Source organism: Brucella sp. 22210 (assembly GCF_052045675.1).
Lineage (GTDB): Bacteria > Pseudomonadota > Alphaproteobacteria > Rhizobiales > Rhizobiaceae > Brucella.
On the sequence record NZ_JBQEPD010000015.1, the window covers coordinates 1 to 97,673 of the forward strand.

Here is a 97,673-nt window from a genome sequence, read left to right on the forward strand (position 1 = left end):
AGGCATAGAACTCTCCGACGATACCTTTACGGAAGAGGATGACGCATGCCATGAAGATGAGGCCGGTGACGATTGTGACTGGGAAGTCGGATGTTGCGAGATAGTTCTGGAGGGCGACGACGAAGGCGGCGCCGACGATGGGTCCGATCAGCGTGCCGATGCCGCCAAGCAGCGTCATCAGGATGACCTCGCCCGACATCTGCCAGCCGACATCGGTCAGCGTTGCAAACTGGAAGACGAGTGCCTTCATGCCGCCTGCAAGGCCCGCAAGGCCTGCCGACATGACGAATGCGGCCAGCTTGTACTGATTGACGGAATAGCCGAGCGATATGGCGCGGTTTTCGTTCTCGCGCACCGATTTCAGGATCATGCCGAAGGGCGAGTTGGTGATGCGCCAGATGGCGAAGACCCCAAGCACGAACACGGCCAGCACAAAGTAATACATGTTCATCTGGTTGTTGAGATCAATGAAGCCGAACAGATATCCGCGCGGCACGCCCTGCAAGCCGTCCTCGCCATGGGTGAAGGCCGCCTGCAGGCAGAAGAAGAAGAACATCTGCGACAGCGCAAGCGTGATCATGGTCGAATAGATGCCCTGACGGCGAATGGCCAGATAGCCGATGACGAGGCCAAGCGCTGCAGCGGCAAGAACGCCGAGGATCAGCCCCACTTCCGGCGTCACGCCCCATTCCTTCACCGTATGCGCGGTGATATAGGCCGCGCCCCCGAAGAAGGCCGCATGGCCGAACGAGAGAATGCCGGTATAGCCAAGCAGCAGATTGAAGGCAGAGGCAAACAGCGCAAAGCACAGCATCTTCATCAGGAAGATCGGATAGACCACGAAGGGTGCGGCGGCCAGTGCGACGATGGCGATGACGAGGATTATGGCCGACAGGCTGTTGATCGCAGGCTTGCGGGATGAAGCAGCACCATGGCTTGCAGCCGTTGCTTTAAGAGCGGTATCAGCCATATCAGGCCTCCTTCCCGAACAGTCCGGCGGGTCGCACCAGAAGAACGATAGCCATGATAACGAAGATGACGATGCTGGAGGCTTCCGGATAGAAGACCTTGGTGAGCCCTTCGGCCAGCCCCAGCACATAGCCGGTGATGATGGCGCCGAGGATCGATCCCATGCCGCCGACAACCACCACGGCAAAAACCACGATGATGATGTTGGAGCCCATCAGCGGGCTGACCTGATAGATCGGGGCCGCCATGATGCCGGCAACGCCTGCAAGACCCGCACCCAGCGCATAGGTGAAGGTGAGAAGCAGCGGCACATTGATGCCGAAGGCTTTGACCAGTGTTGGGTTTTCGGTGGCGGCGCGCAAATAAGCGCCAAGCTTGGTCTTTTCGATCAGAAGCCAGGTGCCAAGGCAGATGATCAGCGAGGCCACGACCACCCAGGCGCGATAGTTCGGCAGGAACATGAAGCCGAGATTATGCCCGCCAGCAAGCGATGGCGGCACCGCATAGGGCTGTCCGGCAGCGCCATAATAATAGCGGAACGTGCCTTCGATCACGAGCGCCAGGCCGAAGGTGAAGAGCAGGCCATAGAGCGGATCGAGATTATAAAGCCGTGACAGCGCCACGCGCTCGACGATCGCCCCGCCGAGACCGACGATGATCGGAGCCAGAACAAGCGCTGGCCAATAGCCGATGCCAAGCCAGCTCAACAGCAGATAGCCGACAAAAGCGCCCAGCATATATTGTGCGCCATGGGCAAAATTGATGATGCGCAACAGCCCGAAGATGATGGCAAGGCCAAGGCTCAGCATGGCGTAGAACGAGCCATTGATGAGGCCAACCAGTAACTGCCCGAGAAGCGCCTGCAGGGGAATACCGAAGATCATTGTCATGTCAGACTCCCAAGGCTTCGTTCAGGGCTGCCATGCGGTCGGGCAGCTCGGCGGTCGGGAAGTTCTCCGTCACCACGCCATGATCCATGAGATAGAAGCGGTCTGCGACCTTGGCGGCAAAGCGGAAGTTCTGCTCGACCAGCAGGATGGTCATGCCGCGCTTCTTCAGTTCCACCAGCACATCGCCGATGCGCTGCACGATGACAGGCGCCAGACCTTCGGTCGGCTCGTCCAGCAGCAGCACCTTCACGCCGGTGCGCAGGATGCGCGCAATGGCCAGCATCTGCTGTTCGCCGCCCGACAGTTTGGTGCCCGGGCTGTTGCGCCGTTCATGCAGGTTCGGGAAAAGCGCGTAAATCTCGTCCAATGACATCAGGCTCTGCTCGCCTTTTGCGACGACCGGCGGCAGCAACAGGTTCTCATGCACGCTGAGCGTGGCGAAGATGCCGCGTTCTTCCGGTACGAAGCCCAGACCCGCATGGGCAATGCGGTGCAAGGGCACGCGCATGATATCCCGACCGTCCAGCGTGATCGTGCCGGTGCGCTTGCGGATGATGCCCATGATGGCGCGCAAGGTTGTCGTCTTGCCGACGCCGTTGCGGCCCAGAAGCGTGATGGTTTCGCCCGGCCAGATGTCGAGATCGACGCCATGCAGGGCATGGCTTTCGCCATACCAGGCATTCAGTCCGCGCACGGACAGGAGCGGTTGGCCTTTATTCATGTTCGGTTCCCATATAGGCGGTGCGCACGCGCTCGTCCTTCGAGACGTCGGCATAGCTGCCGGAGGCGAGGATCTCGCCGCGTTGCAGCACCGTGACATGGTGGGCGATATCGGCCACCACCTTGAGATTGTGTTCCACCATCAAAACGGCGCGATCCTTCGCGACATCGGCAATGAGGGCTGCAATGGTGTGGACGTCTTCATGGCCCATGCCGGCCATCGGCTCATCGAGCAGCAGCACTTTCGGATCGAGCGCCAGTGTGGTGGCGATTTCCAGCGCGCGCTTGCGGCCATAGGAGAGATCGGCAGCCAGTGCATGACGGGCATCGGCAAGGCCGACGCGTTCCAGAAGCTCGATTGCCTGCGCGTCCAGCCGATCCAGCGCCGAGAGCGCGCGCCAGAACTGCGTGGCAAGGCCATTCGGGCGCTGCAACGCCACCTTGACGTTTTCCAGCACAGTCAGATGCGGGAAGGTGGCCGAAATCTGGAACGAGCGCACCAGCCCCATCCGCGCCACTTTGGCCGGATCGGTTTTGGTGATCGTTTCGCCCAGAAGCGTGATCTCGCCGCTTGTCGGCTGCAAAAACTTGGTCAGGAGATTGAACACCGTCGTCTTGCCAGCCCCGTTCGGGCCGATCAGCGCATGAACACGGGCATGTTCCACATCAAGATCGACATTCTTCACCGCGTAAAAGCCGCCAAACGACTTACCTAGTCCCCGCGCCGACAAAACATGACGCCCAGAACCCTGCCGCGAATTGTCCGAACCAGACGGCCCTGCCTCACGCAGAGCCGTATCTCTCACAGTCGAAGCTTCCATCCAATCAGCCTCTTACTGCTTTACCAATGGACAGCCGCCCTTATCGAGCGGACGGAACGCTTCGTCGCCCGGAATGGTGCGCAGAACTTTGTAATAGTCCCATGGTCCTTTGGATTCTTCAGGTGATTTGACCTGAACAAGATACATGTCGTGTACCATACGACCGTCTGCACGCAGCTTCGCATTGCGGGCGAAGAAGTCGTTGATATCCATCGTACGCATCTTGTCGAGCACTACCTTACCACTGGTAGACTTTGCCGCCTCGGAGGCTTTGAGATAATTCATGACAGCGGAATAAACGCCAGCATGAACCATCGTCGGCATTTTGCCGTTCATCCGTTCGCCGAACCGCTTCGACCAGGCGCGGGTCTGGTCATCATAATCCCAGTAAAACCCGGTGGTGAGCGTCAGGCCCTTTGCCGTTTCAAGGCCGACACTATGGACGTCGGAGAGAAACAGCAGCATGCCCGCGATCTTCTGGCCGCCCTGAGTAATGCCATATTCATTGGCTTGCTTGAGCGCCGTCATCGTATCACCCGACGAGTTGGCAAGAGCAATCACGTCGGCGCCCGATGCTTGCGCCTGAAGCAGGAAAGATGAGAAGTCAGTGGTTTCGCGTGGATGACGGACAGAACCCACAACTTCACCGCCGCTTGCCTTGACAGCTTCTGTCGTATCCCGTTCGAGGGCATGACCAAAGGTATAGTCAACGGTAATGAAGTACCACTTCTTGCCGCCTTCCTGCGTCATGGCGCGACCGGTGCCATTGGCAAGAGAATAAGTATCCCAGGTCCACTGCGCCGTCGTTGGCGAGCAGGCTTTGCCCGTCAGGTCCGAGGAACCTGCGGTGGATGCCAGGAAAGCCACGTCCTTGTCGCGCGTGATTTCTTGAACTGCCATGGCGACCGACGATGTCGGCACGTCGATAATCGCTTTAACATTCTTCTCGTCAATCCAGCTGCGCGCCAGCGTGGAACCTATATCCGGCTTGTTCTGATGATCGCCGACGATGACTTCGATGGGCTCCCCATTCAACTTGCCCCCGAAATCCTCCACAGCCATCTTGGCCGCAACGACCGAGCCTTCGCCAGCAAGATCGAAATTCATGCCGGACATGTCCGTCAGCACACCCAGCCGAACCGGCTCCGCCAAAGCCGGGCTCGCAAGCATCATTGCGGCAAATGCACCCGAAAGCATCATTGATTTCATTGTCATGGTTTTCCTCCTCCCAAATAATAACGGTGTCAGCCCGACTGGCTTTTGCTTTCTGCAATCAGCCTCGCCAGATAAAACTGGTCTGCTTCATAGGGTGCAGCCCAATTGGCGCGGTGTTCTTGATCAATGGCCCTCTTGGTCATCCGCAGGGCTAAAGGCGGGCATTCCGCAATTGTCTGCGCGAAAAGTTTTGCAGCTTCGACCGCGCCACCCGCAGGCGCAATCTTGTCGCAAAGCCCCATATTGAGCGCGTCCTGCTCGCCGATCCGCTCATTGGCGAAAAGCGCGCGCTTCGCACGCGTCGGACCGATAAGCGACGACAGGAGGGGCAAACCGCCCCAACCCAGCGTCATGCCCAGACGGACTTCGGGAAACTGAAAGAATGCGCCGTCAGCCATAACGCGAAAATCAGCCGCCAACGCGAGAATGCCGCCGCCACCAACGGCTGGGCCTTCGACCGCTGCGATGGTGATCTGCGGCAACAATCGCCACCGATCACACATGACGCCGCCGAGCGACATCGCCGTGTGACGAGAAACGGCGTCCGCATTGTTGCGCCACAGATTATCGTCCTTCAGATCGACGCCACCCGAAAAGCGACTTTCGGTACCAGTGATGATAACGACCTGAACCGTGTCATCCGCCGATAACTCATCTGCCGCTTCTATGAGTGCCTTGATCGCTTCTTCATTGAGAGCATTGGCCTTGCCGCCACGGTCATAGCGCGTCACCGCAATCGGTCCTTCGCGCTGGATATCGACTATGGCCATTTCCATCCTCCCAGATGTTTTCGCTTTGACATACTACCGAGTATGTTGCATATTCCAAATAGGTTTGCAACTGCCCTCTTTTGAGGTTTAGTTGCGGCCCGGGTAGGAGGAATTCAGAATATGACGCCAGACCAGCGTGCGCTCGACCGCAACCATTCCGTGTTGCGATATCTTCTCGATCAATATGCAGCGGAGCGCCCCACAGCACCATTCGTGCATTTTTGGCCATCGACCGAATGGGATTACAAAACGACCCGGGACCGCGTTCGCCAGCGTGCAGCGACGCTGCAATTCCACGGCGTGAAACGCGGCGATCACGTCCTTTGTTTTATGGGCAACGGGCCGGACCTACTCACCACCTGGTTCGCCATCAATTACATCGGCGCGGTCTATGTGCCGATCAACACCGCAGCCCTCGGGCGCCCGCTGGAACATATTCTGGATGACGCCGATGCGCCACTTATGGTCGCGCACGCCGATCTGGTAGAACGATTGCAGGATGTCGCTCCGGGCAAACTGCGTAAAGTCTTGGTGGTTGAAGGTGCCGTAAACCACGCCATCTCTGGCGTGGAAATCCTGCCTTTGACTGACGTGGGAACCGTTAGTGAGACCGAACTCGTTCTCGACACGCCGATTGAGCCATGGGACACGCTTGCCATCATGTACACGTCGGGTACGACGGGCAATGCCAAGGGTGTCGTGACCTCTTATGTGCAGCTTTATACGATGGGTCCAGACGCCTTTGATTGCGTCGATGAAACGGACCGTTGCATGATCTGCGGTCCGATCTTCCATTGCGGTTCAACACTCTATGTCTATGCGATGCTGGCGCGCGGACTATCGATTGGTATGATGCGCGAGTTCAAAACGCAGCATTTCTGGCAAGCAGTGCGGGAAACAAACTCGACCTACTGTCTGTTGCTCGGTGTGATGGCCAGTTTCCTCCTGAAACAGCCGGTTTCATCGGATGATCGCAACCACCCGCTGCGTCGTGCCTTCATCACGCCATTTGGCGAAGATGGTCCATTATTCGCCGAGAGATTCGGCGTGGAGGCATGGACCATCTACAACATGACCGAAATCGCCAGTCCGCTTGTTGCCGGTCCTGGCATTACGCAAAAGGGCATCGCGGGGAAGCCGCGCCCCTGGTATCAGTTGCGTGTCGTCGACGAAAACGACATCGAAGTGCCGGATGGCACGGCTGGTGAACTTGTCATTCGCTCCAACCGCCCATGGGTTTTGATGAAAGGCTATTACAACAATCCGAAAGCCACCGTCGAAGCCATGCGTAATGGCTGGTTTCACACCGGGGACAGCTTTCGCAAGGACGAAAACGGCGTTTATTTCTTTGTTGACCGTCTGAAAGATGTGATCCGCCGACGCGGCGAAAATATCTCGTCTTTCGCTTTGGAGGCCGAAGTTCTTTTTCACGACGCTGTCAAGGAATGCGCGGCTATCGCAGTCCCAAGCGAGTTGAGCGAAGATGAAGTCCTGATCGCCGTAACGCCGGTGGAAGGACAGGAAATTGTCGCCGATGAATTGCTGGATTTTCTTGCAGGCCGCCTGCCCCGCTTTATGGTGCCGCGTTATGTACGGATTTTGGAATCTCTTCCAAAGACGTCCAGCGGTAAAATCCAGAAGCATATTTTGCGCAGCGAAGGGGTTACCGGAAACACGATCGATCGCGAGTTGAAGGTGAAGCGCGCAAGTTGATTTGCAGAAGCTCGACACCGATAAATCGAAAGAACTGAACACATGGAAAATTTCGTTTTCAACACAACGCCGTCCATCGTGCTGCAGACCGGTGGTCTGGCGAAGATCGCCGATATTGCCGGACACCTGTTGGGCAAGCGCGTTGTGATCGTGACTGACAAGGGATTGCGCAAGCTCGGACTTCTGGACCCTGCAATAAATGCGCTGGAACAGGCAGACATTGCCGTTTCGATCTTTGACGACGTGCAGGCTGATCCGCCAGAAAGCAATGTTCTCGCGCTGAAAGATCACATCCTGGCACATGAAGCGACAGGTGTCCTCGCCATTGGCGGTGGCTCCTCAATGGATGTTGCAAAGATTGCAGCCCTGATCGCAAAGAGCGGTGAAACGCTCAACGACATTTACGGCGTCAACATAGCGCGCGGTCCGCGTCTCCCGCTTGTTCTGGTGCCTACAACAGCGGGCACCGGGTCGGAAGTCACACCGATTTCGATCATCACCACGGGTGCATCGGAAAAGAAGGGCGTCGTTTCTCCGCTCCTGCTGCCGGACATGGCAATCCTCGACGCAGATTTGACCGTGGGTCTGCCAGCAGCGGTAACTGCCGCCACCGGCATCGATGCGATGGTGCACGCCATTGAGGCCTATGCGTCAGCGTCTGCCAACAACAATCCCCTGTCGCGCTCATTGGCGCGCAACGCTCTGCAATTGCTTGGCTCCAATATCCGCACAGCGGTCTTTGATGGCCAGAACCGTGATGCACGGGCTGCCATGCTGCTTGGCTCGTTGCTTGCCGGTCAGGCCTTTGCCAATTCTCCGGTGGCTGCAGTCCACGCGCTCGCCTATCCGATTGGTGGGCATTTCCATGTTCCGCACGGCCTGTCCAATGCGCTCGTGCTTGCACATGTATTGCGTTTCAACCTGCCGGAAGCGGGCCATATCTACGCGGAAATTGCAGCCGATGTTTTCCCGGAACTTGGCGCCGTGTCTACAGAGAAACGCGCTGAAACCTTTGTTGAAAAGCTGGCAAGTCTCAGCCGTGAGCTTGGCGTACCGCAGACATTGCGCGAAGTGAATATCACGGAAGACGATCTGCCCCTACTTGCGCGCGACGCCATGAAACAGACCCGCCTTCTGGTCAACAATCCGCGTAAGGTAACCGAGGCAGACGCTCTGGCGATCTATAAAGCCGCATATTAATAGAGCCTCAGTTGGGATCATAAAAAAGGCCGGTCAAACCGGCCTTTTTCGTTTCCATTAACAAATCTCGAACAGGCCTGCTGCGCCCATGCCGCCGCCGACGCACATGGTCACCACCACGTAACGTCCATTGCGCCGCTTGCCTTCAATGAGGGCGTGCCCGGTCATACGCGCACCCGACATTCCATAAGGATGGCCAATCGAAATAGCGCCGCCATTCACGTTGAGCTTCTCATTGTCGATGCCAAGCTTGTCGCGGCAATAAAGCACCTGCGCTGCGAAAGCCTCGTTCAACTCCCATAGATCGATATCATCAACCGTCAGGCCATGCTGCTTCAGCAGTTTCGGCACGGCATAAACCGGACCAATGCCCATCTCGTCAGGCTCACATCCAGCAACGGCCATCCCGCGATAGATACCGAGCGGCGAAAGGCCACGCTTTTCCGCTTCCTTCGCTTCCATCAGCACGGATGCGGAAGCACCATCCGATAGCTGCGAGGCGTTGCCTGCGGTAATATAGCCGCCCTGCGCGATGACCTGACCACCGGCAAAGACAGGCTGCAATCCACGCAAGCCTTCCAGTGTGGTTTCAGGGCGATTGCCTTCGTCCATGGCCAGCTCGATGATTTTCGTGGAAATTTCCCCCGTGACCTTATCCTTGATCAGCATGGTGGACTGAAGCGGTACAACCTCGGCGTTCAACCGGCCTGCTGCCTGTGCTGCTGCCGTGCGTTGCTGCGATTGCAGCGCATACTCGTCCTGCGCCTCACGTGAGACGCCATAGCGCGCCGAAACGATCTCGGCCGTCTCGATCATGCTCATATAGGTGGCGGGCAGATGCTCCGTTAGCCAAGGATCGCGCCAGCGATAGACGTTCATATGGTCGTTCTGCACCAGCGAGATCTGCTCCACGCCGCCGCCAATGGCAATCGTCATGCCATCACCCGTAATCTGCTTGGCGGCTGTCGCGATAGCCATGAGCCCAGAAGCGCATTGACGATCCATCGACTGGCCAGGCACCGAAACCGGAAGGCCAGCCCGCAACAAGGAAGTGCGGGCGATATTCATATGGGTCGTGCCTTGCTGAAGCGCCGCGCCGATAACGACATCCTCCACCTCGGCACCGTCAATGCCTGCACGTTCGACAGCAGCGGCAATTGCATGCCCTGCCAGCGCTGGGGCTGTCGTGTCGTTGAAAGCCCCGCGGTAGGCTTTGCCAATCGGCGTACGCGCAGTTGATACGATTACAGCTTCTCTCATCAGAGCTCCTCCACTGATGCCGGAACGTAAAGCCTTTCGGCTAATTCTTTAAGTTCCGGGGTTAGCGGAACAGGTCGTCGTGTGTCTCGGTTGACATAGACATGCACATATTCACTTACAGCAGCCGTCAGCTCTTCGCCATCCTTGAAGATGCCAAATCCCCACAGCAAACTTGTGTTACCGATATGCTCGACGCGCACCCCGACAACGACATTGTCAGGATAGGAAATCTCGGAGAAATAATTCGTTGAATTGCGCGCCACGATGCCGATGGGCGTGGAACCACTCAGCTCCAGAGCGCCTCCCGCGATCAACGACCGGTTCAGTGCTGCATCGCAATATTGCATATAGACGACGTTATTGACGTGGCCGTAAATGTCCATGTCACTCCAGCGCGTCTGCATCTCGTAGAACTCCCGATAGGCTGACCGGGGTTCAGCCTTCGGGCGCGGCTTTTGCACCGTCATTTGACGACCTCGTTCGCCCTCGACGTTGCAATGATGCGGTCAACATGCGCCAAACCGGCGTCGGTTTCGATAAAGTTGGTCATATCATCGATCTTTGTGAAAGCAGCGGCGACGGCTTCCGGCGTACGTTCGCCTTTCGGCAGATAAACGCCTTCGCTTTCAACAATCGCCATACGGGCCACGGTCCCTGCACCTGCCAGAAGAACGGTGCGGCTCGGGGCCTGTTCGCTGACGAGGAAGAGAGCAGCCGGAACGACGTTTTCCGGTGCAAGGCGCACCAGCATTTCTTCGTCCAGCACATCTCCGGTCATGCGTGTGGCAGCCGTTGGCGCAATTGCATTGACGTGGATGTCGTACTTGTCGCCCTCAAAATGCAACACATTCATCAGGCCAACCAGCCCGGCCTTGGCTGCACCGTAGTTGGACTGACCGAAATTGCCATAGACCCCCGATGTAGACGTTGTCATAAGGATGCGGCCATAATTCTGGCCTTTCATGACATCCCACACAGCGCGGCTCGCATTCGCAGAGCCAATGAGATGCACGTCAACCACAGCGCGAAAATCGGCCATTTCCATCTTTGCGAAGCTCTTATCGCGCAAGATGCCGGCATTGTTGATGAGAGTATCGATGCGGCCAAATTCTTCGACAGCGCGCTTTGCCAGCGCCTGCATATCTTCGAACTTCGTGACGTTGCCAGCATCGGCAATAGCCACGCCGCCCTTGGCGCGAATTTCCGCGACAACCTTTTCCGCCGCTTCAGACGCGCCGCCTGTTCCATCCCGGCTGCCGCCGAAATCGTTCACAACGACTTTTGCGCCCCGCGCTGCCAGTTCAAGGGCATAAGCGCGCCCAAGCCCACCACCAGCACCTGTTACGATTGCAACGCGATTTTCGAAAGAAATGGCCATATGATCCTCAACCTACTGTCAGAATAAGCCAGTCAGCAGCAAGTGCCGGCTTTGCTTCGTCTTTGATTTCAACCGTCGCCCCAAGAGTCTGGAGCTGACCATTCCCCTTCGGCTGAACCGATTTGGAATTGAACACGCCGCGAATAGAAGACCCCACTTTTACCGGAGCCAGAAAGCGAACCTTGTCGAAGCCATAATTGATTTCGACCGCACCGGCTGCAACTTCCGGCAATACCTCGCGACTGAGTTTGGTCAGCAAGCCTAGAAGCAGAAAGCCATGTGCGATAGTACCGCCAAAGATGCTTTCCTTTGCAGCGCGCTCCGGGTCCGTGTGAATGAACTGATGATCATCGATCACATCAGCAAACCGATCCACAAGCTGCTGATCGATCTTGATCCAGCCCGAGTACAGAACCTGGCTTTCCGCGCCTGCTTGGCGCGCAGACGCAGCTGAATTAGGGTTTATTTCCAAAATTATATCCTCCAAGCGCCGAAAAATGGACGCTAGTCGCATTAATCAACAACATACTCAGTAGTATGCACTTGAACATGGCTTTGTCTAGTGGCATTTTGTCATCGAAATTTGCTAGGGTTGGTTGCCGCTTACCTATGCATAAATCGGAGTAGCAGATGGCTGACAGCCGCCGAAATAACCGAACGGACAGTACCGGGAATGTCGTAATCCTGGAAACAGCCGCTCAGTGCTTCATGGAGCAGGGCTTCTCCACAACTAGCATTGATGATGTGGCGCGCAGGATGGGCTCGACCAAAGGGCGCATTTATCACTACTACTCATCGAAGACGGATTTGTTCTTCGACGTCCATCGCGAAGGTATGGATCGACTGTTCAAGGCCGTCGAACCGGTGATGACGCTGAACGGCTCAGGCCTGCACCGGCTTGAGGAGATGCTCATGGCGCATGCGCTCGCCATGATGACCAACGTCGCTTTCGAAGCAGTGGTGGTGCAGGGCGTTCATATGCACAAGCTTGCGGCGACGACACCCGACCAGCGCCGCACACTTAATGAGCTGATCTCAATCAGACGCCGGTTTGAAGATCTGTTCAAGCAGGTCATTCGTGAAGGCATGGAGGATGGCAGCATCCGTCATGTCGACGTATCAGTAGCGGCAAAGGCTGTGCTTGGTGCCATCAACTGGCTTTCAATTTGGTATCAGCCGCGAAGTGTAGAAACCGACGCAGACAGGATCGCGCTCGCCAAGGAAATCGTGAGCATACAGATCAAAGGCCTGCATTCGTGAGAGGCGCCTTACAGCCTCTCATGGATATTGCCTAAGCCCTTTGACGGGCTTCACTTCGCTGCAACGAACCGATCAAGTTTACCCAGCGTTTCCAGACCAAGCTCAATTGCCCCGAAGCCTTTGGCATTCTGGAACTCAGCGGCTGTGCTGAACACCATTCCCAGGGTCACTTTCGTGAAGCCGTCATGATCCTCAAACGACGCCCATGCATCCGCATGTTTTGGACCGTTCTCGCCCCATAGCAAGGTATAGCCAAGCCGTTCTTCTGTCTTGACCTCACCGTAGTGATGGTGGTTCGGGTATACTGTGCCATCGGGCCCGACCATATCGAAAACCCATTCGCCGCCCTGCCGCAGGTCGATCCTTTTTGTGCGGCACGAAAACCCCTCCGGTCCCCACCAAAGCGGCAAGGTTTCCGGGTTCAACCAGGCCTTCCAGACTACAGCGCGCGGCGCTCGAATGACTTTCTGCAATACCATGGTGCGCTCTGCAACTTGGGCCAGATTGTCCAGTCCCGCTCCGAAACCCGCTCGATAGCCAGCTTCCATATCGCTCGCCAGCGAAGACAATTGCACCGTTACGACAAGGCTGCTCCTTTCGCCGAGGTCAGAGAAAGCCGCCGTGACCAATGACGCTGATTGCTTCACGCCCTCGCTGGAGATCACCTCGTAGTTCACGCTAAGCTTTGCGGGCTGCAACTCCAGCCAGCCGCATTCGCAGAGAATGTCGGACTGACCTTTCGCCTTACATAGCGAAACTTCGCGACCGCCAATCCGGGTATCAGCTTCCAGAAACACCACCTCGACGGCAGTCGTTGGCGCTGCCCAGACTGCCCGTGCGGCGGGAGCAGTCCACGCCTGCCAGAGAACCGACACCGGCGCGGCCACATCTCGCTCGAAGGTCAGCGTCGTGAAACGGCCTTCACCGTTGGGTGCTGCTTCGATGCTACTTGGCTTTTGAGTTTGTGTCATTTTCGCACTCCTCCATCACACTCATTACAAATGCATCAAGACGATCCAGACGGGATTCCCAGATGGCGCGCTGCTCGTCCATCCAGCTACGCGCTGGCTCCAAAGCCTCTGGACGGATAGCGCACGTCCGTATCCGCCCATCCTTGGATGACACAATCAAACCGGCTTCCTCCAGCACGGAAAGGTGTCGCATCACCGTTGGAAGGCGAAGGCCTGTCGGCCCGGCCAGATCCGTCACCGCCGTCGGCCCTCCAGCCAAACGGGTCAGGATCGACCGGCGTGTGGGGTCTGCCAGCGCGTGGAACAGAAGCGAAAGGTCTGGATCATGCTTAGCCATATTGCTAACTATTCAGATAATAGAAAAATGCGCAAGAGAAAACTTAGCGATTTGGCGAAGTTTCCCTTGCGCTGGCATCTCTATCAGCAGAACAGCACCATACCTAGCCGCAATAGGCGCGGATGATTTTGCCGGTGTCGGGGTCGGTTTCAATGGTTATACGTTCCTGCCGGAAATCCATTGTAACCGGATCGCCTGGCTTCACCTGGCGGACGATGGTTGCGCCGGTGAGCTGCATGGCAGCCTCGTCCGTCATTTTGTCCTTGCCAGCAAGAGTTTCTGCGACATCCTTCTTGCAAATTCCGGCCTGAGCTTCAGCAGCTGCCGGGGCCTGCTCTTTTTGACATGCGGCAACGGCAAGCAGCAGCACAACTCCAGACAACCAAGACGCGCGACGTATGAAATCCATGACCAAGATATCCTTTCAGCAACAAAATCGGCTACTGGCATCGCATTGTCACGAAACACCAGTGGTCTTGCGAAGGTGCATAATCGCTCTCAGATGACCAGAACATGAATGCAATACGATTTTCGGTTGGCGCAACAAATCTGTGTCGGTATGTTTTGCCCGAACAAAGATCGGCATCGGGATGGAACTATGAACCTGCACAATGGAAGCACATGGGCGAGATTCCGCTCTGCCTTGCTCCCATTTATCATATGGCTTCTGCTCAATCTTCTGGTGATCGGCGGCCTCGCCATTTACCAGCGATCCGAATTGTTGTCCGAACTCCAGGCGGCCAGTTTCACGTTACATCGTGAAGCTTCCCAGCGAGCCGTTCAGCATGATGCCCATTTGACGGCGCTTTCAACGATTGCGCAATCCAAGGTGCGGACCGCCGAACTTTCGCAGGACGATGTGTTTCTGGAGGTCGCTACGACCATCACGCGCTTCTATCCGCGTATTGATGAAATTCAACTTGTGCCCATCGATCCGGCAGCGCCTGTCACCGGCACGAGGGAGCTGGAACCGGAGCTCACCGCAGCCATAAGAGCGGCGGCACTTTCATCGAGCGGCGTCCCGAAACTGATCACACCAGCAGCGCGTCCCGGACATTACATGATTGTAAAACGGAGCCCGAACAACGATGATCCGCACGATGGATTGGCGCTATCGATCAACGCCGACGCGCTGATCAGCTCGGACGACGCATTCTGGCGCCGCAATGGTGTCGCACGCCGTATTCTCATGCCTGATGGAATGGTTCTTTTCAGCAGCCCCGCTTCATTTGGCGCGGCGCTCTTTTCCAAGCAATTGGGAAGCGCCTCCCAGCCGCTTCTTTTCGAAACCGCAATGAATGTGGGATGGGCTGCCCTGCTGCCAATGGACCAGTTGATCCCGATCCTCATTCTCACAAACTTGCTGTTTTTCGGCGGATTGGTGATCCTTCGCCAGATAAAGCGCACGCGCCAGGCGGAACGCCGCGCTGAGCTGAGCAGCCTAGAAGCCCGGCTGGCGCATGCTTCGCGCGTCAATACGATGGGCGAAATGGCAAGCGGCATGGCCCATGAACTGACGCAGCCACTGACCGCACTTCTGGCGGGCGCACAGGCCGGACGCCGGCTATTGAGCCGCAACAACACAACAGCGCTCGCTGGCGCGCTTGACGATATGGTGGATCAGGCGCGCCGCGCTTCCGCTATTCTGGATCGTCTGCGCAACTGGTCACGACCGCAACGTAGGGAAAACGCCCAAGCCGATCTCCGTCTTTCGATGCAAAATGTTCAGACCTTGCTGGCTCCGGAAGCAAAACGGCAAAATGTCGATATAGAACTTCTGATGCCCGACAACCCTTTGATGGCTGCAGTAGACCCTGTGGAGATGGAACAGGTTATGTTCAATCTCCTGCGTAATTCCATCGAGTCTTTTCATGATACGGACACCAGCAATCATCGGCAGGTCAAAGCTTCTCTGCAGGCTGATGGAAGCTCGGCCATTCTGGAAGTTCAGGACAATGGCCCCGGTGTGGCACCGGAACTGCTGCCTCGTCTGTTCACACCCTTCACGACAAATCGGCCCGAAGGAACCGGCCTCGGCCTTGCCTTGAGCCAGCGCCTTGTCGAACGCTTCGGTGGCGAGATTTCCTATATCCCGCAAGCGCAAGGCGCGCTATTTCGCGTGGTACTCCCAATCGTTGCCGACAGAGAAAGTAGAAGTTGATGGCCCAGCCTGTCTATCTCGTGGATGACGATACAGCGGTCAGAAAAGCGTTGAGCCTTCTGCTCTCTACCATCGACATTGAGGTCAGGAGTTTTGCCGATCCATCCGCGTTTCTTGCACAACTGCCGCAACTGACGCCGGGATGCCTGATTTTCGACATTCGTATGCCCGTGATGACGGGCCTCAAGCTGCAGGAACTCCTGGAAGCGCAGGCAATCGACTGGCCCGTGATCATTATTTCCGGCCATGGCGATATCGAAGCCTGTCGCCGTGCTTTTCGCAACGGTGCCGTGGATTATCTCTCGAAACCGGTCGATGAGCAGGACTTGATCGATGCAATCCAAAAAGCCCAGCAATTGCTGGAAAAGAGGCTGGGCAGCAAGGCATTAAAGGCTGAAACTCTAGCCTTGCTCGATGCGTTGACCGCACGCGAGCGTGAGGTTCTGGAGCACATAGCGCAAGGCTTCACCACCCGGCAAATTGCGGACGGTCTTGGCCTGTCGCCAAGAACCATCGACAGCCATCGCGCCGCCATCGGTGTAAAACTGGGCACCACATCTCAGGCAGAAATGACCCGCTTGTGGCTGGAAGGGAACGCTAATCCGTAGAACTACGGATAAGATCGCAAACGCTACGGATTCAGTTTTGGGACAGGCGAAGTTAGGTAACGTTCATCGAAAACGAGGAACGACCATGATCCGCAAACTTGCAATTATCGCTTTGTCGCTGGCTCCGGCTACCGCTTTCGCCCAAACTCTTCCAACGACGCCCTATCTGCCGCTTGATCTGGCAACCAAGGCCGCTCAGGCAGCACTGGATGCTTGCGTTGCCAAGGGCAACAATGTGAGCGTTGCGGTTGTAGCACGCGATGGATCGACAAAAATCCTGCTCAAAGCTGATCTTTCCGGCCCACACACCGGCAACAGCGCTGTAGGAAAAGCGTTTACCGCAGCAGCGCTTGGCCGCGACTCCGGCGAGCTTGCCGAGTTTATCGCTTCAAAGCCAGCCAATAGCGGCATGCGCGATATGGATTCGCGCTTTGTCATTCAGGCTGGCGGACTGCCGATCAAGATTGGCGATGCGCTGGTTGGCGGAATTGGCGTCGGCGGCGCACCATCGGGCGCAATTGATGCAGAATGCGCACTGGCCGGTATTCAGGCAATCGTAGCGAAGTAAGAGACGTCGGGGTCGGGTAATTAACCCGGCCCCTATTTTTCAATGATGACATATCACGATCTTGAAACAGCTTCCCTTTTCATGGATGAAGGCGGAATAATTCACTCCATCGGCATGTGAAACAGGGAAGTGTTGATGACCGTTACAATATACCACAATCCGAAATGTGGGACGTCTCGCAACACACTGGCGATGATCCGCGCCAGCGGAGAAGAACCTGTCATCATCGAATATGTACAAAATCCGCCGTCGCGCGAACGACTGGTCGAATTGCTGAAAGCAATGCAGCGGACACCGCGCGAACTCCTTCGTGAAAAGGGTACGCCTTACGCAGAGCTGGAGCTGCAAGATTCAAAGTGGACCGATGACGAGTTGATCGACTTCATGATGGCACATCCGATCTTGATCAATCGACCGATCGTGGAAACGCGGCTGGGCACCAAACTATGCCGCCCATCGGAACTGGTCCTCGACCTTCTCGAAAATCCAGTTACAACATTCACCAAGGAAGACGGTGAAACAATCACTTACGAAAAAGTGGCGCCTTGATAGGTGTCAAGCCTCGCCCTTGGCGAGGAAAGCTCGGACACGTTCGGCAACCTGAATTGTCGCGGGTGTATAGACCATCATGTTAAGATCCGGGCGACCGTCGATTGTGAATGTCGAAAACTCGAGTTCTATCGGCCCAAGCTCGGGATGATGGAGACGTTTGACACCCTCCCCGGAGCCGACGACCTCATTGTCGCGCCACAATGCAGCAAACTCCGGACTCATCTGCGTCAGTTCTTCAACGAGTTGCGCAATTTCGGCGCCAGCACCAGCACGCGCCGCGTCTGCCCTGAAGGCACCCACAACAAACCTCGCGACACGCAACCAGTCTTCCTGCGCGGCCTTCACCCGCGAGTCCGTGAACATCATGCGCAGAATGTTTCGCTCACGCCGGGAACGCTTTGCATAATCCGTCAGAATCATGCTTGCAGCCTTGTTCCAGGCAATCACGTCCCAGGTCGCTGTCCTGATGAGCGCAGGGCTGTCGGGAATAGCGTCCAGCACGCCTTGCAATCTTGGCGTGATGCCATCCTGCTCTTGAAACCGCACTTCCGGAGGATGTCCGAACGCGAGAACATGGAGATGTATGCGCTCCGGCTCAGTCAGCATCAGTCCCTTGGCGATACGCTCAAGCACATCTGCCGACGGCGCACCACCACGACCCTGCTCCAGCCAGGTGTACCAGGTCGGGCTGATATTGGCGCGCTGCGCGACTTCCTCTCGCCGTAATCCCGGCGTCCGCCGACGCGCGGTTGAAAAACCGAACGTCACCGGATCGAGACGCATACGGCGATCACGCAGAAACTGGCCGAGAGGATTATCGTTGACGAATGGCATGCCTAGCCTGTTGGTTATTATACCATGATAATATCACTACTTTAACATGATTATTCGCCGGTGATAATCCATTCCTGACAGGAACGGAGAACAAGAAATGCGTATATTTCTCACAGGCGCAACCGGCTTCATCGGTTCGCGTATCGTGCCCGAATTGCTTGGCCGAGGCCATCAGGTGCTCGGCCTGACGCGGTCAGATGCTGGAGCAAACATGCTCGCTGCGGCAGGAGCAGAGGTGCAACGCGGCACGCTTGAGGACCTTGCTAGCATCCGCGCCGGTGCGGCTCAAGCCGATGCTGTGATCCATACGGCATTCGATCACGACTTTTCCAATTTCATCGCGAATTGCGAGAAAGATCGCCGCGTAATCGAGGCGCTGGGCTCTGTACTGAAGGGCTCGAACCGGTCGCTGTTGATAACCTCAGGCACCGGCATCGGCGACCCCGGCAACTGTCAGCCTGCGACGGAAGATGTGTTCAACCCTCACCATCCCAATCCGCGTATCGCCTCTGAACTCGCCGCGCAGCGCTTGCTGGAAGATGGTGTCAACGTGTCAGTCGTGCGGCTTCCACAGGTACATGACACGATGAAGCAGGGTCTCATCACACCATACATTGAAATATCGCGGGAGAAAGGAGCTGTTGCCTTTGTAGGAAAGGGCCAGAACCGCTGGCCCGCCGCACATGTTCTCGATGTCGCCAAACTCTATGCTCTGGCTTCCAACAGAGCAGAGCCTGGTGCGCGCTATCACGCCGTCGCAGAAGAGGGCATCGCTGTGCGGGACATTGCCGAAATGGTCGGAACGGGGCTTGGCCTGCCGGTCATCTCCCTTTCACCTGACGAGGCAACAAACCATTTCGGATGGCTCTCCATGTTCGTCAGCTTCGACATGCCAGCGGCAAGCACGCAAACGAGAGCAAAGCTTGGCTGGGAGCCCAAGGGACCAAGCTTGCTCTCTGACCTGAAAGAAATGGATTACAGAGCCATTCGACCGTAGAAATTTATCTAAATAACAGGGATTGCGCCTTTAATAAAAAAGTCAAAACAGAAGAATATTTGCAAGAAACAGGCCTCACCGTCACAAAAAAACTCTGATAATTCTGCTTGATTAAGCAAGGCGATTTGATAGTAAGGGCGCTCAACAAACAGTCAGGATCACGCCAGAATTCCGGATATGATGAATATTTTTCAAAGCTCCCTGAATATATCGGCCGTTTTGAAGAATGTGTCATCATTTCCCCTGATGATGGATGCCAGATCAGACGATGCCATTGGGTTGCTGCACACATAAAACTGCAGCGACCCCGACACTCCCATCACGACGAAACATGAAGTTCGATCTGGCACGGCCGGTCGTTCTTAAAAACGTTTGGGTTTTCAAATGGCTATCTGGACTGAATTGGCAAGCGCTGGCAACGACGCTGGCGACCAAATATTGTTGCGACAAAGAGGCGACATCTACGAAATTCGCTACAACGGGCTGGAATTGATGTCGAACATCAATTTCCAATCGGAGATTGTGCTCGCCGAACGTTCTCTGCGTTTCTTGCGTCAAACACCAAAGAGAATTCTGATCGGTGGACTGGGTATGGGGTTCACGCTCAGAGCGGCACTCGATTATGTTCCACCGGAAACACAGATCACGGTGTGCGAACTCATCCCCGACATCGTAGAATGGAACCGCTTATTCATCGGCCATCTCGCTGATCATCCGCTGCATGATCGTCGTGTCGAGTTGCAGATCGGCGATGTCATGGAAACGTTGAAACAACGCCCTTCAACGTTCGATCTGGTCTTGATGGACACAGACAACGGCCCCGATTTTCTGGTGCGGGAACAGAACGACGCTATTTATTCTGGAAACGGTCTGGCTGCGTTGGGTCGGGCCTTAACACCGACAGGGACGGCAAGTTTCTGGTCAGCGACAGCATCATCCAGGTTTGAAGCAATGCTCGACGCGGAGCAATGGGAATGGGACCGTCACGATGTGTGCCTGATCAGCGGCAGAGCCGATGCATTCCACCATGTCTATTCTGTCAATCGAGGCTTGCAGGGGCCTCTGCAATCGCGAAATGCGGGCAATTCTTATCAATTGATTGGCGCCTAGCAGACCAAGATTGAGGAAAGCGGCTCTCAAGCCGCTTTTCAGCATCGCATCAACGTAGCGTCGACACATCGCATCAACGTAGCGTCGACACGCGGCCCTGGAGAAAATTCTACTCGGACTGTATAATATGCTAGGCGTGCGGCACGCTGGCTGATAAGTCCACGGTACCAAATCGTGAAAACTACATAGTCACAGAAGCAGGCATGATGAGTCACGAATCCCATGATCCAGGCGGCAAGGTTCGCCTGAAAATCAAACCGGAAATCAGAGGAGACGCAGTCTTCTCTGAATGCGGTCGATATCGTCGGCTTCTGACACGTGAATGGGACGGAGCGGATAAGGACGGTTATGTGCTCTGGATTGGTATGAATCCAAGCACAGCCGCCTATGATGTCGATGATCCCACCGTTTTCAAAGAGCAGAAATTTACGCGCCGCTGGGGCTACAGCCGCTATGTGAAATGCAATGTCATGGACTATCGTGCGACACATCCGAAAATGTTGCTGGAAGAAGGTGTTATTCCCTGCACTGACGAGAATGTTCAGACAATTCTCAAGCAGGCCAAAAAAGCAGCAATTGTCGTCATGGCCTATGGGTCGCTTCACAAGAAGCTCGCGCATCACGGAGAAGTCGTGACGAACATGTTGCGAAGCAACGGTATCTCGCTCCATGCGCTGAAGATCACCAATAACGGCTCGCCGGGGCACCCGCTATATTTGAAGGATACGAGCGAACTGATCATTTACTGATCTGTTGCTAACGGCAGGATTCGAAACATTGATTACAGGCCGGGAACGCAACTGATAGGCAATCCGGGCACCGGCAGACTAACGACAGAAAGACAGAAAATTGGCCAAGAACCCTCCTCGCAATCAGGCTGGCTTTGCAACACGAGCAATCCATGTCGGTCAGGAACCAGATCCGTTGACCGGAGCCGTGATCCCGCCGATTTATCATGCGACGACTTATGTGCAGGATGGTATCGGGGCAAGCAAGGGTTACGACTATACGCGAAGCGGCAATCCGACCCGCAACAACCTTGAGCGCTGCCTGGCAGACCTTGAAGGCGCAGAAGCCGCGTTCGTTTTCCCGAGTGGACTTGCAGCCGCTGCAACACTGCTGGAGGCGCTTCCTGCCGGCTCGTCCGTTCTGGCCCATAACGATCTCTATGGCGGCGTTTACCGATTGCTCGCCGATGTTCGGCCAATTACGGCGGCGCAGAATGTGCGCTTCGTAGATTTTTCCGACGAGGCTGCGCTGCGCGAAGCCGTCGCCGAACATAAGCCTGCCCTGCTCTGGTTCGAGACACCGTCCAATCCGACACTACGCATTGTTGATCTGTCGCTGGTTGCGGAACTTGGCAACAAGGCCGGTGCGATTACTGTTTGCGACAGCACCTTCTCATCTCCTGCTGGCCAGCGCCCGATCGACCATGGAATCCATGTCGTCGTTCATTCGGCAACGAAGATGCTGAACGGCCATTCGGACCTGCTGGGTGGCGTAGTCGCCGTATCGGCGAATGCACATGCGGGGCTCGCAAAACGGGTGGGCTATTTGCAGAACGCCCTCGGCTCCGTCATGTCGCCGACGGATTGTGCTCTTTTGCACCGCTCTTTGAAAACGCTCGAAATCCGTAGCGTCCGACAGTCGCAAACGGCGCTGAAGCTGGCGACGAGCCTTGAACAAAGAGCGGAAGAGCTGGGTCTGACGAGAGTTGTCTATCCCGGTTTGGCAAGCCATCCGCAACATAAAATGGCCGCCGATCAGATGATCAATTTCGGCTGTGTGATCTCTATCGAAGTTGGCGGTGACCTCGCACGCGTCGAGCGCATTTTGACTTCGACGCGCTATTTCCACTTTGCTGTCAGCCTTGGAAGCGTAGAGAGCCTCATTCAGCACCCGTCGTCGCTGACCCATGCGGTTGTCCCTGAGGACCAGAAAAGCCAGCTCGGAATTAGCGCTCAGCTTATCCGCATTTCCATCGGCCTCGAAGATCCGGAAGATCTGGAAGCCGATCTTGTGCAAGCATTGGTGAACAACCGCTAAGCTCCACTTGAAGGCGAAATGGCTGAGCGTTTATCAGCCATTTCGTTTCATCGAGTATGGCAGGAAAAAGAGATATAGCCCCGTCGCTAGCAGTATGAACAGCGGCAAAAGAGGTGAATAAACCACCCAAGCTGGCGGCTGGCCGAAAGCCATAGTGGCGAAATTCGCGATCACGGTAAGCGTAAATATAATTGATAGCCAGCGGTGAACCTGCCGGATGGATTTATTCAAGACCATTTTTTCTCTCCCTTTCAAAAGCCAGCCATAGGCGTCATGGCTGGCCCTTTTGTTATTCGTCCACCTTTATCCGCTTCGAATATTCCTCGAAGCGGCAGGTTCAATCCACATTGGCCGCCACGGCTTCGAGCTTTTCGAGGAAACCTTGCCATCCGTGTTGAGCACCATGAAACGCCTGCGTCTGATCCGGCCTGAAACCAGTCTGCTCCATCCGCAAATGTGTGCCGACGGCCGTTGGTGTCAGCGTCAAAGTCACGACACTTCTGAGATTATAAGCGTTATTCTCGTGGACGTGGTTCCAGGTGTAAGACAGCTGCTTGTTCGGTTCGACAACCAGAACTTCACAATCCAGCACACCACCCCACTCACCGCGAAGCTTGAACTGATGCCCGACTGTCGGCGCGAAGTCATTGTTCATCAGCCAATCGGCGATCAGATGAGGCTCAGTCAATGCACGCCAGAGCTTCTCGGGCGGATAAGGCATCTCGCGTTCGACGACCACCGTGCGGGTCTCAGTTGATATCTCGCTCATTGGTCCATCCTCCTCAATAAGTCTTCAAGGGCGTCAAACTTCTTCTGCCAGAAGCCGGTCATTTCCTGCGCCCAGTCTACGAGCGGAGCCAAAGCCGCATATTCGGCCCTGTAATGGCTCTGACGGCCTTCATGACGGTCGCTCACGAGCCCTGCCCGCTTCAGCGCAGCGAGGTGCTTTGAGACGACGGGTTGAGAAACCCCCGCTCCCGCAGTCAGAACCGTGACCGTTTTTTCCCCCTCACGGCAAAGGCGTTCAAATATCGCCCGCCGGGTTGGATCGGCCAGTGCTTTGAAAACTTCATCCCGTGTCGCAGTCACTTAATTCATACCTCAATGGCTATGGATTAATTCATAGCTAAACAGCTATGCGTTTGTCAAGCACGATAATATTCGCTTCAAGAGCCGGTCGTGATTGTATGCACATGATTATGCGCATATACTGGACCGAAAGGAGACTTCGATATGTCGGAGCATGAAGCAGCACGCATATTCAAGCGTGCGACCAATCTCTCAATCGATAGTGAGCTTCTTGCTGAGGCCCGTCGGCATAAGATCAATATTTCCAGAGCGGCCGAACTTGGAATTGCGCAAGCAGTTGCCGCCGCCAAAGCGACGCGCTGGAAGGAAGAGAACCGCGCTGCGATACAAAGCTCGAATGCTTATGTCGAAGCAAACGGCTTGCCTCTCGAACGCTATCGCCAATTCTGATGGCCCGATATGACGTCTATCCTAATCCCGGTGGCGGCTATGTACTGGACGTGCAGGCCGACCTGCTTGATGAGCTGAAAACGCGCATTGTCATTCCACTCATCAGCAAGACATCGGCCCCGCTTCCCGCAAAGCGCCTCAATCCCAGTTTTGAGATTGAGGGTGAAGATTATATTCTCGTCACCCAATTCATGGCAGCAATTCCGGTCTCGGCTTTGAACGAACCGGTAACAAATCTCAAGGCCGCGCACGATGAGATCGTCGCGGCCCTTGATATGGCATTTCACGGCTTTTGAAGCGACAGGCAAACATTGCGAGCCATCAGCTAGAGTATCTCTCCGCCGTCGATAACAAGCGCCAGTCCGGTGACAAATGCCGCCTGTGGCGAGGCGAGATAAACGATGCCTGCCGCTATTTCCTCTGCGGATGCCCAGCGTCCCATCGGTATCGTTTTGGAGACATAGTCTTCGAGAGCCGCGCGTCCTCCCATCTGCTGTTCAAATCCGGCATTGAAGGGCGTATCGACAAAACCCGGACAAAGCGCATTAAAACGGATGTTTTCACGTGCATAGTCCGCCGCCATCTGACGCACCATTGCGACCGCTGCGTGTTTTGTGGTGGCATAGGAGATCATCCCACGATCATACTGGCACCCAGAATTGGACGCGGTGATAATCACCGATCCTCCACCTTGCGCTCGCATTGGCGCGAGTGCTGCCTGTGCGACGACGAAATGCGAACGCACATTAAGTGCCCATGCCAGATCCATCTGATCGGGCGTTACTTCCTCGAGTTTTCCCGCGATCTGTATGCCGACGTGAGAATGCACGATATCAAGCCTGCCATAGCGTGCGGCGACACCGACAACTATGTCAGTGATAGCGGCGTCATCGCGCGCGTCGAGTGCTGCGCTCTCGGCTTGCCCTCCATTGGCCCGGATCGCTTGTGCCGTTGCTTCCGCAAGCTCTGCGCGCAGATCCGTGACCATAACAGTTGCGCCTTCTGCCGCCATGGCGATTGCGCCTGCGCGACCGATACCCGAGCCTGCACCTGTTACGAGAGCAACCCGGCCTTCAAGACAAGATTTCATGATTTTTTCCCTAGAATAAGCGCAGAATGCACGGGGTTAAGGCAGGCGTTGGAAACGCTTCTGATCCTTATTGCCCTGCCGGTTTTCCACGCCGAAGAATGACTTGCGCGAAGACAAGCAGCAGCAGAGAGAACACCATCACCATTGTGCCAATGGCATTGATCTCCGGTGTCACTCCGCGACGAATTGACGAAAAGATGTAGATCGGCAGAGTCGTCTGTGGTCCGGCGACAAAGAAAGCGATGATGAAGTCATCGAAACTGAAGGTGAAGCTGAGCAAGAAGCCCGCCATCATCGCTGGCATCAACATGGGCAGCGTTACTTGACGGAAGGTTGCCAGCGGTCCTGCACCGAGGTCGGAGGAAGCTTCGATCAACGAGCGATCCATACCATCGATGCGGGCACGCACCAAGATAATCACAAGCGACATTGTGAACAGCACATGTGCCGCGATGAGCGAGCCATACCCCAGAGACAGCTTCAGCCCCGTCAGCGCCTGAAGCCAGGGATTGACCGTATTGAATACCGTCACCAGCGCGATCAGCGTTGCAATACCGATGACGATACCGGGAATCATTACCGCGATAAAGATCATGGCATCAAAGAGAACACGTAGTTTGCCCTTCAGACCGGTGAGCGCAATAGCCGCCATCGTGCCCAGCAGGCACGAGATAAATGCCGAAGTCAGAGCGACAGACGCCGAGGTCTTGAGCGCGTCAATGACGAATGGATTTTCAAGCGCCTTGGAATACCATTGCGTCGAGAACCCTTGCAGCTGGCTTGCCGAACGGCCCGCAGAAAAGCTGAAAAGCGCGATGATCCCGATAGGAAGATAGAGGAAGAGGTAAATTACAGTAGCATAAATGCGCATCATTTCCTCACATCAAACTGACATCTTCGCGCGCCGTTCCCATCAGGCGCAGGAAACGCATGTAAAGGGAGACGACAAGCAACATGATAGCCACCAATGTTATCGACACGGCCGACCCAAACGCCCAGTTGCGCGATTGCAGGAACAGATCGACAAGCGCATTGCCGACGAAGAAGACGTTACCCCCACCGAGCATCTGCGGGATGAGATATTCCCCCATGAGCAGGATGAAGACGAGCATTGAACCCGTTGCCACGCCGGGCAGCAACAAGGGCAATGTGATCTGCAGAAAGCGCCGCCACGGAGGCGTACCCAGATCATCCGCCGCTTCCAACAATCTGCGGTCGAGCTTTTCCAGGCTCACATAGATCGGAAAGAACATCAGCGGCAGATAGCCGTAGACGATACCCACCAGAACAGCGAAAGGCGTGTTGATCAGCCGAAAATCGCCGAGACCAAACGCGGACAACAATTGAGGGATGCCACGCCCGCCAAGAAGGAATATCCAGGCATAGGATCGGATCAGGATCGATGTCCAGAATGGCACAATCACCAGCACCAGCAGCAATGTGCGCCACTGCCTGCCCACCCGCAATGCGAGATAATAGGCCAGCGGATAAGCGAACAGGAGCGCTGCAATCGTGCCAATTGGCGCGAGCGTCAATGTGTTGCGGAATGCGGCCCAGCGGCTTCCGAGATTAGCATATTGCGCCAAGGTGAAAGCCGGCTCATAGCCGCCTGCCGCCCCGCGTTCCCCAAAGGAATAGACGAGCACGACTGCCAGCGGTAATACGAGGAGTGCCGCGTACCACAGGCCCGCCGGCCCCAGCAGGAGCCAGCGCATTTTTCGCTGAGACAATGCCATCGCTGTCCGTCCGGTTATGCCGATTTAAAGCGGGCGATCAGTTCCGCCCGGTTTGGATCAGTCAGCGTGACTGCCGCTCCAAACTCCAGTGTGGACAGAAGTTCTGCCGCAGGATGAAGGATCGGATCATTGCGCATTTCTTCCGACACAAGAGCTTCGACGCGGGCATCAGGCACAGGATAACCATGGAAGGCTGCCTCGCGCCCATTGACCGACGGGTCTAGCAGGAAGTTCAACAAAGCGTAGGCACCTTCGCGATTGGGTGCGCTTGTCGGGATGGTATAGAAGTCGGACCAGATTTCCCCACCTTCCTTGCCGAGCGTGTAATGGATTTCCGGCAGGTCGCGATTCATCTGCTTCGCGTCACCGGTCCAGCACATTGTCAGCCAGGCGTCGCCATTGCGCATCGAAGGCTGATAGTCGGAGGTAATAGCAAAAAGATGCGGCTTCACCTCAATCAACAATTTCTCCGCATCGGCCAACTCTTTCGGATCGACAGAGTTAAACGAATAGCCATGATATTTCAGAGCATTGCCGATAGCAGTCAGCTGATAATCGTGGATGATCGTGCGACCGGAAAAGTCGGTCTTGGTCAGATCGAAGAAGTCTTTCCAGCTGGTGAAAGGCGCTTTCGCCTTGCTGCTGTCCCAGGCCATACCCGTCGTACCCCAAAGTTTGGGGATACCATAGAGCTTTCCGTCCACAGTGCCGGGCGTTGCAAAACGCGCTTCAAAGGACTCAGCATTATAGTTGGGCAGCTTCGTCAGATCGAGCGGCTCGATCATCTTGCTGTCGGCATAGGTGCTGATGGCGTAGTTCGTCGCTACAACAATGTCCCAACCGGCACCGCCAGCTTGCAATTTGGCGAACATTTCCTCGTTTGAACCGAAGACATTCACCTGTACCGCTGCGCCGGTTTCCTTCTGGAACGCCGCCAGATTATCGGGATCTTGATAGTTCGGCCAAGTTGCAATCGAAACGCGGTCGCCAATATCGCCTGCCCATGCGCGCGATGGTAAAAGCCCCGGCAATGCACTTGCCATAGCAGCTGTCGCAGCGCCAAGCCCGGTCACGCCAAGAAAATGGCGGCGCGTAACGGAGCCCTTCTGGTACCGGCGAAGTTCCTCCATGAATGCCTGCCGGGAAACCGGCGTATCTTTCTTCGTCATTTTATCCCTCTCTTTTATTATTTGTGGACAGCACTTGGCATTTTAAATCGCACCCAACCTGAGGCGCGATCCCGATGTAGCTCCCGTAGAACCTCTATTCACTCCCAAGGATCAGGCCTGTTCCGTGGTCCCAGACAAGGTGAGCCGTAGAACCCACATCAACACCCGGCAATGCGCGTTCGGCCTGCCTTGGCACCAGAACCTGCAACGATCCTAGAACCGGATGGGTGAGCAAGAATTCAATGTGTTCGCCAAGGAAGATCTTGTTTGCGACCTGCACTTCAATCGCCGTCTCCCCTTCCGCCGGTGAAACGGTCAGGCGCAGCGCTTCCGGTCGGATCATGATGTCGACGGCCGCGCCCGGCGCCACACCAAAGGCGGCCTCAACCACGACCTTATGACCCGTGGCCAAGCTTACCGTCACATGATCATCGTCAATATGCTCAACTTTCCCATTGAGAATATTGGCGCGCCCCACGAAGTTGGCGACGTAACGATTAGCGGGGCGATCATAGAGTTCCCGTGGCGTCCCGATCTGCGCGATACGACCATTGCCCATGATGCAGATGCGGTCGGACATCGACAGTGCTTCTTGCTGGTCATGCGTGACCAGCACAAAAGTTATGCCCAGCTTGCGTTGCAAGGACAAAAGTTCAAGCTGCATCTCTGTCCGTAGTTTAGCGTCCAGTGCTGCCATCGGCTCGTCGAGCAACAATATTTTGGGCTCGTTCACGATAGCGCGGGCCAGCGCAACACGCTGTTGCTGTCCACCCGACATTTCCCATATCCGCCGCCCACCGAAATCGGCAAGTCGAACAGTTTCCAGCGCCTTCGCGACGCGAAGGTCGATATCGGACTTTGCCAGTCTTGGGCGGCGCTGCCTTAGTCCGTAACCCACATTCTGTGCCACTGTCATATGGGGAAAGAGGGCGTAGCTCTGGAACACCATGTTGACGGGACGCTTATAGGCAGGTGTCGTGCCGACCTCTGACCCGTCGATCAATATTTCGCCTTCGCTTGGTTGTTCGAAACCGGCGAGCATTCTCAGCGCAGTTGTTTTTCCGCAGCCCGATGGCCCCAAAAAGGAAAGGAATTCCCCCCGCCGAATTTGCAGATTCAGCTGACTGGCCGCAAGCACGGCACCATAACGCTTGGTGGTGCCGACAAATTCCGCAACTGTGTCGCCGCTTCGACCAACTGAAGCCTCGGTAGCGTATACCATCAAAATATATTCCCCTAGAGAGCTTTGCCTGAAGCGGCATATCCCTTATTTTTGAAAAAACATATAAAAATACTCGATATGTGTATATATCACAAAAGGCATATAGACGGAGATTCCTGATGAACTGGACGTTGGCCTCTGCACGGGTCATCGATGCGTTGCACCAACCGCAATTTGCGGCGGCGCTGATCGAAGCGATCCGCACGGTCGTGCCCTTCGAGCACACCGTCACCTTTGCATATTGCGGCAACCGGCGGCCAATCGCTTTACATTCGGAATTCCCGGTATGGAAACACAAGGTCATGGTCGAGGATTATCAGGAGGGGCCCTATCTCCTGGATCCATTTTACCTGCAATCGTCTCTGCCCGGCGATCCGAGCCTCATACGGCTACGGGATTTGGCACCTGACCGGTTCTATCAGGGAGAGTATTTCCGCAATTATTATGTGCAGACGGAGCTGGCTGAAGAAATCGGTTTCAAATTCAGTGTAGAGCCAAACGTTTGTGTCATCATTTCTGCGATGCGAACGTCAAAGCCGTTCTCGGCCCGCGAGCTGCGTGATCTGAATGAGTTGGTGCCTTTTGTGGCAGCGGTCGGGCGGCACAACTGGGCGGATCTGGCGGAACGATTTGAGCAGAATGCAACAAAACCGAGAGGAGAAAACCTCTCGGGACTTATCGAACGTGCTTTCCGCAATTTGGATAGAAACTCGTTGACCCCGCGCGAGATTGAGATCGTGGGCTATGTCCTGCGCGGATATTCGGCTGACGCGACAGGGCACGCACTGGGAATATCGTCCGGGACTGTGCGCATTCACCGACGCAATATCTATGGCAAACTCCGTATCGCCTCCCAGGGAGAACTATTTTCAATGTTTATCAGCGCTCTTAACCCAACGGAGTTTACGCCTCAAATTGATAAGTAATCTTGTTGTGGCTTGGCGCGGTGTGTAATTGACGATAGCGTTGGTCATTGAGGCTTACGGTCAGCAACACCTCACTGATCTGTGCTAGCAACGTGTTGGTCAAAATGGCATCGACCACGCGCCCGCCAGAATCCAACCCAGTGCAGAAGGTGCAGCGGAAATTGATCCGCCGTCATTCACCATCCTCCATCCAGCCCTTATCAAATACCTGAACGAAGACCTCATGTGCATCTGGTTGCCCGATGCAAACGTTCGGAATGAAGTAGACGCCATTAATGACGTAAAGATATAAACATCTCTTTATATGATATTGACACCTTGTTTCAATTCAGACAGACTATACGCGTCGTGGTTCCTCATCCGATCATTCGGTTGAGGCTAAGAGGGAAGCCGGTGCGTCGAGAGGCAAGGCCGGTGCTGCCCCCGCAACTGTAAGCGGCGAGCCGAAGTTCATTCATGTCACTGGATGCGAATCCGGGAAGGCGAATGGAGGCTGTGACCCGTGAGCCAGGAGACCTGCCCCGGCTATATATCGTCCATGGGCGGGGTGTCCCTGATGTCGCGGTTCTGACCAGCTTGTCGAAGCGGGTTTTGTCACGCACATTCAAATGACCTCGCCCCAACTTGTATCGGGGTTAAGTAGTCATGTCTAAAGTCACCATCGCAACCGCCACCTTGGGAGTGCCGCGCATAGGTCGACGCCGCGAACTGAAATTCGCGCTTGAATCTTACTGGTCCGGGAAATCAACCGAGACGGAACTGCTGACATTGGCGAGCGCTCTGCGTGCAGCCAATTGGGAACAGCAATGGGATATGGGGATCACGAAGATCCCTTCGAACGACTTTTCCCTTTACGATCACGTACTGGATGCGACCGTGATGGTTGGCGCCATTCCGGCCCGCTATGGCTGGCAAGGCGGCGAAGTTTCGCTTGATACATATTTTGCGATGGCGCGCGGCAGCCAGGGCGAAGCAGCGTCTTGCGGGCATGCTCATCACGGTCATGGCATGACAGCCATGGAGATGACCAAGTGGTTCGATACCAATTATCACTATATGGTCCCCGAACTTGCCGACGATCAGGAATTCAAGCTTTCCAGCAGCAAGGTCGTTGATCATTTCCTTGAAGCCAAAGCGCTCGGCGTCCATACGCGCCCGGTCATTCTCGGCCCCGTTACATTCCTGAAGCTCGCAAAGTCCACATCGGATGGCTTCAATCCCGTAGCGCTTTTGCCAAAACTTCTGCCAGTTTATGAAGAGCTATTGCAGAAGCTCGCCACAGCTGGCGCAGACTGGGTGCAAATTGACGAACCTGCGCTTGTTCTAGATCTCATCCCCAACGAGCTGGCGGCATTTGAACTGGCCTATAAGCGTCTGGCAGCTATCGCCGGACCGAGAATAATGCTAGCGACCTACTTTGGAGATCTAGGCGGTAATCTCGACACCGCCGTATCTCTGCCGGTCGCAGGATTGCATATCGATCTTGTACGGGCACCGGACCAGCTTTCCGAAGTTGTATCCAAGCTCGCACCCGAAAAGACATTGTCTCTGGGCGTGATCGACGGTCGCAATATCTGGCGTGCAGATCTGGTTTCGATCATTGATCTGATACAGCCAGTGATCGAACAGCGCGACCCACAGCTTGTTGAAATCGCACCATCTTGTTCTCTTCTCCATGTACCTATCGACCTCGAACTCGAAACCGATCTCGACACTGATCTGAAAAGCTGGCTCGCCTTCGCGACCCAAAAGTTTAAGGAACTTGCCACGCTTGGTCGTGCACTTGCTTCCGGTAAAAGCACGGTCCTGCCGGAACTCAAAGCCGCCAGCGAAGCCATTGCGGCACGAAGGGCATCGGCCAAAGTTCACAACAAGGCCGTCGAGAAGCGTGTTGCCGCCCTAGAAGACAGCATGAAAAAGCGCGCAAGCGCCTTTGGCGAACGCCAGAAATTGCAGAGTGACAGACTGGGATTGCCTCGCTTTCCGACCACAACAATTGGGTCATTTCCGCAGACGCCAGAGGTGCGGAAAGCGCGCGCTTTGCACAATAAGGGCGAAATCAGCAACAGCGATTACGATTCCTTTATCCGCAAGGAAACCGAAGCGGCCATTCGCTGGCAAGAGGAAATCGATCTCGATGTGCTCGTCCATGGCGAATTCGAACGCAATGACATGGTTCAGTATTTCGGTGAACAGCTTTCGGGCTTTGCCTTCACGAAACATGCCTGGGTTCAAAGCTACGGCTCGCGCTATGTTCGCCCTCCGATCATCTTTGGCGATGTTTCCCGTCCCAAGCCGATGACCGTCGCCTGGTGGAAATATGCACAGTCGCTGACATCGCGCCCGGTCAAAGGCATGCTGACCGGACCCGTGACCATTCTGAACTGGTCGTTCGTGCGCAACGATATTCCACGTGTGGAAACCTGCCGGCAGATTGCATTTGCTATCCGCGACGAGGTGGTCGATCTTGAAAAGGCTGGAGCGACGATGATCCAGATCGACGAGGCCGCGCTGCGCGAAGGTCTCCCCCTGCGCCATTCGGACTGGAAAACCTATCTGAACTGGGCTGTCGAATGCTTCCGCATCTGTTCGAGTGGGGTTTTGGATAACACGCAAATCCACACGCATATGTGCTATTCGGAGTTTAACGACATTATCGACGCGATTGCCGATATGGATGCCGATGTGATTTCGATCGAGACCTCCCGCTCGCATATGGAACTTCTCGATGCGTTCAAGTCGTTCAAATATCCAAACGAGATTGGACCGGGTGTCTATGACATCCACTCGCCGCGTGTGCCTGACGTGTCTGAAATGACCGATCTGCTCTCCCTTGCCCGACAGAGACTTTCCAATGGTCAGCTCTGGGTGAACCCCGATTGCGGCCTGAAGACCCGCAAGTGGGAGGAGGTGCGCCCTGCCCTCATCAATATGGTGGCCGCAGCCAAGGCGCTCCGCGCACAACTCTAACCTCCAAAATACCTCGTGCCAGTTCGCTGGCACGAGGTGTCACGAAGCAATTCAGACAGTAGTCAACCATCGGAAAACCTCTGCGACAGTGCATCCCGTACCTACGGGCAAGGCTCAGTTCGCTTATGCCGCGCCCTCCTGTCTGGTGGCAAAGACTTCCTTGGCCGCAAAAAGCCCGTTGAGCGCTGCCGGGAAACCGGCGTAGACCGCCATCTGTATGATGACTTCGACGATCTCAGCCTTTGTCAGACCAACATTCAGCCCCGCTTCGATATGAACTTTTAGTTGCGGGGTGGCCGTTCCCATCGCGGTCAGCGCCGCAATGGTTGCGATCTCGCGGGCACGCAAATCAAGACCCGGACGGCTGTAAATGTCACCAAATGGAAACTCAAACAGGTAGTTTGCAAAATCAGGGGCAATATCAGCCAATGCGGCAATGACATTGTGACCAGCTTGGCCGTCGATTTCAGCGAGTACGCGCTTACCGCGTTCCAGACGGCTTTCGTCGGGGTTCGGGAATTGATGCGTCATAGTCTTTCATCCTCTGTTCGTTGCCGACATATCCGGCAATCTTGGTATCGAGGACGACAAGGCAGGCTTGCAGTTTGGCCACATGTGCACGGACACGTTCGCGATGCTGTTCAAGCAACACACCACGTTCAGCTTCTGTGCCGACGCCGCGCTCCCGCAACGCTGCATAGTGCAACATTTCCCGAATAGGCATTCCAGTCATCTTGAGACGGTCCAGAAATTCTATCCAGGTCAGGATCGATGCGTCGTAATCACGCTGGCCTGATTGATCTCTGTCAGCAAAAGGAAGCAGGCCAATCCGTTCATAATAGCGGATGGTATAGGCCGACAGTCCGGAGCGCTTTGCCAACTCGCCAATCTTCATCGGAGCCCTTCTTTCGTCACGACGCAGAAGAAGCTAATTGTTAGAGTGCACTCTAAGTCAAGAGCCTATCGGCAAAATTACAAAAATTGGTAGTTCCAGGCCTTTTAGCGCCAAATGTAACTCTCAGAGGTAGCCGCTCAATCCCGATCTGCACTACTGATGACAGAGCAGCGCCTAACTAGCTGTTGCATACTCGCATGAGGAACTTTGGCCAAATATCCCGGCGTCGGATGCTGATCCGAGGCAGTTCAAACAAGTTGTTCGCCGAGCCTGCTCGTCCTCGAACAGTGGTTGTGGCCGTTTTGAACCCCGCTTCTTCGGCCATTTCGCGATGAATCGGATTGTTTTCACCATAGGGGAAACAGAAACTGGAGACTTCTTCACCGAGCATATTCTCCAGAACCGTCTTTGATAGGGAAATCTGCCGTCTCGCCTCGTTGTCCGGCGTTTCGGTCAGGTGGACATGATCAAGCGTATGCCCGCCCACCTCATGTCCGAGAGCTGCCCATTCCCGCAATTGCGCGGCGGACATCAAAGGTGTCTTCGGGACTCCAAGCGGCTGATCCCAGACATTGCTTCCACCAACCTGATTGGCGACGAGATAGTTGGTCGCTGTGAAACCATATTCGGCTAGTATCGGTGCGGCATTTTCCAGCACATTGAGAAAGCCATCGTCGAAAGTAATCGCCGCCACTTTGCCTGCTTTTTCACCTTTGATGTAAGGTAAGGCGTCGCGAAGGGAGAGCCCGCGATAACCAGCTCTTTTCAACCATTTCATCTGACAGCGGAATCGAGCCGGATGAACCAACAAGCCATGAAACGGCATGTCCTTTTGTGGTAGCGGTGCGATCTGGTGATATAGAAGAATAGGCACCGACATTCAGTGATCCCTCATCGACAGGTCAATACGACGATCTGCATCGGTCCGGCTCAATAAAATGTGCTCAATCTCCGCGATCCGGTCCCGTCGGCGTTGCAGCCGCTTTCCAGTGCGACCCAGGAAACGTCGACGTTTCTTCGCCTCGCGACTGGCCTGAAGATGTTCAATATAGATGTGTTCAATCGGCTCGTTATCGAGATTATCGAATATCCAGCAAAAGGACACGGGAAGCCGGGTTATCGAATAATGCGGCGACGCTTCAGCGGAATCCTGCGTGACGATGTGCTCCAGCACCAGCTGATCCCAGAGATCCGGTTCGTCCGTACATCCCTTTTGCCACGCTTCCAGAAGAGCCAGGGCGGATGGGGTGTCATTAATGAGCACGGTTCCGCTCAGAAGATGACCGCTTTTTTCATAGTACGCGGCTATGTCGCTCCGGATGGACAACAATGCTGGCCAAGGATCGCGATGCAGCACCGCATCAACATCGACATAGAGCAACGGACCTCTCACCATCTTGCGTTGTTGCACCAGCACATTGGGCTTTAGCCTCGCATTGCGCACCCAGCTTCCCGTATTTTCAACGGCAACGGTGATGATCTTGAGCCCAAGACATCGAGCGCTTGCGAGAAGGCGGTCCTTCTCGTGTTCGTAAAAACTATTGGTCGTGTAAAATGCAACAATCGTTCCCGTCGGAACATTGCTGGTCCGCTTGCTTGCAGCGAGTTCCGCCAATGTTGGGAACGCTATCGCCATCGAACGATGTGCGCGGCTCCATGCCCGGAACTTGTCAAAAAGCCTGAAGAACATATCGAACTCACTGATAATGAACAATTTCCAACACGGAGAAAGGGCACATGCGCTGCCCGACGCAAAATCAGCTTCACGATAAAGGCCGGATCTGTCCCAAGTTGATCCTGTCTTCAATCCAGTGCCGTTCGGCGGACCAGCTGTGGTGTTTCCAGCCCTCCCAACTGAAACCACAGATCCGAATATCCCAATCACTTGATGGAAAAGTTCGCAGCATGTGCCAGACGCCAAAAAAACCCGTGCTCGGAAATTGCTGCTTCATCTGTGCCTCCGCGATCCCCAGTTCAGCACAGACGTCAAAATAGGCTTGAGGCGGAAGTATTCGTATGGGTTTGCCCGTCGCACTCAAGATTTCGAAAGCCGGAAGCGTCCAGTCCGCCCGTCGTCCTTTGATGCGCGATAGGAAGTTTGGTTGATGATGAAAACGCCTGATGATGCTCGGATGAACGGCAAAGAGAATTTCAGACGTATTGCGCATGAAAATGGAATTCAGGAAAGTCGGATCGTGCAACCAATCTTGCATTTGCTTGGCAGATGTCGCCAACATAAGAAGATCAGTTCTGGAGCCAGCCATACCGTCCAAGGAATGGGGCACATTGAATCGCAGCACATAATCGGAACTGTCGATATCATTCGATAGATTGCGGGACAGTGGGCCATTGCCCACAACAGTAAGCTGCTTTTTCATTGACCGTCTTCGATCTGAAAAATGCAAACAGAGTGTCCCTACTAACCGTTTGCATCGTTATTATTTTCAGATGTTCTCGCTTAAATCATGGTTTTTCTTAGGCCATAAATACAAAATCAGCGCGGTCTTCGCGCTTTGAGCCAACTCGCGAGTTTGCCGCTCACCTGCCCGGCATGAGCGTAGAAACCCGCGTCCGCAGAATTGCTCCCATATAGCAAGGGCATCACAGTTGAAATTCTCAATCTTCACAGAGCATTCGGTTCCAACGAAAGCCGAACAGCTGGCGATCGCGACAACGGCGCGCTTAAAATAAGACCATTTAACTCTTGTTTTAAAAACAACATTCAGCTTATAGAGAAGCCGGTTTCACACGGCTAACGACAAACCGCGACCCGCAATTCAGGATATTATCAGTGACCGCAATGAAAACACTTCTGGCCGCTACGAGCCTTGTCGCCCTGTTCGCTTTCCAGAACAATCCAGCGGAAGCGGCCACGCAATATCCACTGACACTCGACAACTGCGGAACGAAAGTTACATTTGCAAAAGCGCCAGAACGCGCTATCGGCCTTGGTCAAAACAGTGCCGAAATAATGCTGCTTCTGGGCCTTGAGGACAAAATGGCGGGAACGGCATTCTGGCCAAGCAAGGCTCTGCCGCAACTTGAGCCTGCCAATTCCAAAGTGAAGCTTCTAACCGTTGAATTCCCGACTTTTGAATCGATCCTCGCCGAAAATCCGGATTTCGTAGCGGCAGCTCTTCCAAGCCTCATCGGGCCAAATAGCAAGGTCGCAAAGCGCGATGATTTCGACAAGGTTGGCGTTCCAACCTATCTTTCGCCGAGCACATGCCTGAGCACAGAGCAAGTCAAGGATGAATATGGCAGCCGCGACAAGCTGTGGAACATGGATCTTCTGTATAAGGAGATCGACGAGCTTTCGCAGATTTTCGATGTTTCAGATCGCGGCCAGGCACTAATCGCCGATTTCAAGGCGCGCGAGACGGCTTTGCGCGCAAGCGTTCCTGCAAGCGGCAAGAAACTTTCTTACCTATTCTGGTTCTCCAGCCCATCGCCATCCGCAGACGCCTATTTGGGCGGCGGAAATGGCGCCTCAAGCTTCATCGCTGATGTTCTGGGCGGCGAGAATGCCATCAAGGCGGAAGCTGAATGGCCAACCCTTGGTTGGGAAAGCATTATCGCCGCGAACCCTGATGTGATTGTTGTCGCAAATCTTGACCGTAATCGTTGGGAGCTCGACAAGCCTGAAGCCAAGATTCAGTTTCTTAATACAGACCCTGCGGTCAGCCAGATGCCAGCGGTCAAGAACAAGGCCATTGCCGTCATGGATGGTCAAGCCATGAACCCGACCATCCGTACGATTTACGGTGCAGAGCAGGTCGCGGAACAGTTGAAAGCACTCGGTATTCTCAAGTGACTGTTTCCAGCCAGTCTTTAAGGCATTGGGGCGCTTTCAGCATAATGCTGCTGGCGTCGCTTGCCGCAATCGGATTCGTGGTGGGTATTAGCGTCGGTATTGGCGACTTGCCGATCCCTTTATCGACAACCTTTGCAGCGATAACCAATCGCCTGGGATGGAGTTCTGTTGAACTTAATCGCATTCATGAGACGGTGATCTGGGATTATCGTCTGAGCCGCGCATTGGTGGCAGCATTTTGCGGTGCAGGCCTCGCTCTTTCCGGCGCGATCATGCAGTCGCTTTTGCGCAATCCGCTGGCAGAACCTTATGTTCTGGGCATTTCCGCGGGGGCATCGACCGGCGCTGTCACAGTTGTCATTCTCGGCATCGGCGCTGGCGCTGTTTCATTGTCGGCAGGCGCATTCGTTGGCGCGTTCGCGGCGTTTTTCTTCGTTGCCCTCCTCTCAAATGGAACACGGGGCGGCGCCGACCGCACCATTCTGGCGGGCGTCGCTGCATCGCAGCTTTTCAACGCAGCAACCTCCTACATCGTCACCACATCCGGCAATGCGCAGCAGGCTCGCGACGTGATGTTCTGGCTGCTTGGGAGCTTCGGTGGCGTTCGTTGGCCAGAATTCACGCTGGTATCCGTCGTCATCACCCTTGGTCTTATCGCCTGCCTTCTCTATGCCCATGTTCTGGATGCATTTGCTTTCGGGGATGAGGCCGCCTCCTCGCTTGGCGTGAATGTCGGCCGTGCGCGCATTATTCTCTTTGCGCTGACGGCAATGATGACGGCCACCATTGTCAGCATGGTCGGATCAATAGGCTTCGTCGGGCTCGTCGTCCCTCATGCCGCGCGCTTCATCGTCGGCCCCCTGCACATAAGATTGTTGCATGCATGTGCCATTGTCGGTGCGATCTTCATGGTGCTGGCCGATATCGCTTCGCGCGCACTGATACCCCAACAGGTCCTGCCCATCGGTGTGGTGACTGCACTTGTCGGCGTGCCGTTCTTCTCGATCATTCTTTACCGGTTTCAGCGCCCATCATGACGATCAAAACCGAGAATCTTATCTGGAAAATTGGCAAAAAAGCCGTCATCGACGATGTGTCTTTCGAAGCGAAGCCCGGAAAGATGCTGGGACTTTTGGGACCAAACGGTTCTGGAAAAACATCATTGCTGCGCCTGATCGCCGGATTGAAACGCCCCTATTCCGGACGTGTCCTGCTTGATGAAAAGGATATCAATTCGGTTGCCCGGCGCAGTCTTGCGCAGCGTGTTGCCTTTGTTGAGCAACACGCGACGACCAACGCCAATCTCAAGGTGATGGATGTTGTAAGACTTGGGCGTTTTCCGCACCGATCGATGTTCTCCGGCTGGACAGGAGCGGACGAGAGAGCTGTACAGGACGCCATTGAACGCACTGGCATGACGGCCAAGAAAAATGACCCGTGGCAGAGCCTGTCAGGTGGTGAGAAGCAACGTGCACATATAGCAAGAGCCTTAGCGCAAACGCCAAAGGAGCTCATCCTTGATGAGCCGACCAATCATTTGGATGTTCAGCACCAGATGAGCTTGTTGAAGCTGGTTTCCGGACTACCGATAACGAGCATCATTGCTTTGCACGATCTTAATCATGCAGCCATGTTCTGCGATGAATTGATTATCATGCTTTCTGGAAAGATTGTCGCTTCGGGAACACCGGAAGAAGTAATCAACGAGAATATTCTCAAGCAAGTTTTCTCGATTGACGCGCGTGTGGAACCTTCTCCCTATAGCGGTCGGCCTCATATTCACTATTTGAAGTGAGTGAAGCGAAAAACCTAGTTGCCGTTCAAGAACTGGAAGCGGTCCGCCACAAGTTTTCGTTTACGCGATTGCGGATTGTTCGCGCGGTACAGCCTTTAGCTCTGGCATCGTCTTCATTGTGCTTCTTGTTCGATTTCGTCCAGCGCTCTTTGCTTCGTAAAGTAATTTGTCTGCACGTTCATAGAGGGTTGCAAAGCCCTCATTGCCCATCAGATCAGTCAGCCCCATACTGGCTGTCACTGGTCGTTCTAGACCTGTAACTGTACGAGCGACAATCGCTGGAATTGCCTGACGCCGTAATTCCGCTTGGATGTCGGCGTCCGCACCACGTAAAAGAAGCACGAATTCTTCACCGCCAAGGCGGTACGCGCGAACGGTCGGCCCTGCTTGAAGCGCGCTAGCCACAGCCTTAAGCACCTCGTCTCCGACACCATGACCATTTACATCGTTGACTGCCTTGAAATGATCAATGTCGATAACGGCCAGTGCGGTAAAGCCTTCCGCGCGAAGTTGTACGAACTGCCGTTCTATCGCCCGTCGATTGAGCAGGCCCGTCAACGGGTCCGTTTCAGACAGCCGTTCGAGTAGTTCAGCTTCGTCGCGCGCGCGGTCCCGCTCGCGTTTCATTGTCACAAAACGCTCCGCCACGCCAAGCGTCGTGAAAAGGACTTCACACACGCAGCCGATATAGAACAGGAGCATGGCGTCGGTGCTTTGCAACCCCGGAATTACGCCGCTCACCAACCGGATTAACCCGACCAACACTATGGGTGTGTAACCAATGGCCTGGAATCGCGCCGCGCGGCTTCCACGACGCAGTGCATCGATCATTGACAGTATGAAGATTGCAAGAACCGGCGCAAACGCGGCCGTGTATACGCTCGACTGTATAGGACGCGCTACAAATGGAAGCGCCGCGTGAAACGTACTCAGGAATATTGCCCACACAGCGCAATAGGGAAGCAAGCGTCGCAGAAGTGGATGCATTAAGCCGGGTTCGACAAAACTATGGGTAAACATCGCACCTGAGGCGACTGTCATCCCGAAGATCGCAGTCGTCATCCAGCTCAATGTCATTGCAGGGGGATCAAAGAGTGCAACCGACAAGCCGGATGATACAAAGATAGTCATCAGCAATGAAAATGTGAGAGCCGAGTGCCAGAGAACAAAGGGTTCACGCAGCGCCCGGTAAAACGCCGCATTAAAGATCAGAGGCATGATGAGCATGCCGGCAAGCGCTGCCAGAACAAGTAGAAATCGCATGCCATCGATCCCACCGGCTTCGTCCGTCGGCGCAAGATAAGCCCTCTCCAGGGTCATTCGGTGGCTCGGCATATCGATCGCGACGACGACCTGTCGAGTTTCACGGGTCACGTCCGGCAGAGAAGCCTTGAAATAGCCCCCGTCCATTGAACTGGCCAATGCAGCGGCGGGAACAGAAGTTTGTCGAAACGCCCCATCCCGATCGATTGCAAGCAAATGCACAGCCTCAAGTGCGCTCCGCCTTGAGAGTAGATATCGCGGAAGATTGTCGGAGGAAGAGATGTCGAAGCGAAGCAGGACACGCTCAGCCTCGATAGAGAATTTCCGATTATCGCAGGACCATCGCTCCTCCTGACGTACTATCGCGACAACGTCCTCAGACAGGGAGCCGGAAGCCCAACAAGAACTGCGGATGTCTGAAGAATCCACTGTGCCGGCCGATGCGGCACTAAATTGTGCCAGCATCAACAGGAGCAGGAGGGCAGCCACAAGTCTTTTTTGAAATCTACTCCAAGTCATTAAGCTTCGTTACGGCAAAATGCTTTTGATGTCGTTAATCATCACACAGTTCGCGACAACATGCTCTCTCAATAGAAAAGCATTTGTAGCGTAACGATATCAGACTCAAGAATTCATGAATTCTTCCGCAACTGAACGAATGCCTGCTCCGTCCAACTTGTAATGCGCATAAAGATGCGTTGGCGGTGCAATGAGACTGTACTCGTCGTAGATTCCGTGACGTTTGAGTTTTACACCAGCGCCTTCGTCAGCCAAAACCTCGGCCACAGCCGCGCCAAGCCCACCCAGAACGTTGTGTTCCTCCACGGTCATCATTTTCTTTGTGCGCAAGGCAGCAGAAAGAATAGCCTCCCGGTCGAGGGGTTTGATCGAAGCCATGTCGATCACCCCGACAGAGCGGCCATTGGCATTCATCGCGCGGGCAGCTTCGAGCGCACCGTGAACCGCCATACCACAAGCAATGATCGTCAGCTCTTCCCCTTGGATGTGCTCATAAGCCTTACCGAAAACGAAGGGCGTATCCTTGTCGTAAACAACTGGATCTCGACCCCGGCCGATACGGAAATAGATCGGGCGATCATGATTGGCCGAGGCACGAATGGCTGCTTCCAGCTGAGCACCATCTGCTGGCGAGACGACGGACAGATCGGCAATCGAGCGTGTCGTTGCTATATCTTCGGTCGCGTGGTGTGACGTCCCGTAAAAGCCAAGTGAAATGCCGGTGTGATGGCCAATCATTCGCACCGGTTGCGCAGAGTAAGCAACGTCCATGCGGATCTGCTCGCAGGCAAGCAACGCGATAAACGAAGCAAACGTCGCAATGAAAGGCGTGACACCACAGGTCGCAATGCCAGCTGCCGCACTCACCATATTCTGTTCGGATATGCCGAAGGAAATGTATCGGTCAGGGTAAACCGACGCAAACCGATTGAGACCGTTCGAATATTGAAGATCGGCAGAACCCGCCACAACGTTGTGTCCAGCCTTCACAAGATCAATCAGACCGTTCGAGAGATGATCAAGGCCGGGATTTGCTGCGTTCAAGCCACGATATTGCCAGGAATTGGGAGAAAGGGTGTGGTTCATGGTTAGATCTCCCGCGACTTGATTTCAGCAATGGCGGCTTCGGCATCCGATGGATCGAGATAACCCAGATGCCAGCCCGGCTCGGTTTCCATGTAGGAAACGCCCTTGCCCTTCATGGTCTTGGCTATGATGCAGCAAGGAACCTGACGCAGGTCGTCGGCACGCACGCGCCGTAGTAGCTCGGTCGTTGCTGCCATGTCATGTCCATCAACCACATGAACCTCCCAACCGAAAGCGCGCCATTTCTCGTCCAGCGGTTCGATGTTCATGACGTCATCGACCTTGCCGTCGAGCTGATAACCGTTCCGGTCGATGATGGCGATCAGGTTACGAGCCTTGTGCTGGGCTGCGCTCATAGCAGCTTCCCATACCTGACCTTCCTGCATTTCCCCATCACCCATCATGCAGAAGACCTTGTAGTCTTCCCCAGTCCAGCGTTGCGCCAAGACCATACCAAGCCCATTGGAAAGCGCATGACCGATTGAGCCGGACGAAAAGTCCACGCCAGGAACCTTGCGCATATCGGGATGATCACCAAGCGGGCTGCCAAGACGGGTATAGTTGTCGAGCCAGTCAGTGGGGAAAAAGTCGAGATCCGCATAGATCGGAAACAGTCCAACTGCTGCATGACCCTTGCCAATTGTGAACCGGTCACGCGACGTCCAGTTCGGTTCGCCACGTCGAATACGCATCACATCGTAATAGAGTGCGGCGAATATCTCCGCCGCGGAGAATACCGACGTATAATGACCCGTTTTCGCGATCTCGATGAGACGAACAGTTTCGAGACGAATAAACCGTGCACGCTCCTTGAGCATTGCAACGGTTTCATCCGACGGTTCGAAACTGTTCGGTTGGGGCACTCCGACCGTGCCAGTCGTCGAAACCATTTTAAACTCCTGATTTGAATGATGGAAGTTAAGCAGACGCCTATGAGAAAGCGCGTGCGTCGCTATCGTTCCAACCGATAAGAATTGCGTCACCCGCCACCGGTCTGGTGGTGAAATCCAGAAGTGGCTTGCGAAGCACCATTGTCTGCCCGCCGCCAATGTCCACCAGCGCGCGCAAATGGTCGCCGAGGTAAGTCGTGTCCAAGATTGTTCCCTTGCACTGATTGGAGCGGCTCTGCGCCGCTGTGCCGATCACGAGATGTTCGGGCCTGATAGTTAGTTTCACTGGCTTGCCTGTATAGGCAAAAGTGGAGGACAGGTCCGCCCGCACTGTTTGGCCGCAGTCGAGGCGAATGGTTCCATAGCCTCGTTCATCGACACCTTCCGAATGTCCGGAGATGATATTGTTCTCACCAATAAAGCCCGCCACGAAAACATTTGCGGGCTGCTCATAAAGCTCCTGCGGGCTAGCGATCTGAGTGACCGAACCGCGCTCGAAAATGGCAATGCGGTCGGACATGGCAAGTGCTTCAGTCTGATCGTGGGTGACATAGACCATCGTGACACCCAAATCCCGATGGATTTGCTTGATCTCATATTGCATATGTTCGCGCAGCGTCTTGTCGAGTGCGCCCAGCGGTTCGTCCATCAGAACCAGGCTCGGCTCAAAGACGAGCGCGCGAGCAAGCGCAACACGCTGCTGCTGCCCGCCGGAAAGCTCACTCGGCCGACGGTTTTGCATTCCCTCCAGGCGAACCATCTCGATGGCCTTGTCGACCTTGACCTGTATTTCCCGTTTGCTCATCTTTCGCATACGCAATGGATAAGCCAGATTCTGCGCTACGGTCATGTTGGGAAACAAAGCATAATTCTGAAAGACAACACCAATGCCCCGGCGGTGGGGCGGCAAGTGTTCAATCGGCTTTCCCTTGACGAGAATATGACCACGGGTAGGCGTTTCGAAACCGGCAAGCATCATCAGCGTTGTGGTTTTACCAGAACCTGAACCGCCGAGAAGGGTTAGAAACTCGCCCTGCCTTACCGACAGGTTCAGGTTTTCGATGACTACGGTGCGTCCATCATAGGTTTTCTGCACGCCGACGAATTCAACGATGTGTCCGGTTTCCATGAATAACCTTTCGTGCGGCTAGTGCGCATTTCCTGATTTCCCGTGTTACCGGGAAGCACTTTCTGCCGGGATCAATCCCTGTACGGCACTTCGGTCGCGAGCCAGCCGTCTTCCTGTTTCTGCCAGTAAACATCGTGCAATCGACGCGTTAACGGGCCGGGCGTGCCATCGCCGACTGTCTTGCCGTCGATTGTGGTCACAGGCATGATGCCACCAGCCGTACTGGTCATAAAGATTTCGTCGGCACCGAGAAGCTCTCCGATGGCAACTGGACGGACCTCGCAACGCAGTTGCAATTGCTCGCAGAGCTCCAGAACCGTACGTCGGGTCATGCCTTCGAAAACGCCACTCTCAGGTGTGCAGAGAACATTATCTTTGACAGCAAATACGTTAAAGCCTGCACCTTCGGTAATATTGCCATCCCCATCACGCAGAACGGCCACGAAAGCGTCTCTGTCATAGGCCTCAAAGATTCCCATGGTGAGGTCGAGCCAATGGAAGTTCTTGATGCGTGGGTCCACCGCCTGTGGTGCAATACGATGAACCGAGCTGACAACCATGGGAACGCCCTGTCGGCGCTGATCGTCATTCGCAATCCAGACAAAAGGCGTTGCGAAAGCATAAAAGCGCTGGGTGCAAAGGCGCGGATCACGGCTGCCAGCCGGTGGCATTCCACGTGTGCATGTCATCTGCACATAGGAGTCGCGCAAACCACTCAAGCTGACGCATTCGATGAGGATTTCGGCTATTTGCTCGTGCGTATAAGGCAGCGACATGCGAAGCCCACGCATGGACGCAAAAAACCGTTCGATATGGTCGTCAAGACGAAAGAAGCGTCCCTTCCACACATGAGCAACATCATAGGTCGCGTCGGAACGCACGAAGCCCCGATCAAGAATTGGAATGCTGGCCTCGGCGACTGGCATATAGCGCCCGTCAATGAATGCAACACCTGCCTGCGGGTTAGGAATGTGGACATCGGCTTTTTTGGTCATGTTATGCCTTTCCGAGATTTCGTGCATTGCGGTTCACGAGGAACAGCGCGGTGATGAGGCTGAGGGTGGCGACGACCATGAGGAACGTTGCCATGGCAAGAATGGACGGTTCGATATTATCGCGAAGCCCCTCGAACATTTTCAAGGGAAGGGTTCGTTGGCCGGGGCCGGCAAGGAAAAGGGTTACGACGACTTCATCGAACGAAGTCATAAAAGCGAAGAGCGCTCCAGAGATGATACCCGGCGCAATGACCGGAACAAGAACAGTCATGAAGCCTTTGAAAGGAGACGCGCCAAGACTTGCCGCAGCGCGGAGCAGCCCCATGTCGAAGCCTTGCAGCGTGGCCGTTACGGTGATCAGCACGAAAGGCGCGGACAGGACTGTATGGGCGATGATAACTCCAGGCATGCTGGCGGTCAGACCGAACTTCGCCATCAGAAAGTACATTCCCAGGCCGCTGATGACAGGCGGAACAATCATCGGCGCGATGAGGAAACCGAGGATCGCGGTTGGCATAGGCAAGTCGCGACGGGCAAACGCATAAGCTGCAAGTGTGCCGAGAATGGTTGCGGCAATCGTCGACACCGAACCGATGATCAGACTGTTCTTGAGTGATGAAAGCCATGGACCATTCGCAAACACACGCTCATACCACTGCAAGGAAAAGCCCGGTAGCGGATAGGAAAGAAAGCTGCCCGAACTGAAGGACAGGGGGACGATAGCGATGAGTGGAACGACCAGAAAGAGTATCATAGCCACGCCAAAGCCGTAGTAGAGCGTCCGTATAATCATTGCTTGACGATGATATGGCATTGGCGACCTCACTTTAGCCCCGCAAGCTGACGCACACCCACTGTGCGCGCGGCGAGCGCATAGACTGCAACGGTGCAAAGCAGCAGCACGATCCCAAGCGCAGAGGCCATGCCCCAATTGATGGTGGTATTGGCGAAGAAGGCTATGAAATAGCCGAGCATCTGGTCGCGCGCGCTGGCGACCAGCGATGGCGTGATATAATATCCAGCCGTCACGATGAAGGTGAGCAACACACCCGCTCCGACACCCGGCAGCGTCATCGGCAAGTAGACATTGAGGAAGCCGCGGACCGGATGAGCGCCAAGCGAGGCCGACGCCCGCATGAAATGGGGAGGAATACCCTTCATCGTGGAATAGAGAGGCAGGACCATGAAGGGCAGCATCATATGGATCATGACGATATAAAGCCCTGTGGTGTTGAAGATCAGCTCCAGCGGCTGTCGGATCAGACCAAGCCAACCAAACAGCGAATTAACAAGCCCCTCGCGTTGAAGAAGAACGATCCAGGCAGAGGTACGCGCCAATAACGATGTCCAGAACGGCAGCATCACAGCGATGATAAGCGCGATCGACAGAAATCGCGGTGCGCTCACCATCAGATTGGCAAGCGGATAGCCAAGCAGAGCGCAAACAAGAGTGACGATAGCTGCGGTCTTGAGCGTACGAAAGAGGATATCGACATAGGTTCGTTGCTCTTCAGGTGCCTGTACCACCTTACCACCGTCATCAATGGCAAGATCGACTGCGGCAAGCATGTAGTAAGGCGTGTAGGCCGGCGAGGCACGTTTCATCGCGTGCCAGTAGGCTGGCTCTTCCCACCTCTTGTCGATTCCAGCCAGAAAACGGCGTGCCGCACCATCCGCAGTGATATCGTCTGGTAGTGTACGCAACTTGCGAACGGTGCTGGTGAGAAGCGTGCGATAGCCACTCTCCTCATAGTTCAAGCGCCGGGCAGCCTCAGCAACAAGGTTGCGTGGAGCGCTGGCAATTTCCTGTACGAAAGTCGTGAAAACAACATCCGGCGGCAACTCCGCTGAATCGTTCGTCGTCCAGCGCGACAATTCGGCCACCGTTTCTGGTAGAGCCTGCGTCAGTTCGGCATTATCAATTGCCTTGTAGAGCATCATGCCGATCGGTAGCATGAATGTCAGCAGCACATAGAATAGAAGCGGTGCCACAAGCATTAAGGACACAACACGCCGACGTCTGCCAGCTCGCCCCCATTCCCGGCGCGTTGCCTTGGTCGCGGCTGTGTCTTCATCGATCAAGGTCATCGGAACCATGCCTCCTTAAACCATGCCGGCGGGAAATCTGCCGGCATGGCCTTTAACACTATCCAGTCGGCTTACTGAGCAACCCAGCTGGCAAAGCGTTCTGCCAGTTCCTCACCGTGATCAATCCAGAATTCCGAGTTGAAACGCACCGCGTTTTTAAGATTGTCCGGAGCAGATGGGAGTTTTGCCAACCGGTCCGCAGGAAGGGCTTCCATGGCTTTGACGTTGCTAACACCGTAAGCGATATTGTTGGCAAAGGTTGTCTGCGGTTCTTTTGACATCATGAATTCGACGAAAGCCGTTGCTTCATCCAGGTTTGGAGTTCCCTTCATGATGGCCCAGAATTCGGTTGAGTTGATCTGACCGTCCCAGACGATAGCAAAATCTTTCCCTTCCTTCTGAGCATTGTCGACGCGACCGTTATAGGCTGTTGTCATGACGACATCGCCTGAAGAGAGCCATTCCTGCGGCTGGGCTCCACTCTCCCACCACTGGATATGTGGCTTCAGTTGATCGAGCTTGGCGAAGGCTCTGTCCTGACCTTCCTTCGTGGCAATCACGCTATAGACTTCCGATGGCGGCACGCCGTCTGCCATCAAGGCTACTTCCATGGTCAGCTTCGCAGTCTTACGCAAACCGCGCTTGCCCGGCCACTTTTCCACGTTCCAGAAATCGGCCCAGTTCTTCGGCCCATCTGTCAGCTTGGCCTTGTCATAGGTCAAAATGTTGGCCCAGCTCAGAGCACCAACAGCGCATTCCTTGAACTGGCTGGGATCAATCTCATCCGCATGTGGCTTTTTCGACCAATCGATATTTTCGAGAAGCCCCTGCTCGCACGCCATGGTGACTTCGTCGTCCTCCATCTGCATGACATCCCAGGTGACATTTCCCGCGTCGACCATTGCCTTCTGCTTGGCTAGACCGCCATTGGTCGTGTCTTCGAGCACCTTGATGCCCTTTTCCTTGGCATAAGGCGTGAAATAGGCTTCCCGAAACGCGTCTTGAATTGCCCCACCAAAGCCAACAACAGTCAGATCGCGAGCATAGGCGCTAGAAAGGCATGCCGCAGTCGCGATACCGGTTGCCAGAAGCATCTTCCCATATTTATGCATGTTCCTGTTCCTCTCTCTTTTATGATCATTGCTCGCCCTCTGTTTTTCTTGTGACGAGGTATTAGGCTTCAGACGAGAATTTGCATCGGGTTCTGAAGCAGCTCCTTGAAACTGGACAACCATTGCGCTCCCAAAGCGCCATCTATTGCCCGATGATCGAGCGAAAGCGTCACGCGCATGACGCGGGCGTCAACGGCTATGCGCTCCCGAGACACAATCCGTTCTTCAATCGCGCCGACTGCAAGAATTGCGGCTTGCGGTGGATTGATAATGGCGGTGAAGTCGCTCACGCCGTACATGCCGAGATTGCTGATGGTGAACGAACCGCCACGATACTCATCCGGCTTCAGACCGCCATTGCGGGCTCTGAGTGCCAGATCGGAAATCTCATCCGAGATTATGGACAGCGATTTCTTGCCTGCATCCTTGACCACCGGCGTGATCAATCCGCCATCTGTCGCCACCGCAACGCAAATATCCGTTCGTTGCAGGCTGAGGAGAGCGTCCTCCGTCCAGATAACATTGCAGGCAGGAACGCGGGCGAATGCAGCGGCGGCTGCCTTGACCAGAAAATCCGTAACCGAAAGTCGCGCTTCTGCCGGACGCGCAGCATTGATCTGCTTTCGAAGTTCAAGCAGCGCATCGACAACGATTTCGGCATTCAGGTAAAAATGTGGAATCGTTTGTTTGGACGCGCTCAAACGCTGTGCAATCGTCCGCCGCATGGCGGAATGCGGGATGGCAACATACGGGATCTCCACATCGTGCGATCGGAGAACAGATACATCGTCATTAACCACCCCCGTCTGCTGGGCAACGGGATTGGGAGTAGAAGAGGCCGAGCGTATCGTTGTACCGAAAGCCTCAACATCGCCGCGAAGAATACGCCCGCGCGGTCCTGTCCCATTGATGTCAGAGAGCGAGATACCCTTTTCGCCTGCAAGCCTGCGTGCAAGCGGGCTGGCGAATATGCGCCGGTTCAAATCCCTACCCGGCATTTCAGCCGTCGATACTGCTATTGCATCAGAGCCTACTGCTTCCCGTTGAACAAGTACCGTAGGAATAGAGGCTGAAAGCAACTGTGCCACATCGGCTTCAGTCTCCCCTTCATCCGCGAGAATGCCGATCGGTGTCTCAACTGTTACTGTCGCTCCATCGCCATGCAATATGCGGGCCACACGTCCTGACTTGGGGCTAGGAATTTCGATGACGGCCTTGTCCGTCTCGATCTCGGCAAAGGCCTCGCCTGAGACAACAGCATCTCCCTCGACTTTCAACCACCGGGCAATGGTGCCGTCACGCGCATTGGCCACGACGGATGGCATGACCAAAAACTCAGGCATGGTGTCGCTCCGGCAGGGTTGCCAATGCAGCCGCAATCTCTTCTCGCCCTGCATAGGCAGCGCGTTCGAGAACTTTGGAGATCGACGGAGAAGCTTCGCGTCCGCTGACCCGCTCGACGGGATGATCAAGCCAGTCGAACAACCGACGCTGGATTTCATCGGAAAGCCATGCGCCGTAAGAAGAACCGCGCGGCCCCTGCTCGACGATCATGACCATGTTGGTTTTCTTCACGCTTTCAGTGATGGTTTCCCAATCGATGCTGGCACGGTCGAGGCATCGCAGATCGATAACCTCGGCATCCAGACCTGCCTCCTCTACGGCATCAAGCGTTGCCTGCACCATAGCGGAGTAGGTCAGTATCGTCGCGGCAGACCCGCTTCGGCGTACCGACGCTTTGCCAAATGGAATGAAGTAATCAAGATCTCCGACCGGAGCTGGCCCCATCGTCTGATAAAGATCAACATGCTCTATCATCAGAACTGGATCATTCGACGCCAGCGCTGTGTTCATCAGCCCGACATAGTCGAATGGCGTGGATGGCGCGATAATTCTCCAGCCCGGCGAGGTGGCGAAAATGCCAGCAGGGTCCATGGAATGCTGGGAACCATAGCCTGTGCCAATCGCAATCTTCGTGCGCAGGACAAGAGGGACGGCCATGTCACCACCAAACATATGACGCGCCTTGCCGACCTGATTGAACACCTGATCGGCTGCGACCCACATGAAGTCCGGATACATGAACTCGACAATCGGACGATACCGCCCATCCATCGCAAGTCCACCGCCCAAGCCCATGAACGCATTCTCGCTGATCGGCGTTCCAAGAATGCGATCAGGATACTTCGCCTTGAGGCCACGCGTGGCGCCGTTGGTTCCACCTTTCAAACGATGGATATCCTCGCCAAGGATGACGATACCGTCGTCCTTCTCCATACGCCGGTCCAGCACATCAGCAATGACGTCGACAAATTTGCGTTGTTCGATGCCGCCGGTGAAGTTCGATTTCTCGACATATTGCAGGCCCGATAATTCGGATCCATCGCTACGAATACCGACATCGCAGAAGTCCGGCTTCGGCCACAGCCCTGCCTTGATAACACGGCGATTATCCACGCGATCCGTCAACTCTTCCGCCACATCTTGCATGATCTGTTTGCAACGCGCTCTCAACGCATCGATACCGGTCTGGTCGACAAGGCCACGTGCCATCATTTCTCGTGCTACCCGATCCAGCGGATCTTTCGCCCGCCAGCTTTCCTCTTCCTCTTTCGTGCGATAGCCAAAGGCAGAGCCCGGGAACGAACCGTTCTGGTGGAAGTAGCGGTAAACCTCGGCCTCAATGATGGTCGGACCGTTTCCGGCGCGCATATGTGCAAGCGCCTCTTTCATTGCGAGATTGACCGCAAGCGGATCCATCCCGTCTACGTGCCATGATGGAATGGCGAAGGCCTGTCCGCGCGCAGCCAAACGTGTTTCTGCGGTTGATTCTTCCAGACTGGTCGCGACCGCATAGCGGTTGTTCTCGATGAAGAAGCATAGAGGCAGACGCCAGGCTGCAGCGAGGTTCATCGTCTCCAATACCGAGCCGATATTCACCGCGCCGTCGCCAAAGTAACTTACCGCAACCGCGTCCGAACCCGACTGCTTGTGTGCGAAAGCAGCACCTGCCGCCAGCGGCACGCCACCGCCGACAATGGCATTGGTGCCCAGCGCGCCTGCGGCCTGCCATCGCAGGTGCATAGACCCACCGCGACCGCCACAGAACCCTTCGGCAAGCCCCATGATTTCGGCTAGAGAGCGGCGAAGAAGAGAACGGATTGAACCGTCAAATGCCATACCGAAAGGCAGACCATCGGGCGCGACAAAGTTCAAAGCCTTCGCGAGAAATTGATGATGTCCACGGTGAGAGCCGTTAATCTGATCATCTGCCCGGAGCGGCAAGATCGAGCCAACCGCGCCGCCCTCCTGACCAATAGATGAATGTGCCGGGCCGTGAACCAGCCCCTCATTTGCAAGTTCAAGGACGGCTTCTTCGAATGCGCGGATGAGATGGAGCGATGAGAGCATCGTTTCCAACCCAGCAGCGCCTTCCGCATCCCAATCCTTCTTGGTCGTGCCAAACTCTAGCCAGCGGGTGGAACTCGATACGGTCTTCGTTTGCGGCATTTCTTCCTCTACAGACAAAGCTCGGCCATCACCTGCGAGAGACTCGCAAGCGGCAGACAGTGGTCGGACATTACGCGCGATACCGGCGGTTTTGATGCTCTGAACAAGCCAGAGCGGTTCCCACATTTATTCTCGTTTTGTTAGTGCTAAGCTTTCACTTTCTTTGCGCGGTGTCAATCAATTGTATCCATTGATTCTTGAAATAGATGGTTTTCCGCAAATTATGCCTCGACAAAGGCATTTTCACAATGAACTATGGCTTGATTGGATACATTGACGTGAAGGTGAGCGAATGTCGAAGAGTAACTACAGCCATCAAGACAAAGCGTCTGCGCATGACATTGGCTTACCCGGCCTGCGAGGCACCGAGCATATCGGTTTCACCGTCCCTAATCTGGCGGAGGCGGTGGATTTCTTCGTAAACGTCATTGGCTGCGAGCCATTTTATGAGCTCGGCCCTTTCTCGTCTGACGGGGAATGGATGCAGACAGCCCTCAACGTGCATCCGCGCGCGGTCATGAAGAAGCTACAGTTCTTGCGCTGCGGTAATGGTTCCAACTTCGAGATATTTGAGTATTCGTCACCGGACCAAAACCCGGTCCAGCCGCGCAATAGCGACGTCGGGGGACACCATCTTGCCTTCTATGTCGACGATATTGATTCGGCTGTGCAGTATTTACGCATGCATGATGTCCGCATTCTCGGTGAGCCTGTCGTGCGGAAAGATGGTCCGAGTGCAGGGCAAACCTGGGTCTATTTCCTGACACCCTGGGGAATGCAGCTCGAGCTCGTATCCTTCCCGAATGGCAAGGCCTATGAAAAAGGTCTGACGCGTCGCCTTTGGAGTCCGGTTGGAACAACGTCGTGATCGCCTCTTCGTCCGACGGTAAAAGTAGTAGACGAGCGCCGAACATTGTCTGCTATATCTGGCGTCTCTGATGCACTGTCAGAGCATAGAAGGGGCCATTTTATGAATGAAACCACGTTGGGTCTTCGAGTAACGAGTGAAATTCGCCAGAAGATTCTGAGCGGCGAGTTCGCGCCCGGACTGCGCATCCGGCAAGAGGAACTTGCCGCACAATTCGGCACGAGCCGCGTGCCCGTTCGGGAAGCTCTCAAGCAGCTCGAAAGCGAAGGCCTCGTCGTCATCGTTCCCAATAGTGGTGTCTGGATTGCGCGTGTCGACATCAATGAGTGTGTGGAGATGTGGAAAATCCGCGAGCGGATTGAACCGCTTGCGCTTGGCGAAAGCCTCCCGCACTTGACCGATGAGGATATTTTCGGCCTAGAAGAGATCTGTCGCGCCATAGACGCCACGACGGATGTGGAGGAATTCCTGCGGCTTGATCGTCAATTTCACCTCGCGAGCTATCGTGCGACGGCCATGCCTACGCTCATTCCAATGATCGAGCGCATCTGGAATACGACACAGCATTATCGGCGCGCTTACACAATGCTGCTGGGCCGTGAACGGTTCTGGATCATACAATGCGAGCACGGGCTTCTGATGGAAGCCATCAAGCGAAGAGATGTCGAGGACTCAGAAAGAGCCCTTTACAGCCACATTCGCCGCACCCGCATGGAACTGGAACGGAACCGCACGGCCTTTACTGACATTGCTTTCTAGATATCCCTGCCACGAACCGGCTTCACAGAGCCATCCCATTGGTAGCTGAGACATAACGAGCGTCCTCTCAGTAAACCAATTGACGCCAATGACGCTTCGTGCAATTAATTCATGATGCATCATACAACAAACATCGGTTCTTCTCATGTATGATTATTGTCTGGTTGGCGGCGGCATAGTCGGCCTTGCCACGGCCCTCACCATTGTCCGGCAGGAGCCTTCAGCCCGCATTCTTGTGCTGGAGAAGGAAGAAGCTGTCGCGATGCATCAGACCGGCCATAATAGCGGTGTGATTCACGCTGGCATCTATTACCAGCCCGGAAGCTTTAAGGCAGAGCTTTGCCGCGCTGGCGAGCGCATGACGAAGCAATTCTGCGACGAGAACAACATTCCTTATCGTGTTCCCGGCAAGCTTGTCGTTGCGACCAACGATGTCGAAGTGCAACGCCTCGCCGCGCTCGAAACAAATGCGGCGGCGAACGGCATTACCTGCCGCCGCCTCAGCGGCGGTGAACTACACGAATTCGAACCCGCTGTGACGGGACTTGGCGCATTGCTGGTCGAACAGAGCGGTATTGTTGATTATCGTGCGGTCTGCCGCGCCATGGCCGATCTCATTCGCGCTGCTGGTGGTGATATCGAGTTCAATGTCAGTGTCGACCGCATTGAAGAACGCAGTGACAGTGTGCGGGTCCATGCGGGCGGCAAAGTCTGGGAAAGCAGGCAGGTCATCGCCTGCGCCGGTCTGCAGGCTGACCGCCTTGCCCGGCGCTCCGGTGTTGATGTGGACTTCCAGATAGTGCCGTTTCGTGGCGAATATTACGCCTTGCGACCTGAACTGAACAAACTCGTCGAACGCATGATTTATCCGGTGCCGGATCCTTCAATGCCGTTTCTCGGTATTCACCTGACGCCGATGATCGACGGCAGCCTGACTGTTGGACCCAATGCCGTTCTCGGCCTTTCGCGCGAGGGCTATCCAAAATTCTCGGCCAACTTGCGCGATATTGCGACCTATGCGGCCTTTCCGGGTTTCTGGAAGGTAATCACCGCCCATCTGTCGTCCGGCCTGGAAGAAATGAAGGATAGTCTGTTCAAGAAGAGCTATCTGGAAAAGTGTCGGAAATATTGCCCATCCCTGCAGGAAAGCGACCTTCGGCCCTATCGGGCGGGCATAAGGGCCCAAGCCGTTTCGAGAGACGGCAAGCTTATTCACGACTTCAAGTTCCACCAGACAAAACGTGTGCTGCATGTGTGCAATGCGCCGTCCCCCGCAGCCACGTCAGCCATACCTATCGGAAATCTGATCTTTCAACGCTTGCAAACAGGCAATTGAGTACGTCATGACCAATCCTCACTACCGCGACACCAAACTGTTCATCGATGGCAAATGGGTAGAAGGCGAAGGCGGCACGCCCATCGCCGTGCTCAATCCGGTCAATAATGAAACCATCGGAACGGTTGGCGTTGCCTCGAAAGCCCAGCTTGAAGCGGCAGCACTAGCTGCCGAACGCGGCTTCCACATCTGGCGCGATATGAGCGTCTTCGAACGCTCGAATATTCTGCGCAAGGCCGCCACGCTGCTGCGCGAGCGCGCTGAAGCCACCGCGCGTCTACTGACGCTCGAACAGGGCAAGCCGCTTGCCGAAGCGCTCGCGGAAATCAACGTCTCCGCCGATATTTTCGACTGGTTCGCCGAGGAAGCCCGGCGCGCTTACGGTCGCATCATCCCTGCGCGCGACCGTTTCGTTCGCCAGACAGTGTTCAAGACGCCGATCGGCCCAGTGGCTGCCTTCACGCCGTGGAACTTCCCGGTTTCGCAGACGGCCCGTAAACTGGGTGCGGCACTTGCCGCCGGTTGCTCGCTCGTCGTCAAGCCTTCGGAAGACACCCCCGCTTCGCCCACTGTTCTGGCCGAAGTGCTGCATGACGCTGGTCTTCCGGCGGGCGTCGTCAACTTCGTCTATGGCGTACCAGCCGACATATCGAGCTATTTGATCGCGCATCCGGCCATCCGCAAAGTCTCGTTTACCGGATCGGTGCCGGTCGGCAAGCACCTTGCCTCGCTGGCAGGTGCGCACATGAAGCCCGCCACGATGGAACTAGGCGGCCATGCACCGGTTCTGGTCTTTGGCGACGCCGACATCGTGGCAGCAGCAACCACGATGGGTCGCTCGAAATTCCGCAATGCCGGTCAGGTCTGCGTCTCTCCGACCCGCTTCCTGATTGAGGACAAGGCCGTCGATCAGTTTGTCGATGTGTTTCTTCAGGAAATCGGTCGTGTCAAGGTTGGCTCCGGTCTCGAAGCCGACAGCACCATGGGGCCGCTCGTTTCGCAACGTCGCGTGGAAGCAATTGAAGCGCTCGTGGCCGATGCCCGAGACAAGGGTGCCAATGTTGCTGCCGGTGGCAAGCGCATCGGCAATTCCGGCAATTTCTATGAACCGACGGTTCTGACGAATATCACGCGCGATATGAACATCATGAATGATGAGCCGTTTGGCCCAGTGGCACTGATCATTCCGTTCTCCGATGCGGAAGAAGCATTCAGCGAAGCCAATCGTCTGCCATTCGGCCTTGCTTCTTATGCGTTCACGCAATCGGCAGCACGGATTGCCGAACTCGAACGCCGTGTCGAGGTAGGCATGCTGACCATCAACCATCTTGGTCTGGCTCTCCCGGAAGTGCCGTTCGGTGGCGTCAAGGACAGTGGCTATGGTTCCGAAGGCGGTAGCGAAGCCATCGAACCTTATCTCACAACCAAATTCGTCACGGAACGACACGCGGTGTAATCTGCACTGATCAAACAGACATTATAAAACGGCACTCCGTTGGAGTGCCGTTTCTTTTTTGCGCGGTCATCAGCTCAAACAATAACCCCCGCATCGCAGTCAGCAATGCGGGGGGCTATCTTCGCTATGGTATGCTGATGCTCTAAGCGCGGAGGCTCGCCGTTCTTTCGAGATCGATCTTGAAGGTGCCCGGTTCCTCATCATTCGAAACCAAAGCAACGCGATAGACCTTTTCGGCAGCTTCCGGGGACAACCAGCCACGGTTTGCGGTTGCAAGCACGCGCTTTGGATCGCGTTTCAGCGGGTCGCCGTAACCGCCGCCGCCCGAGGCTGTAAAAGCAATCTTCGCTCCGTCTTCAATGACGACTTCCGCAAAGGCGGGCAGAGTTTCTTCCTTGCCTTCGCCCACAATCTTGACCGTTTCCGAAGCCTTGCCCGTACCGCCGCCCAAAACGCCGCGTGGCGGGAAGGTTGTGCCATCAGCAGCGTAGACAATCGTCATATCATGGTCGAGCGGATAGAAAACGCCGCCAACTGTCGGCGACCCTTCAAACTCACCATAACCCTGCGAATCCTGAACAACGCCACGCCGCTCGATGATGATGGGATACATCGATTCATCGACCTCGACAGAGTCCAGCTGGATCAAACCAGCATTTGCCGGGCCGCAATAGGTTAGCCAGCCATCATGGCCGTGCAAAGCGCCTCCACCGGCATATCCGACAAAGACCTGGTTCACATAGCCCTTGCCATCCTTGTACGGGTCTTGGCCTGAAATGACCCCAACACCCGCCGGCAGATGCGAGCCGCTTTCAGCTTGACCATATGGCGCGCCCATCTGGGAGAACACCGCGTTGCCAGCAATCATCAACCGGTCATTGACGTTGGTCGTGGCAACGGAAGTTCCAACAGGGTATTTGGGCTTGCCGATTGCGGAACCATCTCGCAACAATACCTTGATCTGGGATTTCGCGCCCTCATTATGCGGGACACTTTCATCAAGATTGTTGAACACACCAATGCGGCATGACCCTGTCGCTGTGTTCTCTGACAGATTCAGGCCGCCTGGAACGCAATCGATATTGTCCCGCGCATCAACGACAATCTCGCCTTTATCAGGATCGACATTGATGGTCAATTTGACGGGAATTCCTTCGTCGGCAACGCCGGGCACCGGGTCGTGACGAATTTCGTAGCTGTACTGACCAGCAGGAAGCTTCGCAATGGCGGCCTTTGCGCATCGCGCACCATAATCGAACCAGTCTTCCACGAAGTCCAGTACCGTTTCCGGTGAATAGCGTTCCAGCAATTCGTGAATTCGACGCTCACCAGTGCGGCAGGCTCCAATCTGTGCACGCACATCGCCAAGCCACATTTCCGGCACGCGATTGCGCATGGAGCCAATGCGCAGAATATCCGCCTTTTCCTTGTAGTTTTCTGCAATGCGCACGCAGGGCCAGTGCATCCCTTCTTCAAAGATGTTCTTCGCGAATGGGAGATAAGTCGATGGCGTCGGCGCACCGGTATCAGCATGGTGCGACAGCGCCATCATCCAGAATAGCGGTTTGCCCTGATAGAAAACCGGCATCGCCACGATCAAGTCGGCATGGTGCGTGCCGCCCGTAAAAGGACAATTGTTGAAGAAGATGTCACCCGGCTTGATATCGTCGAAGAGTTTAGTGATCGGGCGGGTCGCCAGATCCATCGACATGACGTGGATAGGCAGGGCATCTTCGACCGATACCAGACGATGATCATAGGTCAGGATCGCGCAGGAAAAGTCGCGCGCGTTCTTGATAACAGCCGACCGGCTGGCACGCATGACAACAAGCGTCATCTCGCGCACCACAGCCTCGAAGCGGCTTTTGAGAACGGACATAAGAAAAGGATCTACGCGACGGGCTGCACCCGTATCAGATATTTTTGTGCTCATATTCATCACTGAACCTTTCTGATCAGGCTACCTGGACAACGAGGTTGCCATATGTATCCACGGTGGCGTCGTGCCCCTTCTTCAGGTAGGCGGTAAAGGTTTCGGCATCGACGATGCACGGCCCTGCAAGTTGCGCGCCAGCGCCAAGTCCCGCCAGTTCGTAGACCGGCAATTCCTCTTTCGCCTTGATTTTGTGGCTGTACACATTGCGGAAACCCTTGGGCTGGACCGCACCGTCCTGACTATGCAGCGTATGGCTGAGCCAAACGTCCTGTCCGGTACGTTTGCCAATCGCACGCAATTTCCAGGCTGTGAACTCGACCACGTCACCATCCGCACGAATGGAATAGATGCGTTCATGCATCTTGTGGAATGCTTCAACGAATTCTGCCAATTGGGCCTGCGTGACTTGGCCATTTTCAGGCGTGAACGGAACTTCAATCTCGAAGGATTGATACTCGTACCGTCCCATGAAACTGAATTCGAAGCGCCGGTTCTCACGCGTAACACCGGCCTCATCAAGGAACCCGTCGCCGGACTCCATCAGCCGTGACAGGATTGCGTTGACACCTTCCGGATCAAAGCGTTCGCTCGAGGTCAAAAGCACGCCGGTATCCTCGCGACGGATATCCGAGATCAGACCGCCAAAAGCCGAAAGACCAGCCATGAAGCGGGGGATCATATAACGTTTCAGACCGAGAATATCGGCCATCTCCGCGATATGGATAGCGGTTGCACCGCCACCGCAAACGAAGAAGCTGTCACGCGGGTTGATTCCCTCGCGCACGGTGATTTCTTCAATTGCGGCCACCATGTTGTGGTTCGAGGTCGTGTAGATGGCATAGGCAGCTTCCTCATTGGAAACCCCAAGCTCGCCTGCAACCTTCGACAATGCCTGTTCGGCCAAATCCTTCCGCAACTGCATTTTGCCGCCCAGAAAATAGTCTGGATCGACAATCCCCAGAACGACATTGGCGTCAGTGACTGTCGGCAACTCTCCACCCTTGTTGTAGCAGGCAGGTCCCGGACGCGCGCCTGCACTATGCGGCCCAACATGCAAGAGACCGCCAGCGTCTACCGACGCGATTGACCCCCCACCGGCACCCACCGAGCGCACGTCCACCTTGGGAATGCCAAGACTGTCATGATGGATCATGCTGTCAGGCGTCACAATGATCTGATGGTTGCGCAAAGCGGAAACATCGAATGTCGTTCCACCCATGTCACCGACAATAATGTCTGGCTCGTCTGAAAGGGCAAGCGCGGCCATTGGAGCAAGGGTTGGACCCGACATGACCGAGTAAATCGGCTTCCGGATCATTTCTGCAACCGGCATCATGCCGCCAACACAATTAGCCAGCAGCAACTCACCGCCGAAATTGGTCTCGTCGAGTGCAAGGCGCAGCTTTTCGATATAGCGCTTGACGATGGGGTTGATCGAGGCATCAATTGCAGCAGCGATGATACGCTTGTATTCGCGCGGCATCGGATTGATTTCATGGCTGAGCGTGATGGCGACGCCCGGCAGTTTCTCTTCCAATATCTGGCGTATTTCCAACTCGTGTTCCGGATTAACCACGGACCATAGCAGGCCAACGGCAATCGCTTCGACTCCGAGCTTCTTGAAGTCTTCCGCTGCTTTCACAACGTCATCGCGATTGAGCGCCGTGACTACGCGTCCACGCGCATCAATGCGTTCACTGACGGTGCGTGTCAGGTGACGCGGCACATAGGCTTCGGGATAATCCAGCCGCCACTGAAACGCGCCCTTGCGTGGGCCTTCACGCAGAACAAGCACATCCTGGTGGCCTTCGGTAACAATCAGTCCAACCTTGACGGTTTTACGCTCAACCAATGCGTTGGTCGAAACGGTGGAACCATGCACAATAAGGTCGACCTGCTGGAAGAAGGCATCAGGGGTTAGATCATAGCCTTCGGCGGCGACATGGAGGACATTGATAAATCCCTTCTCAAACTCGCCCGGTGTCGTCGGCGATTTAAAGATCGAGATTTCACCTTTTTCGTTCGAAACAAGGCAGTCCGTGAAAGTACCACCAATATCGATGCAAACCTGATATGTCATTTGATCCTCAAGATATCTCTTTTGGGGTCGATAAATGAACGGCGAAGCCGCTCGCAATGCGAATACGAAAACCCTGGACTAACGCTGCGTCTGCAGCTGTACGACGACCAGAGAAACGATGATGATGAGGCCAAGGAATATCTGCTGAAGATAGCCATCAACCTGAATGAGGTTCATACCGTTGGAAAGAACCGTGATGAAAAGTGCTCCAATCAGGGCTGCGGTCACGCCGCCCTCACCACCGGTAAGGCGCACACCACCAACAACTGCAGCCGCGATGGATTCCAGTGTGAGATTTCCACCAAGATTGGGTTCGCCAGAGCCTGTGCGTGCTGTCAGCATGATCGCTCCAATGGCCGTCAGCAGCCCACAAATGGTGTAGGCCAAAATAACAGCAGGCGCCGCCCGAATACCGGCCGCCCGCGCAGCCTTGGGGTTCGCGCCGATGATATAGAGACTACGACCGAATTTGGTGGCGGTCAGGATAAAACCGAGCACAATGAAGACCAATGCAAGCACCCATATGGGCGCGGACAGACCAAGGAATTTTCCTTGCGAGAGCACAGCGTTGAAGACTGGAGGCAAGCCAGTAATCGGGAAGCCACCGCTTACAGTCGAAGCCAGAGCAAGGATGATATTGGCCATACCCAGCGTCACCACCAAAGCGTTGAGCTGGAACCCGGCGATGAGCACGCCATTCGTCATGCCGATTGCCGCTCCGATAACAAGCGCTGCGCCCATTCCAAGCAATACGGACGTGCCGTCACCGCCATTGACCATCACCATGGCCGAAACCACGCTGATCAAGGAAATATTGAAGCCAAGCGAAAGGTCGAAACCGCGTGTCAGAATGACGAAGGTTTGCGCCATCGCAAAGATTGCAAGAAAACTCGCCTGTACGACGATGTTCTGGATATTGCCGAGCGACCAGACGCGCGGTTCCACCAAGCCGAACAACAGGAGAGTGGCAAGGATTGCAAGCGGCAAAACCAAGCTGGTGAGGCGATGTGAAATCGACATGGATCTTTTGATGACAGGCCGGGAAGTTGTGGTGTCGGACATGGTCATTTCCTCACCTGAAGCATACGTTCTATCCCCAACGCGCCGATCAACACCGCGCCAAGCATCAACGTCTGAAATTTACTGTCTATCTGAAGCAGGTTCATCGCATTGCCGATCACCGTCAGGAACAATGCTGCTAGAACAACAAGTTCCGCTCGCCCTACCCCGCCACGCAGTGACACGCCCCCAATAACAGCAGCGGCGATTGTTTCCATAGCCAGCGTGCTGCCGATGGTAGCCTGCCCGGACCCAAGCCGAGCCGTCATCAGAAAACCGGTCAGAGCCGCGAGAACACTTGCGAGCACATAAGTGGATACAATCACACGCTTGACCTTGATGCCGGAAAGAAGTGCTGAACGAGGATCGCTGCCCACCGCATAGATATGACGTCCGAAAGCAGTGTGACGCTGCATCACGACACACAGTACCGCGACGGCAAGAACGATGATCATGATCACTGGTATGTTCATGATCTGATTTCGACCGACGCCTTTGATAAAGCCGTCAAACACACCGTAAACAGGAATACCTTGTGTGAAATAGAGAGCAACACCCATGATGATGGAAGTTACCGCCAGCGTCACCATGAAGGGCGAAATGTTAAAGGTCGCAACTAACGCACCATTAATAAGCCCCACCAGTCCACCAAGTGCGAGGACAGCCAATAATGCGAGCAATGTTACATAGAGTTCCATTCCCGGAAACATGGGTCCCACGACAAGCATGATCGTGGCTGTAACCAATGTTCCTCCGGCAACGACAGCACCAACCGAGAGATCGAAGCCGCCGATTGTCATAACCAGCATCTGCGCGAGAGCAGGCAGTGCCAGAAATGAGAAATTTCTCATCACATTGATCAGATTGAGCCGGTTCAAAAAGCTCGGCGCTATCAGCGAGGTAATGATCAGGGACAATGCCAGGAACGTAAACACGATACCGCCACTGGCGATAAACCGCTGGAGAAAATGCGGCCCGCTATGAGGGGCAGCTTGTCGGGCGACGGTGTCCGTCATGCTATCAGTTCCTTCCCGGCGCTTTCCCCAAAATAGTGAGACAATACGCTCGCTTCGGATTTTTCATTTTCCTGGATTTCCGCCATGATCCGACCTTCATGCATGACGTAAATGCGTGTCGACAGATTGATCAGCTCGGGCAATTCCGAAGTGGAGACAATGACACAGGCTCCGCCCTCTACGAGACGCTTGATGTATCGGTAGACATCGGCCTTGGCGCCCACATCGATCCCCACTGTGGGCTCATCAAAAATATAGACGTCGAAATCCTTCATCAAACCGCGCGCCAGCATGATTTTCTGCTGGTTTCCACCCGAAAATGCTCGCGCACGCCTTTCGGGATCGAAGGGGCTAAGCGCCAGTTCCTTCAGCGGACTAGCGACCACTGACGCTTCTTTCCTGTGCTTGAAGAATGGACCAATGGAAAGACTTGGCAGGTTTAAGCCAGCCATGGTTACATTCTCGCGGGCGGGGCGGATCAAGGCCAATCCTTCCTCGCCACGGTCTGCAGGAAAATAGCAAAGATGGTTGTCCAGCATGACCGGAGGCGTCGGACGCTCTACCACTTTGCCATGGAGCTCAACGCGTCCGGACGATATCGTTTCGAGACCAAAGATGGCGCGGCACAATTCCGAGCGCCCACAACCAACTAAACCGGCAAGACCAACAACCTCACCCGCTCGCGCATAAATGCTGGCATCGACGACAGTACCGTTTTCAACCGAAAGCCTGTCGATCTTCAGAGCAACTTCGGTCGGACTGGTTGTGATCTTTGGAAACAGTTCCGAGACCGGGCGTCCGATCATCATCTCGATCAGACCTTCGTCACTGATCTCACCGGTATTCACCGTTCCGATATATTTACCGCCACGCAGAACTGTCACGCGATCAGAGAGATTGCGTAGTTCCGCCATGCGGTGGGATACGTAAATGATGCCGACGCCCTTTTCCTTCAATCGCCGGATAGTGCGGAACAGCTTTTCCGCCTCACCATCAGTCAACGATGCCGTCGGCTCATCAAGGATGAGAATTTTAGGGTCAAGCCGAAGCGCTTTGGCAATCTCGATCATTTGCCGCTGAGCACGCGACAGATGCCCGACCATCGCATCCAGCGGAACATGAAACTCCAGCTCATCCAGCAACTGCTGGGCCTCGGCGCGCATGGCCGCTTTCTTGAGGAAAAGCCTGCCACTCTTTTCGCGCGCCAAAAACAAATTTTCCAGTACCGTCAAATCCGGAACAAGGCTGAACTCCTGAAACACCGACGCGATACCAAGTTCACGCGCAAGTGCGGGGTTCATTTTGTTGTAGGTCTTTCCATTCACCGTCAGCTCACCCGCCGACGGCTCGAAAGTTCCAACGATCAAATTGATGAGCGTCGACTTCCCCGCACCATTCTCACCGAGAAGCGCATGGACCTCGCCAGGCTTCAGGTGCAGCTCAACGTTGCTCAACGCGGCAATGTTGCGGAAATTCTTTGTCAGCCCTTTGATGTGAAGCATGTTCATTCCCGATCAATGATCCCCGCCCGGCCTCTTTCGAGGCCAGACGACGTCGCATTGTTGAAAGGCGAAACTGCCTGAAAACGCAGCCTACTTGGCGTTGACCGAAAATACCGGACGCGTATTGGCTGGGGCGAAGATCTGCGTCGTATCAAAACTGTCGATATTGTCCTTCGTGACAATACCAGGAGAAACGAGCAGCACCTTCTCGTGCGGTTTCTTTTCAAGGGCACGAACAGCAAGATCAACGCCAATACGACCCATCATGACCGGATACTCAGTTGCAAAAGCAACAACTTTTCCGCTCTTGACCGCATCCAGCATCGTCTGGTTTTCATAGGACGAAACGATCATCACATCGTCACGCCCGGCATCTTCCACCGCGCCAATCGCAGCTTCGGCAGTTGGGGCCCCACCCCAGATCACGTTCATATCGGGATAGGTCTGCAGTGCATCTTCTACCAGACGCAACTGTGCTGGAACGCTGGCCTCACCAAACTGCTCGGCCAGCAACTTGATATTGCCTTCTTTGACGGAATCCCGGAAGCCGCTCATGTAGGTTTCCGCCCATCCGGAACCCTGAGGTCCGGGGAAACCAACTGCTTTCCCTTCCTTGTCGCCAAGAAGTTTCTTGGCATACTCGCCGGTCTGATAGCCCTTCTGATAGAAGTCTGGTGTGACGCGGGCAGTGATCGGCGTTTCGAGAATGGGGTTCGCCACAGCGATATTGACGATGCCCTTGTTCATGCCTTCAGTGATCTTCGCAGCGACGCCCGCTTCCGAGATTGGCGAAATCAGAATGGCATCCACGCCGGCCGCGACGCAATCGTCATATTGCGAGATTTGCTTGGGAAGTGATGTGTAGCCGCCAGCCTGATAGATCGTCAGATTGACGCCCAGACGCTTGGCTTCCTCTACCATGCCGTAGTTGACCGACACCCAGTAGCCATCCTGAATATGAGGATAGAGAACGCAGAGGTTCCACGGCTTTTCTGCCTTCTCCAGCGGCGTGTATTCAATTTCAGAGACCGACTTCAGATCACCGTCCTTCGCGGACTGGATCTTGAAGGGCCACCATTTTCCGGATCCATCTGCAGCAAGTGCGGTTGCTGAAAACGAGACAGCCAGCGCCAGTATGGACGAGCCAATAGCATATTTCAGATTCATATCGAGACGAGCTCCCATTTTGCCCTCTGCGGTTGATTTTGTGAGGCGATTTTGCCTTCTTTTATTCGTTAACGCTTATATAGAATGACCACCCTGTCAATGATATTGGATACATTATGTTTTATTTTTTCTCATTTGACGCTGAATAATCTACTTATAAGCGTCCAATGTATCCAATCACATTTTAATGCATGTCGCCACCGGGCTATTAAAGCCCGGTGCGCTCGTTCAGATTTTTGCCTTTAAGCCCGACCGATTGCGGCCAGCGTTTCATCCAGCGACTTCTTCGTTGCCGCGACAACATCATCCACCTGCGAAGGCGTGATGATCATGGGCGGGCAAAACGCAATCGCATCGGCCATGTTGCGCGTGATGACGCCATTGCCGAACATCGCCGCATTGGCGAGACCACCCAGTGTGCCGACTTTTTCGTGTGGCGCCTTGGTTGCCTTGTCACCAACCAGTTCAAGCGCGGCAATCAGGCCAACGCCGCGCACTTCACCAACCAGCGGATGGTCGGCCAATTCACGCAGGCGCTTTTGCATATAGGCGCCGGTTTCACGCGCATTGGTCACCAGATCGCGCTCTTCGATGATCTTGAGGTTTTCAACCGCAACCGCAGCCGCAACCGGATGACCCGAGCCCGTATAACCGTGACCGAACACACCAAGGCGTGCACTTTCATCCGCCACCGGCTGATAGACGCGGTCATTGAACATGAAGGCCGAGATCGGCAGATAGGACGACGAAATCTGCTTCGACAGCGTCATGATATCGGGCTTCATATTGAAGGTCTGCGAGCCGAACATATTGCCGGTACGACCAAAGCCGCAGATCACTTCGTCGGCGATCAGCAGAATATCGTATTTATGCAGCACGGCCTGGATCTTTTCCCAGTAACCTTCCGGCGGAACAACGACGCCGCCTGCCCCCATCACCGGCTCGCCAATGAAGGCTGCAACCGTTTCCGGTCCCTCGGCGAGGATCATGTCTTCCAGATCCTTGGCAAGACGCGTGGTGAATTCATCGACCGTCTCGCCCGGCAGTGCATCACGGTAATAATGCGGGCAGGTCGTATGCAGGAAGCCCGGCAGCGGCAGATTAAACGAGTTGTGATTGACCGGCAGGCCGGTGGCGCTTGCCGATGCAATCGTCACACCATGATAGCCGCGCTTGCGACCGATGATCTTGGTGCGCTGTGGCTGGCCCATGGCGTTGGCGCGGAACCACAACATCTTGATGATGGTGTCATTAGCTTCCGAGCCGGAATTGGTGAAATAGACCTTGCTCATCGGAACCGGCGCGATGCTGATCAGCTTTTCGGCTAGCTCGATGACGGGGGGATGCGACCGGTGCGTGAAAGTGTGCGAATAGGGCAGCTTCAACATCTGCTTGTGCGCAGCATCGGCAAGACGCTTTTCCGAAAAGCCGACGCCGACGCTCCAAAGGCCCGCCATCGCCTCGATATAACGCTTGCCGTTATTGTCTTCGACGTAGATGCCATCACCCTTTTCGATCACCACTGGGCCGATTTCTTCGTGACGGCGCGCATTGGTGTTGGAATGGAAATGATAGGCGATGTCGCGAGCTTCAACGGAATTGGGCTGTCTCGTCATGTAATTCCCCTTTCAAAGCCGGTGGACCGGCTATTACGGCCTCTTATTTCCAGATGCAGCCCGAGACAGCAAAGCTTATGCTGTCGACACACGAAATCGTGGAGGCTGATCGTTCTTTTAAAGGAAGCTATAGATAACTTTACCTTCGTGCAACATATTTGATGCATCAAACTACAAATATGATAAAAGGCCATATTGGATGTTAGTGGAGAGCGCACGCATGCACAAAATTGCTGAATTGCAGACTCTGGTGCACGAGAACCTAGGCGATGTCGTTTATCGCAAACTCTCGGAAGCCTTGATGCGTGGCAAGTTTGCCCCCGGCACGCGGCTGACCATTCGCGAGCTGGCGGCTTCGCTGGGCACATCGGTCACGCCAGTTCGTGATGCACTGCTTCGGCTCATTCAGGACAACGCCCTCATTCAGAAAACACCGCGCGACGTGCGCGTGCCCATCCTGACACCGGAACGCTATTGCGAGATACGCGATATTCGGGTGCGACTGGAAGGGCTGGCGGTCAGCCGCGCCGCCGTTGCAGCGACACCGGATGATATTGCCCGGCTCTGGTCCATTATCAACGACAATGAGACCGCGATTAAGGAGCAGCGCTGGGAAGATGCTCTCGAGTGCAACCAGATTTTCCACTCAGCTTTTGCAGAAATTGCGCGGATGCCATCGCTGATTACAATCCTTGGAACCCTTTGGCTTCAGATGGGTCCGTTGATTGCAGGCATATATGAGTATGGTGGCCGTCACATGATTGAAGACCACTATATCGTCGTGAAAGCAATCGAAGCGCGTGATGCAGAGGCCGCGGAAGCGGCACTCGCCAAAGATATTCTGGATGCAAGCGAGCTTATTCTCGAAAGAATTGCGGCTCTTTTGCAGGAGTAGTGTTGAACAGCCTCTCGTTAGGACCAGCATCTGCCCAACTGTGCGACCGGGAAAAGCAGGGCCCGCTCAGCCGCGACTGTGAAAATGCGGCAGAAATGCCTGTGTCGCGGGCTGTTGTGGATTGTCGATTATATCACCCACCGGTCGCTACTCGACGATAACGCCGTCACGCATGAACACGACACGGTCGGCGACACCGCGGGCCGCAATCGGCATTTCCTATTGCGCTGTGACGCAGGCGATCTCGTCGATCGGAGAGCTAAAAGCCGCAAGGCGCAAAGACCTTGTTTGGAATGCCTCATAGGAAATAAAAAATGCCTGTTTCGCATCCGGGGTATACAACCCCAAAATCGCCATGCAGGTACCAGTGTAACAAATCGCTGCTGCACATGAAGCATAGGAGACGGACACGACCGTCGGTAAAGTTCTGGTCCGGATCTCAACGCACTAACATGATAGGCTTTTAAAGCCTGCCATGTTAGTGTCGGCTCCGCAAAGAAGTACAAAAAGTACGCTGAGAAAGCCCTTCAGGGGCAACGTTTTCTCGGCAGATAGTCCATTGCAGCGCCGCTACCGTAAACGATTGGCATTGGTCTCACGCAGCAATGCTTCGAGACGTTTTTCACCTTCTCGCGTTTGCGCACCGTCGCGCAGACCGCCACGGATCAACTGCTCCGCCGCAGGACGGATGAACAAATCAGCCCATGCGCGATTTTCGATTGCCAAGCCGGGACGCAAATCTGCCGGAGGCAGCACCTTCTTCGCGGCTTCGATAACCCCTTCGGGCAACGTTGCGATATTCTTTGCAAGCGTTTCCACGAATGTGTCGATCTGGTCCGCAGGCAGGGCGCGATTGATCCAACCGTAACGTTCGGCTGTTTCAGCATCGAAAAGATCAGCCCCCAGAACTGCTTCAAGCGCACGATTGCGGCCAAACCGATGCCCGAGATACTGGGTCGCCGCGCCTCCGGGGATGATGCCCATCAGCGCCTCGCATTGCGCGAGGCCCGCCCTGCCAATTTCGGCAAAGCACATATCCGCCGCCGCAACAAACTCCGCCCCGCCGCCCCGCGCCAGCCCCTTGAGCTTGATGATTGTTACTTGCGGCTGATGGCGTAACATCTCAGAAAAGGCCTGAAAGACATTCAGGCCCTCCGGTGCATCTTTCGCAAGTTCATCGAAGGCCTTTGGTTCGTCGATCAAAGTCATGTCCACATGGGCAATGAAAAAATCCGAATTAGCGCTATCAAATACGATGACTTTGATCCTGTCCTCGGCCCGCATTGCCGTGAGAAAGCGCCGCAACTCGGTCATAAGTTGCACATTGAGTATATTAACCGGAGGATTGTCGAGCGTCACATGCGCGACGCCATCGGCAACAACAATTCGGATCGCACAAAAATCGCCGTTCATAATGGTTCCTTTCATGGAAATCAGTTGCGGAGAAGGTATCTAATGGATATCTAGTGTCAATTACGCACTAAAAGCATCCCAGATATCCAAGAGGATACCGATGACGAATGAGAGCGACCCGATTTACCGCGCCGACTGCCCGAGCCGGGAAATTCTCGACCAGATTGCCGACAAATGGTCGATGCTGGTGTTGCAGGTGCTCAACGACGAACCCCGGCGTTTCAACGCGATCAAGCGACGGCTGGAGGGCATCACTCAGCGCGTTTTGACCCAGACTTTGCGCAAACTTGAACGCAATGGGATGCTCACGCGACGGATATTACCTGGACCGCCATTGGGTGTTGAATATGCCCTGACCCCTTTGGGGCGCTCGCTGCAAGCGCCCTTCGCGAGCCTTTATCACTGGACAGTAGAGCACATGGATACAATCCAGCAGCGCCAATCCGAGTTCGATAAACGCTCGTGACTTCCTTCGCGGTATCGGCAAGGTGTTTGCGATAAAAGTGATGACTAAAAAGCGCTGCACCCAATCCCATCGGAATGATGCCGCAACATGGGCTATTGAGAAAATCAGATTCACCACAACGCTCAGAACAAGAAATTTGAGCCAAAGTGGGATTTCGGCTGTGGGTTTTACAAACTGCGGCATAACGGTCACAAAAAAATTACACCGTCAGGCCGGGACCACGTTGGACTTATCGTTCAATCAGCACGCACATTCTGATTGCGGCTGCGCTCGAGCGTCAGTTCAGCAGTGGTCTGGCCAAGCCGTTTCGCCAATTCCCGCATAATCGTGACCGCCATTTCCGGGTAATCGCTAAGGATTTTCGTGAAGTGCTCCTTGCTGATGCGCAAGGTTTCCAGCGGCGTCGCCGCCCTCACCGTGGCGGTGCGCCCCATATCGCACAGAATGCCAATTTCACCGACGATTGAGTTGGGCTGGGCTTCGGCAACCTTGATCGGACCACCAGGTGAATCGACAAGAATATCCGCGCCACCCAAAAGGATCACGTAAGCTGCGTCGGAGATGTCGCCCTGATGGAACAGTGTCTCTCCAGGCTTGAAGGTCATGCGGTCAGAGGTAAAGGCGAGCAGCTTCAGCTTCGCCGGCTCTATACCGGCAAAGAACGGCATGCGCCGCAGCATTTCAACCTCATCCTTCAACAGCATCGATCTTCCCCTTCACCACGCTTTACGACAGCAATTCCTTGAGCGGTCCATCTTCCTCCATCAGCACCTCGTAGGTACCATCCTGAACCACCCGCCCGTGATCAAACACGATAACGCGGTCAAAGTCTCTGGCGAGAGAAAAATTACTCAACGCCCATATTATCGCGGGTTTATGACCTTCTTTATGCAGAGAGTGCATAATATTTCCCGCGATCTGAATCTGGATGCGCTGGTCCAGCGACGGCAACGGCCGATTGAACACCACATAATCCGCATGCTTGAGCAAAGCCCGCGCCATATTGATTTTCTGACGCTGCACGCTGGTCAGTCGCTTGCCGCCCGAACCGACATCAAAATCGAGGCCGATGATCAAGATGGTGCGCTGCTGGCCCGAATCCTCAAAGAGATCGATGAGAATCGTCCGAATTTTATCTGACGCATTCATCTGCCCATAGCTGATCTTGCCGAACAGCAGGTTGTCGAGAAGCGTGGCGTGCTTGATGAAGCGGTCCGGCTCATAAGGCTCGATCACCGCGCGCAGATCTTTCGGCGTATCTCGCAGGAAGCGGGTCCGGGCTTTGACAATTTTGGCTTTCAGCGTTTCGCTCAAAAGGCCGAAACGATGCCGCGGCTCGATATAAGCGAAGCTAAGACGCACGATGTTGACGCGATCATCGTCCGATACCGCATCAACGCTGAGCCCCTTCACCCGCTGCAAAAGCGTCTCGTAATCGGGAATGTCTTCCGGCCGCATGAAGGTCAGTTGCTGGAAAAAAGGGTGATCCGGAGGCAGATCGCGGAAAAGCTCGATAGCATTTTGCGCGATTTCGAGGCTCATAGCGTATAGATCCGCAAGTAGATCGTTCTCGCCGATAACCTCACGGAAAAAAGGATGTGCCGCCAGTTGCCGGATGGTCATAGAAGAGCGGTCGAGTACGCCGAACAACAGATTTTCACCCACTGTCGCCTGCGCATTATAGACATCTGGCTCGAAAGGAATGACAAGTTCGGCCATATCGCTGCCGTCAAGCCGTTGGCGCAGCGCCTGCCTGAGTTCCACGATACGCCCGATGAATTCAGGATGAGCAACCGTATCGACCTTCGACAAAAGCGCTATATCGAAAATGTCATGGGTCACCATCACCGCATCAAGAACGGGTCGCACAATGGCATAAAGCTCGTCCCGCCCCTTAATGCCCATCGCAGCGTAATCGACCCAGTCGCTATTGAGATCGAAATCGGGGTTTCTTGCACGGCGCGCCTCCGCAATTTCCCAGCGCCGTTTTACCGCTTCGTCGCCCTCATAGGCGACCTTGGTCAGCGGGGCGTGTTTCAGCCCGTAGAGCAGATTGTCGCGCAGAGAACCACTGAAGAAATAGCCGTCACCCGATGCATAGGCAATGCGCCGCCCGGTGACGGATTCGGGCAATTCAAGAAGATCGTGACTGTCGATTGAGACCCGCCCGGCCGAGGGCCAGACGAGCCGACCGAGCAGTTCGGCAAACACATCGCTGCCACTGCCCGCAGGCCCGATCAGCGCCACGGTCTCGGTCGGTTTCAACTCGATGCTGATATGTTCCAGAAGCGTCGCGCCGCTGTCGTCCGGCACCGTGACATTGGTGACGACGAGCGGCTGGTCGAGCGGGGAAACTGTATCGTAATGGACGGACTGTACCTTCGGGTCGATGAGATTATCGACGCTGAACTGCTCAACGACCTGCGCATACTTGACCTGCACATCTTGCCGGTTCTGGTCCCAGTCGATGAGTTCCTTGAGCGGACCAGGCAGGTCCTTATAGGCGTTGATGACGGCGACGAGCTGGCCAATGTCGAGCCGACCCTGAAGCGCCAGAAGGCCGCCGATCATGTAGAACAGAAACGGCGTGACCTGCGCCAGGAAATTATTGATGAACTTGACCAGAAATTTCCACTGGTAGAGATCATAACGGATGGTGAAGATGTGGCCCAAACGGTGGGCAATATCGGCGCGCTCGAAATTCGACGTGTCGTTGCTGTGGATGGCGTTGATGCCGTCGACGATCTCGCCCACGCGGCCCGAAAGCTCCCGCGCGGACAGCTGGCGCTGACGTCCCAGTTCCAGAAGCCGCTTGCGCATCCGGGGAATGATGATGCCTTGCGCGGCAACAATGATCGCGGCGATCATGCCAAGCCAGAAATTCTGCATCAGGATGAAGACAAGCGCCGTAACAGCTTGCCCCCCAAGAAGGGCCGGCTGTACAAAAGCATCGCCGGTAAAGCCTCCGAGCGGCTCCACCTCATCCTTGATCATGGTGGCGATTTCTGCAGAACGCACCCGTTTGAAATGGAGTGGCGGAAACCGCAACACCCGGTCCACCAGATCGAAGCGGATGCGGCGCAGCATTCGCTCACCGAGCCTGCCCTTATAGGTATTGATGTAGAGCTTGAAGAGCCCGTTGATCACCACCAGCAGCAGAAACACCATGCTGAGGCCGATAAGCATCTGGACACGGGTGAGCTGCAAGCCACCGAAGAAGACCACCTCGCCCACGATCGGGAAATCATAGGTGATCCGCATGAAAGTCTGCGTCGCGCCCGGCTTCTCGAAACCTATTCCCTGGATGGGGCCGTTGATGATCTGCTTGGGCAGATCGAATGACAGGAAATAAGGGATCATCGAGACGGCGACGACAAAAAGAATCCAGGCTTGCTGGGCGCGCGTCGTGGACCAGATATAGCGGGCTAGGTTTTTTTCCATGAAGTCCCGTTTTGAAATCGATAGCCCGCCGGGCCGTACTGCTATGGTGCCAACGCCGTCAATCGCTCTATATATACCTGTGCATTTTGCGAAGCCTCCTCCGCTCTTGCCAGTATATTTCTAGTGCGTTTGCAGCAAAATGGAAGTATCTCGCCTCACATAAAGGCGGGATAAAAAGATTTCACGCAGCTACACGTTGCAGGCTGCCCGACGCCAGTGACGTTAACGACGGCGATATAGAAAATAGCGCTTTGCCGGGACACTGTGCGGCACCGGCATTGGCGTCAATTCCAGATGATCAAGCGGCAGCCCGCTGGCCGCTATTCCACCTTGTTTCAACAAGTGTACCACGGCATCGGGTAGCCATGTCAGCGTCATGGCGTCCAGATCGTCATGGCCCGTGCCGATATCGGCATGCACAAGCGCTGCCTCGATGCCGAAATAATCACGGACCGTGTCCTTGATTTCACCCACCACCAGATTATTGCTGTCAGGCGTCGAGCTTTCGTAGGATTGCATCACGCGATCAAAGGCGATGATACGGCGATCAGGAAACAGCGCCCTGATATGGTCATATGTGCGACCATTGCCGAGACCAAGTTCCATGATGTTGCCCGGGATCGCGCGCGCATCGTCCGCAAGGCTGTTCAGGATATCACGCTGGGCACAAAGACGGCGGATGAAACTGTCAAGACGACTCATGATTTATTCTTCCTGCATAATAACGGCGACCGCATTCTTCAAAAATGCGTCGTTGCTATGCCTTGACGATGTTGTCGCCGCTGATGCCACGGCGTCCGAACGCATTGCGTGTGTCGATGATCAAGGGCGCCCAAGTGACCAGCGCCTGATAATCGATCTGATCGTGATCAGTCGCAATCAGCACAGCGTCGAAATCTCTGACAGCTTCTTCGGTCAGTTCGACCGAGCTACGGCCGCGCAGCTCGATATATTCGCGTGTTGGCGGAATCGTCGCGACAAACGGATCATGATAGGCCGTCGCCCCTCCGCGAGCCTCAATCAGCTCGATAAGTTTCAGCGACGGGCTTTCGCGAATGTCAGGCACATTTTTCTTATAGGCAAGTCCGATGATCAGGACACGCGAGCGACTGACCGCCTTGCCGTGGCGGCGGTCGAGCGCCTCAGCCAGCCGGTCGACAACATGGCGCGGCATGGCCGAATTAATCTCGCCGGCAAGCTCGATAAAGCGCGTCGGCAGTTCGTATTCACGCGACTTCCAGGTCAGGTAAAACGGATCGATGGGAATGCAGTGACCACCAAGTCCCGGCCCCGGATAGAACGGCATATAGCCGAACGGTTTGGTCTTGGCAGCCTCGATCACTTCCCAGATATCGATGCCCATGGCCTCGTAAACGACCTTCAATTCATTGACGAGAGCGATGTTGACCGCTCTGAAGATGTTTTCCGTCAGCTTCACAGCCTCAGCGGTTGCGTTTGACGAGACTGGGACGACTGTCTTGACCGCTGCGCCGTAAAAGGCCGTCATGAGCTGGGACGCCTCCGGGCCATCGCCAGCCACGATCTTCGGAATGCTCGAAGTTTCGAAATCACGGTTGCCAGGGTCTTCGCGTTCCGGTGAGAAGCCTAGAAAGAAATCCAGGCCCGAACGCAGCCTCGTCTTTTCCAGGATCGGTCGCACCACTTCATCCGTGGTGCCAGGATAGGTGGTGGATTCCAGCACGATCAGTTGGCCGGACTTCAACGTTCGGGCAATCGCATCGCAGGTCTTGACGACGAAGGACAGGTCAGGGTCCCGCTGCTTGGTCAGTGGCGTCGGGACGCAGATGATGATGATATCGCAATCGCCAAGGCTCGCAAAATCAGTCGTTGCGCGGAAACGGCCCTCGCCAACATGCCGCTCAAGCAGCGCATCGGATACGGATTCTATATAGGATTTACTGTCGTCAATCATGACGATCTTGCCGGGGTCTATATCGAAGCCAATGACACGAAAACCGCTATTGGCAACAGTCATCGCCAGAGGCAGACCGACATAGCCGAGGCCGATAACGCCCACACGCGCCGAGCGGTCAGCAATAGCGGTAAACAGGTTTTCGTGAAGCGGGGCAGAATCGGTCAAGATCGTGGCTCTCCGGCAACTAGAGCGCATCCTGAAAAGTGTGAAACGGTTTTCAGACAAGATGCGCGTTAAAACAAAGCTTTAGAGTGCCGGTCTGATTCAATCAGATCGAAACACGCTCTAATGTCTTTCAGTGGCGGATTTGCGGGCTCCATGTCAAGCACGCTGCCTGACGGCAACTGCACGTTCAGCGAAAATCCTTCCTAATTTACTTTGGTGAAACTGGCTTTGCGGCTATTACACGCTATATTAGTCGGCGTGATTTGCTGACGACACGCCATGAAACGGCTGATGGCTGGAAAGAACAAAAAGCGATGGATGTCCCCCGGATTACGGTTTCCGAAACATTGCTCAGTCCAGTTTTGTACTGGCTACAACAGTCCGCGCTGAACGGCGCAAGCCTTGAAACTCTGGCCGAAGGGTTTTGCGACCAGCTCGCAGCGGCCGGTGTGCCGTTGATGCGCGTTCACTTAAGTTTTTCGATGTTGCACCCGCTTTATGACGCGCTCGGTTTCACCTGGATCCGCGGCAAAGGCATGGAAATCGAAGGGTTTCGCGCTTCGGCCAGCGAAAAGGATACAGAGCGCTTTCTCAACAGCCCCTATTTCTATCTTCTTAGCAACAACCTGCCGCATCTGCGTCGTGAAATCGATCCTTCTATACCATCGGAGTTCGAGGTTTTCGATGAATTGAAGGAAATTGGCGCCACCGACTATCTCGCCTTTGTACACTCCTTCGGCGAGGGCGACAGTCAAGGCATGGTCGGCTCCTGGACGACGGATATCCCGGGCGGCTTCGGCGACGACGTGGTTGAAACGCTGCTGAAAATTCAGGACAGCCTTGCTATCGCGGCGAAGATGGCAGTGCTGGGCAAGCTGGCGGACAACGTGGTCACCACTTATCTCGGCAGCAATGCCGGCAAGCGCGTATTGTCTGGCCAGATACGGCGAGGAGATGGGGAGACCATTCGCGCGGTACTCGTCATGGGCGACATGCGTCAATCGACCAATCTCGCCGACCAGGCTGGCCGGCAGGTCTATATCGACACCCTTAACGAATTTTTCGACGCAATCGCTGCGCCATTCAACAAGAATGGCGGCGAAATTCTGAGTTTTATCGGAGACGGCTTCCTTGCCGCCTACCCTTGCGGACGTCACCGGGAACCGTCCGAGATTGCAGCCCGCGCGGCAATGGAAGCCGTGCGGAAGGCCGCCGCCGCCGTGGCGGACATGAACAATGAGCGAAAAAGGAACGGCCTCGACGAAATTCGCTACGGAATGGGGTTGCATGTCGGCAACGTCATGTTCGGAAATGTTGGGCTTAAGGACCGGCTGACATTTTCCACCTTTGGCAGCGCGGTCAATGAGGTGGCCCGTCTACAGGGGCTGACCAGACTTTACCCCGACCATCCAATCATCGCCAGCGAGGCGTTCACCACCTATTCTGGTGGCAACTGGGTGATGCTCGGCGCGAAGAAACTGCGCGGTGTGCAGGAAAAAGTGACAATACTGGCGCCGAGCGCAGAAGACATGAAGTTGGGCAGCGTCGAGGCAACCGGCAAAAACAAATCGGATGCGGGCTCAGAGGCCGAGCAGGTGATGCTGCTTTACCGCAATTCCCGCGATCAGAAGAAGCCCCGAAAACTCGAGGGGAACTTCGTGCAATGATGAAGACATGTGCTATAGCGTTACTTGTATTCACATTCTTTGTCAGAATCCCAGCGGTTGCCGATCCATTGAGTCAGACCCTTTTCGACACTTTCGATGGTCAGGATTTCTCGCCAACAGGCAGGCTTTATTATCGCGACAATCGTGAACAGAAAGCCGGATCGGTCGAGTTCCAGAGTGCGGTCACCCGTACAGGAACTGGCGCGCTGAAACTGAGCGTGCGGTCCGGTTGCGAGGCGACAACAGAAAATTGCAGCGAACGGGCGGAAATCTGGGAAAAAACCGAGCTCCGCGTCCCTTATGACAAAGCTGTCTGGTACGGCTTCGCAGTCAAGTTTGCTGACCCTATCCCCCAGGACGATCATCGCTACGTTATCGCCCAATGGAAGCGTGAGATTGGCCCGGAAGCGAAAGGCGACTTCAGCCCTTTTCTGGCGGTGCGGCTCAATAAGGGCAAACTTTTCATGACGGTGGAAACGAATTATCACGCGCCCATTTCCACGGGAACGAAGGGCACAGCCGCAACATGCGAAAAAGGTTCGACCCCAGTCTGGTTGCGCCCGGAAACCAACCAGATGCGGGCGCTCGTCGCGACCGACAACAACTGGGTTGCCGAAGATGGTAACCTCTTCACGGCGTGCACTGACAAAATCACTGTCACGCCGCGCGGCAACAGCCTTCCCTCTCCAAACTCCGGATGGATCGACTTTGCGATCATGACAAAACCCGGACCGGATGGAACCGGCCATATCGAAATCTTTGCCAACGACCTCTGGATCGCGACAGTCACAGGCTATATCGGCCACAACGATGCCGGATTGGGCAAAAACCAGTATTTCAAATTTGGTCCTTATCGCGCGGCTGGAACCGGCGAATGGTCACTATTCTATGATGATTTCCGCAGATCGGCCAACTGCAAGGACGTCCTGCGCGACAGCAACGCCTGTAGCCTCATCAAGTAACCCCTTCCCGGCAGGCAGCATTCCCGGCGCTTATCTTTCCAATAGGTATGGCGACTACTGGACCAGCGGAATCTAGTCATGGACACATTGACATTCGTGCGCTAGCGTTCATGTCGGGGTACCCGCACCGGAAACATGAAAACGTGAAGGCCCGCAAGCATGATCTCTGGTACGGATCTCTTGAGGATCGAAAATCTGAGCATTTCCTTCAGCCTGATGGGCGGGGAAATCATGGCCGTAAAAAAGGCGGATCTCCGTGTCCTGCCGGGCAAAGTCACGGCCCTTGTCGGTGAATCCGGATCCGGAAAATCTGTTATTAGTCAGTCGGTTATGGGAATTCTGCCGCGCACTGCCTCTGCGAGCGGCAAGATACTTTTCCAAGATCCGGCTATGCCCGGCCAGCCGCCTGTCGACATTCTCAGCCTGCCGGTTGATGGTCCAGAGATACGCGCCTTGCGCGGCAGCCGTATCGGCAAGATTTTCCAGGAGCCGCTGACCTCTTTATCGCCGCTCCACACGATCGGTAACCAGATTTCCGAAGTGCTGTCGATCCATACTAAAGATACAAAGGCCGAGCGACGCGAGCAAACCGAGCAGATGCTTGGCCTTGTTGGCTTTCAAAACCCGGCTCGCGCCTATGACAAATATCCGTTTGAGCTATCCGGCGGTATGCGCCAGCGTGCCATGATTGCCATGGCGCTCATATGCAAGCCATCTCTGCTGATCGCCGATGAGCCAACCACTGCGCTGGATGTAACCATACAGGCACAGATTCTCGAGCTGCTGGGCGAACTACGCGCCAAGCTCAATATGGCGATGTTGCTCATCACCCACGATCTGGGCGTCGTTGCCAATGTCGCCGACGAGGTGGTCGTGATCTATCACGGTGAGATCATGGAATCCGGCCCCGTCGAAACAATTTTCCGCAAGCCGTCTCACCCCTATTTAAAAGGCCTGATGGCCGCCGTGCCCCATTTCGACATGAAGCCGGGCGAGAGACTTAAATCCTTGCGCGATGTGCCTGTCGATGTCACCAAATTGATGGGGAAGAGCAAGACCGCCGATGCGGAGCGCAACAATGTACTGCTCTCTGTACGCGACGTTTCCAAGACCTTCGCCGCTCGAAAAACCCTCTTTTCAAAAGATGACGGACCGCCGACACGCGCAGTCAATGACGTCAGTTTCGATGTCTTGCGCGGCGAGTGCTTCGGCCTGGTCGGCGAAAGTGGTTGCGGCAAGACCACACTGAGCAAGATTCTGATGCGCGCCATCACACCAGATGCCGGTTCAGTCACTTTCAACGGCACTACAGGCCCGATTGATGTCCTCGACGCCAATGGCAGCGAGCTGCAAGCGCTGCGCACTAAAATTCAGATGGTGTTTCAAGATCCGGTATCGTCGCTGTCGCCGCGCATGACGATCCAGAATATTCTCAGCGAACCACTGGAAATCCACGGGCGCGGAAACGCCAAATCGCGGATGGACAAGGTGTCCGACCTGATGGACGTCGTCGGCCTCAACCGGCGCTATCTCAAACGTTATCCACACGGTCTCTCCGGCGGTCAGCGCCAGCGCGTCGGCATCGCGCGATCCCTGGCGCTCGGCCCGGAACTCATCCTGTGCGATGAGCCGGTATCGGCGCTTGATGTGTCTGTACAGGCGCAGATTCTCAACCTTCTCAAGGATTTGCAGAAGGAACTCGGGCTCACTTACATCTTCATTTCGCACAATCTGGCGGTGGTGGATTATATGGCAGACCGGATCGCCGTGATGTGTGCCGGACGGATCGTCGAAATCGCTCCGCGCAGTACTTTGATGCGATCGCCTGTCCATCCCTATACGAAGTCGTTGCTTGCGGCGATTCCATTTCCCGATCTCGACCGTCCACTCGATTTCGGCAAGCTGAGGGCCAGCGGCGCGTCCGACAAGCGCAACTGGGGCATCCAGTTCCGCAACGATGGACCGGAAGATATGTTGACACCGACCGATCTGGGCAATGGGCACCTTGTGCTTGCACGCAAGACAGCCGATGTGCGGGAGTTGAGACCGTGATCAACCGCCGCACTGCTCTGGGCATGCTTGCTTCCTGCGTTCTGCCTGGTGTTTCGCGGGCGAGATCGTTTGACTGGAACTATTCATTTCCGCAGCCGGGTGCTTGGGATCGGCTCGACACGGCCGACCGCCTCCCCAAGACACCGAGAGTCATCAACATGGCCGCCCTTGGTCGAAAGCCCGGTGTCAATGGCGGCATCATCCGGACCTTGATCGGCAACCAGAAAGATATCCGGTTGATGACGCTTTATGGCTATTCCCGTCTGGTCGGCTACGACGAAAAGCTCAACATGCATGCGGATATTCTCGAAAGCTTCGAAGTGATCGAGGACAGGGTCTTCACCTTCAAAATCCGCCCCGGACATCGGTGGTCGGACGGGTCCTATCTGACATCAGAGGATTTTCGCTATTGTTGGGAAGACGTGATGCTCAACACGGAGCTGAAGCGCGGCGGCCCGCCGCGCGTCCTGCTTGTCAATGGAAGGCCACCACGTTTCGAAGTCATCGATGAATTGACTGTCCGATATAGCTGGGACGCGCCCAATCCGGATTTTCTGCCACAACTGGCCGCGCCACAGGCGCTGATGATCGTCCTGCCGTCAAAATACATGAAGCAGTTTCACAAGAAGTATCAGGACAATTTCCGGCTTTCGGCATTGATGAAGCAATACCGCGTCAAAAAATGGGTTGATCTTCACTTCAATATGGCGCGCAGCTATCGTCCCGAGAACCCGGAGCTGCCGACGCTCGATCCGTGGCGCAACACTACTGCATCGCCAGCGGAGCAGTTCGTTTTTGAGCGCAACCCGTATTTCCACCGTGTCGATGAAAACGGTCTGCAACTGCCCTATGTTGATAAAGTGGTTCTGAATATCAGCTCTCCGGCGATCATTGCCGCCAAGACAGGTGCTGGCGAAAGCGACCTGCAGGCACATGGCCTCGATTTTGCCGACTACGCCTTCCTGAAGGATTCCGAGAAGCGATTTCCGGTCAAGGTCAATTTATGGAAACGCACGGAAGGCTCGCGGGTGAGCCTGCTGCCCAACCTCAACTGCGGTGATGCCACCTGGCGGGCGCTGTTCTGGGATGTGCGGGTACGTCGCGCACTGTCGCTTGCAATCGACCGGACCGAAATCAACAAGGCGGTGTTCTACGGGCTTGCCGTTGACAGCGCAAACGCCATCCTGCCCGAAAGTCCGCTGTTCAAACCTGGATACAAGACCGCGTGGAGCGGGCATGATCCGGCCCAAGCAAACGCCCTGCTGGACGCCGCGGGCCTGCAAATGCGTGACGAGAACGGGATACGCCTGCTGCCCGACGGTCGGCCGGCAAAAATCGTGGTCGAAACCGCTGGCGAAAGCACACTGGAGACAGATATCCTTGAGCTGATCACCGATCACTGGCTGGATGTGGGCATCGCGCTGTTCATCCGGACATCTCAGCGTGACGTGTTCCGCAGCCGGGCGATAGGGGGTGAAATCATGATGGCAATGTGGTCTGGGCTCGATAACGGTATCCCGACAGCCGACATGAACCCGGGCGAACTTGCTCCAACCTCGGACGACCAGCTGCAATGGCCGGTCTGGGGCATGTATTACATGTCGAACGGAATGAAGGGCCAGCCTCCGGAAATTCCCGAGGTGAAGCAGCTTATCGCGCTTCTTGCCCAATGGCGGAATACCAGTGACATGACAGAACGAACCGGTATCTGGACGCAGATGCTGGATATCTATTCGCAGCAGGTATTTTCTATCGGCATCGTCAACAGCACGCCGCAACCGATCTTGCGCGCAGACAGTCTCCGGAACGTGCCAGACAAGGGACTTTACGGCTTCGACCCGACTGGCTTTCTCGGAGTTTTTATGCCGGATGCGTTCTGGTATGGTAAGGATGCCTGACCATGCTGCGATACATCCTTTGGCGCATCGCAGCGATGATCCCCACACTGGTGATCATTTCAGCTCTGGTTTTCACCATCATCGAACTGCCGCCCGGCGACTACTTTGAAAGCTATGTGTCGGAACTTCGTGCTCAGGGCGAAGCCGTCGACATGCAGGAAATCGAAGAGCTGCGCGTCCAGTATGGCTTTGATAAGCCGCCAGTGCTGCGCTACTTCCATTGGGTCGCCGGCATGTTGCAAGGCGATTTCGGCTATTCGTTCGAGTACCAGCTCCCCGTCAGCGAGGTGGTCGGCGACAGGCTGTGGCTGACGGTGATGGTGTCGTTTTTCACGATCATCTTCACCTGGCTGATCGCTTTCCCCATCGGCATCTATTCGGCGACGCATCAATATAGCTGGGCGGATTATGGGCTGACACTGATAGGCCTGCTTGGCATCGCGATCCCGAATTTCATGTTCGCGCTGATCCTGATGTATTTCGCCAATATCTCGTTCGGCACCTCCATTGGGCATCTCATGGATCAGAAATATCTGGCCGAACCGATGAGTTGGGCCAAGGCATCCTCAATCCTCTCCCATCTATGGATTCCGGTATTGATCGTCGGCACCGCTGGCACTGCAGGCATGATCCGGCGTCTGCGCGCCAATCTTCTAGACGAACTGCAGAAACAATATGTGGTGACAGCGCGTGCCAAGGGTTTGCACCCTTTCCGCGCTTTGGTGAAATATCCCCTGCGCATGGCGCTCAACTTTTTCATTTCGGATATCGGCTCGATCCTGCCGGCGATCATTTCCGGTGCAGAAATCACCGCAATTGTTCTTTCGCTGGAGACGACGGGACCGATGCTCATCAAGGCCTTGCAAAGTCAGGACATGTATCTTGCGGGTTCGTTCCTGATGTTCCTTGCGACATTGACGGTGATTGGCGTGTTGATCTCCGATATCGCGCTCGCCTTTCTCGATCCGCGCATCAGACTGCAAGGCGGAAGCACAAAATGACATCACCGCTTCCAGAACCCGGCGCGCCGCTACCTCACTTTGTCTCAACGAAGCCTTTCGATCCACATTCAGTCGACGTCATGACCGAGGAGCAAAACCGGCTCTATCGGGCATCACAGCTGCAATTGATGTGGTGGAAATTCAAAAAGCACAAACTGGCCCTCGCCTCTGCGATTTTTCTTGGTGCGCTCTATGTAATGATCGCTTTTGTCGAGTTTCTGGCACCTTACAATCTCCATACACGCAACGTTGACTTCATCTATAGCCCCCCGCAGGCCGTTCGCCTTTTTCACAACGGTGATTTCATCGGACCATTCGTCTATGGGCGCAAGATGACGCTCGATATGGACACGCTTCGACGCGTCTACGTGGACCAGAAAGACCAGGTCGAGCCGCTGCGGTTTTTCTGTTCGGGTGATCGCTATAAATTCTGGGGCGTGGTCGCGACGGATTTCCACCTTGTCTGCCCCGCGAAAGGTGGGCAGATGTTTCTTCTCGGCACTGACCGCCTCGGGCGCGACGTGCTGTCGCGCATTCTCTATGGCGCTCGCATTTCGCTTACAATCGGCGTAATCGGCATCGTCATCAGCTTTACGCTGGGAATTGTTATCGGCGGCCTAGCTGGTTACCATGGTGGCGTTTTCGACCTCATTGTTCAGCGAATCATCGAAGTACTTCAGTCTATTCCAAGCATACCTTTGTGGATGGCCCTCGCCGCCATCATGCCTATTACATGGAGCCCAATGCTGATTTACCTCGGTATCACCGCCATCCTCGGACTGCTCGACTGGACGGGGTTGGCGCGTGCCGTGCGTTCCAAACTGCTTTCACTGCGTGAAGAAGACTATGTGCTTGCGGCCCAATTGATGGGTGCAAATAGTCGCCGCATCATAGGGCGGCATCTCATTCCCGGCTTCATGTCGCACTTGATCGCGACTGCAACCATGTCTATTCCGGGCATGATCCTCGGTGAAACTGCGCTGAGCTTTCTCGGACTGGGTCTGCGGCCGCCAATCACAAGCTGGGGTATCCTTCTGACAGAAGCCCGCAGTGTAAGTGTCATCGTCTTCTACCCCTGGCTGCTGTTTCCGATCATTCCGGTCATCCTGGTGGTTCTGGCCTTCAATTTTCTGGGTGACGGCCTCCGCGACGTCGCTGATCCGTATAGTTGAGGTGGATATTCATATGCTGAAAAATTTCCCATATCACGGGTTGCGTCACCAAATGACCGCGAGGCTCGCATCATGACGCGCCGCCTGGAGGATGTCCGCATTCTGATGTATAGCCACGACACGTTTGGACTGGGCCATTTGCGGCGCTGCCGGACAATCGCCCATTCGCTGGTCGAGGACTATCGCGGTCTGAATATTATGATCATATCCGGCGCCACCATTGCCGGTGCGTTTGACTATCGCGCGCGTGTCGACTTCGTCAAAATTCCAAGCGTGATCAAGCTGCGCAATGGAGAATACGAGTCAATGGAGCGGCACACCGATCTTCATGACACGCTAAAGATGCGCCAATCGATCATCCGTCACACGGCCGAAACGTTCCAGCCCGACATTTTTATCGTCGATAAAGAACCGATGGGCATGAAGGGCGAAGTCGAGGAAACACTCACCTATCTCAAGACACGGGGAGCAATGCTGATCCTTGGCTTGCGTGAAGTCATGGACGCGCCGCATCTGCTCGATGCCGAGTGGAAGCGCAAGAATGTGATGGACAAGATCGACAAGCTCTATGATGCGGTATGGGTCTATGGTCCGCCGGATTTCTATGATCCGCTGGTTGGGCTCGACGTGCCCAAGAGTGTCCGCGACAAAATGAGTTTCGTCGGCTTCCTGCAGCGTAGCGTCTCCACCCATGAACTCCCGGACCATCGTCCAAAGGGTGACTACATCCTCGTTACGACGGGTGGAGGTGGTGACGGCGCCGATCTCGTCAACGATGTCATACGCGCCTACCAGCACGATCACACGCTCCAGCACAAGTCACTCATCGTGCTCGGACCTTACATGCCCGCGAAAAAGCGTCGCAAGATGATAAGCAAGAGCCGGGCGATCCCCCATATCGAGGTTATCGAATTCGATAACAGGATGGAAGAACTTGTGGCTGGCGCCAAGGCGGTCGTCGCCATGGGGGGTTACAATACCTATTGCGAGATTCTGTCCTTCGACAAGCCAGCGCTGATCGTTCCGCGCGTCCTTCCGCGTGAAGAACAGTTGATCCGCGCCCGGCGCGCCGCAGAGCTGGGACTGATCGATATGTTGCTCCCAAGCGAATCCGAAGACCCGGTTCGCATGGCAGGCGCGCTCAAAGCCCTGCCCAGCAGACCCGCACCTTCCAAGAGTGCGCTTAAGGGGTTCAGACTGGAAGGCTTGCCGCATATTTCTCAAATTGTCGGGGACCTGATGGATCGACGTCAGCCGAACCACCTGTCACTCGTCAAGGGATAATCGCGTGTCATATCGCCGAAAAACGGTCGTGGTGCTAAAGGGATATCCGCGCCTGTCTGAAACATTCATCGCCCAGGAATTGCTTGGGTTGGAACAGTCGGGTTTCGATCTGGTTCTCGTGGCTTTACGGCGACCAACAGATAAAAAGACCCATCCGGTGCATGATGAAATTCGTGCGCCAGTACACTATCTGCCTGAATATCTACGCGATGAACCGCGCCGTGTTCTGGCGGCACTGATCGCCTGTATGCCAAGACCCGGTTTCTGGCGTGGTTTGACGGCTGTTCTCAAGGATTTTCGAAAGGACCCCACACGCAATCGTATCAGGCGTTTTGGACAGGCCGCCGTTCTTGCGGCGGAGTGGCCCGAGGGCGCGGAATGGATTCACGCACATTTTATCCATACTCCAGCATCCGTTGCGGCCTATGCCAGCCAGATCACCGGCATTGGATGGACATGCTCGGCTCATGCCAAGGACATCTGGACTTCGCCGGATTGGGAGTTGCAGGGCAAACTCACCAGCACACGCTGGACGGTAACCTGTACGCATTCGGGCTTCAACCATCTGCGCCAGCTTGGAGGCCCCAAGTCCAATGTGCATCTGAGCTACCATGGCCTCGATCTTGCCCTGTTTGGACCGTTCGAGGGAAGCCGCTCACTCCGCAATGGCAGTGAGGCCGATGATCCTGTCAGAATCCTGAGCGTCGGTCGCGCCGTCGAGAAAAAGGGCTATGACATTGTGCTGAAAGCACTCAGCCTGCTGCCCGATGATCTCCACTGGCGGTTCGAGCACATCGGTGATGGAGACAGGATCGCCAGCTTGAAAGCACTTGCAGGCGAGCTGGGGATCGCTGAAAAGATTCAATGGAAGGGCGCGCTCGACCAGAAGGACGTTCTCGCTAGCTATCAAGCCGCCGATATCTTCGTGCTCGCTTGCCGGGTTGCCGCGGATGGAGACAGGGATGGTCTGCCGAACGTGCTGGTGGAAGCCTCAAGCCAGGGGCTGATCTCGGTCTCCACCAACATTTCCGGTGTGCCGGAATTACTGATAGACGGGGAGAATGGCCTGCTTGTTGCGCCTGAGAATCCCCAAGCCTTGGCTAAAGCGATGGAAACAGCGATCCGCGATGCGAACTTCCGCCATCGCCTGGGGCGTGCCGCCGAAAAGCGGGTGCGAACAGAATTCAACTTCCACAACAGCATCCGTCAATTGAAATCCTTGTTCGAAACAGAATGGAAGCCGAGCAAATGAGACAATCGACGGCAAGACCGCGCGTGTTGTTCTATGTCCAGCATCTGCTCGGCATCGGTCATCTTGCGCGCGCCAGTCGCATTGCCCGTGCACTGACACAAGACGGTTTCGACGTCACCATGGTCACCGGCGGCATGCCTGTCCCGGGATTTCCGGGGCCGGAAGTAAGCCATGTCGCATTACCAGCGATTGCTTCGGGCGATGCAGGGTTTTCCGGTCTTGCCGACGCCTTTGGCAACCCGCTGACCGATGAATTCAAAGCCGAGCGCCGTGACAAGCTGCTTGTCACATTTCGGGATGTCCAGCCCGATATCGTCATCATCGAGGCATTTCCTTTTGGACGGCGGCAAGTTCGCTTCGAACTGATCCCCCTGCTTGATGAGATCAATGCAATGACGCCGAGACCATTGGTGTTGGCCTCGCTGCGCGATATTCTGCAGGAACGCGCCAAACCCGGTAGAGACGAGGAAAGTGTAGCCCTGGTGCAACGTTATTTCGATCACGTGCTGGTTCATGGCGATCCGCAGTTTGCCCGTCTGGAGGATAGTTTTCCGCTGCGTGCAGAGATTGCCGACAAGGTTATCTATACGGGCCTTGTCGCCGCGCCACCGCCCTCGCCGCCTGCGGAGACCTTCGATATCGTCGTTTCGGCTGGTGGCGGTGCTGTCGGCGCCCTCCTGATCCGCGCTGCACTTGAGGCTGCAAAGCGCCTGTCGCCTGACCTTTCCTGGTGCATCGTGACCGGGCCCAATCTGCAGCAATCGGATTTTGACGATATCGCGGCGGAAGCACCGAACAATGTCCGCATCTTCCGATTCCTGCAGGGTTTTCCAAGCCTGCTGCTCAAGGCTCGCTTGTCAGTCTCTCAGGCCGGATACAATACGGTTTGCGATATCCTGCGTGCAGGTTGCGGATCGTTGCTCATTCCTTTTACGGCGGGTGGCGAAACCGAGCAGACGGCACGCGCACGGCATCTGGAGAAGCTCGGCCTCGCGTCGGTTCTCACGGAAGATGAGCTATCAGCGGATAGCATGACCGATGCCATAGGCAAGGCACTTGCCGCGCCTCGTTTGCCAGCTCACAACCTTGATCTCTACGGCGCTCATCGCACCGCAGAGATTCTGCATAGTCTTCTGGCAGCGCGCTAGACGCTGCCGATCAGCATGAATCTAGTATATTTCTTCATGGGCAGCGCACCGGCGAAGGCAATCGTTCCCAATGACGCCTGATCTATGAACTCATCCAGCGACGCGACACAATTCACATGGGTCGGTTCGCTAAAATAATCGTTCGATTGCAGGAGAACGCGGGTTCCCTTGGGCAACAGCGACAGCCAGGCAGGCAGATCAGCAATATGTTCGCAACTCGTGTTGATCACCAGATCAGCGCCGAGTTTCGCATAGGCAAGATCATACATATCGGCAGTCAATGCCCGAAACCGATCTGTCCACGCGCTGTTCAAGGTATCAGCGACAGCGCCAACATCGGGATCGATATCAAAACTGTCGATCGCCTCGATCTCGAAGCGCGGATCTTCGAAAAACATCGCGGCCAGAACGCCATACCAGCCACCAAGTATGACGATGCGGCCGAACTTTCCGCCGACGGCTTCAAACAGCGATTGCCGCGCCCAAATCTTGCAGACCACTTGCTTGTGGTTGAAGGCATTGCCAAGGTCCGCTTCGGGGTGGCGGGCGACGACCCGCGACAAACCTTTGATCAGCGGGCTCGATGTGTATGCGGCCACACCGCGCAAAATATCAAATGCGCTTTCATGCCAATCAATGGTAGTCGCGTTTGCGTCGAATGTGTCCATCATGGGTAAGTTGTAGGCCAGACATTTATTGCTGGTCAATTCCTATGGCCGATTTGCATACAGAAATGCGCTGGTCATCCTGGATGTATCTCGCCGGTTATCAGATCAATGGAAAAGTCTCGTGATGGAAAACCTGAAATGAAGCGGTCGAACATCCGGAAAAGTCTGCCGAAGGCTTCCTGCATCGATCCCACCGCAATCGTTTCAGTACGACGAGCATAGAGATCCAACACCCATTTGTACGCAGCGAGGTGCGGCTCAGATACAGCATCAAACCCCAGATCGCTGCCCATCCTGACGCGATACCAGTCACCCAGAAACGTCATTGCGCTTATCCGCGACAGCAAGGCGGGATCAAGTCCGTATTCCACGGCAGAGATGGTTAGCTGGCACTGTTTGTCACTATCGCCAATTGCCACTTTAAGATCAGCAAGCGTACCGGAAGTGACGGGACGCTCGACCAGTGCGAGAGCGGCCAAATCCAGAATTCCAAGGTTTCTCACTGCTTCTGCAAGTGCTTCCGGCCACTCCCGACGCAGAAAACGTCTACCGATAAGATGCGCGAGGTGGCTCGACAGGAATTCCCCATAATTTGCAGTGTTAAGCAGCTCGCCGGGATTGATCTTGTTTCTCCCAGCTTCGGCGGCATATTGAGAGAGGATGTCAGTGTCGAGCGCCATGGCGTCAATGCTGATCGTCTCTATATTCAGCTGATTGGGCTGGATGCGTATAATCTTGTAAGCACCTGGAAAAGCGACCAGCGAGGGTACGGATACATTGAACAGAAAGCCATTGGCGTTGCGACGGCGAGCGGTATCGTTGATATGAAGATGACCACTGAAATGCACGCGAATACCGGCATCAATCAGGGCATCGCCAACATCCGGTTCCGGGATGCGGCCCATGAGGCTTGTTTGCCCAAGCACTGCAAGTTCGTCATCACGCGTGCCATCCAGCGGATCGAGCGCTGGATAATGGGAAAAAGCGATGACCGTCTTGCCAAGTTCTCGCGCCCGATCAGTGACCGATTTTACCCAATCCAGAATGAAGCGTTTGTGGATCAGCATGGCGTTCCAGCCGGCATCGGTGCTGTCGGCGAAAGCCTCCTCCGCATCGCCGGTTTCTCCCCCCACTGGCACGAACACGTTGGCGTCGATCATCAGCATCCATAGATTCTCGAAAGGTTCGACGAGATAGGTCGCATCCATGAGCGTGCGAACCGTCAAGCCATCAGGCGAGCGAATTTCGAACTCCCGCGCTGATGGATGATCCTCAGTGCCAAACGGGGTTTCCCAATGCAGATATTGCGGCTTTCGGAAAAAGCCGACGTCGCCCGGCGCATGAAGGCCGAGTGGATAACCTGCGCAACGCAGATTCTCATTGATGATCAAGGCATCGTCGTCTGGCGAAGCCTCGCGCTCCGGATTGCTGGTTACCAGATCGTGGCCACCGCGAGCATTCAGAAAACGTTTCGACCGATGGCGCCCGCCGGGACCAAAAATATCGTGATTGCCCGGCACCGCATAGAACTGCATTCCATGGCGTCTGGCGTAATCGTCCAGAAGGGTCCGCAAGCCTGTCATAGTCGCCGTCTGGCCGTCATCCGAGTAGTCTCCCAGAAGGACAACGTGGTGAATTCCTTGCACGGCTACGTCATCCAGCGTGTATCGCAACGCGGAGGAACTCTCGTTGAACACGCGTGTCGAACGCACCGTGTTGGCAAATGGACGCAATGCCATGGTCCGCTTGTTCACCGTGACCCCGGCAGTGCCATAGTCGCCGAAAATATCGTGGAAGTGCGCGTCGGCAATCACGGCAATGGACGGGAACTCTGATGTCATCCCTTAGAGATTTCCTTTACAACTTCTCACGCTTCATACCACCGACAAGAATGCTACATATTTAGTAGTAAGCTAGAATCTACGCTCGCATATGTTTCACCGTCTGGCTAACATGCCATGATTGCGACAAAACCGGAAACGGTCGGACAACGTTGATTTTCTTGCCGGAGAGCCAGCACTCTCATGGAGCGGCGGTCTTCGAATTTGCGCGACGGCAGAAAGTGAGAGCGACACAGTGTTTCGGGTGCGTTTTTGGGGAGTGCGGGGCAGTCTGCCGGTTTCAGGACCGGATTTCCGGCAATATGGCGGCAATACTGTCTGCATCGAGATGCAATGCGGTGAGCACAGATTGTTGTTCGATGCCGGATCCGGCTTGTTGCCCGCCGGAAAATCATTGCTTGCCGAAGGTATTTCCAACTTCAACCTGTTCTTTACACACTGTCATTACGACCACATTATCGGTCTGCCTTATTTCGCGCCACTCTTTGATGCCCGCTCGACGGTGGAACTCTGGTCCGGGCATATGTACGGAAAGATGAACACGAGCGAGATTGTCGCGGAGTTTATACGGCCCCCATGGTTTCCCATTGAAATAGATGTCTGCCCCGCAAAAATGATCTGTAAGGATTTTAAATCCGGCGATGTTCTGAAACCCCACCCCGGTATTGAGATTATAACCGGAAGCCTCAATCATCCCGGTGGCGCAATCGGCTATCGCGTACAATGGGGCGGGCGTTCCGTAGCGCTGATCACCGATACCGAGCATGAACCTGGTATCCTCGATCCTGCGGTGTTGAGTCTGATCCAAGGCGTGGACCTTTTCCTCTACGACACCACCTACACCGATGAGGAAATGCCCAAGCATGTCGGCTATGGTCACTCATCGTGGCAGCACGCTATCCGGCTTGCCAAGGCAGCCAACGCAAAGAATGTTGCTTTCATCCATCATTCGCCGCTGCGCACAGACGCAGAAATCGAAGCAATCGATCGCCAAGCCGCGAGCCAGTTTGCTGGCGCCTTCTCAGCCCGGGAAGGCCAAACCTTCAACGTCTAGAGCGGTTCCTGTTAAAGCGGAATCGTGGAACCGCTCTATCTATTTGTTTTGACGCATTATCCTACGCAAAACCGCTACGCACTTTTGCTGGAAATGCTCTATGTCTGAGCAAGCATATCCGGCAGCGCCACCCATCGGCTGGCAGGACGAGACGCTGTCTGCTCAAAGAGCGCATCGAGAAATTGCCAAGCAGACTCGTCGTGCACCAGATGATGGGTCAGGAACCCCAAGCTGCCACCGCCATCGAACATCACCCGCAGACGATGGACGACATCATCAATCAGCGCCACATGATCGCGGGCACCCCGCGTTCCATGCCAGTCCATCAGATCGACATGGGTGTTGATCATCGACAATGGACCGAGCTTCTCCGGTCCAAACACTGAAAGGGAATGGAACCCAAGACCAGCAAGCGCGCCCACCAAAGACGGTGCAATACGGTTCCATGGCGGCACCAGAACTGGAGCGAAACGGCCAGCATGGAGCGCCTCAAGACGCTCCAAACCAGATTTCAATTCCGCAGCGACGACGCCAATCGGCCGATGTTCACCAAGCTCCTGCTTCTTCTCGTGCTCACCGGCAAAATTGGTATGCGACCAGCCGTGAACAACCACCGTAGCCAGCGGCCAGTCGTCGAGGTACTCTGCAAGGGACTGGCCCGTATGTTCGGGGATCACAGCCAGCGCCACGGGAACAGCATGGCGCGTGCTTAGCTCAAGCAGTCGCGCCAGCTCTGGCGTCGGAAAAACCGCATCGTCATCACGCAACCAGAAGTCCGCGACTTTGCCAGCCTTATGCCATCGGTCCAGTTCGCTTTTCAACGTTTGCCATATATCAGTTCCCATTACGCGCTGCCCACATGATTTTTGAGGATTTCGTCAAGACGTTCAGACGCCACTTCCAGTGACCGCTCGTCTCGCACGAACTGTCGAGCCGCAAAGGCCATGTCGTCGCGGATTTTGGCATTCGCCAGCGCCGAGCGCATCGCTTGAGCATATGCAACAACGTCGCCCGGCGGTGTGAGAATACCGGTACGGTCGTTGACCACGACTTCCGGTACCCCGGCGATGGCCTGAGCCACGACTGGCAGGCCAGCGGCCTGTGCTTCCAGATAGGCCAGCCCATAAGCCTCCCCGCACCCGGGCCAGACATAAAGAGTACTTTGCGCAAACAGACCCGCGATTTCCGATGGCTCCAGCTCCCCGTGCCATCGAATTCGTTCCGGCGAAAAACCGGCAAACAACGTCTCGACTTCTGCGCGACAGGCACCATCACCCACGATGGAAAGTGTCCATGGAACATCACCGAGCAGCGCCAGCGATCCCGCCAGCATCCGGTAACTGTCCATTTTGTCGCCACTGCGCATCATCGCCACCGTTATCAGCCGATCACGCTCGGGATGAGGCACCACTTCGGCAAACCCGGCGCAATCGATAAACGGTGCCAGCATCGCAACGCGGGCCTCGGGCAGCGCCTCTTTCAATCCGCTGCGGTCGCGCTCGGTCAGGCAGATGTTGACGGCTGCCTGTTCGACAGTTTTCAGCAAGCTTTGCTGAATTTCTGTCCAGATTCCCGTATTGCGTCTCGCAGAATATGATGCTTCGACTGTCACGTAAGGTATGGCGAATGAGGCAGAAAGCACCGGCCCAAGCAAATCGGGAGCCTTGTAATAGGGATGATATGTCAGCCACAGATCAGGGACGGTATTGCCCCGCCAAAGCAATGAAATCCGCGTGATCTCCCGTTCGGCCTGCACTTCGAGTGCAGCGAAAGCTTCGACTGATGGCACTTTCAGGAAACTACGGAATTCCGATACGACTTCCACCTCATGACCGGCACGCCGCAATGCTGCAATCAACAGCCTCCCCATCAGCCGATCTCCAGAAGGAACCGGATGGTGGGGTGATTTCAACGGAGAATAGAAAGCGATCTTCATGGCGTCATCAATTCGGTCGTGGCTACCATGTCAATCAATGCCCTGAATGCTGAAATCTACTTGAAATTGAAGCGCTTTTTCATTCTGCCCCGAGCAAAGCCGCAAGACAAGCTTCTTACTCGTCATTTGCAATCATTCTTGTTTGAGGCTTGATACTCAGTCAATCATAAGTCCTGAACGCCCGGTCAGCGACTGATGCAAGGGGGCGGCAACTGCACTTTGTCAGATCTGCGTTCGTGCGATCTCTGGCAATCATGCTTTTGCCTCCTCTGTTGCCGCGGCTTCAGCCTGCATCTTGCGCATGATCTCGTGGCTGGCAGCAGCCGTCTCGCTGCCGCCTTCGACATGAACTGTAGGATAGGCAATCTTGATACCGTTTTCTTCGAAAGCCTTCTTGATCATCATGAAGGCCCGCCTCTTTATGCCGAACTGTGTGCCAGGCTTGGTCATCAACTTCATCCGAAGCACGATCGAATACTCGCCGAAACTATCGATACCCTGCATCTTCAAGGGCTCGATCGTGTCTGCCGCAAATTCCGGGTCCACCGCCAGTTCCTGACCGATCTTCTTGACAAGCTTGCGGGCCAGTTCCACGTCCGAATCGTGCGTGACGCCAATTGTCATCTTCTCAATCACCCAATCACGGCTCATGTTCTGGATGGCACCCAGCTGGCCGAACGGAACGGTGAAAACCGGCCCGCGATGGTGCCGTAGTCTTATCGAACGCAGACTGAAAGATTCCACCGTTCCCTTGTATGACCCGCTTTGGATATACTCTCCGACGCGGAACGCATCGTCGAGCATATAGAAAACCCCGCTCAGAATATCTTTTACAAGCGTTTGTGCGCCAAAGCCGACGGCAACGCCAAAGATGCCGGCACCGGCGATCAGCGGCAAGATTTGTACACCCATGCCCGACAGGATTGTCAGCACAGCCACAACAGCAATGAATGCGGCAAGTGCGTTGCGGAATATTGGCAACAGGGTACGCAGCCGGCCCGAACGCGCCATCGCCGCGCCGCTGCTGTCGGCTGGATCGATGGGCCTCAACTGATGGTCAATCAATGCCTTCGCCAACTGCCAGAGCAAATCCGCTACAACAAGAATGATGATTGCGTTGAACGCGCCGTTGACCAAGCGTTCACCGAGCCCATTCCCCGAAAGGGCTGCGGCGCTGAATTTCCATAGATAAGCCAGCCAGAAGACCGCCGCCGCGATGACCAGCGCTCTCGCTCCTCTTGCGATGATGACGTCGAATATAACGCCGACCGCACCAGCTCGTTTGTCATTACCGACAAGTACCTGCGCAACGCGGCCTGTACCACGCAGGACGGGCGGCAGCGCCAGCGCATAAATACCGATCCACAACAGCCCCAACATTCCCCCGACCCAGACCAGCCAGAGAGCGATCAGAAAGAGGGTCAGCAACATACCTTTCAAAGCCGATGGGTGGCAATCAGGATGACGCCAAACCACTTCGATTGCGACTGCCAGCAATCCAAGCCCCAGCAAATATGACCCTATCTGAGCAACTTCTAGCGAAAAGCCGATGGCGCGCATGATGCTGACGATTGCCCAGCCGAATAAGAAAATTCCGGCCAAAATGCTGATACGTCGGCGCCAGAAGCGCGCCGTCTCAACACTATCTGCAGCCATATATTGTACGGGCACTGCCTCTTTCATCACGTCGTCAGACAACTGATCTGACGAAGCCGAAGGCTGAGTGGCCAGGAGGATAGTGGCACGGGTACAGATAGCCCGCACCACGCGAAACGCAATAATGGCTACCAGGAGGGTCAATACGATCCTCCGCAGCAATGGCGGCCATTCCAACGCCAGAAATGACCCGACACTGGCTAATGAAAAGGTAAGCAACGCAGCCAGATTGGTCAGGATTGCCCGCGGAACAAAATCCCGCCCCGAGGCTGATGGTGGTTCCTTCGGTAACAATTTCCGAACCAGCCATTCAGCACCGAACCCCACGGCCATCAGCACGGCGAGAATGAAGATCACAAGGCCCGGCCGACCGTCGTTGACGTCACGGGCGATTCTGTCGGCCCCGTTCGCCAGTTCTTGAGGGATACGGGGCACTGCATCGACAAGTCCTGCTATACGATTGCGAACCGCAGTTTCCCAGCTTGCAAACGTATCGGAAAGCGCGGGCTCAGCAACCGGGGGCGGAGCAGCTTTGCTTTCCAGCCAGGCCTTAACGTCCGGCTCATTGAGCACATCAAGAAGCTGTCTGACTTTCTCGGGTGGCACCTCGGATTGAGCCGTCTGCGCCCAACCGGGGATTTGCAAAATGGACAACGCGATCAATGTGACCAACATTATCGCGCCAGTTCGCAAAGCCACCAACATTTCCATCGTCAATTCTCCGCGCCTGCTGCAGCATTGACCTCTGACCGAATAAACGAAGCGTAAGCCTTACCCGATACGTCGACTAACCCGACGACTGCGTTGCACGAGAAACCATGGTGCGTCACCCTGATCTTCCTCTCTTTGCGTGTTCAAAGCCAATTAAAGAAGAAGCTTGAACCCTTCATAAGGCGGCAAGTAACATCAAAGAAAGTAAAATAGCGATTATTCCAAGAATGGCATTTCGTTCGCGTGTTGACCATAGAATAATGTATTTCTGAATTTTTAATAGCTTATATTTAGATAGATGGCCGAGCCGAATGCTCTCTCCGATCCGCGTGCTCCGTTCTCATGGGCACACGTAACCCTGGCCGACGATTACTTTTAGGATAATTGAGCTGCGCGCGACCTGAACCGCCAGCGCGGAAGCCATTGTTGTCGATCCCTCGCCCGCTCACTGACGTAAAGAACAGAAAATACCGCTCCATTCTTGCCTACCCCAACCGCTACGCGGTGCAATAAAAAACTCCCGCTATACGGAACCATAATTTTAGACTATATTATCAGCTCTACTTAATAACTTGGTTACGTTGGCATTCTCGAGCAGAAGAGTTGGCGGATCGTGGCGCTCCTTATTGTCATCATCTTTGATGAAGCGCTTGGCATGTGCCGACAATGAGGAGCTGGATCAGCATGGATCAAGTAGCGGATGCCGTGCATAAAGCGACGGTTGCGCATTTACCTCCGTTTATAACACCACCAGGGCAAACCGATGTACTTCTGAACATCGTGATTGTCTTTCTGGTGTTCGTCGTGTTCTTAACCGGCGTTCTCTACTTAAGGCTCCACGCCTTACCGGAACATATCGCGCATCGCACGCATAAAGTCCAAATTCAGTTAGTTGCGGTTCTGGGACTGATCTCGCTCTTCACCCACAATCAGCTCTTCTGGATTGCAGCCTTATTGATTGCGATGGCAGAGCTACCGGATTTCCTTTCTCCAATAACATCTATGGCCAGATCTCTACGTATCATAGTCCGACATGGGCTTGCGCCTACGCCGATGAGTCAGATGAGCACGTCTTCCACTCACGACACGGCGCAGACAACCATCCCTGCGGCATCCGTGGCGAATACCGCCGGAGCCGCACCAGTTGTCAATTCTGCACCTGACAAAATCAACGAGAAAAAGCAGGAGTAACAATAATGCTGGAGTTTCTGCTTTGCTCGCTGATCACGATATTCCCGGACTATTTGTTCCGGAGATTCCGTCAAGGAAAACGGATAGGGAGAGAGATTACGATCTACTCCGTTGAACTGCCCCCCATTTCGACCGGACAGTCGGCATAAGCAGAAAGGCTCAAGCACAGGCTTGGGTATAGGCTTATGTCTAACGAGTATCGACATGTCGAATTGCTGACAGGTGATGTCCGCCGTCGGCGGTGGACAACCGAGCAAAAGCTGACGATCATCGAGCAGAGTTTCGAACCAGGCGAAACGGTATCTTCGACCGCTCGCCGCCATGGTGTTGCGCCCAATCTGCTTTACCGGTGGCGCAGGCTCTTGAGTGAGGGAGGTGCTGCAGCCGTGGATTCTGACGAGCCGGTGGTCGGCAATTCGGAAGTGAAGAAACTGGAAGATCGCATCCGCGAGCTGGAGCGCATGCTCGGCCGTAAGACGATGGAGGTCGAAATCCTCCGCGAAGCCCTTTCCAAAGCGGACTCAAAAAAACGGATATCGCGGCCGATCTTGTTGCCGAAGGACGGTTCGCGATGAAGGCCGTAGCAGACACGCTAGGCGTCTCCCGTTCCAACCTCATCGAGCGGCTGAAAGGCAAATCAAAGCCGCGTGGGCCTTACCACAAGGTCGAGGATGCAGAGCTTTTGCCCACCATTCGCAGGCTGGTGGATCAAAGGCCAACCTATGGCTATCGGCGGATCGCCGCGCTCCTCAATCGCGAAAGGCGAGCCGCCGATAAGCCTGTGGTCAACGCCAAACGGGTCCATCGCATCATGGGCAACCATGCCATGCTGCTGGAGAAGCATACCGCCGTTCGCAAGGGCCGCATCCATGACGGCAAGGTCATGGTTATGCGCTCCAATCTGCGCTGGTGCTCGGACGGTCTGGAGTTCACCTGCTGGAATGGCGAGGTCATTCGTCTCGCCTTCGTCATCGACGCATTCGACCGCGAAATCATCGCCT

The 97,673-nt window shown here is 55.1% G+C and carries 89 protein-coding genes, 2 pseudogenes and 1 riboswitch; of the genes and pseudogenes, 36 read left to right on the top strand and 55 right to left on the bottom strand.

Annotated features, from left to right (window positions below):
• From ACTJKP_RS17480 to ACTJKP_RS17505, 6 genes are all read right to left on the bottom strand, one after another.
• On the bottom strand, positions 1 to 970 hold a 970-nt coding region (locus ACTJKP_RS17480; protein ID WP_440629870.1), incomplete at its 3' end, for a branched-chain amino acid ABC transporter permease.
• A gap of 1 nt (position 971) precedes the next feature.
• Positions 972 to 1,859, bottom strand: coding sequence for a branched-chain amino acid ABC transporter permease (locus ACTJKP_RS17485; protein ID WP_078341355.1), 888 nt, complete (start codon positions 1,857 to 1,859; stop codon positions 972 to 974).
• Between the two features lies 1 nt (position 1,860).
• The gene (locus tag ACTJKP_RS17490; RefSeq protein ID WP_078341354.1) at positions 1,861 to 2,580 is read right to left on the bottom strand and encodes an ABC transporter ATP-binding protein; all 720 of its coding nucleotides are present in this window, start codon (positions 2,578 to 2,580) and stop codon (positions 1,861 to 1,863) included.
• Positions 2,573 to 3,400, bottom strand: coding sequence for an ABC transporter ATP-binding protein (locus ACTJKP_RS17495; protein WP_440629869.1), 828 nt, complete (start codon positions 3,398 to 3,400; stop codon positions 2,573 to 2,575). Before ACTJKP_RS17495 ends, ACTJKP_RS17490 begins: the two co-directional genes overlap by 8 nt.
• A gap of 12 nt (positions 3,401 to 3,412) precedes the next feature.
• Positions 3,413 to 4,615 (bottom strand): ABC transporter substrate-binding protein, encoded by a 1,203-nt coding sequence (locus tag ACTJKP_RS17500; RefSeq protein ID WP_440631583.1) that lies wholly within the window; start codon positions 4,613 to 4,615, stop codon positions 3,413 to 3,415.
• A gap of 29 nt (positions 4,616 to 4,644) precedes the next feature.
• Entirely contained in the window at positions 4,645 to 5,385 is a 741-nt protein-coding gene (locus tag ACTJKP_RS17505) for an enoyl-CoA hydratase/isomerase family protein (RefSeq protein WP_440631584.1), read from the bottom strand.
• 120 nt (positions 5,386 to 5,505) lie between these two features.
• On the opposite strand from ACTJKP_RS17505, the gene ACTJKP_RS17510 reads away from it, so the two are divergent.
• Both ACTJKP_RS17510 and ACTJKP_RS17515 read left to right on the top strand, forming a co-directional pair.
• Complete coding sequence (locus tag ACTJKP_RS17510; RefSeq protein WP_440631585.1) at positions 5,506 to 7,098, top strand: AMP-binding protein; 1,593 nt, start codon at positions 5,506 to 5,508, stop codon at positions 7,096 to 7,098.
• 42 nt (positions 7,099 to 7,140) lie between these two features.
• Positions 7,141 to 8,298: an iron-containing alcohol dehydrogenase gene (locus ACTJKP_RS17515; RefSeq protein ID WP_440631586.1), complete on the top strand. Its 1,158-nt coding sequence runs from the start codon at positions 7,141 to 7,143 to the stop codon at positions 8,296 to 8,298.
• Between the two features lie 57 nt (positions 8,299 to 8,355).
• Here ACTJKP_RS17515 and ACTJKP_RS17520 read toward each other — a convergent pair whose 3' ends face one another.
• The 4 genes from ACTJKP_RS17520 to ACTJKP_RS17535 are packed head-to-tail and all read right to left on the bottom strand — an operon-like array spanning position 8,356 to position 11,402.
• Complete coding sequence (locus ACTJKP_RS17520; RefSeq protein ID WP_078341171.1) at positions 8,356 to 9,558, bottom strand: acetyl-CoA C-acyltransferase; 1,203 nt, start codon at positions 9,556 to 9,558, stop codon at positions 8,356 to 8,358.
• On the bottom strand, positions 9,558 to 10,025 hold the full coding sequence (locus ACTJKP_RS17525; RefSeq protein ID WP_078341170.1) for an acyl-CoA thioesterase: 468 nt from the start codon (positions 10,023 to 10,025) through the stop codon (positions 9,558 to 9,560). Before ACTJKP_RS17525 ends, ACTJKP_RS17520 begins: the two co-directional genes overlap by 1 nt.
• Positions 10,022 to 10,936: an SDR family NAD(P)-dependent oxidoreductase gene (locus tag ACTJKP_RS17530; protein WP_440631587.1), complete on the bottom strand. Its 915-nt coding sequence runs from the start codon at positions 10,934 to 10,936 to the stop codon at positions 10,022 to 10,024. The genes ACTJKP_RS17525 and ACTJKP_RS17530 overlap by 4 nt, the downstream gene beginning before the upstream one ends.
• A 7-nt stretch (positions 10,937 to 10,943) precedes the next feature.
• On the bottom strand, positions 10,944 to 11,402 hold the full coding sequence (locus ACTJKP_RS17535) for a MaoC family dehydratase (protein ID WP_440631639.1): 459 nt from the start codon (positions 11,400 to 11,402) through the stop codon (positions 10,944 to 10,946).
• 164 nt (positions 11,403 to 11,566) lie between these two features.
• On the opposite strand from ACTJKP_RS17535, the gene ACTJKP_RS17540 reads away from it, so the two are divergent.
• A complete protein-coding gene (locus tag ACTJKP_RS17540; protein WP_078341167.1) occupies positions 11,567 to 12,196 on the top strand; it encodes a TetR/AcrR family transcriptional regulator in 630 nt (209 codons plus the stop codon).
• 50 nt (positions 12,197 to 12,246) lie between these two features.
• On the opposite strand, the gene ACTJKP_RS17545 is transcribed toward ACTJKP_RS17540, so the two are convergent.
• The 3 genes from ACTJKP_RS17545 to ACTJKP_RS17555 all read right to left on the bottom strand — a co-directional run bounded on the left by ACTJKP_RS17545 (position 12,247) and on the right by ACTJKP_RS17555 (position 13,913).
• Complete coding sequence (locus ACTJKP_RS17545; protein ID WP_440631588.1) at positions 12,247 to 13,167, bottom strand: SRPBCC domain-containing protein; 921 nt, start codon at positions 13,165 to 13,167, stop codon at positions 12,247 to 12,249.
• On the bottom strand, positions 13,142 to 13,504 hold the full coding sequence (locus ACTJKP_RS17550) for an ArsR/SmtB family transcription factor (RefSeq protein WP_078341165.1): 363 nt from the start codon (positions 13,502 to 13,504) through the stop codon (positions 13,142 to 13,144). Before ACTJKP_RS17550 ends, ACTJKP_RS17545 begins: the two co-directional genes overlap by 26 nt.
• Positions 13,505 to 13,607: 103 nt before the next feature.
• Positions 13,608 to 13,913 carry an I78 family peptidase inhibitor gene (locus ACTJKP_RS17555; protein ID WP_078341164.1) on the bottom strand — a complete coding sequence of 102 codons (306 nt, stop codon included), beginning with the start codon at positions 13,911 to 13,913 and terminating at the stop codon, positions 13,608 to 13,610.
• A gap of 189 nt (positions 13,914 to 14,102) precedes the next feature.
• Between ACTJKP_RS17555 and ACTJKP_RS17560 the strand changes: the two genes are divergently transcribed.
• The 4 genes from ACTJKP_RS17560 (at position 14,103) to arsC (ending at position 17,390) form a co-directional block, all read left to right on the top strand.
• Entirely contained in the window at positions 14,103 to 15,665 is a 1,563-nt protein-coding gene (locus ACTJKP_RS17560) for a sensor histidine kinase (RefSeq protein ID WP_440631589.1), read from the top strand.
• Complete coding sequence (locus ACTJKP_RS17565) at positions 15,665 to 16,273, top strand: response regulator transcription factor (protein ID WP_078341162.1); 609 nt, start codon at positions 15,665 to 15,667, stop codon at positions 16,271 to 16,273. The genes ACTJKP_RS17560 and ACTJKP_RS17565 overlap by 1 nt, the downstream gene beginning before the upstream one ends.
• Before the next feature lie 85 nt (positions 16,274 to 16,358).
• On the top strand, positions 16,359 to 16,841 hold the full coding sequence (locus ACTJKP_RS17570; protein ID WP_078341161.1) for a GlcG/HbpS family heme-binding protein: 483 nt from the start codon (positions 16,359 to 16,361) through the stop codon (positions 16,839 to 16,841).
• 135 nt (positions 16,842 to 16,976) lie between these two features.
• On the top strand, positions 16,977 to 17,390 hold the full coding sequence (arsC, locus tag ACTJKP_RS17575) for an arsenate reductase (glutaredoxin) (RefSeq protein ID WP_078341160.1): 414 nt from the start codon (positions 16,977 to 16,979) through the stop codon (positions 17,388 to 17,390).
• 6 nt (positions 17,391 to 17,396) lie between these two features.
• Here the strand turns inward: arsC and ACTJKP_RS17580 are convergent, their stop codons facing one another.
• On the bottom strand, positions 17,397 to 18,227 hold the full coding sequence (locus tag ACTJKP_RS17580; RefSeq protein WP_078341159.1) for a helix-turn-helix transcriptional regulator: 831 nt from the start codon (positions 18,225 to 18,227) through the stop codon (positions 17,397 to 17,399).
• A gap of 97 nt (positions 18,228 to 18,324) precedes the next feature.
• On the opposite strand from ACTJKP_RS17580, the gene ACTJKP_RS17585 reads away from it, so the two are divergent.
• The 4 genes from ACTJKP_RS17585 to ACTJKP_RS17600 all read left to right on the top strand — a co-directional run bounded on the left by ACTJKP_RS17585 (position 18,325) and on the right by ACTJKP_RS17600 (position 22,380).
• Complete coding sequence (locus tag ACTJKP_RS17585; RefSeq protein ID WP_440631590.1) at positions 18,325 to 19,224, top strand: SDR family oxidoreductase; 900 nt, start codon at positions 18,325 to 18,327, stop codon at positions 19,222 to 19,224.
• Positions 19,225 to 19,608: 384 nt separating this feature from the next.
• Entirely contained in the window at positions 19,609 to 20,334 is a 726-nt protein-coding gene (locus tag ACTJKP_RS17590; RefSeq protein ID WP_078341157.1) for a hypothetical protein, read from the top strand.
• A 203-nt stretch (positions 20,335 to 20,537) separates the two neighbouring features.
• Positions 20,538 to 21,083, top strand: a complete 546-nt coding sequence (locus ACTJKP_RS17595) for a DUF1643 domain-containing protein (protein WP_440631591.1) — start codon at positions 20,538 to 20,540, stop codon at positions 21,081 to 21,083.
• 100 nt (positions 21,084 to 21,183) lie between these two features.
• Positions 21,184 to 22,380 carry a trans-sulfuration enzyme family protein gene (locus tag ACTJKP_RS17600; protein ID WP_440631592.1) on the top strand — a complete coding sequence of 399 codons (1,197 nt, stop codon included), beginning with the start codon at positions 21,184 to 21,186 and terminating at the stop codon, positions 22,378 to 22,380.
• 33 nt (positions 22,381 to 22,413) lie between these two features.
• On the opposite strand, the gene ACTJKP_RS17605 is transcribed toward ACTJKP_RS17600, so the two are convergent.
• From ACTJKP_RS17605 to ACTJKP_RS17615, 3 genes are all read right to left on the bottom strand, one after another.
• The gene (locus ACTJKP_RS17605; RefSeq protein WP_078341155.1) at positions 22,414 to 22,617 is read right to left on the bottom strand and encodes a hypothetical protein; all 204 of its coding nucleotides are present in this window, start codon (positions 22,615 to 22,617) and stop codon (positions 22,414 to 22,416) included.
• A 100-nt stretch (positions 22,618 to 22,717) separates the two neighbouring features.
• On the bottom strand, positions 22,718 to 23,149 hold the full coding sequence (locus tag ACTJKP_RS17610; RefSeq protein ID WP_078341154.1) for an SRPBCC family protein: 432 nt from the start codon (positions 23,147 to 23,149) through the stop codon (positions 22,718 to 22,720).
• Positions 23,146 to 23,469: an ArsR/SmtB family transcription factor gene (locus ACTJKP_RS17615; RefSeq protein ID WP_440631593.1), complete on the bottom strand. Its 324-nt coding sequence runs from the start codon at positions 23,467 to 23,469 to the stop codon at positions 23,146 to 23,148. The genes ACTJKP_RS17610 and ACTJKP_RS17615 overlap by 4 nt, the downstream gene beginning before the upstream one ends.
• A gap of 144 nt (positions 23,470 to 23,613) precedes the next feature.
• Between ACTJKP_RS17615 and ACTJKP_RS17620 the strand changes: the two genes are divergently transcribed.
• Both ACTJKP_RS17620 and ACTJKP_RS17625 read left to right on the top strand, forming a co-directional pair.
• Complete coding sequence (locus ACTJKP_RS17620) at positions 23,614 to 23,859, top strand: type II toxin-antitoxin system CcdA family antitoxin (protein ID WP_113534456.1); 246 nt, start codon at positions 23,614 to 23,616, stop codon at positions 23,857 to 23,859.
• Positions 23,859 to 24,155 carry a CcdB family protein gene (locus tag ACTJKP_RS17625; protein WP_078341151.1) on the top strand — a complete coding sequence of 99 codons (297 nt, stop codon included), beginning with the start codon at positions 23,859 to 23,861 and terminating at the stop codon, positions 24,153 to 24,155. The genes ACTJKP_RS17620 and ACTJKP_RS17625 overlap by 1 nt, the downstream gene beginning before the upstream one ends.
• A gap of 29 nt (positions 24,156 to 24,184) precedes the next feature.
• On the opposite strand, the gene ACTJKP_RS17630 is transcribed toward ACTJKP_RS17625, so the two are convergent.
• From ACTJKP_RS17630 to ACTJKP_RS17650, 5 genes are all read right to left on the bottom strand, one after another.
• Positions 24,185 to 24,949 carry an SDR family NAD(P)-dependent oxidoreductase gene (locus ACTJKP_RS17630; RefSeq protein WP_078341150.1) on the bottom strand — a complete coding sequence of 255 codons (765 nt, stop codon included), beginning with the start codon at positions 24,947 to 24,949 and terminating at the stop codon, positions 24,185 to 24,187.
• Positions 24,950 to 25,016: 67 nt separating this feature from the next.
• Entirely contained in the window at positions 25,017 to 25,820 is an 804-nt protein-coding gene (locus tag ACTJKP_RS17635) for an ABC transporter permease (protein WP_440631594.1), read from the bottom strand.
• Between the two features lie 7 nt (positions 25,821 to 25,827).
• Positions 25,828 to 26,685, bottom strand: coding sequence for an ABC transporter permease (locus ACTJKP_RS17640; RefSeq protein ID WP_440631595.1), 858 nt, complete (start codon positions 26,683 to 26,685; stop codon positions 25,828 to 25,830).
• A gap of 14 nt (positions 26,686 to 26,699) precedes the next feature.
• Entirely contained in the window at positions 26,700 to 27,854 is a 1,155-nt protein-coding gene (locus ACTJKP_RS17645) for an ABC transporter substrate-binding protein (protein ID WP_440631596.1), read from the bottom strand.
• 94 nt (positions 27,855 to 27,948) lie between these two features.
• The gene (locus tag ACTJKP_RS17650) at positions 27,949 to 29,076 is read right to left on the bottom strand and encodes an ABC transporter ATP-binding protein (RefSeq protein WP_440631597.1); all 1,128 of its coding nucleotides are present in this window, start codon (positions 29,074 to 29,076) and stop codon (positions 27,949 to 27,951) included.
• Positions 29,077 to 29,195: 119 nt separating this feature from the next.
• Between ACTJKP_RS17650 and ACTJKP_RS17655 the strand changes: the two genes are divergently transcribed.
• Together ACTJKP_RS17655 and metE are read left to right on the top strand one after the other, a co-directional pair.
• A complete protein-coding gene (locus tag ACTJKP_RS17655) occupies positions 29,196 to 30,002 on the top strand; it encodes a helix-turn-helix transcriptional regulator (protein ID WP_440631598.1) in 807 nt (268 codons plus the stop codon).
• A gap of 332 nt (positions 30,003 to 30,334) precedes the next feature.
• A riboswitch (cobalamin riboswitch) is annotated at positions 30,335 to 30,540 on the top strand.
• Between the two features lie 107 nt (positions 30,541 to 30,647).
• Entirely contained in the window at positions 30,648 to 32,972 is a 2,325-nt protein-coding gene (gene metE / locus ACTJKP_RS17660) for a 5-methyltetrahydropteroyltriglutamate--homocysteine S-methyltransferase (protein ID WP_440631599.1), read from the top strand.
• Between the two features lie 123 nt (positions 32,973 to 33,095).
• Here metE and ACTJKP_RS17665 read toward each other — a convergent pair whose 3' ends face one another.
• From ACTJKP_RS17665 to ACTJKP_RS17685, 5 genes are all read right to left on the bottom strand, one after another.
• Entirely contained in the window at positions 33,096 to 33,503 is a 408-nt protein-coding gene (locus ACTJKP_RS17665; RefSeq protein WP_440631600.1) for a carboxymuconolactone decarboxylase family protein, read from the bottom strand.
• Entirely contained in the window at positions 33,454 to 33,867 is a 414-nt protein-coding gene (locus ACTJKP_RS17670) for a MerR family transcriptional regulator (protein ID WP_440631601.1), read from the bottom strand. The genes ACTJKP_RS17665 and ACTJKP_RS17670 overlap by 50 nt, the downstream gene beginning before the upstream one ends.
• A gap of 178 nt (positions 33,868 to 34,045) precedes the next feature.
• Positions 34,046 to 34,747: a polysaccharide deacetylase family protein gene (locus ACTJKP_RS17675; RefSeq protein ID WP_440631602.1), complete on the bottom strand. Its 702-nt coding sequence runs from the start codon at positions 34,745 to 34,747 to the stop codon at positions 34,046 to 34,048.
• Positions 34,748 to 35,482, bottom strand: a complete 735-nt coding sequence (locus ACTJKP_RS17680) for a putative nucleotide-diphospho-sugar transferase (RefSeq protein WP_440631604.1) — start codon at positions 35,480 to 35,482, stop codon at positions 34,748 to 34,750.
• 148 nt (positions 35,483 to 35,630) lie between these two features.
• Positions 35,631 to 36,245, bottom strand: a complete 615-nt coding sequence (locus ACTJKP_RS17685) for a hypothetical protein (protein WP_440631605.1) — start codon at positions 36,243 to 36,245, stop codon at positions 35,631 to 35,633.
• A 413-nt stretch (positions 36,246 to 36,658) separates the two neighbouring features.
• Here ACTJKP_RS17685 and ACTJKP_RS17690 point away from each other — a divergent pair, with 413 nt between their 5' ends.
• The 3 genes from ACTJKP_RS17690 to ACTJKP_RS17700 are packed head-to-tail and all read left to right on the top strand — an operon-like array spanning position 36,659 to position 39,476.
• A complete protein-coding gene (locus ACTJKP_RS17690; RefSeq protein ID WP_440631606.1) occupies positions 36,659 to 37,681 on the top strand; it encodes an ABC transporter substrate-binding protein in 1,023 nt (340 codons plus the stop codon).
• Positions 37,682 to 37,725: 44 nt separating this feature from the next.
• The gene (locus ACTJKP_RS17695; protein ID WP_440631607.1) at positions 37,726 to 38,718 is read left to right on the top strand and encodes a FecCD family ABC transporter permease; all 993 of its coding nucleotides are present in this window, start codon (positions 37,726 to 37,728) and stop codon (positions 38,716 to 38,718) included.
• A complete protein-coding gene (locus ACTJKP_RS17700) occupies positions 38,715 to 39,476 on the top strand; it encodes an ABC transporter ATP-binding protein (RefSeq protein WP_078340127.1) in 762 nt (253 codons plus the stop codon). The genes ACTJKP_RS17695 and ACTJKP_RS17700 overlap by 4 nt, the downstream gene beginning before the upstream one ends.
• A 60-nt stretch (positions 39,477 to 39,536) precedes the next feature.
• Here ACTJKP_RS17700 and ACTJKP_RS17705 read toward each other — a convergent pair whose 3' ends face one another.
• The 10 genes from ACTJKP_RS17705 to ACTJKP_RS17750 form a co-directional block, all read right to left on the bottom strand.
• Positions 39,537 to 40,961, bottom strand: a complete 1,425-nt coding sequence (locus ACTJKP_RS17705) for a sensor domain-containing diguanylate cyclase (RefSeq protein WP_440631640.1) — start codon at positions 40,959 to 40,961, stop codon at positions 39,537 to 39,539.
• A 402-nt stretch (positions 40,962 to 41,363) separates the two neighbouring features.
• On the bottom strand, positions 41,364 to 42,344 hold the full coding sequence (locus ACTJKP_RS17710; RefSeq protein ID WP_078340126.1) for a transketolase family protein: 981 nt from the start codon (positions 42,342 to 42,344) through the stop codon (positions 41,364 to 41,366).
• A 2-nt stretch (positions 42,345 to 42,346) separates the two neighbouring features.
• On the bottom strand, positions 42,347 to 43,234 hold the full coding sequence (locus tag ACTJKP_RS17715) for a transketolase (RefSeq protein ID WP_440631608.1): 888 nt from the start codon (positions 43,232 to 43,234) through the stop codon (positions 42,347 to 42,349).
• Between the two features lie 40 nt (positions 43,235 to 43,274).
• Positions 43,275 to 44,363 carry an ABC transporter ATP-binding protein gene (locus ACTJKP_RS17720; protein ID WP_440631609.1) on the bottom strand — a complete coding sequence of 363 codons (1,089 nt, stop codon included), beginning with the start codon at positions 44,361 to 44,363 and terminating at the stop codon, positions 43,275 to 43,277.
• Between the two features lie 71 nt (positions 44,364 to 44,434).
• Positions 44,435 to 45,358, bottom strand: coding sequence for an aminotransferase class IV (locus tag ACTJKP_RS17725; RefSeq protein ID WP_078340123.1), 924 nt, complete (start codon positions 45,356 to 45,358; stop codon positions 44,435 to 44,437).
• Between the two features lies 1 nt (position 45,359).
• Entirely contained in the window at positions 45,360 to 46,172 is an 813-nt protein-coding gene (locus ACTJKP_RS17730; protein ID WP_078340122.1) for an ABC transporter permease, read from the bottom strand.
• A gap of 8 nt (positions 46,173 to 46,180) precedes the next feature.
• Positions 46,181 to 47,446: an ABC transporter permease gene (locus ACTJKP_RS17735; RefSeq protein WP_078340140.1), complete on the bottom strand. Its 1,266-nt coding sequence runs from the start codon at positions 47,444 to 47,446 to the stop codon at positions 46,181 to 46,183.
• A gap of 71 nt (positions 47,447 to 47,517) precedes the next feature.
• Positions 47,518 to 48,558, bottom strand: a complete 1,041-nt coding sequence (locus tag ACTJKP_RS17740; protein ID WP_078340121.1) for an ABC transporter substrate-binding protein — start codon at positions 48,556 to 48,558, stop codon at positions 47,518 to 47,520.
• Positions 48,559 to 48,626: 68 nt separating this feature from the next.
• Complete coding sequence (locus tag ACTJKP_RS17745) at positions 48,627 to 49,901, bottom strand: 2-oxo acid dehydrogenase subunit E2 (protein ID WP_440631610.1); 1,275 nt, start codon at positions 49,899 to 49,901, stop codon at positions 48,627 to 48,629.
• Positions 49,894 to 52,068, bottom strand: coding sequence for an alpha-ketoacid dehydrogenase subunit alpha/beta (locus ACTJKP_RS17750; protein ID WP_440631611.1), 2,175 nt, complete (start codon positions 52,066 to 52,068; stop codon positions 49,894 to 49,896). The genes ACTJKP_RS17745 and ACTJKP_RS17750 overlap by 8 nt, the downstream gene beginning before the upstream one ends.
• A 292-nt stretch (positions 52,069 to 52,360) precedes the next feature.
• On the opposite strand from ACTJKP_RS17750, the gene ACTJKP_RS17755 reads away from it, so the two are divergent.
• The 4 genes from ACTJKP_RS17755 (at position 52,361) to ACTJKP_RS17770 (ending at position 56,487) form a co-directional block, all read left to right on the top strand.
• A complete protein-coding gene (locus ACTJKP_RS17755; protein ID WP_440631612.1) occupies positions 52,361 to 52,936 on the top strand; it encodes a VOC family protein in 576 nt (191 codons plus the stop codon).
• Positions 52,937 to 53,038: 102 nt separating this feature from the next.
• Positions 53,039 to 53,695, top strand: coding sequence for a GntR family transcriptional regulator (locus ACTJKP_RS17760; protein WP_078340118.1), 657 nt, complete (start codon positions 53,039 to 53,041; stop codon positions 53,693 to 53,695).
• Positions 53,696 to 53,840: 145 nt separating this feature from the next.
• Positions 53,841 to 55,031 carry an L-2-hydroxyglutarate oxidase gene (gene lhgO / locus ACTJKP_RS17765; RefSeq protein ID WP_113485800.1) on the top strand — a complete coding sequence of 397 codons (1,191 nt, stop codon included), beginning with the start codon at positions 53,841 to 53,843 and terminating at the stop codon, positions 55,029 to 55,031.
• A 7-nt stretch (positions 55,032 to 55,038) separates the two neighbouring features.
• Positions 55,039 to 56,487, top strand: a complete 1,449-nt coding sequence (locus tag ACTJKP_RS17770; RefSeq protein WP_440631613.1) for an NAD-dependent succinate-semialdehyde dehydrogenase — start codon at positions 55,039 to 55,041, stop codon at positions 56,485 to 56,487.
• Positions 56,488 to 56,629: 142 nt separating this feature from the next.
• Here ACTJKP_RS17770 and ACTJKP_RS17775 read toward each other — a convergent pair whose 3' ends face one another.
• From ACTJKP_RS17775 to ACTJKP_RS17805, 7 genes are all read right to left on the bottom strand, one after another.
• The gene (locus ACTJKP_RS17775; RefSeq protein ID WP_440631614.1) at positions 56,630 to 58,366 is read right to left on the bottom strand and encodes a hydantoinase B/oxoprolinase family protein; all 1,737 of its coding nucleotides are present in this window, start codon (positions 58,364 to 58,366) and stop codon (positions 56,630 to 56,632) included.
• A 76-nt stretch (positions 58,367 to 58,442) separates the two neighbouring features.
• Complete coding sequence (locus ACTJKP_RS17780) at positions 58,443 to 60,503, bottom strand: hydantoinase/oxoprolinase family protein (protein WP_440631615.1); 2,061 nt, start codon at positions 60,501 to 60,503, stop codon at positions 58,443 to 58,445.
• A gap of 78 nt (positions 60,504 to 60,581) precedes the next feature.
• Positions 60,582 to 61,565 carry an ABC transporter permease gene (locus tag ACTJKP_RS17785; protein WP_440631616.1) on the bottom strand — a complete coding sequence of 328 codons (984 nt, stop codon included), beginning with the start codon at positions 61,563 to 61,565 and terminating at the stop codon, positions 60,582 to 60,584.
• 2 nt (positions 61,566 to 61,567) lie between these two features.
• The gene (locus ACTJKP_RS17790) at positions 61,568 to 62,578 is read right to left on the bottom strand and encodes an ABC transporter permease (RefSeq protein WP_440631617.1); all 1,011 of its coding nucleotides are present in this window, start codon (positions 62,576 to 62,578) and stop codon (positions 61,568 to 61,570) included.
• Positions 62,575 to 64,080 carry a sugar ABC transporter ATP-binding protein gene (locus ACTJKP_RS17795; RefSeq protein WP_078340138.1) on the bottom strand — a complete coding sequence of 502 codons (1,506 nt, stop codon included), beginning with the start codon at positions 64,078 to 64,080 and terminating at the stop codon, positions 62,575 to 62,577. The genes ACTJKP_RS17790 and ACTJKP_RS17795 overlap by 4 nt, the downstream gene beginning before the upstream one ends.
• Before the next feature lie 90 nt (positions 64,081 to 64,170).
• On the bottom strand, positions 64,171 to 65,247 hold the full coding sequence (gene torT / locus ACTJKP_RS17800) for a TMAO reductase system periplasmic protein TorT (protein WP_440631618.1): 1,077 nt from the start codon (positions 65,245 to 65,247) through the stop codon (positions 64,171 to 64,173).
• A gap of 242 nt (positions 65,248 to 65,489) precedes the next feature.
• Positions 65,490 to 66,863, bottom strand: coding sequence for an aspartate aminotransferase family protein (locus ACTJKP_RS17805; protein WP_113534483.1), 1,374 nt, complete (start codon positions 66,861 to 66,863; stop codon positions 65,490 to 65,492).
• Between the two features lie 220 nt (positions 66,864 to 67,083).
• Between ACTJKP_RS17805 and ACTJKP_RS17810 the strand changes: the two genes are divergently transcribed.
• Entirely contained in the window at positions 67,084 to 67,758 is a 675-nt protein-coding gene (locus tag ACTJKP_RS17810) for a GntR family transcriptional regulator (protein WP_440631619.1), read from the top strand.
• A gap of 66 nt (positions 67,759 to 67,824) precedes the next feature.
• Here ACTJKP_RS17810 and ACTJKP_RS17815 read toward each other — a convergent pair.
• Both ACTJKP_RS17815 and ACTJKP_RS17820 read right to left on the bottom strand, forming a co-directional pair.
• Positions 67,825 to 67,962: pseudogene (locus ACTJKP_RS17815) on the bottom strand (amino acid ABC transporter ATP-binding protein); the annotation flags it as partial.
• A gap of 366 nt (positions 67,963 to 68,328) precedes the next feature.
• Positions 68,329 to 69,171 carry an enoyl-CoA hydratase/isomerase family protein gene (locus ACTJKP_RS17820; RefSeq protein WP_440631620.1) on the bottom strand — a complete coding sequence of 281 codons (843 nt, stop codon included), beginning with the start codon at positions 69,169 to 69,171 and terminating at the stop codon, positions 68,329 to 68,331.
• A 100-nt stretch (positions 69,172 to 69,271) separates the two neighbouring features.
• Between ACTJKP_RS17820 and ACTJKP_RS17825 the strand changes: the two genes are divergently transcribed.
• The gene (locus ACTJKP_RS17825) at positions 69,272 to 69,637 is read left to right on the top strand and encodes a winged helix-turn-helix transcriptional regulator (RefSeq protein WP_440631621.1); all 366 of its coding nucleotides are present in this window, start codon (positions 69,272 to 69,274) and stop codon (positions 69,635 to 69,637) included.
• 236 nt (positions 69,638 to 69,873) lie between these two features.
• On the opposite strand, the gene ACTJKP_RS17830 is transcribed toward ACTJKP_RS17825, so the two are convergent.
• From ACTJKP_RS17830 to ACTJKP_RS17845, 4 genes are all read right to left on the bottom strand, one after another.
• Positions 69,874 to 70,341: a cyclic nucleotide-binding domain-containing protein gene (locus ACTJKP_RS17830; RefSeq protein ID WP_440631622.1), complete on the bottom strand. Its 468-nt coding sequence runs from the start codon at positions 70,339 to 70,341 to the stop codon at positions 69,874 to 69,876.
• A gap of 22 nt (positions 70,342 to 70,363) precedes the next feature.
• Positions 70,364 to 73,078, bottom strand: a complete 2,715-nt coding sequence (locus ACTJKP_RS17835; RefSeq protein ID WP_440631623.1) for an ABC transporter transmembrane domain-containing protein — start codon at positions 73,076 to 73,078, stop codon at positions 70,364 to 70,366.
• Between the two features lie 222 nt (positions 73,079 to 73,300).
• The gene (locus ACTJKP_RS17840) at positions 73,301 to 73,780 is read right to left on the bottom strand and encodes a class I SAM-dependent methyltransferase (RefSeq protein WP_440631624.1); all 480 of its coding nucleotides are present in this window, start codon (positions 73,778 to 73,780) and stop codon (positions 73,301 to 73,303) included.
• Positions 73,781 to 73,835: 55 nt separating this feature from the next.
• Positions 73,836 to 75,209: a nucleotide sugar dehydrogenase gene (locus ACTJKP_RS17845; RefSeq protein ID WP_440631625.1), complete on the bottom strand. Its 1,374-nt coding sequence runs from the start codon at positions 75,207 to 75,209 to the stop codon at positions 73,836 to 73,838.
• A gap of 284 nt (positions 75,210 to 75,493) precedes the next feature.
• Between ACTJKP_RS17845 and ACTJKP_RS17850 the strand changes: the two genes are divergently transcribed.
• From ACTJKP_RS17850 to ACTJKP_RS17890, 9 genes are all read left to right on the top strand, one after another.
• Positions 75,494 to 76,846 carry an adenylate/guanylate cyclase domain-containing protein gene (locus tag ACTJKP_RS17850; protein ID WP_440631641.1) on the top strand — a complete coding sequence of 451 codons (1,353 nt, stop codon included), beginning with the start codon at positions 75,494 to 75,496 and terminating at the stop codon, positions 76,844 to 76,846.
• Positions 76,843 to 77,808: a polysaccharide lyase gene (locus ACTJKP_RS17855; RefSeq protein WP_440631626.1), complete on the top strand. Its 966-nt coding sequence runs from the start codon at positions 76,843 to 76,845 to the stop codon at positions 77,806 to 77,808. Before ACTJKP_RS17850 ends, ACTJKP_RS17855 begins: the two co-directional genes overlap by 4 nt.
• Positions 77,809 to 77,967: 159 nt before the next feature.
• Complete coding sequence (locus ACTJKP_RS17860) at positions 77,968 to 79,860, top strand: ABC transporter ATP-binding protein (RefSeq protein WP_440631627.1); 1,893 nt, start codon at positions 77,968 to 77,970, stop codon at positions 79,858 to 79,860.
• Complete coding sequence (locus tag ACTJKP_RS17865; protein WP_440631628.1) at positions 79,857 to 81,758, top strand: ABC transporter substrate-binding protein; 1,902 nt, start codon at positions 79,857 to 79,859, stop codon at positions 81,756 to 81,758. The genes ACTJKP_RS17860 and ACTJKP_RS17865 overlap by 4 nt, the downstream gene beginning before the upstream one ends.
• Before the next feature lie 2 nt (positions 81,759 to 81,760).
• Positions 81,761 to 82,759 carry an ABC transporter permease gene (locus tag ACTJKP_RS17870; protein WP_440631629.1) on the top strand — a complete coding sequence of 333 codons (999 nt, stop codon included), beginning with the start codon at positions 81,761 to 81,763 and terminating at the stop codon, positions 82,757 to 82,759.
• Positions 82,756 to 83,931: an ABC transporter permease gene (locus ACTJKP_RS17875; protein ID WP_113534492.1), complete on the top strand. Its 1,176-nt coding sequence runs from the start codon at positions 82,756 to 82,758 to the stop codon at positions 83,929 to 83,931. Before ACTJKP_RS17870 ends, ACTJKP_RS17875 begins: the two co-directional genes overlap by 4 nt.
• 72 nt (positions 83,932 to 84,003) lie before the next feature.
• A complete protein-coding gene (locus ACTJKP_RS17880) occupies positions 84,004 to 85,215 on the top strand; it encodes a glycosyltransferase family protein (protein ID WP_078340099.1) in 1,212 nt (403 codons plus the stop codon).
• A 4-nt stretch (positions 85,216 to 85,219) separates the two neighbouring features.
• On the top strand, positions 85,220 to 86,467 hold the full coding sequence (locus ACTJKP_RS17885) for a glycosyltransferase (RefSeq protein WP_440631630.1): 1,248 nt from the start codon (positions 85,220 to 85,222) through the stop codon (positions 86,465 to 86,467).
• Entirely contained in the window at positions 86,464 to 87,615 is a 1,152-nt protein-coding gene (locus ACTJKP_RS17890; protein WP_440631631.1) for a glycosyltransferase family protein, read from the top strand. The genes ACTJKP_RS17885 and ACTJKP_RS17890 overlap by 4 nt, the downstream gene beginning before the upstream one ends.
• On the opposite strand, the gene ACTJKP_RS17895 is transcribed toward ACTJKP_RS17890, so the two are convergent.
• On the bottom strand, positions 87,612 to 88,286 hold the full coding sequence (locus ACTJKP_RS17895) for a class I SAM-dependent methyltransferase (protein ID WP_440631632.1): 675 nt from the start codon (positions 88,284 to 88,286) through the stop codon (positions 87,612 to 87,614). The two genes, ACTJKP_RS17890 and ACTJKP_RS17895, sit on opposite strands and share 4 nt — an antisense overlap.
• A 71-nt stretch (positions 88,287 to 88,357) precedes the next feature.
• Complete coding sequence (locus ACTJKP_RS17900) at positions 88,358 to 90,124, bottom strand: metallophosphoesterase family protein (protein ID WP_440631633.1); 1,767 nt, start codon at positions 90,122 to 90,124, stop codon at positions 88,358 to 88,360.
• 235 nt (positions 90,125 to 90,359) lie between these two features.
• On the opposite strand from ACTJKP_RS17900, the gene ACTJKP_RS17905 reads away from it, so the two are divergent.
• On the top strand, positions 90,360 to 91,178 hold the full coding sequence (locus ACTJKP_RS17905; protein WP_440631634.1) for an MBL fold metallo-hydrolase: 819 nt from the start codon (positions 90,360 to 90,362) through the stop codon (positions 91,176 to 91,178).
• 98 nt (positions 91,179 to 91,276) lie between these two features.
• On the opposite strand, the gene ACTJKP_RS17910 is transcribed toward ACTJKP_RS17905, so the two are convergent.
• The 3 genes from ACTJKP_RS17910 to ACTJKP_RS17920 form a co-directional block, all read right to left on the bottom strand.
• Positions 91,277 to 92,023 (bottom strand): polysaccharide deacetylase family protein, encoded by a 747-nt coding sequence (locus ACTJKP_RS17910; protein WP_440631635.1) that lies wholly within the window; start codon positions 92,021 to 92,023, stop codon positions 91,277 to 91,279.
• Positions 92,023 to 93,114: a glycosyltransferase family 4 protein gene (locus tag ACTJKP_RS17915; RefSeq protein WP_440631636.1), complete on the bottom strand. Its 1,092-nt coding sequence runs from the start codon at positions 93,112 to 93,114 to the stop codon at positions 92,023 to 92,025. The genes ACTJKP_RS17910 and ACTJKP_RS17915 overlap by 1 nt, the downstream gene beginning before the upstream one ends.
• 252 nt (positions 93,115 to 93,366) lie before the next feature.
• The gene (locus ACTJKP_RS17920) at positions 93,367 to 95,481 is read right to left on the bottom strand and encodes a mechanosensitive ion channel family protein (protein WP_440631637.1); all 2,115 of its coding nucleotides are present in this window, start codon (positions 95,479 to 95,481) and stop codon (positions 93,367 to 93,369) included.
• A gap of 684 nt (positions 95,482 to 96,165) precedes the next feature.
• Between ACTJKP_RS17920 and ACTJKP_RS17925 the strand changes: the two genes are divergently transcribed.
• Complete coding sequence (locus ACTJKP_RS17925) at positions 96,166 to 96,672, top strand: hypothetical protein (protein WP_440631638.1); 507 nt, start codon at positions 96,166 to 96,168, stop codon at positions 96,670 to 96,672.
• Positions 96,673 to 96,857: 185 nt separating this feature from the next.
• Positions 96,858 to 97,673, top strand: a pseudogene (locus tag ACTJKP_RS17930) (IS3 family transposase); the annotation flags it as partial.

What these genes read in the sequence shown, in the direction of transcription:
- ACTJKP_RS17670 (WP_440631601.1), bottom strand. Translation starts at nt 33,867, where the DNA reads ATGAAGATTGGCGAGTTGGCAAAGCGCTCCGGACTGTCGGCCTATACC.
- ACTJKP_RS17780 (WP_440631615.1), bottom strand. Translation starts at nt 60,503, where the DNA reads ATGACATATCAGGTTTGCATCGATATTGGTGGTACTTTCACGGACTGC.
- ACTJKP_RS17550 (WP_078341165.1), bottom strand. Translation starts at nt 13,504, where the DNA reads ATGGCTAAGCATGATCCAGACCTTTCGCTTCTGTTCCACGCGCTGGCA.
- ACTJKP_RS17810 (WP_440631619.1), top strand. Translation starts at nt 67,084, where the DNA reads ATGCACAAAATTGCTGAATTGCAGACTCTGGTGCACGAGAACCTAGGC.
- ACTJKP_RS17920 (WP_440631637.1), bottom strand. Translation starts at nt 95,481, where the DNA reads ATGGAAATGTTGGTGGCTTTGCGAACTGGCGCGATAATGTTGGTCACA.
- ACTJKP_RS17490 (WP_078341354.1), bottom strand. Translation starts at nt 2,580, where the DNA reads ATGAATAAAGGCCAACCGCTCCTGTCCGTGCGCGGACTGAATGCCTGG.
- ACTJKP_RS17880 (WP_078340099.1), top strand. Translation starts at nt 84,004, where the DNA reads ATGACGCGCCGCCTGGAGGATGTCCGCATTCTGATGTATAGCCACGAC.
- ACTJKP_RS17835 (WP_440631623.1), bottom strand. Translation starts at nt 73,078, where the DNA reads ATGGAAAAAAACCTAGCCCGCTATATCTGGTCCACGACGCGCGCCCAG.
- ACTJKP_RS17520 (WP_078341171.1), bottom strand. Translation starts at nt 9,558, where the DNA reads ATGAGAGAAGCTGTAATCGTATCAACTGCGCGTACGCCGATTGGCAAA.
- ACTJKP_RS17625 (WP_078341151.1), top strand. Translation starts at nt 23,859, where the DNA reads ATGGCCCGATATGACGTCTATCCTAATCCCGGTGGCGGCTATGTACTG.
- ACTJKP_RS17485 (WP_078341355.1), bottom strand. Translation starts at nt 1,859, where the DNA reads ATGACAATGATCTTCGGTATTCCCCTGCAGGCGCTTCTCGGGCAGTTA.
- arsC (WP_078341160.1), top strand. Translation starts at nt 16,977, where the DNA reads ATGACCGTTACAATATACCACAATCCGAAATGTGGGACGTCTCGCAAC.
- ACTJKP_RS17595 (WP_440631591.1), top strand. Translation starts at nt 20,538, where the DNA reads ATGATGAGTCACGAATCCCATGATCCAGGCGGCAAGGTTCGCCTGAAA.
- ACTJKP_RS17495 (WP_440629869.1), bottom strand. Translation starts at nt 3,400, where the DNA reads ATGGAAGCTTCGACTGTGAGAGATACGGCTCTGCGTGAGGCAGGGCCG.
- ACTJKP_RS17500 (WP_440631583.1), bottom strand. Translation starts at nt 4,615, where the DNA reads ATGACAATGAAATCAATGATGCTTTCGGGTGCATTTGCCGCAATGATG.
- ACTJKP_RS17565 (WP_078341162.1), top strand. Translation starts at nt 15,665, where the DNA reads ATGGCCCAGCCTGTCTATCTCGTGGATGACGATACAGCGGTCAGAAAA.
- ACTJKP_RS17695 (WP_440631607.1), top strand. Translation starts at nt 37,726, where the DNA reads ATGCTGCTGGCGTCGCTTGCCGCAATCGGATTCGTGGTGGGTATTAGC.
- ACTJKP_RS17840 (WP_440631624.1), bottom strand. Translation starts at nt 73,780, where the DNA reads ATGAGTCGTCTTGACAGTTTCATCCGCCGTCTTTGTGCCCAGCGTGAT.
- ACTJKP_RS17545 (WP_440631588.1), bottom strand. Translation starts at nt 13,167, where the DNA reads ATGACACAAACTCAAAAGCCAAGTAGCATCGAAGCAGCACCCAACGGT.
- ACTJKP_RS17925 (WP_440631638.1), top strand. Translation starts at nt 96,166, where the DNA reads ATGGATCAAGTAGCGGATGCCGTGCATAAAGCGACGGTTGCGCATTTA.
- ACTJKP_RS17675 (WP_440631602.1), bottom strand. Translation starts at nt 34,747, where the DNA reads ATGTCGGTGCCTATTCTTCTATATCACCAGATCGCACCGCTACCACAA.
- ACTJKP_RS17510 (WP_440631585.1), top strand. Translation starts at nt 5,506, where the DNA reads ATGACGCCAGACCAGCGTGCGCTCGACCGCAACCATTCCGTGTTGCGA.
- ACTJKP_RS17570 (WP_078341161.1), top strand. Translation starts at nt 16,359, where the DNA reads ATGATCCGCAAACTTGCAATTATCGCTTTGTCGCTGGCTCCGGCTACC.
- ACTJKP_RS17855 (WP_440631626.1), top strand. Translation starts at nt 76,843, where the DNA reads ATGATGAAGACATGTGCTATAGCGTTACTTGTATTCACATTCTTTGTC.
- ACTJKP_RS17820 (WP_440631620.1), bottom strand. Translation starts at nt 69,171, where the DNA reads ATGAACGGCGATTTTTGTGCGATCCGAATTGTTGTTGCCGATGGCGTC.
- ACTJKP_RS17750 (WP_440631611.1), bottom strand. Translation starts at nt 52,068, where the DNA reads ATGCCGCAAACGAAGACCGTATCGAGTTCCACCCGCTGGCTAGAGTTT.
- ACTJKP_RS17785 (WP_440631616.1), bottom strand. Translation starts at nt 61,565, where the DNA reads ATGTCCGACACCACAACTTCCCGGCCTGTCATCAAAAGATCCATGTCG.
- ACTJKP_RS17805 (WP_113534483.1), bottom strand. Translation starts at nt 66,863, where the DNA reads ATGACGAGACAGCCCAATTCCGTTGAAGCTCGCGACATCGCCTATCAT.
- ACTJKP_RS17755 (WP_440631612.1), top strand. Translation starts at nt 52,361, where the DNA reads ATGTCGAAGAGTAACTACAGCCATCAAGACAAAGCGTCTGCGCATGAC.
- ACTJKP_RS17760 (WP_078340118.1), top strand. Translation starts at nt 53,039, where the DNA reads ATGAATGAAACCACGTTGGGTCTTCGAGTAACGAGTGAAATTCGCCAG.
- ACTJKP_RS17770 (WP_440631613.1), top strand. Translation starts at nt 55,039, where the DNA reads ATGACCAATCCTCACTACCGCGACACCAAACTGTTCATCGATGGCAAA.
- ACTJKP_RS17620 (WP_113534456.1), top strand. Translation starts at nt 23,614, where the DNA reads ATGTCGGAGCATGAAGCAGCACGCATATTCAAGCGTGCGACCAATCTC.
- ACTJKP_RS17845 (WP_440631625.1), bottom strand. Translation starts at nt 75,209, where the DNA reads ATGCGCTCTAGTTGCCGGAGAGCCACGATCTTGACCGATTCTGCCCCG.
- ACTJKP_RS17540 (WP_078341167.1), top strand. Translation starts at nt 11,567, where the DNA reads ATGGCTGACAGCCGCCGAAATAACCGAACGGACAGTACCGGGAATGTC.
- ACTJKP_RS17710 (WP_078340126.1), bottom strand. Translation starts at nt 42,344, where the DNA reads ATGAACCACACCCTTTCTCCCAATTCCTGGCAATATCGTGGCTTGAAC.
- ACTJKP_RS17555 (WP_078341164.1), bottom strand. Translation starts at nt 13,913, where the DNA reads ATGGATTTCATACGTCGCGCGTCTTGGTTGTCTGGAGTTGTGCTGCTG.
- ACTJKP_RS17590 (WP_078341157.1), top strand. Translation starts at nt 19,609, where the DNA reads ATGGCTATCTGGACTGAATTGGCAAGCGCTGGCAACGACGCTGGCGAC.
- torT (WP_440631618.1), bottom strand. Translation starts at nt 65,247, where the DNA reads ATGAATCTGAAATATGCTATTGGCTCGTCCATACTGGCGCTGGCTGTC.
- ACTJKP_RS17875 (WP_113534492.1), top strand. Translation starts at nt 82,756, where the DNA reads ATGACATCACCGCTTCCAGAACCCGGCGCGCCGCTACCTCACTTTGTC.
- ACTJKP_RS17790 (WP_440631617.1), bottom strand. Translation starts at nt 62,578, where the DNA reads ATGACGGACACCGTCGCCCGACAAGCTGCCCCTCATAGCGGGCCGCAT.
- ACTJKP_RS17795 (WP_078340138.1), bottom strand. Translation starts at nt 64,080, where the DNA reads ATGCTTCACATCAAAGGGCTGACAAAGAATTTCCGCAACATTGCCGCG.
- ACTJKP_RS17745 (WP_440631610.1), bottom strand. Translation starts at nt 49,901, where the DNA reads ATGCCTGAGTTTTTGGTCATGCCATCCGTCGTGGCCAATGCGCGTGAC.
- ACTJKP_RS17825 (WP_440631621.1), top strand. Translation starts at nt 69,272, where the DNA reads ATGACGAATGAGAGCGACCCGATTTACCGCGCCGACTGCCCGAGCCGG.
- ACTJKP_RS17585 (WP_440631590.1), top strand. Translation starts at nt 18,325, where the DNA reads ATGCGTATATTTCTCACAGGCGCAACCGGCTTCATCGGTTCGCGTATC.
- ACTJKP_RS17775 (WP_440631614.1), bottom strand. Translation starts at nt 58,366, where the DNA reads ATGTCCGTTCTCAAAAGCCGCTTCGAGGCTGTGGTGCGCGAGATGACG.
- ACTJKP_RS17655 (WP_440631598.1), top strand. Translation starts at nt 29,196, where the DNA reads ATGAACTGGACGTTGGCCTCTGCACGGGTCATCGATGCGTTGCACCAA.
- ACTJKP_RS17720 (WP_440631609.1), bottom strand. Translation starts at nt 44,363, where the DNA reads ATGGAAACCGGACACATCGTTGAATTCGTCGGCGTGCAGAAAACCTAT.
- ACTJKP_RS17530 (WP_440631587.1), bottom strand. Translation starts at nt 10,936, where the DNA reads ATGGCCATTTCTTTCGAAAATCGCGTTGCAATCGTAACAGGTGCTGGT.
- ACTJKP_RS17640 (WP_440631595.1), bottom strand. Translation starts at nt 26,685, where the DNA reads ATGGCATTGTCTCAGCGAAAAATGCGCTGGCTCCTGCTGGGGCCGGCG.
- ACTJKP_RS17860 (WP_440631627.1), top strand. Translation starts at nt 77,968, where the DNA reads ATGATCTCTGGTACGGATCTCTTGAGGATCGAAAATCTGAGCATTTCC.
- ACTJKP_RS17650 (WP_440631597.1), bottom strand. Translation starts at nt 29,076, where the DNA reads ATGGTATACGCTACCGAGGCTTCAGTTGGTCGAAGCGGCGACACAGTT.
- ACTJKP_RS17580 (WP_078341159.1), bottom strand. Translation starts at nt 18,227, where the DNA reads ATGCCATTCGTCAACGATAATCCTCTCGGCCAGTTTCTGCGTGATCGC.
- ACTJKP_RS17915 (WP_440631636.1), bottom strand. Translation starts at nt 93,114, where the DNA reads ATGAAGATCGCTTTCTATTCTCCGTTGAAATCACCCCACCATCCGGTT.
- metE (WP_440631599.1), top strand. Translation starts at nt 30,648, where the DNA reads ATGTCTAAAGTCACCATCGCAACCGCCACCTTGGGAGTGCCGCGCATA.
- ACTJKP_RS17700 (WP_078340127.1), top strand. Translation starts at nt 38,715, where the DNA reads ATGACGATCAAAACCGAGAATCTTATCTGGAAAATTGGCAAAAAAGCC.
- ACTJKP_RS17665 (WP_440631600.1), bottom strand. Translation starts at nt 33,503, where the DNA reads ATGACGCATCAATTCCCGAACCCCGACGAAAGCCGTCTGGAACGCGGT.
- ACTJKP_RS17895 (WP_440631632.1), bottom strand. Translation starts at nt 88,286, where the DNA reads ATGATGGACACATTCGACGCAAACGCGACTACCATTGATTGGCATGAA.
- lhgO (WP_113485800.1), top strand. Translation starts at nt 53,841, where the DNA reads ATGTATGATTATTGTCTGGTTGGCGGCGGCATAGTCGGCCTTGCCACG.
- ACTJKP_RS17735 (WP_078340140.1), bottom strand. Translation starts at nt 47,446, where the DNA reads ATGACCTTGATCGATGAAGACACAGCCGCGACCAAGGCAACGCGCCGG.
- ACTJKP_RS17515 (WP_440631586.1), top strand. Translation starts at nt 7,141, where the DNA reads ATGGAAAATTTCGTTTTCAACACAACGCCGTCCATCGTGCTGCAGACC.
- ACTJKP_RS17725 (WP_078340123.1), bottom strand. Translation starts at nt 45,358, where the DNA reads ATGACCAAAAAAGCCGATGTCCACATTCCTAACCCGCAGGCAGGTGTT.
- ACTJKP_RS17610 (WP_078341154.1), bottom strand. Translation starts at nt 23,149, where the DNA reads ATGAGCGAGATATCAACTGAGACCCGCACGGTGGTCGTCGAACGCGAG.
- ACTJKP_RS17890 (WP_440631631.1), top strand. Translation starts at nt 86,464, where the DNA reads ATGAGACAATCGACGGCAAGACCGCGCGTGTTGTTCTATGTCCAGCAT.
- ACTJKP_RS17730 (WP_078340122.1), bottom strand. Translation starts at nt 46,172, where the DNA reads ATGCCATATCATCGTCAAGCAATGATTATACGGACGCTCTACTACGGC.
- ACTJKP_RS17870 (WP_440631629.1), top strand. Translation starts at nt 81,761, where the DNA reads ATGCTGCGATACATCCTTTGGCGCATCGCAGCGATGATCCCCACACTG.
- ACTJKP_RS17740 (WP_078340121.1), bottom strand. Translation starts at nt 48,558, where the DNA reads ATGCATAAATATGGGAAGATGCTTCTGGCAACCGGTATCGCGACTGCG.
- ACTJKP_RS17645 (WP_440631596.1), bottom strand. Translation starts at nt 27,854, where the DNA reads ATGACGAAGAAAGATACGCCGGTTTCCCGGCAGGCATTCATGGAGGAA.
- ACTJKP_RS17630 (WP_078341150.1), bottom strand. Translation starts at nt 24,949, where the DNA reads ATGAAATCTTGTCTTGAAGGCCGGGTTGCTCTCGTAACAGGTGCAGGC.
- ACTJKP_RS17605 (WP_078341155.1), bottom strand. Translation starts at nt 22,617, where the DNA reads ATGGTCTTGAATAAATCCATCCGGCAGGTTCACCGCTGGCTATCAATT.
- ACTJKP_RS17635 (WP_440631594.1), bottom strand. Translation starts at nt 25,820, where the DNA reads ATGCGCATTTATGCTACTGTAATTTACCTCTTCCTCTATCTTCCTATC.
- ACTJKP_RS17850 (WP_440631641.1), top strand. Translation starts at nt 75,494, where the DNA reads ATGGATGTCCCCCGGATTACGGTTTCCGAAACATTGCTCAGTCCAGTT.
- ACTJKP_RS17685 (WP_440631605.1), bottom strand. Translation starts at nt 36,245, where the DNA reads ATGAAAAAGCAGCTTACTGTTGTGGGCAATGGCCCACTGTCCCGCAAT.
- ACTJKP_RS17900 (WP_440631633.1), bottom strand. Translation starts at nt 90,124, where the DNA reads ATGACATCAGAGTTCCCGTCCATTGCCGTGATTGCCGACGCGCACTTC.
- ACTJKP_RS17910 (WP_440631635.1), bottom strand. Translation starts at nt 92,023, where the DNA reads ATGGGAACTGATATATGGCAAACGTTGAAAAGCGAACTGGACCGATGG.
- ACTJKP_RS17830 (WP_440631622.1), bottom strand. Translation starts at nt 70,341, where the DNA reads ATGCTGTTGAAGGATGAGGTTGAAATGCTGCGGCGCATGCCGTTCTTT.
- ACTJKP_RS17715 (WP_440631608.1), bottom strand. Translation starts at nt 43,234, where the DNA reads ATGGTTTCGACGACTGGCACGGTCGGAGTGCCCCAACCGAACAGTTTC.
- ACTJKP_RS17505 (WP_440631584.1), bottom strand. Translation starts at nt 5,385, where the DNA reads ATGGCCATAGTCGATATCCAGCGCGAAGGACCGATTGCGGTGACGCGC.
- ACTJKP_RS17560 (WP_440631589.1), top strand. Translation starts at nt 14,103, where the DNA reads ATGAACCTGCACAATGGAAGCACATGGGCGAGATTCCGCTCTGCCTTG.
- ACTJKP_RS17525 (WP_078341170.1), bottom strand. Translation starts at nt 10,025, where the DNA reads ATGACGGTGCAAAAGCCGCGCCCGAAGGCTGAACCCCGGTCAGCCTAT.